This is a genomic window from Peribacillus sp. NPDC097224, from assembly GCF_044761985.1.
Classification (GTDB): domain Bacteria; phylum Bacillota; class Bacilli; order Bacillales; family DSM-1321; genus Peribacillus.
Genome location: NZ_JBIWDK010000001.1, coordinates 287,004 through 402,346, shown reverse-complemented (window position 1 = coordinate 402,346; position 115,343 = coordinate 287,004). Strand labels below are relative to the sequence as shown.

Below are 115,343 nucleotides of genomic sequence, written 5' to 3'. Positions count from 1 at the left end.
GAATTGTTGTTTTGGATATGGGTTATAAACTTGTTGTTGCATTTGCGGAGGTCGTTTCGTCGGCTGTAGCGGGTTATCAAAAGGGTTGAAGCCTTGAGTTTGTTTTGGCATGTATTGATTGACAGGCATTTGTTGGTTGGGGTACATAGGTTGAATAGGTGGCATTGGTGACATGGGTGGCATTGTCTGATTCGGTGGCATCGGCTGCATTACACTACTGCCCGGGGCCGCCCCTGTATTCATGGCCTGTTGTGGCACCGGTTGGTAGGATGGAAAGGCAGGTTGCTGGTATGGGTCTTGATAGGGTGGCACCAAGCCTCCATTATACTGGGGAGAGTAATGGTGCATATTCGGGTCCTGAATGGGTGACTGCTGAGGGTACGGCATTGGTTGCTGATATCCCCCCCAGTATTCAGGCATGGATTGCGGGTACTGCTCTTGATTAGGGAAGACAGGATTATAATCCGATCTCATCATGTTCTATGCGTCTCCTCTTTTTTCCTGACATGGTTCCATTATTATATGAAAAAAGAGGATTTTAGTGTTTGGAAGATCATGATAGTAATCTGTCCACTTCTGATTTCACATTGTGAAGGATATACTCAATGGATTGAACATGGCTTTTAAACCGTTTATAGCTGGTCTTCGGAAAGAATGCCTGAACCGCGACATCCGAAAGATTATTGGCCGTTTGTTCGATTTGCTCAGGAAATAGATGTTTGAATGGCGTTTCTTTCATCCACTCTTTTATACCATGCTCCCATTCCGCACAATTTGCTTGGACTTGATCGGCAAACGGCTTGACCTCCGTAAAGAAGTCTTTTTCTATTCCTTCCTTTCGAACACTTTCATAAATTTCATTCGCTTGACTTACGTAATGTATTAATTGTTCGGTTAATTTTTGAAGTTTCTCTTTTTGCACGATGAATTCCTCCGTAGCATGTTTCCAACAGTATAATCGAATTGATGAAAAAATGAAATTCTAGCGACTCATACTTATACACTTAAACTTCTGCTAAAATTTTGGGTACCATCATTGATTTTATTGATTTAACGGGATAAGGTCGGCTTATTTCTTCTGTCTCAACCAAGAAATCCCCGGCTTTCTCCATCGCTTCCTGTGCGTCATCCACTAAATTGTGCTGCTCCGCCCATAGCTTACAACGAGCCGTATTCATGGTCTCACCATAAGCATTTTCCAATTGATCCAGACTGGTACTGATTTCAGCTATCATACTTAAAATTTCTTCTGTTGCTACACTTTTATTGATCATGCTGACCCCTCCCATTCTATACCTGTTACTATTCTTTTTTTAAATAAAAAGCCCTTCTAGGTTGACAAAACTAGAAGGGAATCGGCAAAGAAAGTGTAATTTTCTTAATTTATAGGGGCCTTCGACAATATGGAGCGAATGAAGCTGGCCATTTAAAACAAGAATACAAGCAGGAGGTGATTTATTTGCAGTCGAATGAAAGCAGACAGCAAAAAAACGAAAAACGACAAAAGCCGCCGGCAGAAAAGGCAGGAAAAGGTAATCCAAAACTTAGTGGTGAAAACAAACCCTCTACCTAAACGAATAGGGGTATGACCACACATCAGGGAAGGCGGAAACATCGCCTTCCCTACTTCTTTTTCAAGACCAGCTTTTTGAGCAAGATGACCGTATGCAATTGTTTTTGTTTACGATCGAACCAATCGGTCAAAAGAGGATTTTCTTTCCACTGCGGTTCGAAAAACCATTCTTTTTTTAATCTTTTCTTTATACACCATTTCTCCGGGAGAATGGGATGATGATCGATGATTGGATAAACCATACGCAGCATCGGCGTTTCATGTAGCCTGGGTATCTTTCTGTACTGTTCATAATCAAACCTCGATCCGGTCGGCTCCGTTCGACTGGCGAATTCCAAAAATAATGGAAAAAGCTCTTTCCTAAAAAGAAGATCAGCCAATCTTTTCCCCAATTCGATTCTTTCATCTAGATTCCGAAAATGAGAAACGGATGCGCCATATAACACCCCTTTACATGTGGGAAATAATACGGTGCTAAAATGCATACAATCCTGTAGAAAAAATAAGATGGAATGAAATACGAGAGATCGCTTTTTTATGATGGGTTCAATGATATTCTGTTCATTTATAATAAGGGCGGTGATTAATCTTTCCTGATTTCCATCCTCCCAAAAAGAGTACCACTCATTTATGATGAAATCAGTAATAAAAAAATATGGACATAAGTGAAACAAAGGGCGCTTAAATTTCGTCGAATAATGATAGATGAGTAACTGCGGATAGGCATCCTCAAAAATCCGCCAATTCGCTTCTTCGTAAGCAAGGAATAACTGACGTTTATATTTAGAACCTAATAATTGCGAATACCAGACCCCTTTAAGATCACACATATTCCAACCTGCATTACGGGAAACCATCCCTGCTAGAAAGGACCATTTTATTTCAGGATGAAGTAGGAAGAATTTTTCATAAGCTTGGGTTCTGGATATATTATCTTTGTTCCATTTAGCAGTTTGACCTTTTATAATAGATAACAATTGCTTTTCCATGCTTGTAATCTGATACATAAGAACCACCATTTCCAGGAATTATGACATTTTTCAATTGTTAAATCCTATCGTTCTAAGAAACAATTCTTTTTATTCACATTTTGGATTCTTTTTTTGCTAATATAGATAGGTGAAAAAAAAGGAGGGGTAAAAGTGGCATTCAATTATCCCAACGGACGGAAGTTCGTACCGCAGCCCATGAAAGAAAGGAAAAGTCCACTAAAGAAGTTCAGTTACAGTAATCGTGGAAAAACATTAGAGGATGATTTGAATGAAACCAATCAGTATTATTTAGCGCACGGGATTGCTGTCATACATAAAAAGCCGACACCCGTACAAATTGTGGATGTCCACTATCCCAAAAGAAGTGCTGCCGTTATTAAAGAAGCTTACTTCAAGCAAGCATCGACCACGGATTACAATGGGGTCTATAAAGGTAGATATATTGATTTTGAGGCCAAGGAAACAAAAAATAGGAACTCTTTCCCTCTCAAGAATTTTCACGAACACCAAGTTGAACATATGAAGCAAATCGTTCAGCATGATGGAATTGCATTTGTTATTATCCGCTTTTCTGCGACGGATAGTATATACTTAATGAGCTCCGAACAACTGGTGTTGTATTGGAATCGGATGAAAGACGGTGGACGCAAATCCATTACCCTTGAAGAGGTCAAGACCAGTTCAAAGAAGATTGCGCTTGGCTTTCAACCGAGAATTGACTATATTAAAGTAGTAGATTTACTTATCGCAGAAAATTTTTAGTTTTTTTCTAGAAAGGCAGGTTAGCTGTAATGGCTGAAAAATATAATACAAGAGAAGAACGTAGAAAGCAGGGTCAGGCACAGAAGAAGGCACCAAAAAAAGGGCCGAAAAAACCCACGAACATGCTTAAGCGAGTTTTTCTCATTCTCGTTACAATTGGAATTATTTGTTTAGTTGCTGGAGGAGCTACATTAGCTTACTTTATCAGTGATGCTCCCAAGCTCGACGAAAGCCTTTTAAAAGACCCCGTTACCTCGAAGATCCTTGATGAAGAAGGTAAATTACTTGGAGAGGTCGGCACTGAGAATCGTGACTTTGTCAATTATGAAGATATACCTGAACTAGTCGAAGACGCATTCCTGGCAACAGAAGATTCCCGTTTTTATTCCCACCATGGGGTTGACTTCCTTCGTTTAGGCAGCGCAGTCCTCGCCAATGTCAAAAATGGCTTTGGTTCAGAAGGTGCTAGTACTTTAACCCAACAGGTTATCAAACGCTCTTATTTAACACCTGATAAAACGATTAAAAGGAAAGTCCAAGAAATGTGGCTGGCCATACAGCTAGAAAGAAAATATACAAAACAAGAAATACTGGAAATGTATGTGAACAAAATTTTCTTTGCCAATCGTGCAAACGGAATTCTGACGGCTTCGCAAACATATTACGGGAAAGACTTGGATAAATTGGACCTTAACGAAGTGGCCATGCTTGTCGGGTTACCGCAAAGCCCAAGTCGCTATGATCCATATAAATATCCAGAACGGGCAAAAGAACGTCGCGATATTGTACTTCATCTCATGAATAAACATGGATATATTAGCGAACAGGAAATGAAAAAGGCACAAAACGTTAAAATAACAGCCGGACTTCAAGAAGTCGATAAAAACCAAATCGATACGACTGCTTATGATGCCTTCATAGATTTGGTAATAGAAGAAGTCGGAAATATGGGTGACTATAATGTGTTTACAGATGGTCTGGAAATCCAAACGACCATTGATAAAGACGCCCAAGAATACGTTTATAAAATGTTGAATAGTAATGATATCGTTAGTTATCCAAGTGAAGATCTACAAGCCGGTGTTACTTTGCTTGATACGCAAACAGGCGAAATTAAAGCCGTTGGCGGTGGCAGGAACACGAACGTCAAACGCGGGTGGAACTATGCAACAGATGCTAAGCGTTCACCAGGGTCGACAATCAAACCTATCTTAGATTATGGTCCAGCTGTCGAATATTTAAACTGGTCAACCTATCAACCTATTAAAGATGAGGAGTATACCTACTTTGATGGAACTCCCCTCAAAAATGCATCAGGTACTCATTATGGAACGGTTCCTATTCGAGAAGCTCTCGCGAGATCATTGAATATACCGGCCTTGAAAGCTTTCCAAGAAGTCGGGAAAGAACGAGCACGTGATTTTGCAATTGACCTTGGCGTTCCTTTTGATAAAGATAAGGAAATCAACGAATCCGCTTCAATTGGCGGTGGCACAGATGTTTCCACGCTAGAACTTGCCGGAGCATATGGGGCATTCGGTAATGGTGGGATTTATAACGAACCACATACCGTCAAGAAAATTGTATTACGTGATAAAACAACCATCAAGAACAAAACAGAAACAAAACCTGTCATGAAAGATTCCACGGCTTTCATCGTCACGGATATGCTGAAAAGCGTCATGACAGAAAGTTACGGAACAGGTAGATTGGCCAACATACCTGGGCTTCCAGTCGCTGGTAAGACTGGATCCACTAACTTCACGCCCGCACAACGTGCAGCAAACAACATACCTGCTTCAGGGGTAAAGGACAGCTGGATGGCTGGTTACACGACTAACTATACCGTTGCCATATGGGCGGGTTATGATAATAATGCAGGTAAAAAGATGGAATACCTAGGCGATTCTTCTCAAAGAATACCAAAATACATCTTTAAGAATTTGATGGAACACATGGCCCAATCAAAAACAACGAAAGACTTTGAACAGCCGAGCAGTGTTGCAAAAGTTGGTGTCATTAAAGGATCGAATCCTGTAGTGAAAGCCAACCAATACACTCCAAGTGATAAAATCAGTTATGAATACTATGTTAAAGGCCACGAGCCAACACAAGTTACCACAGAATATGAGAAAATAGATACACCTAGTGTCAGTGCGTCTTATAATCAGGAAAGCAATGAAATTCAGCTTTCATGGTCTCACAGTGATGGAGATCCACAATTTGAAGTCCAAATGTCTGTTGACGGCGGCTCAAAAAGTGTTCTGAAAAAATCGAAGGATACTAGTTTAACCATTCCAAACCCTACACCGGGAAGTAAATATACTTTTTCTGTCGTAGCCATCGTTGATAATCAACGAAGCGACCCTGCTGGTGCTACAGTACAGATTCCTAGTGCTATTGAAGAAAAGCCTGAGGAAGAGGAAGATATTGAAGAGCCAGCCGAGGATGAGGATCTGGAACAAGATACTCCTACTGAAGACGAGGGTAATGAAGACGAAGATAAAGATAAAAACCCAGACCAGGGCAACACGGATAACAACGGGAACAATGGAAACGGGAATGGTAATGGCAATGATGATGCCACCAAAGACGATGAGGATGTCGAAGATGAGGATCCAGGAAAAGTTGATGAGGATAAACCCGCGGATACTCCTGAGCCCGCTCCCGCTCCTGACCCAGAAAAAGACAAAAATAAAAACAAAGATAAAGATAAAGAAAATGGCAATTAAAAAAAGGTCTAAGCTTAACCGCTTAGACCTTTTTTCGCTTTTCTTAGCTTGTTTCTTACAAAGAGCTTTTCCAATTCGATGAATAATTCGCTAAGCTGTCTGAATGAATGGTAAAACGCCGGTCTTTCCATGATGAAAGATAATCTTTCAACCAAGTTTATCGGTTTAACCGGACAGGCTTCCATCTGTTTCTTCCATGCATTTAGCTTCACGGGTATTTCATTCATCCAATAGACTGCCGAAAAGAATAATCCAATTCCTTCTTTCATAGGCTCCAAAGCCAGTCCCGCTTTTCTATTCGAAAAAAACAATTCGCAATCCTTTTTAATGAGCCTCCATTTTTCAAACAGTTCAGGTATATGCATATCCCCACTCTTCCAAGGTGAATAAACTTCTTCCCCCATGTAAAAAAGCAGCTCATATGAAAACACTTCAACTTCACTGGGATTTCTCCACTCTTGGTAGTCTTCCTTTTTTAAAGGTTCTATTTCATTAGGGAAGAAAAATGGATCGTCCAATTCGGCCGGTACGTTTAATGAATTTAAATCAGTCATTTGGCTTCTATCCTTTTTAGCCGCTTTTTCCCTTCACGACACAAATCAAGAAGCGGACAGGTTTCACATCTTGGAGACTGGGCTTTACAATGATAACGACCAAAGAAAATGAGTCTATGATGTGTAACGGACCATTCATCCATTGGCACTTTAGTCATTAAGGTTTTTTCCACCTCAAGGACATTGTCTTTCCAGCGGCATATACCCAGCCGTTTGGACACACGCTCTACATGGGTATCCACTGCTATAGCCGGCACGCCAAAAGCCACTGAGACGACCACATTGGCCGTTTTCCGACCGACACCCGGTAACTTGGTAAGCTCATCACGGTCCCTAGGAACTCTTCTATCATATTCGTCTATCAGCATTCTAGACAACTTTTGAATGTTCTTTGCTTTATTACGGTACAGACCGATTGAACGAATATCATTTTCCAATTCTTCAATCGGTACACTAAGATAATCTTCAGGCGTTTTATATTTTTGAAATAAATTTTGAGTCACTTTATTAACCAATACATCTGTACATTGAGCCGAAAGAGCAACAGCAATCACCAATTCAAATGGATTGGAGTGATTCAGCTCACAATGGGCATCAGGAAACATCTCGCCCATCGTATCCAGACAGTAACGAATTTGAGCCTTATTCAGCATGTTTGTTCTCCTTTAATTCACATTACTGTTCGAGCCAATTATAAAAGGGTACATCTTTCAGTGGTTGTGTCGGTTCTATTTTACGGTCCCTTTTTTGATGGACTCTGAATTTTTGTCCTTGTTCCCTTGCTTGTTCCAAGGTTTTAATCCCATTCTTTTTCCACTCGAATAAAATTCGGTCTATATAACGGAAATTCAATTTCCCTGAAATGACAGCCTCCCTTAAAGCCGCTTTGATGATATCTGGTTGATGGTCATCCTCCATCCACATTGCCAGGGTTTCACATTCAAAAGGAGATAATGGACGCCCGAACTCCTGTTCAAATATTGTATACAGGCTCTCCCCTGCCTTCTGTACCTCGGCAGATTCAGCCTGTTTCAAAGACTTCAAGAAACAGTCCATCATTTTCTCATATAGTGGATCGAGCGAATACTTTTCCTGACCAATTTCCTGATTATTTTCAACGACCATCTGGACGAATCCTCTTTGAACTAAACGTTGTATTAAATATAGGCATTCGGATTCCTGTAATGTCATTCGGTCGGATAGTTGAGACGGTGCTGGGAATGGATTATCTCCATCGATAAAATTCTGCAATTGGAGTAGTAGAACCATCTCTTGCTCATTCAGCCCCATTGTCTTATAGTGAGTCAACAAAAAGGATGGAATCGTTATCGTTCCTTCCTTAAACCAAGCATATAAATGTTCTTTATTCATGTTTTGGACACCTCTAAATTAGTATAACATGAAAAATGTGATACGAATAAGCTTATAATTTTAACAGAATTAATAGAAAAAAACGGTTATTCGCCCAGTATGGCTAAATAACCGTTTTTTTACAAATCAAGGATATAAGCGATTTAAAAGACGTGGGAAAGGAATAGTTTCACGGACATGTTCAACGCCGCTAATCCATGCCACTGTCCGTTCTAAGCCAAGGCCAAATCCAGAATGTGGGACAGATCCATATTTCCTTAATTCCATATACCATTTATAAGCATCTTCACTCAAACCATGTTCAGCAATGCGCTGTTCAAGAAGCTCCTGATCATGGATTCTTTCCGATCCACCGATAATCTCACCATAACCCTCTGGTGCGATCAAGTCGGCACATAAGACGACTTCTTCCCGGTTTGGATCTGGTTGCATATAGAACGGTTTAATTTTAGTAGGATAGTGTGTAATGAAGACCGGCTTATCATAGCTTTCAGCAATGGCCGTTTCATGTGGTGAGCCGAAATCGTCTCCCCATTGAATATCTTCAAACCCTTGTTCATGAAGGAACTTGATAGCTTCATCGTAAGTGATCCGCGGGAACGGAGCCTTGATTTGTTCAAGCTTTGTCGTGTCACGGCCAAGTGTATTCAATTCTAGCTGACAATTCTTCAGAACAGACTGAATGACGGCTGTGACAAATTGTTCCTGGACTTCTAGGTTTTCTTTGAATTCCACGAAAGCCATTTCCGGTTCAATCATCCAGAATTCGATTAAATGCCTTCTTGTCTTAGATTTCTCTGCCCGGAAAGTCGGACCGAAAGAAAATACTTTTCCTAATGCCATGGCTGCAGCTTCCATATAAAGCTGACCGCTTTGTGATAGATAGGCATCCTCATCAAAATATTTTGTCGCAAACAACTCACTCGTTCCCTCTGGTGCGCTACCAGTTAAAATCGGCGGGTCCACTTTGACAAAACCTTCATCATTGAAGAATTCATATGTAGCACGAATGATTTCATTACGGATTTTCATAACCGCATGTTGACGCTTCGAACGAAGCCATAGATGACGATTATCCATTAAGAATTCTGGTCCATGAGCTTTCGGAGTGATTGGGTAATCAACTGAATCATGAATGATTTCAATATTGTTCACCTGTAGCTCATAACCAAAAGGTGAACGCTCATCCTTCTGAATGACTCCCGTAACATACATGGAAGATTCTTGTGATACCGACTTTGCAGTAGAGAAAAGGTCTTCTCCTACATCAGCCTTCACGACTACCCCTTGGATGAAACCAGAGCCATCGCGGATTTGAAGGAAAGCAATTTTACCACTAGAACGCTTATTAGCAAGCCAGCCTCCAATTGTCACTTCTTGATCGACAAATTTGCTAGCATCTTTTATTGTAATTTTCACCGAATTTCCCTCCAAATATAACTTAACTACTAAGAAATTTACTCTATTTATTATACCTATAGGGCTCATTACAAGCAAATTATTCAGCTAATCTACTATAAATGTCTACTTTACTGCTCATAATCTTTTAACCATATAAAAAATAGGGAAGATATAAAAAAGCCTACAAACCCCCTAAACGAAATAGGGGACCTGTAGGCTTTTCAAATACTACGCCATTTTCGCTTTAACGAATGTATGAATTCTTTCAACGGCTGCTTCAAGTAGGTCCAAAGATGTTGCGTAGGATAATCTGATGTTATCCGGAGCCCCAAATCCTGAACCTGGGATGACGGCCACTTGAGCTTCTTCTAATAAAGCGGTAGTAAACTCTTCGACATTACTGAACCCTGTTAATTCAATTGCACGTTTCACATTCGGGAACAAATAAAATGCCCCCTGCGGTTTAATGCAGCTTACTCCCGGTATATCTACTAATTTTCCATAAATCGTATCCAATCTACTTTCAAATGCTTGACGCATTTCCTCTACCGGTTCCTGTGGGCCATCATATGCTGCAATTGCACCATATTGAGCCGTGGTAGTAGGATTGGATGTACTATGGCTAGCTAGGTTTGTCATGGCCTTGATGATGGCCTCATCACCTGCTGCATAACCAATTCTCCATCCTGTCATGGAATGTGATTTAGAAACCCCGTTGATGATGATCGTTTGCTTTTTCAATTCAGGAGAAATTTCTGCAATCGATATATGTTTTGCAGTTCCATATACCAATTTTTCATAGATTTCGTCCGAGATGATTAAAATATCATGATCTAGGCAAACTTTACCAATGGCTTCTAACTCATCTTTAGAATAGAGCATGCCAGTCGGGTTGCTTGGAGAGTTAATGATGACCGCTTTCGTTTTATCAGTGATGAATTCTTCGAGTTGTTCCTTTGTGATCTTATACTGGTTTTCTTCAGAGCCAACAACATACACGGGTTTTCCGCCAGCAAGCTTAATCTGCTCTGGGTAACTCACCCAATATGGTATAGGAACAATTACTTCATCTTCTTCATCCAAAATCGCTTGGAACAATGTATAAAGCGCATGTTTTGCACCAGAACCGACAATAATTTCAGAAGGCTTATACTCTAGACCTTGATCACGTTTTAACTTTGCTGCAATCGCGGCTTTCAGTTTTGGAAGCCCAGCAGAAGGCGTGTATTTGGTTTGTCCTTCATTCATGGATTGCATGGCTGCATCGATAATATGTTGAGGAGTATTGTAGTCAGGTTCGCCGGCCCCTAAGCCAATAATATCAAGACCTTGTGCTTTGAGTTCTTTTGCTTTTGCTGTGATTGCCAGTGTTGTTGAGGGTGTTAATGACTGAACCCGATTAGCTAATTTCATAGTAGTAAAATCCTCCATTCTATATACTTCGATAATACTTAAGCCATTCCCCTGTTTTGAAATCGTAATAATCATAATTATACCGTTCAGAATCGTCGAGATATGTTACCTCCCAAAGAGGAACATCCTTTTCCATACCAAGCTTAACAGATATGATTTCTTCAGGTTTTAGCTTATCATTCACTATGTTTAAAATTTCTTTTTTTGTCTTACCGTCTTTAAAATTCCTCACAACTATTTTTTTCTTCTCGTCCTCAGGAATCCAGACGATTTTTTTACTTCCATTTTTCGTCTTGCCAATGATAACAGAATATGAGGTTTGACCATTATAAAGGTAAAACTCATCCTTGGTATCAATTCCGCCTGCTTTCTTTGCCTTTTCAAAAGCCTCATTACCAGCTTCTTTTTTATGCTGTAATGCTTTAATGTATGCTCCGCTGACAAAACCGATAAAACAAAGGACTAGGATAGAAGCAATAACCAACCATTTTTTCAAAGCCGCTTTCCCTCTTTCTATGTACGATAAATAGTAAATATCGCTTTTTCTTGATCTTGTGAATCCAATGCCAGCCCGAACATCAAATCGTCCTTTTTCAACGTTCGATTCAAAGAATCCACAATCTTATACAAATCAGGTGAATTTTGCAGCCTGACTGTCGAGATCACTTCAATTTTGCTCTCCATGAAAATGCTCCTCCATTTTAACTAAAAATTGTCAACAACCACTGGTATGTATGGAATTTGAAGGCATAACTACCTTTCACATTATACCAGTTCATAGGTTATTTTTCTTCATTATTTCGCAAAATTCCACCTATAATAGGAAAAGAATAGAAGAGTCATTAAATCCACTCTTCTATCAAATCCGCCATTTCTCTAATGGAGACATTTTTCCAATCGATAGGGGGAATCGATTTTTTAAACTCATGCCCATATTTAGCCGTGATAACACGTCGATCCAATACGATCAGCAAACCCCGATCTTCTGGCGTACGGATTAACCTACCGAATCCCTGACGGAACCTTAACAGTGCTTCAGGTAAGGAATATGCCGAAAAGGCGTTCTTCCCCTGTTTTTCGAATAGCTGACATTTTGCAGCCGTAACCGGCTCATCGGGAGGTGAAAAAGGAAGCCTGACAATGACCAGACATGATAGATCTTCTCCTGGTATATCGACACCTTCCCATAGACTCGTCGTCCCGAAGAGCACTGCTTTCTCGAAATTTTGGAAATTCCTTAACAACCTCATCCTGCTTCCACCAGAAATCCCCTGTGCAAACAAAGTGAAATCATCCAAGACCTCGGAATCTTTTATGGCATAATATGTGGCACGCAACATCTCATGTGAAGTAAATAAAACCATCATCCTGCCCTTGGCAGCCTGGGCAGCTACAATTATATGGTTAGCTGCGTTCTCGGAAAACTCTTCCACTGTTAAACAGTTTATATCGGGGATATCATTCGGCACCAACACCTTTACCAAGTCCTTATAAGGGAATGGTGAAGGGTAGATGGCTGTCTGTACCCATTCTTTTTCCAAACCAAGCTGTGCCTTGAAATACTGGAAGGAATGTTTCACGGCTAACGTAGCAGATGTCATGATTACACTCTTCTGACGTCCAAAATAAGATTCCCACAACCATTTGCTTCCTGATATCGGTTGAACCGTCAACGTAACACCGTGCTGTGGCGCCGCTTTTGTATAATCAAGCCAATAAATATTTTCTTCATGAGGCTTAATGAAACATTCATGTAAGGAATCTCTTGTATCCTGAAGATGTCCAAGCAACACTTCGATATCATTCAGGTAAAACAAGGCATTTTTCCCTAAAGATGATTCATTATCCATTAAACGATGCAATCGCCTCTCAAGTTCCATGATCATTGAACCTGATAGATCCACTAACCGTTCCGCTATAAGTATCGCCTGTTTCCAGGAAGGATCTTCTATTTTAAAGGCAATTCGCTTCGGACCTATAGACCGTGAGAGTTTTTCCGCTTGATTGGACAAGAAATAAAAAAGTTGATCGAATTCATATGAAAAGTCACTTAGCTTTTGATCAAATGTATAGGTTGGACTGCCATCCGACCATCCATTGTTCGAAAGCAATTTTTCAAGTCTATAAAATAACTGCTTTTGATCGAAGGTCCCTAACCTGTTTAGCATGGTCTTTACTGAAATATAATGGAGCCTCCTACCAAGTTGTGTGGAAGCCGCCTGTTCCAAGTGATGGGCCTCATCCAAGACTAAATACCCTTCTTTGGGAATAAGGGCGTCTTCTGTAAGGAGGTCACTCATTAAAAAGGAATGGTTTGTAATGATAATATCTGCTTTTGCGGCTGTTTTCTTGGCCCTTTCAAAGAAGTCCAGTTCAATCCAGGGTTTTTTCAAACCTACATATGTAAGACCATCACTTTGAAGCCTGTTCCAAAACAATTGTCCACCACTAGTAAGATTCAATTCATCTTTATCCCCTGTTGCCGTTTCCGTCAACCAGACCAATATCTGCATTTTCGTTAAAGCAGTTTCATAATTATCTTCTTTTTCTCGCAATGCCCGCTCAAACTTTGCCAGGCTCAGGTAATTGCTTCTTCCTTTTAGCAAAACGGCTTGAAAGGAAAAAGGAAGGATCTTCTTCAGTTTAGGTACTTCATTTTGAAGGAGCTGATCCTGCAACTGAAGAGTATATGTCGAAATGACGACAGGTTCATGATGTTTCTTGGCAAAATAAACGGCCGGCAGTAAATAACCCAATGATTTTCCAATACCCGTGCCAGCTTCAATTATCGCATGCTGTCGGGATTCGAAGGAATCATGAATTAAGTTCATCATGCTAAGCTGTCCATCTCTTGCTTCAAAAGCGGGGTATGCATTTTGAAGCATGGCTATTTTCCCCTCGTCATCGAGTGGGAATTCTGTTTCTTGTTCAATATGCTCACTATCATCGGTTACTTTTTTAAATGCCAGTCCTCTAAATGTCGTAATACCTGGTAAACGGACCTCAGCTTTTGTAAGTTTGCTCGCAATGCAAGCATCTATTAATTCGGAAACCTCGCTCTGTAAGGAAAAAGATAGCCGGTATAATTGCTTAAGTGTCATCAATGGTAGGTCCAACAGCTTTTTTTTCAATTCTAACAATAATAAAGCGGTAGCATATGCATCGCTATCCGCTTGATGTGGCCTCGAATGGTCTAAATTTTCCTCTTTGGCCAGCTGATGCAATTTATATCCATCGGAAGTCGGTTTCATGATTTTCGCCAATTCTACCGTATCAAGCGTAGAACCATAAAAGGGCTCAAATCCGCACCTTACCAATTCTTCCTGTAGAAAAGATAAATCAAATAATACATTATGGGCGACAAAGCAAGCCCCTTCTATAAGATGGGCAATTTTTTCCGCGACATCTTCAAAATCTGGCGCATCCTTTACGGTCTCATTACTTATCCCGGTCAATTCTTCAATGAAAAGGGATATTTCCTGCCCAGGATGGATGAATGTTGAATAGGTATCAACAATCTGATCATTTTCAATGACCACACCAGCAAACTGAATGATCCTATCCCCTTTTTTGGGTGAATTCCCTGTTGTTTCTAAGTCAACCACTACATATCGTTGTGTCATGAATTGTACACCTCAAACTTCACTTTCTCCACTAGCTGATGGAATTCTTTATACCTTTTTTATACCATACTACACAGAATAAAGGAAACACTCCGATTGCCAGATGGACATAGGTTCAGGAGTCTGGTTGCATAAAAAAGGGGCCTGCTCAACATATAGATGTTGAGCCGCCCTCTTTGCTTACAAGATTGTCGCTGCAGGTTCGTGTGAAATCAATTCAATGATTTGGTTCCTTTCATTCATGATTGCCACTTTAGGTTGGTGATCACTCACCCTTTCTTCAGCCACCATCACATAAGAAATGATAATGACAATATCATCAGGCTGGACTAATCTTGCTGCTGCTCCATTTAAGCAGACAACCCCACTTCCACGTTCTCCCGCTATCACATATGTTTCCAGTCGAGCACCATTATTATTGTTGACAATCGCCACTTTCTCATTGGGCACGATGCCCACTGCATCAATAATATCTTCATCTATCGTGATGCTTCCCACATAATTCAAATTGGCTTCAGTCACCCTTGCCCGATGGATTTTCCCATTCATCATTGTACGAAACATGATCGTTCCCCCTACTATCGTTTTATAGCGTTACTATAATATTATCAATGAGTCTTGCATGTCTGAACTTAACGGCCACAGCAATGATAATATTTCCATTCAGGACATCAAGTAGCTTCAGTTCCGGATATTGATAAATTTCAACATAGTCAATTTTGCCTTTTGTCCGGGCTTTGATATGCTCCTCGACGAGAGCTATCACCTTTTGAGGGTTTCTTTCCCCAGAAATAATAGCATCTTTCGCCTTCAATAAACTTTGGTACAGTTCTTTTGCTTCATGACGCTCATCCTCAAGCAGGAAGACATTCCGTGAGCTCCTTGCCAAACCATCTTCCTCACGTACTATATCAACGGCCACTAGCTCAATGGGGAAATTGAGGTCCTGTATCAACCCGTCGATTATTGCGACCTGCTGGGCATCCTTCATCCCGAAATACGCCCTATCAGGGAGGATGATATTAAAAAACTTCGTCACGACAGTTGCTACGCCATCAAAATGGCCGGGTCGCTTTCTACCACATAAACAATCGGTGCGGTTTTGAACAACGACTTTGACTGATGGATTTTCACCATACATTTCATCCACGGTCGGATAGAAAAGATAATCGACGCCCGCATTGACTGCCAGATTTTCATCCCGGTCCAAATCACGGGGATAAGACGCAAAATCCTCATTGGGTCCAAACTGCAACGGGTTGACGAAAATACTTAAAACTACGATATCATTCTCTCTACGGGCATTTTCTATAAGGGAGGCATGCCCTTCATGTAAGTACCCCATCGTTGCAACATAGCCTACACTTTTTTTATTGGTTCTGTCATGACGGAGTACTTTCTGCAATTCTATTGCTGATGTAAAAGTTTTCATTTTTCTCCTCCGTAAAGCGCATGAAGTTGTTCTTCCTTCATCGTAAATGAATAATCTCTCGTCGGAAAATCGCTTGATTTTACTTCTTTCACATAACTTTCAATTGAATTTCCAATTAATTCATTGGCATTTCCATATACCTTGACAAATTTTGCAACCCGTTCAACCCCATACGTAATGAGATCATGGAAAACCAATACTTGTCCATCCGTTTCGGCTCCAGCTCCAATTCCAATCGTCGGGATTGTAAGGTCTTTAGTAATACACTCTCCCACTTGATAAGGTACACACTCAAAAACAATGGCCAGAGCCCCAGCCGCTTCGCATTTCCTTGCATCTTCCATTAGCTTTTGGGCAGCTTCGGCATCTTTTCCTTGAACCTTATATCCTCCGAGCACGCCTACAGATTGGGGTGTCAATCCTAGGTGTGCGACTACCGGAATTCCCGCCTTCGTCAAAGCCGAAATCTTTTCGACCACATCGTCCGCCCCTTCAACCTTCACAGCATCGGCATGGCCTTCCTGCATAATGCGAGCTGCATTCTTGAGCGTTTCATCCAAAGATAGATGATAGCTCATGAAAGGCATATCCGTTACGACAAATGTATCAGGAGCCCCTCGTTTCACCGCTTTTGTATGGTGAATCATGTCTTCAACAGTCACAGGAATGGTGGAGTCGTAACCTAGAACCACCATTCCTAACGAATCCCCAACCAAAATCATATCAACCCCTGATTGCTCGGCTAACTTTGCCGATGGATAATCATAGGCGGTCAGCATGACAATTTTTTCACCTTTTTGTTTCATTTTCAAAAAATCACCGGACATCAACTTCATTACGTTTCCTCCTTTATTAGAGGAGATGAAAACATCAGTGTTTTAAAAAACTGGTGTCTAAACATTCGCTGCACAAAAAAGACCGACTAAATAGAGTCCCTAGTTCGTGAAGATAAAAATGGCCAAACAAATGGCCTTTATCATCAACGTTCAAAGTACTTTCCTTTTAGTCGATCTCTTTGGTATCTTTAGAAGTTTCATCCCTCCGTCCCCGTCCAATCATTTGGATCAAGGCAGATTTTCAAATATTTTTGTGTTATTGGGGTGCAGTTCTTTCACGATACTGCCCACTTGAATTATATCAAGCCACATTCGATTATTCTATTTATTTTTCTTGAATTCTACAAAAATCTACTGAATTTCTATATCTGCAGAATAAATCGAATGGATGGTCCCTTGATTATCTTCGAGAAGTAGAACGCCAGCGTCCGTGATTCCAAGTGCCTTGCCGACAATTGTATCATTAACGGTACTTGCTTTAAGAATTTGTCCTAAACTGATTGCATAACTCTCCCAAAGGAGCTTAATTGGCATGAAACCTTCTTGTAAATAGAGTGTATACAGATCTTCTAGACGAAGCAGGACTCGTTGAATGACCTTGGCCCTTGAAATCTTCACTCCACTTTCAATGGAAAGAGAAGAAGCTTTCTCCTGAAGGTCCTCTGGAAAGTCTTCTTTTTGTTGGTTGATATTCATTCCGATCCCGATGATGACGGAATGTATTCTATCCGACTCAGCCTGCATTTCCGTTAAGATCCCCGTAACTTTTCTACGATTAATAAGTAGGTCATTTGGCCATTTGATTTGAGGTTGAAGTTCTGTAACATCCTCGATTGCCTGTGCTACAGCAACTGCAGCCAACAAGGTTAACTGCGGCGCCTGATGGAGCGGGATTTTCGGACGTAAGATCAGACTCATCCAAATCCCGCTGAATTTTGGAGAATGCCAAGATCTCATGAGCCTCCCTTTTCCTGAAACTTGTTCCTCGGCAATCACAAGGGTGCCTTCCTCCGCCCCTTCGTTAGCCAGCTGGTGGGCAATTTTTTGTGTGGATTCAACGGATTCCTGATAATGGATCATCTTTCCAAGGGCTTTCGTCTCCAGCCCGAATTGAATTTCACTTTCCGATACTTTTTCTGGAGCCGATACAATGCGGTACCCTTTCTTCCGGACTGCTTCAACCATATATCCTTCACCGCGCAAATCCTCTATATGCTTCCAAACGGCCGTACGGGAACAGCCAATATACTCAGCGATTTCCTGTCCTGAAATAAATGTTCCATTCGCTTTAGAGAGGGCTTGCATCAGTTTAGTCCTTAAATCAGATTGCATGTTATAAGCCACTCCTTAATTTCAGCTTTTTCATTTGTTATTTCCGAATTCAATACAGCTGCCAAAATCAGTTCCAAGTATTTTCTAACCCAAGGACCCGGTTTTTTTATATGCCATGACAATAAGTCCTCTCCAGTTACATCAAGATCTGACATACTCTTTAGAAGAAGGTTTTCGTACTTGATAGACATGGACTTTTCCGCTTCTAATACGTTTCTGCCTTCGAGAATTGCCTTAACTTTGGCTGCCTGAACCGCTTCGATATGACCTGCCTGGAATACATCAAAAGTGGAATCTTCAAATCCAGGTTCCTTTTCGACCAATTGTATAATACGTTGGACATTCCTGATTGATTTTAAAGGAAGCTTCCATGCTCTCAATACTTCCTCAATATCCTCCATATCTGCCTGGATGAGGACGACCGCCCATAACTCAGGCACTGTCAATTGATGAAGGGGGAGAAGCAATACCTTTTCCAACTTTTCCTTTTGACCAGCAAATTGGGGAAGAAACTGATATAATCCACTATCCAGTAAAAGACTTAGTGCCTTTATCCGATTGTCGCCGGCTAATAGCTTTTCAAATTCTACAAGAATTCTTTCAACGGCAATCTCCCGTAAAATAGGCCCGTTCTCCTTTAAGGATTGGAATGTTTCTTCATCAAGTTGAAAATTCAGCTGACTGACGAACCTTAATGCTCGCATCATCCTAAGACCATCTTCAGCAAAACGATCATGTGGGTTACCAACAGTCGTTATCTTTTTTTGAAAAAGGTCAAGTTGGCCCTTGTATGGGTCGAAGATGACCCCGGATTTGTCCATAGCGATTGCATTTATCGTAAAATCTCTTCTTTGTAGATCCTCAGTCAAAGAACGGACGAATTTTACTGAATCAGGCCTACGATAATCCGTGTATCCACTCTCTGTTCGAAAAGTAGTAATTTCATATGTCCCTGACTCCAGTATCACTAATACAGTTCCATGTTCGATTCCCACATCCGCCGTTTTTGGGAATATCCCTTTAACTTCCAAAGGTGTAGCGGAGGTTGCGATATCCACGTCATTAATGGGCCTGCCGAGAATATAGTCCCTGACCGATCCACCAACAAAATAAGCTTCGAACCCCGCTTCTTCAATTCTTTCAAGAATGGGTACCGCTTCTATAAATAACCGATCCAACTATGTCTCCTCCTCACTACTCCAATGAATTGGTCCCAAGCACCTGCATATAGATTTCTTCATATTCTTTCATGATCGTATCTGAGTGGAACTCAGTATTGGCACGATCCAAAGCAGCTTTTGAGAACTGTTCATGTAAGGTGGGATCACTTAATAGTTTGATCGCTTTTTGAGAGATCATTTCGACGTCTCCTAATTCACATATGTAACCCGTTTCTCCGTCAACAATGACTTCAGGTATCCCGCCGACATTCGTTCCGATGCAAGGAACTCCACAGGCCATCGCTTCTAACAGTACAAGCCCAAAACTTTCTTTTTGGGACAACAATAAAATTAAATCACTGATTGAATATAATTCTGCCAGGTTATCCTGCTTGCCCAAGAATAGAACCTTATCGCTGATGCCCAGATCTTCCGCCAACTTCAATACAGTAGTCACTTCAGGTCCATCCCCGACAAGTAAAAGCTTGGCTGGCACCTTTTTTTGCGTTAAATAGAAGGCACGGACCACATCTTGTACTCGTTTAACTGTCCGGAAATTAGAAACGTGGATGATGACTTTTTCATTCTTCTCAAATCCGTATTCGTCCCGTAAATATCCTGAGTCGGTTTTATGATAATCGCGTTCATCAATAAAGTTATAAATGGTTTGAATTTCCTTATCCGGAGCAATCAACTCATGTGTTTGCTTGACGAGTGAATGAGAGACGCCTGTGACGACATCCGAATTTTCTATACCGAATTTGATTAAATTAGATAATGATGGGTCATGACCCAATACCGTGATGTCCGTTCCATGAAGCGTTGTGACAATTTTCACTTTATTACCTGACATCTGCTTAGCCAGAATTGCACAAACCGCGTGAGGTATCGCATAATGAACATGTAAAATATCAAGTTCTTCCCGTTTAACAACCTCGGCTATCTTGCTTGCAAGTGCCAAATCATAAGGAGGATATTGAAAAACGGAATACGAATTCACTTCCACTTGATGATAATAAATATTATGGTACATCTTATTTAACCGAAACGGGAGACTTGAAGAAATAAAATGAATCTCATGCCCCTTTTCCGCAAACATTTTGCCCAACTCGGTAGCCACGACACCTGACCCACCTACAGTCGGGTAGCAGGTAATTCCGATTTTTAATTTCATATGATTAATTTTCCCCTAACAAATCGTTTTCGACCAAAAATGGTTTTTTTGACATGAACCCTTCCGCATAATCGACACCGACTTCTTTACCGAACATCCGCTCACGTGCTTCGACTGTTTCGATATAACCGTTAACAAGCGGAGTATCCACTGTGGTATCCTTCTGTTCAAACTGACTTTCGTAAGCTCTAAGACTGTCAAGTTTCTTTGATATCGTAGAGGAAATGTCAATGACAAAATCAGGCTTATGAAAACCATTTATCATGTAATAATACATATTTTTGACACGGTGGGCTTCCAATCCAGCATTCTCCATATATTTTCTCACACCAGCAGAAAAAACTGCTTCTTCAACTAACTTTGCACAGTTTCCATGGTCAGGATGGCGATCTTCTAGAAAAGGTGCAAAGACAAGTTTGGGCTTATACTGACGGATGACCGCTATTACTTTCTGTATGTATTCTTCTTTCATATAAAGCCCACGGTCAGGAAGGTCTAGGGAGATTCTATCGACCCCGAGGATTTCCGCCGCCTTTGATGCTTCCTTAATCCTTAATGGGACAGTCCCATTGGATGACATTTCAGCCTTGGTCAAATCACAAATAACAATTTTTTTACCTTGCTGTGCATATTTAGCTATCGTGCCCCCCATCCCGATTTCTACATCGTCTGCGTGGGCCCCGAATGCCAGGATATCTATATTATTTTTGTTTGTCATTTATCTCACCTTGTTTTTCTCTAAGTTTGAGCCAGTCCATATATCCATGTTTAAGTCCTTGAATAAGGACCTCCGCTGTTCCCATATTCGTTGCCAGCGGGATTTCATAGACATCAGATAGGCGGATAAGTGCTGATACATCCGGTTCATGGGGTTGGGAAGTTAAAGGATCACGAAAGAATAGCACCATATCCATTTCCCCTCTAGCTATCATCGCCCCGATTTCTTGGTCTCCTCCAAGTGGTCCAGAATGGAAACGATGGATTGGCAAAGATACTTCATCTATAATCCTTTGCCCCGTTGTACCAGTCGCAAATAGTTCATGTTGTTGAAACACATCTTTATAGGCCATTACGAATTGAATGATATCTTCCTTTTTCTTATCATGAGCAATTAAAGCAATCTTCATAATACGCCTCCTTAATCCCTACTCGATAATATTTTCCAAGCCATAAACAAGTACATCGAGTTTCATGACTGTTTCCACAGCAAGCTTTACTCCTGTCATGAATGATGCACGGTTAAATGAATCATGGCGTACCGTCAAGAGTTCCCCATCGCTCCCGAATAGTACCTGTTGATGGGCAACAAGTCCTGGAAGGCGTACACTGTGGATATGCATGCCATCGATCTTGGCTCCTCGAGCCCCTTGAATCGTCTCTTTCTCGTTTGGATGCCCTTGTTCTTTTGTTTCGCGGACTGCCGCTATCATATCTGCCGTTTTTGAGGCAGTTCCGGAAGGTGCATCCAATTTTTGATCATGATGCATTTCAATAATTTCAACATCCGGAAAGTATTTGGCTGCCATTTGTGAAAACTTCATCATCAAGATTGCGCCAATCGCAAAATTGGGTGCGATGATACAACCAATGCCTTTTTCCTTAGTCAAAGAATCCAGTTTCTCTAAATCCGATTTAGAAAAACCTGTCGTACCTACAACAGGGCGAATACCATGGTTCAAGGCTGTTTCTGTATGGTACATCCCAACTTCCGGTGTTGTTAAATCAATCAATACATCTGCTTCCACCTTGGAAAAGCATTCATTAATATCTGAATACACTGGTGCCTCAATGCCATTGAACCCCTCGATAGTAGATAAGTTCTCTCCATTAAACTTACGATCTATAACAGCGGCTAATTGAAATCCATCTGTGCGATGTACCAATTTCACCGCTTCATTTCCCATTCTGCCACGCGGCCCCGCAACAATCACTCTCACTTCACTCATCCTTCATTCCCCCTACGTTCTCATCTTTTTTTGTCCATCTGTCTTTATCCCGGGTTGTAAATTTATGCATGACCATATCATGCGATTTTTGTAGATCAATGCCAAGGGAATTAGCAAAACAGATCATCACGAACAACATATCCCCCAATTCCTCTTCAACTGTATTTTCTTTTTCAGTCAATTTTTTAGGTTTTTCGCCATAGTAATGATTGACTTCTCTTGCAAGTTCCCCGAGCTCCTCTGACATGCGTGCAAGCATGGCCAATGGGCTAAAATATCCTTCTTTAAATTGTCCTATGTATTGATCGACCTCAGCTTGCATTTGTTGAATCGTTTTCTGTTCCATTTTGTCACCCATTCTTGATATTCGATTACAAATATTTATTTCTACTCCATGTTAGCTAAAAGTGCAAGAGATGACAACCGATACGCCCACCGTAATTAATTGCTCACAAATGGTTAATTGGTTATAATAAGTAAATTACTTGAATACATACGTTTTGGGGGTCTCTAGACATGCTAAACGGTTTAAAAGTGAAAAACATCCTGTTCATCCTAATTGGAGCTGGAATTTTTGCATTCGGCCTTGTCCATTTCAATATGCAAAATAACTTGGCAGAAGGCGGGTTCACTGGTCTTACCTTGATTATATATCAACTCATTGGTTTAAATCCGTCATATTCCAATTTGATATTAAATATTCCCCTTTTCTTCGTTGGTTGGAAATACTTGGGCCGAACTTCTTTTTTTTATACAATCGTTGGCACTGTCGGTTTATCGGCTTGGCTTTGGATTTTTGAAAGGTATCAGTTTGAAATAAATCTTGGCCAAGATTTAATGCTGGTTGCCTTGTTTGCAGGGGTCTTTGTCGGTGTTGGCCTGGGCATCATATTCCGGTATGGCGGAACGACGGGCGGAGTTGATATTATTGCCCAATTTGCTCATCGTTATTTAGGGATGGGGATGGGGCGTACCATGTTTATATTCGATGCGGTCGTCATTGGTCTTTCCATTTTAACTTATTTGGATTATCGAGAAGCGATGTATACCCTCGTAGCCGTATTCATAGGGGCGCGCGTCATCGACTTTATGCAAGAAGGTGCCTACGCTGCAAGAGGAGCCATGATTATCAGTGAGAAAAATGAAGAAATTGCTGAAAGGATCATGCATGACATGGATCGGGGGGTAACAGTCTTGAAAGGCTATGGTTCATTCACAAAAAACAATCGTGAAATTCTATATTGTGTCGTTGCCAAAAATGAACTTGTCCGATTAAAAAGTGCTATAACGTCAGTCGACCCCCATGCTTTTGTGTCTGTCAGTGAAGTACATGACGTTCTAGGAGAAGGTTTTACGTTAGATGAAAACAAAAATCCAATAATACGATAACGCTTTCGGATGATCCTTGAAATATCCCTGTAGTTCGTACGTGAATGTAGAGATTGAAAAAGGCATGATTTCAAAATGAAATCATGCCTTTTCTTAATCTTCTTCCCTCATACCTGTGTACATAAGCAGAAGGCGAACTAATTCGAGTACAGCTACAAGAGCAGCAGCTACATAGGTCATCGCGGCAGCACTTAACACTTTTTTCGTTTCTCTCTCTTCATCATTTCGGATGACTCCAACGGAAACAAGTTGATCCATTGCCCGTGAGGAAGCATTAAACTCAACTGGCAGAGTGACTACCTGAAATAATACAGCTGCAGCCATGAATACGATACCCGCTAATAATAAAGCTGGTATGTTCGCAAACATACCGACTAAAATTAAAATCCAGGAAATATTCGAACCAAAGTTTGCGACTGGGACTAACGCATGACGAATCCGCAAGAATGCATAAGCTTCCTTATCTTGTATCGCATGTCCAACTTCATGGGCTGCAACAGCTACACCAGCAACTGAATGTCCATGATAGTTATCTGTGGATAAGCGTACTGTCTTATCTCTTGGATCGTAATGATCGGATAGCATGCCTGGTGTTTCTTCGACTCTTACATTGTAGAGACCATTTTGGTCGAGAATGGCCCTAGCAGTCTCTGCACCATTCATACCTGATGAAGCAGGCACTTGAGAGTACTTTTTATACGTACTCTTCACTTTCATTTGTGCGTAAATCGGGATTAAGATGATAATCGCCAAATAAATGAAATACATGGTTTCCTCCTAAGAACTATAATTACTTTTATTCTATGGATACGGGACGGTCATGTCAAATATAGTGTTCTTCAGGGTAGCGCCTTTCAATCATTACGTTCCTTGGTTGGCTTTTCACGATCTCCCTTATATTTTCTCCAACCTACATAGGATAGCGTCATAATTATTATACTGCCCGTTGAAATGATCACCCACCATAAGGAGGGGTCTGAATCGTCTTCTCCCATTTCCTCAAAGACAGCCGTCAATTCATCCTGCAGGTCTTCCATTTCTTTTTGATTTCCACCTTTCCTAATCACTTCAGGACGATATTGATCCATATACTGAATTCGGGTATCCAACTGTTGAATTGTTTCCCTGGAAAGGTCCACTTTTAAACTGGGATAAATCATTTCATATTGCGAGAGGAATAAGTTCAATTGATCATTAAAAGTGATGGCATCTTGATTGGTTGCCGCGTCTTTCGTTTGTCTAAAAGAATTCATCATTTGATCTTCCATTTCAGTCCAGAGGGGTTGATGCGTAGACTTAACTGCATCCATTACAAGTCTAAACTTAGTGACGGAATTAATCTTTTCGGAATCTCCCTTACTACTATCCTTTATCGTCATCAATGCTTCATTATGAGCAACGGTAATGATTCGAAGTTCGTCCATATCAAGAATTTGCTCTATTGCAGTCTTTTTTATAAACTGATCAGAAAAAAATGTCAGCATCTTTTCTGAATCATCATATCGCTTCAACTTGGCCATTTCGAGAGCTTTATCCGAAATGTTGTCCAACTTCTCCAAATTTGAAGAGGATTGTGCATAAACAGGGAAATTCAAGACGGAAAATAAAAGGGCAGTGGTTAAGATGAATTTTTTCAACATGATACTCGTCCCTCCTCATATCTCTACTAAAACGATATGAGCAAAAAAACATGAGTAGACCATGTTCATGATAAAAAAATAACCTTGCCCATTTAATTATGAACAAGGTCATTTTTACTTTATGAAAGAAAGCGTAAATCTCCCTTTTCTGTATCCGAAATACCAAGCAACGAAAATGGACAATATACTGAGCCAAAACGTGAAATAACCGATCATATCCATATACTCAAATAAATCACGATAGCTGGGCATCATCTTAAAAACGTAATCGATTATATCATTATGTATGGTCCAGATTCCGGCCAAAATTAAATGCCAAGGTTTTATTCTGTAAAATGGTGCGTATAATATCCCCTGAATTGCCATCCCTAAATGGGATGCCATTAACATATAGCCTTCTATTGGCAATGTGCCGGTCGTCAATAAAGTAAGTACGTTCATCACAACGGCCCAAATACCATATTTGAATAAAGTCATGATTGCCAAGGCTTCCACGAAACCAAAGTTTTTCTTGAGTAGAAATCCTACTAATACAAGTGAAAAAAACAAAGAAGCCGTTGGGCTATCAGGTACAAATGGTAAAAAGATAGCAGGTGTTTCAGCTAATTGATAACCATACCAATAATATCCATATGCCGTTCCGAATACATTCACTATTAACAATAAAACAAGTACTTGCCGATGCGCAAACCAACTATAAATCACATTCATCCACTTTTCCCTCGCATTCTCTATATATTCATATTACAGATTCTATCCTCCAAATCCAAGTTTTTCTTTTAAATTGTCATTCCATTCAATAAAAATGGCTGACAACAGAGTTGTCAGCCATTTTTATTCAGCAGTAGCGAAAAACAAATGCTACCTGCATTTATTTTGCTGATAAACCAGAAACGAATTCAGCCAATGTCTTCAATTCTTCATCAGAACCTTTGAACATACCAGCTGGCATTGCCCCTTGACCTTTGACAGCAATTTTAGAAACTTCTTCTGGAGTTAAACCGGTGTCAATCAAGCTAGGTGCTCCTGCCCCACCTGTCAATTCTGCTCCATGACAGCTTATACATCCGCTTGAATCCATAAGCTTATAACCATCACTATCTTTATCGATGTCAGCACCTTCTACGATGGCCCCCTGCTTTTTAGAAGCTTCCCAATCGTGATGGGCCGCCGATTCCCATGTTAAATAAAACACTCCAGCAATGGCTAATAACATAAACCCTACAGCAAATGGGCGTTTAGCTGGACTACGCTCAGGACCGCGATCTAAAAACGGTGCCAGAAGCAATGCTCCAAAAGCTAAACCTGGTATAACCATGGCTCCAATTGCATTGTACGGACCTGAAGCATAGGTATACTTAAGTAATTGGTAAAGGAATAGAAAATACCAGTCAGGCAGCGGAATGTACGCTGTATCTGTCGGATCGGCTATCCTTTCCAATGGGGACGGATGTGCAACTGTCAAGCATAAATAGCCAACTAAAAATACTGCTCCGACCATCCATTCCTTTAAAAGGAAATTCGGCCAAAATGCTTCAGTTTTCCCAGGATATTCAGAATAATCTTTCGGAATATTCGGTTTACGGTTCGCAGAAATACGCGAGTCGCCTACGAATTTCATACCTTTCCCACGATGCATTGAATGATCCCCTCCTTTATGAAAAGGTTTTTATGATTCTTGTTCCATATTCTTTTATAGTGGACCTGAAATACCTTGCTTACGAATCATTAAGAAATGAGCCGCCAATAATGCAAATAATGCCGCAGGAAGGAAGAATACATGAATCGCGAAGAATCGAGTCAATGTCTGTGCACCAACGATTGTTGGGTCTCCTGCTATCAATGTCTTAAGTGCCGGTCCCATTAAAGGTACCGATTCGACAATGGTCAGTGTAACTTTTGTTGCAAATAGCGCTTTCATATCCCATGGTAATAAGTATCCTGTTAAACCCAATGCCAGCATAATAAAGAAGATTAATACGCCAACCATCCAGTTCAATTCGCGCGGTTTTTTGTAAGCTCCCTGGAAGAAGACACGAAGAGTATGTAAGAACATCATAACGATAACTAGACTTGCTCCCCAGTGATGCATGCCACGGACAATTTGACCGAAGGCCACTTCGTTTTGTAAATAATAAACCGATTCCCAAGCATTCTTGATATCGGGTACATAATACATCGTCAAGAACATACCTGACAAAATTTGAATGACCGTGATAAAGAAAGTTAACCCACCAAAACAATATACGAATGCAGAAAAATGATGCGCAGGGTTAACATGTTCCGGAACCTCATGGTCAGCAATATCCCGCCATAACGGCGTAATGTCTAAACGCTCGTCCACCCAGTCATATAACTTTGTTAGCAATGTTTACGCCTCCCCGTGCGGTTTTAGTTGACCTAAATAAAGAATTCCGTCTTTTTCTTTCGTGTCAAAGACATCCAAAGGTGAAATCGGTGGTGTCCCTTTCACGTTCATGCCATCTTTCGTGTACCTGCCATAATGACAAGGACAGAAGAACTGGTTTGGATTAGATTTATCCGTATTCCACGCTACCGTACAACCTAAATGCTTACAAATTGGAGATAGTGCAACTAACTTCCCATCATCCGTTTTATAAACCCAAGCTGTGTTTGTTTCTTCAGACTCATACCACCCGTCGACCTGCTTAAAGCTAAAATCAACTCGGACTGGTTCTGTAGTCAGTTCGCTTACCTTCTGCTTAGTTGCAATGTAATCCCCGCCTTTATCAGCTGATAGTACTGGATCAATTGCAAACCTAACCATAGGCATCAACATACCGGCCGCCATAAATCCACCAACGCCAGTAAGTGTGTAATTAAGGAATTGACGTCGTGAAACATTATGTTTGCTCATGCGTTTTCCCCCCCTCTATTACTATATTGAGAGCCCATTGGACCACTAAATAGCAACACTATAAAACTAGGACATTTCCATGATATATCAATAATTTCCCAAGGTCAATATTTGTAAAACCCAAAAGGTGGCAACTATGTGTCAAAAAATGAAAAAAACCCTTATTTTATTAGCTTTTCCAGTAATGAGTAAATATGTCTAGAATTTGATTGACTTGTTGGCTAATCATAGCCCTAGCTTGGGCATTTTCTAAATTTTCAAGCGGGATGGCAGGAATCCAAACCAAATGATGCTCCAATTCCAATTCATTCTTTTTCCACTCGATATCCGATGTAAGGAAAAATACATGCTTAAAGTTGTTTGCTTCCAGTTTTTCAGACCAACGCTTTAGAATGGAAAGCTTGTCCTCCTCATCACTTAGGTAGTGAAATGTTGGCATTAAAAGCATTCTGCCCTTCATTTGCTTTTCGATTTCCATACTCAAAATAGTAATGAATTCGTTATTCGAACCTGACTGTTTCATTTGTTCTCCAAAAGAGAGGGGAACCAATGGTATTAATGCCGTATCCACAAACTCTTTTGCATGGATATACATATCCAATTCTTTTGCTGACCACTTCATATTCTTTACTCCACTCCCACTTTATCGAATCAACTCCTTTTCATTGTACCATTTATCGTAATATCTTTACCATATACCCCTAGTATTCATAAAAATGTAGTTTTTAACCATATTTTTTAAAAAAATAAAAATAAAAAACCTTTCCTGCTTCAGGAAAGGTCTTTGCAATTTATCCCAGTACTTTTAGTTGATTGAGTTGTTCCGTTAAATCCTTAAAAGCTTGTTCATCATGTTTATCCAACGCTTCATCGATTGCCTTGAGTATTCGGTCTCTCTCGAAATGAAGCATACTCTTCTCTAAAAACTGCTCAGCAAGTAGCTGATCTTTTTCATTAGCGGCTGTTGATTTTGGCATGAACGGGTTATTTTCCAATACTGCGGCGTATTGATAAGACGAATAAGCTGATTTGAAATTTAGCTGGATATAGATATCCTCATCCCGATTCAATCGAATATCATGAAAAGATTTCTCTGCATCGGTTGTCATGATATTGGATTTATAAAATCTGAAAGGCACTTCCTCCACACAATGGGTAGACATGATAAGACCACGGGGACAATATTGTGCATTCTCTACAAAATGGACCTTTTTCATTAATTGGTCGTGACTCATTAGATAATTTAAAATCCAAACACATTCTCTTCTTTTAAGTTGATAATGATTTAAAAACCACCGAATAAAATCCTTTTTCTCATTTACAGAAACAGGGGTAGCCACCATGAATTCCCTCCTCTGTCTTACTATTTTTTTATAGCCCTGAACTTTCACCTAAACGTTCCAAAATCATCGCATATTCATCATTTGCCGGATTTATTACGAGCAGCTTGTTAAATACTTCTCTAGCAGTAGCGCTGTCTCCTTCTTCAATTAAAAAGAAACCGTAATCCTCCAGAAAATCCGGATTGTCTCTGAAAGAATTATATGCTTTACCATAGCTGGTTAATGACTCTTTATATTGCTCTGTTTTTTGATAACAGACAGCAGCTATCCATTCAAACTGTGGATCATCCTCGCCATATCTCCTTACCTCACCAATGCATTCTAAAATATCTTCATACCTTTCATTATGCATATAGAGCTTCAGTAGGGTAAGGGCAGCTTCTAAGTAGCCGGGATCGATTGCCAAAGCCTCTTTGAATAGGTTTTCCGCTTCATCCTCCAAACCGCTTTTCAAGGCGATTTTACCACCGAAGAAATATAGTTCCTTATTGAACTCATCTGCCTTGATGCCTTCCTTAACCGTATTCAAAGCCTTATCAAGATCCTCTAGATGTTCATAGCTTTTTGCTAAGTATAAGTAGAGGGAATGGTACTCATGGTCTATTTCCTTCAGTTCGATAAACTTGCGCACGGCAGTTTCATATAGACCAGCTTGGAAGGCAGTAAAGGCGTATTCAAATAGCGTATTGATTTCGACGCTACCATCTAAGGCCTTCTCGAAGTAAGGAAGGGCCTCCTCGAATTTCCCCGAACTACTCAACGCTTCCGCAAGACGCTGATTGACGTTCACCCCTGCAATTTCATGTTCCCGTTCTAATACCTTTATGTAATTTGCAATGGCATCCTGGTCTCTTCCTTGATGATAAAATAGTTCAGCTAGTGCAAAATCAATGATGATCTCATCCGGCAATAATTCCTTAGCCTGCAACAATTTCCTTTCACTGACCTCGCTCATCCCCTGTAATTGATAAAGGTCTGCTTCTAGTAATAGGGCACTTGGATAGACCTCATCTTCCGGGCTGACTTTTTCAAGCATCAGCATGGCTTCATCTTCTTGATCCATATCGATAAGGATTTCTGCTAAAGAAACAATCAACTCGCCCTCGTCTGGATACAGTGCCAGTAGATGCTCAAAAAGATCCTTAGCTTCCTCGACAAACCCAAGTTGGAACATTTCCTCAGCCAACAATAAGATGTCCTCTGCCGACTCTGATGATTTAATTCGATTTATATGTTTAAGAGCTTCTGTTAATTCCCCTTTTTTTAAATACTGAATAACTTGTTCTACTATATTCATAGCTGCTTCCTTCCTTTTGCATAAACTTAGTCTCTAGACAAACAACATCACGCAAAACGTCAACTTTCCTATCATAAAAAGGATGAAACGGATCGTGAAGATGTTTAGTAAAAACAGTAATATTTAGTTTACCATACTGCAGCCCGGTAATTCCATTGATGTAGTTCCCCCCATTCTTCATAAAAAAAGGTTACTATCTAATTCTCCATGGAAAGGAGAATCTCCTTTTTGATTAATCGGACCTTTATCATCAGTCCCCACCGTTATATTTCATAAAACGTTATTTTGACAACGCTTACAAAGGGATAGGAGCAAAAAACAAAAAAATAAAAAAAGTTTGCAGCACCAAAATATCTGCAAACTTTTTTCAATTCACTTAATCAAGTATGTTAAATGGTCAAAAAATTCCGGATACGAAACATCAATGGCTCCTGGGTCTTCCAGTTGAACATCCCCATTAGTAATTAATGCCGCTATTGCAAGCATCATTCCAATGCGGTGATCTCCATGACTCGTGACCGTCCCTCCCTGAAGGGATTTACGCCCACTAATAATCAATCCATCTGCAGTCGGCGTTATATCCGCTCCCAGGATTTTAAGCTCATTGGCCACCGTGTCTATCCGGTTCGTCTCTTTTACCTTTAACTCACTAGCATCCTTGATTGTGGTAATACCTTCCGCTTGAGTGGCTAGGAGAGCAATGACCGGAATCTCGTCAATTAAACGAGGAATCAAATCACCACTGATCGTCGTCCCTTTTAATTGGGAACTCCGTACAGTAACGTCTCCTGCGGGTTCACCTTCTCCAGAATGTAAATCGACCGTTATATCCGCTCCCATTGCCTTCATCACTTCAATAATGCCTGTTCTTGTGGGATTAAGGCCTACGTTTTTCAAAACAACTTCACTATTTTTTGTAATCGCTGCAGCTACCATAAAGAATGCAGCCGAAGAAATATCGCCAGGCACATGTATAGTAGTTCCTTTGAACAACTGATTGCCACTTACTTTAATCGTTTGACCGTCTTTTTCAATTTTTCCACCAAATTGTTGGATCATCCGTTCAGTATGGTCTCGTGTCGCTTCCGGCTCCACGATGATCGTTTCTCCTTCAGCTTGTAGCCCCGCAAGGATAATGGCAGATTTGACCTGGGCACTAGCTACAGGCAATTGATAGCGAACCCCTTGTAATTGCCCTCCCCTTATGGAAAGGGGCGTGTATTCGCCGTCTTTACGTCCGTCTATGAGCGCTCCCATCTCACGGAGGGGATTCACCACTCTTGTCATCGGCCGTTTAGCAATGGAGGAATCACCAGCGAGGACTGCAGAAAAGTCTTGTCCAGCCAAGATACCTAGCATCAATCGAATCGTAGTTCCAGAATTTCCGACATCCAGGACTTCACGAGGCTCAGTCAACCCATTGAATCCTTTCCCCTCTATACGGACTAGCTGACCCTCTTGTTCTATGCTCACGCCAAGCTGCTTGAAACAGGAGATTGTACTTAAGCAATCCGCACCAGGTAAAAAATTAGTAACCTCCGTAACCCCTTCAGCTAGCGCTCCAAACATAATAGATCGATGGGAGATAGACTTATCCCCCGGTACAGCGATCGTTCCACGCAAAGATTGAATGTTCGTTGGCAACCTTTTTGTCTTCATACAACCATCCTTCACCATGTATTATTTTATGCCAGAATCGTTTCATAATCAGTATGCCTCGCCACACAATCAGCAGCTTTAATACGGTCTTCCTCTGTCTGGAAGCTGATTACTAGTACGCCATATATTTCTTCCCTTGTTTCGATGATTCGTATATTCGTTATACTGATTCCTTCCTGTGCCAAATAACCAGTAATCTCTGAAATGACCCCTGAGTAATCTGGTATATCAACATATAAATCATAAAACGCCGGAATGGCACCTTTCATATTGCTCGGTAAGTCATCCCTATATACCTTGGCATCAGTAAAGAAACGAAAAATTTCTTCGCTATCTTCATTGGCTACAAGTTCTTTGATATATTCCATTTCCCTTAACCAATCATTCATCAACACTAATAGCACTTCACGGTTATGTAATAAAATATCACGCCACATTTCGGGATTACTGGAAGCTATTCTAGTAATATCACGAAAGCCTCCTGCAGCAAGCCTTGAAATCAGCTCATTCTCCTGACTGTATGCTTCCGCCTGTTTGACAAGGCCTGAGGCGATGATATGTGGAAAATGACTGATCACTCCTGTAATTCTGTCGTGGGTATCAGGTGAGACTACCAAAAAATTAGCTCTTGTGCCACTTAACCATTGTTTTAACTGCTCTATTCTTTCTTCCTCGACATGTTCCTCTGGAGTAAGTAAATAGAACGCGTGCTCAAATAAGTGCAATTTGGCTGCCCCCGCTCCACTCTTGTGGGAACCAGCCATTGGATGGCCCCCTATGAAGGTGTAACCTCTATTGATCAAGCTGCTGGCCGCATTCACAACGGTTGTTTTCGTACTTGCAGCATCCGATATGATGACATCCCTTTTTAAGTCCAGATGAGCTAATTCCGCTAAAGTCCGGACCGTTTCATTGACGGGGACCGCCATTAAGATTAAATCGGCATCACAGGCGCCAGCTTCAAGAGAAGATACGGAATCATCAATGATTCCTAATAAGGTGGCTAGTTGTAAATTCTTTTCGTTTAAATCATAACCAACAATTACAGCGTCAGGATGAGCATGGCGGATAGCCATGGCCAACGATCCACCAATTAGTCCGAGGCCAATTACGAAAACCTTTCCTTTCACTCTTCTCTCCCCCGCTCCTTTAGTCCTCTAACCTAGATGAAATTAATGTATTGAATTAGAAGGCAAACTTACTTCAGTCAAGAATGATTTAATAGCACGAATCATTCCTTCATTTTCCTCCGTCGACCCAATCGTCACACGGACGCTATTTGGGAAACCGAATGACTTACCTGATCTTGCGATATATCCCCGCTCCAATAAAAACTGAAATACTGCATCAGCGTCATGATTGAAATGAATGAAAATAAAATTACCCTGAGATGGATAATATGAGAGATTTTCCGATTCACAAAACTCATAATACTGTTGTAGACCTTTTTGGTTTTCCGTCCTACATTTTTCTATGAAGGCCTGGTCCTCTAATGCCACGACGGCAATCTTTTGTCCGAATGTATTCACATTGAATGGTTCACGCGATGGATCAAGCTTCTGGATAATGTCTTCATCAGCCAATCCGTATCCAACTCTAAAGCTGGCAAGACCGTATATTTTTGAAAATGTTCGAAGTATGATCAGATTCTTATATTTATTGATCCATTGATTGGTTCTCGGATAATCCTCAGCCACTGCATATTCACTATAGGCTTCATCTAAAACAACAAGTACATCTTCCGGAACTTTTTCAAGGAATGCAATTAAATCAGGTTCGGGAATGTATTTTCCTGTCGGATTATTAGGTGTACAGATCCAAATAACAGATGTGTTTTCATCAATAGCATTAAGCATACCTTCTAGGTCATGAGCTCCGTCAATGTGCGGCACTTCTCTAATTTCCGCCCCTTCAAGGGTGGCATTATGTCGATACTGTGAAAAAGTCCCCGTAGCCATAACAGTGTTTTTTCCCGCTCCAAGCAAACTCCTTGATATTATTTGAATATTCTCATCTGATCCATTCCCAAAAATAAGTTGTGTCTCTTTAACACCTGTATGTATACCAACGGCCTCTCTAAGCGAGGTTGCATATCCGTCAGGGTAAATAGCGAAAGAATGGCTTGCATTTTTTATGCTATCTTTAACTTTTTCGGAACACCCAAACGGATTTTCATTTGAAGCAAGTTTCACTATTTTTTCAAGACCATACATTTTCTTCACTTCATCGGTTGATTTTCCCGGTTGATAAGATTTCAAGGAAAGGACCGCTTCATTCCATTTCATATCATTCACCCCTATTTTTACTACTTTAAAGCAACAAAGTGCACAAATATTATACCATATCTTTTTTCTTGAATTCTAATTTTTTAGTTAAATCCGGCCTCAAAACAGTGGCACCCGCTTGATATACATGCTCAATATCTCTCTGCGATTTCGTCGTCTCTACATGAAGCATCACTCTTATACAGGAAGGCAAAGAATTTATCACAGGAATTTCTTGCATACAAGTGACCGGTACATATGTCCACCCTTCAAATTTCCTGAGGGCTTTGGCAGGGAAGACGGAGCGTATATCATCCGTTGCAGAAAAAAATACGGAGGCAACCATTTCAGGTTCAATATCGTTTTTTCGAATAATTTCTTCCAACAGTAGTTCAACAGCAGAAATCACTTCTGATTCTGTGTCATTTTCTACGGTTGTTGCGCCCCTTATTCCTCTAATCACACACGATTCCCCCATTCTTCAATCACATTAAATCAGTCATTTCTTCTAACAGTAGCGAATCTTCCATATCCATTAACACAGGAGAACCCAATTGTTTTAGCAAGACAAATGTAGCACCGCCATGGACGGACTTTTTATCAGTTTTCATCAAATGGAGCAATACTTCTTTTTCAAGCTGCTGAGGTATAGTTGTTTGATAACCTAAAGAGGAAACCCATTGTATGAACTCGTTAAGGTTAAAATCAAGATCCTGTTTCTTCTGACTTAATTTCAGGGCGTAGACCATTCCTATTAAAATGGATTCGCCATGAGTAAAGTTACCATATCCCATAGAGCCTTCAATAGCATGACCAAGTGTATGACCAAAATTTAAATAGGCACGGATACCCGTTTCTTTTTCGTCCTTTTCTACGATGGATGCTTTTATGCTTATCCCTTTTGTAATCATGATTAGAAATTGTTCATCCGTTACATTGGTGAGATCCACAATATTCAACCTTAACCATCGGTAAAAGTCTTCATCAGCAATCAAGGAATGCTTAATTACTTCGGCAAAACCCGAACGTAACTCTTGTAATGGAAGCGTATGTAAAAATTCAAGGTCATAAAAGACCGCTTCAGGCTGGTGAAAGGCACCAACCATATTTTTTCCTAGTGGATGGTTGATGGCAACCTTGCCACCAACAGCACTATCATGCGCAAGTAAAGTCGTCGGGATCTGGATAAACGGGATTCCCCTCATAAAAGTGGCCGCAACAAATCCAGCTAGGTCGCCGACTGCACCACCGCCAAGAGCAATAATCATTGACTTCCGATTAAGTCGTTGGGATAAGGCGTAGCTCTGGCACTCGTAAAATACGTCAAATGTCTTAGCATGCTCCCCTTCCGGAACAACATGGTGCAACACCGGTTTTCCCGTCTTAATTAAAGCGCTTTTGACTGTCTGTAAATGCAATTCTGCTACTTTTTCATCCGTAATGATTAAAATCTTGCTTACATGACTATATTCATTGGAAATGAAATCGGATAATTCATGAATCGCATTCTTGCCTATTACAACCGGGTATTGCTTGGAAGCCGTTTTAATTTGTATGGATTCCATCGTTAAAACTCCTTTACTTCTTCCCGATAAGAATTTATGTATTCTTCCAATCGATCAAAGCGGTCTGAAGGAAATTGTTCCACGATTGCCGTCGCAAGTTCCCAGGCCACTACTGCCTCGGCAACCACGGCTGCAGCTGGCACAGCACAGCTATCAGAGCGCTCCACACTTGCTTCAAATACTTCCTTAGTATCGATATCAACGCTTTTCAACGGTTTATATAATGTCGGAATTGGCTTCATGACACCACGTACAACAATCGGCATACCAGTCGTCATCCCGCCTTCAAAACCACCCAGGCGATTCGTTTTCCGATAGTAGCCCTTATCCTTGTCCCAAGCTATCTCATCATGAACATCACTACCGAATCGATGAGCCGCTTCGAATCCTATACCTATCTCGACACCTTTAAAAGCGTTAATGCTCATAATTGCCGCTGCAAGCTTAGCATCGAGTTTACGGTCATAATGAACATAGCTTCCAACGCCCACTGGCATTCCTTCAACAATGACTTCCACAACGCCGCCGATTGAATCTCCCTTTTGTTTAGCATCATCAATGGCATCCTTCATTTGTTGCTCGACATTCTTATCAAAACATCTGACTGAAGATTCTTCCGTCACCTGCTGTAACTGCTGAATCGACTCATATTGAGGAGGATCAGCCTTTATACCACCGATTTCAAGTACATGTGATGCCACTTCAATTCCTAACAAAGCCAGTAATTTTTTAGCTACTGCACCTGCTGCCACACGCACGGTCGTTTCGCGGGCCGATGAGCGCTCCAAAACGTTCCGTAAATCACGATGACCGTATTTAATGCCACCATTCAAGTCTGCATGACCTGGACGTGGACGCGTAATTTTGCGTTTGATCTCTTCAGCTTCTTCCTCTGATAGAGCTTCACTTCCCATGATTCTGGTCCAATGCTTCCAATCGTCATTCTCGACTACCAATGCGATCGGTGATCCCAACGTGTAACCATGTCTGATTCCAGAAGATATGAAGGCTTGATCCTTTTCAATCTGCATTCTTCTTCCTCGGCCATGCCCTTTTTGCCGGCGACCCAAATCTTTGTTAATATCCTCATTTGTAATTGGCATACCCGCTGGTAAACCTTCAATAATAGTAGTTAGCTGCGGACCATGTGATTCTCCCGCTGTTAAATATCTCATTTTCCTGCCCCCTTTTAGCACTTTAAAGGATTTATGTATCAATATAACACAATTTTATGAAAAGTGGGAATACAGTTAAAGCAAAATCAATATTTCTTTATATTTCAACACTTTTCTTTTATTATTTTACATGTTCTCAAACAATTTCGATATAGTTTAATCTTTCCCAAGCTAACATTTCACCCCCATCTTCTCTCTCAGCTTACCAAAAATGGCCCTTTAGTCCAATAACGTATATAGAAAAGAGAACTGAATGTTCCATTCAGCCCTCTATACCGTAAATCTATTTACTTTTTCTTATAAAAGAATGTGTCTATGGTTTCAAATTCATATTTTCCCGGATTAAAAATCTGTTCTGTACTCCCCACAAAAAAGACACCACCACTTTTCAAAGATGCACTGAATTTATCATATAAAAGACATTTTGCGTCTTCAGTAAAATAAATCAAGACATTTCGACAGACGACTAAGTCAAAACCCTGTTCAAATCGATCTGCAAGTAGATTATGTTTCTTAAAGGTGACTGTTCGCTTAATTTCATCTTCAACACGATAAAAATCATCTTCTTTTTTAAAGTGCTTGTTCTTTATATCATCTGGCACTTCATTCAAAGAACGCTCAGGATACACCCCCATTTTGGCCCGGGCAATTACGTTTTCATCTAAATCCGTTGCCAATATTTCAATTTGGCTTAATGGAACAAGATTCGATAAAATCATCGCAATTGTATATGGCTCTTCACCGGTTGAACAGGCAGCACTCCATATTTTTAATTTTTTTTTGCTGGCTAAGAGGGAAGGCAGGACTTTTTTCTCTAAAACTTCCCATCTCTTCGCATTCCGATAAAATTCCGAAACATTAATCGTCATTCTGTCTAAAAACTCATTTAATACTTTAGAATTGGACTGAATGTCTTTAAAATATTCCCGGAATGATCGATACCCTCTTTTCTCATACAGAGAGGTGAGACGACGTTTCATTTGCCCTTCCTTGTACAATGACAAATCAATGCCTGTCAACACTTTAATATTGCGAATAAACTCTTCATATTCTTGAGGCATTGCTGTGACTCCCCCGAACTTATTGATTTATGTCGTTCTTCTCTTTATATCGGAGTGGGCTTGGGATTCTTTAAATAATAATGCCGCTTTACGCCTTTAATTTCAATAACTGCAAAGATACAAAAAAAGCGGGTTCTGTCGAATCATTCGACAAAACCCGCTTTTATATTCTTACCTACCTAATTAGTAAACCCATTCGTTAGCGATTTTTGAATACTCAACTAGTTCTTCTTCTTTGAAGAATAAACCAATTTCACGTGCAGCGCTTTCAGCTGAGTCTGATCCGTGAATGATGTTTTTGCCTACAGTAACTGCGAAGTCGCCACGAATTGTAGCTGCTGCAGCATCTTTAGGATTAGTAGCACCCATCATTTGACGAGCAGTTGCAATTACGTTTTCACCTTCCCAAACCATTGCGAAAACAGGGCCTGAAGTGATGAAGTCCACTAATTCGCCGAAGAAAGGACGTTCTTTGTGCTCTCCGTAATGTTGCTCAGCTAATTCCTGAGAGATAACCATTAATTTTGCTCCAGCTAATAGGAAGCCTTTCTTTTCGAAACGAGAAACGATTTCACCGATTAAATTACGTTGAACGCCGTCAGGCTTTACCATTAAAAATGTTTTTTCCATAATTGTCACTCCTAATATGTATCATAGTTATTTGCCTTTATAAGGCAATCCTTTTAGAATACTACCATGGTTTGTCCAGTTTCGCAACTGCAAGCTTTAAAACTTCCTTTTTCCGATGTTTTTTGCTATGTCAGATAATGTCTTCCTCGCCTTTATGGCGGGAAGTCCTTTCAATTCCGAGAAAGCCTTTTCTAAATAAAGGTCACTTATCTTAGCCGCTTGTTCAATGGCACCTGAAGACTTGATAGCTGTAATGATTTTCGATAAATCTTCTTTGGACATATCTTCCCTAACCGTTTCGATTAGCTTTTTAAGCATTGGGTCTTCCATTGCAATCAAAACGGGTAAGGTGATGTTTCCCTGTATCAAATCACTGCCTGCCGGCTTACCCAATTCTTCTTCAGATGCAGTGAAGTCCAGGATATCATCTGTTATTTGATAAGACATGCCAACATAATAACCAAATCTAAATAACTTTTGATGGATTTTTTCATCAACACCGGCAGCAATCGCCCCGAGCTGGCAGCTTGAAGCTATGAGTAACGCTGTTTTTCTCTTTATCCTTCGAAGATAAATTCGCCAGTTTTGATTGAAATTGTATTTATCCTTAATTTGCTCTATTTCCCCAAGGCACAATTCGACCATGGTATCCGCGAGAATCTTATGTGCAAGCGGGGTCTCAATCACTGCCATCATTTCCAGTGCTCTTGCAAAAATGAAGTCGCCGGTATACATGGCAACACGATTGTCCCATTTCGATTTAATAGTGGCAGACCCTCTGCGTAAATCCGCATCATCTACAACATCATCATGTACGAGTGAAGCCGTGTGTATCAGTTCCAATGTCGCTGCAACATGCTTGACTACATGGATATCATAATCGCCAAACTTCGCCCCTAAAAGGACGAATACCGGGCGAATACGTTTTCCACCTGATTGCAGTAAATGTAGTGAAGCTTCCCGCAAAACCGTGGAATCCGCTATAATTGCCGCTTCTAATTCTTTTTCAATTAATTGCAAATCTGTATTCAAGAAGGAATACATCATTCTATATTTCATAAATTCCACCCAGCTTTGTCCATTGCTTTTATGCTTTATTTAAAGGCTTATATCCGAAATGTGTTGCAGCAACGCCACCAAAATGCGCTTTATAACTCACTTTTTCCATGCCTGCCTGCTTAAACATACTTTCAAGTTTTTTCATACCCGGGAAATCGCGTGCAGATTCCTGAAGCCAAGAATATTCATTATAGCTTTTAGCGAACAACTTGCCGAAAACCGGCATGATAAAACGAAAATAAAAATAATAGCCCTGTTTAAAACCTAGCATCGTTGGCTGCGAAGTATCGAGACAAACGACCATTCCCCCAGGCTTTACCACTCGGTTTAATTCTTTAAGGACTTGCATGTAATCTGGCACATTCCGAAGGCCAAAGCCAATCGTTACGTAATCAAAGCTATTATCATCAAAAGGGAGTTCCATTGCATTACCATGCATAAGAGAAACATGATCCAATTTAAGATCTTTGACTTTTTGTTCGCCAATTTTCAGCATGTTCTTACTGAAATCCAACCCTATTACTTTTCCTTCCGGTCCGACTTCATTAGCGAGCGCAATGGTCCAATCCGCCGTTCCACAGCATACATCGAGTGCATGGGCGCCTTTTGGGACTTTCATGATATCCATGGTCGCCTTTCGCCATTTTAGATGCTGCTTAAAGCTGATGAGGGAATTCATCTTGTCATAATTTCCGTATATCTTTTCAAAAACATGATGAACTTTTTGCTCTTTAGACTGTTCCATGGCTCAACCTTCTTTCACACATGAATTCGCTTGATTCTTTGTTTGCTTAAGTATCTCGCTCACTCTTTGTAAGATTTCTTCATTTTTTTTTGTTACATTCCGAGAGGAAAGTTCTACAGCTTTACTTACATCTCTTAGACATCTATCTATTTCAATCTTTACTCGTTCTTCTTTTTCTGATGAATGGACGTTATTACGCTTTCCTTCATCGATGATATTTCTCATGTTATCAAAGACAATCGATTGGCCAGTAAGCAAATAGTTTGTCTTTTCAGTCTGCAGTCGATTTAAAAGAAGCAGGTCTTCCGAAATCTCCATCCAATCAGGTCGTTTATAATATTCGGCCATTTTATAAACAAGCGAGGATTCGATTGCCTTTAGAGTATTTAGAAGTGTAGGAAGATCGCTTATGCATTTTTGATAAAGAATAATTTTATTATCGTTGATTTTCTTTATCGCACTTGAAAGTACGCGGATCATCTCAATGTTTCCGATACTCGCTAGCCCCTGATAATACAGGCCGCTGTAGTAATCACCTGCAAGGACTTGTAATTGCCGATTTTTCAAAACCTGAGGCGTTTCCGGCCCATCGAATGAATTAGAGACGATTTCATGGGTATCAAGAGCAATTTGAACGAGCATGGTCGATTCAATGTATTGATTCCGCTCTTCGTTTAAAACGTCCAGATCATTAAACAAGCCCCAAAGTAATATTAATTTATTTTCATCAACTAATGGCTTTTGGATATATTTAAGTAAATAAGGATGTTGAGCCTTTGTTTCTATCGTTTGTTTTAATTGTCTTAAGTCATTCGTTATGTTTAACAATTGAGATCACCTTTGCATCCCCGAAAGATAATTTTTTCATACATATTCGTTTCTTATCTGTGTAAAATACACATTATTATACCATAAAAACAATCAGTTGAAATGAACAACGTTTATAAAATGATACATCCCTGAATGGGAAGGAATATCTTTTATTCTTTCTAACCAACTGGATGCAGAAGTTTTCTTAAATAAATGTGTGAAATAGGTGAGGAATAACCTTTTAGGTGAGAATCATTTACTTCACGGTTGGATTCTTTTTTGACTCACTTTCCATTTCACCGTAGGGAGTGTAAATCTTTGCATGTCCTCTTATTTTTATGGCCGATGTATGCTCCGTGAATTGAGCTATCATCACTTCCCCTGAGTCAAGCTTCTCAGAATGATGAAACTTGGTATCGGTCCCTCTTGTCAACCCAATCACGTTTACGCTATCTTCAATGGCTTTAATGACTACAAAATCACTTGAGAATTTTTCGTCCATTTCTATTCTCCCCCTATATCCTTAGTCTTTAATGAATGCCAATACTTCGGCCCGAGTACGATGGTCCTTTGCAAAAGACCCTCTCACCGCTGAGGTCACTGTTTTAGACCCTGGTTTTTTCACGCCCCGCATGGTCATACACATATGTTCAGCCTCTACTACAACCATCACACCATGTGGCTCCAGCTTCTCCATAATCGCATTTGCGACGGTCGATGTTATGCGTTCTTGCAATTGTGGTCGTTTTGAAACCGCCTCGACAGCTCTGGCTAACTTACTCAAGCCTGTCACTTTTCCGTTTTTAGGGATGTAAGCGACATGGGCTTTCCCGTAAAAAGGCACTAAATGATGCTCACAAACCGAGTAAAAAGGAATATCCTTCACAAGAACAAGCTCTTCATGATCTTCACCAAAAACCGTATCGAAATATTCTTTTGGATCCTGATTCAGCCCTGAAAATATTTCTTCATACATTCTAGCCACGCGCGCTGGAGTATCTAGTAACCCTTCTCTCCCAGGATCTTCCCCAACTGCCTCAAGAAGCATCTTCACCGCTTCTTCTATTTTTGCATGGTCGACATTTGCCATTCCCTTACCCCCTATTTAAATTGAACTAATATGTATTAGAAAAAAACACAAGACAAAACGCCTGGCATTTAATGTTCTTTCATCAAAAGGACTTTTAACCAGTATAAAGATCAATAAATAATTCATGTACCATTCATTGCATTCATTGATACTTATTATTATATTATCTTTTCTTCAGTATTCACTGCCTTTTATAATAGCATAGATAGAAATTAAGAAGCAAAAAAAGACCGCGTATGCACGCGGCCCTTTTTGTCGGTTAAGCACCCGTATGTAATGGTAAAATTACTTCACTGCATCTTTCAGTGCTTTACCAGGTTTGAAAGCTGGCACTTTGCTAGCTGCAATTTCGATTTCGTCACCAGTTTGTGGGTTACGACCTTTACGAGCCGCACGTTCACGAACTTCAAAGTTACCAAAACCGATCAATTGTACTTTATCTCCAGATTTTAGAGCTTCTAAGATTGTATCAAAAACAGCATCAACAGCTTTTGTAGCGTCTTTCTTAGAAATTTCAGTTGCTGTAACAACTTCATTAATTAATTCTGTTTTGTTCATGCCATTCACCTCCTCCCAAAAGGATCTTTATAAAAAATCATTATTACAACACGATAATAGTGATTTGATATTTAATTCAATGGGAACTTTTCCTACTGCTAACCATGTGTAACCTATCTTGAATAATTTTCCAAAAGGACACATCAGCTAAGTTAAAAATAGGTTGAAACCGCTGTTATAACGCGTTTTCTGTATGTAGATTATCACAAATCCTATTCGCTTAGCAAGGGAATTCAAAAAATAATGGGAATCTTTTCATAAAAAATTGTATAATTTATAAATTTTGTCTCCCGCTAATCATCATTTCCCTTTTTTATAGAAAGTAAACTCCTAATCCCACTGAAAATCCCATAACACTAGGGTTTTTAGAGATTCCATTAAAAACTTACTAAAAAATCGTATCGGTCAGATTCTTTTTACCCTTATAAGGACTGATGTAATCCTAACAATAAAAAGACCAATCCCACGAACGGAATTGGTCCCATTTAATATGGTTCCTTATAAAATGATCGCTATTAAACCACCACTACCTTCATTGATGATTCTTTCAAGCGTCTCCTTCAACTTATACCGAGCATTATCTGGCATCATGGCTAGTTTCACCTGAATTCCTTCTCTAACATATGAGCTTAGGCTTCGGCCAAAGATATCGGAATTCCAAATGGAGAGTGGATTATCTTCGAAATCCTGCATTAAATACCTGACTAATTCTTCACTCTGCTTCTCCGTACCAATGATCGGTGAAAACTCTGATTCGACATCTACCTTTATCATATGAATAGATGGGGCAACCGCCTTTAACCTGACCCCGAACCTGGCTCCCTGACGAATGATTTCCGGCTCATCCAAGCTCATATCGTTCAAAGATGGAGCCGCTACACCATATCCGGTTTGCTTAACCATCCTTAAAGCATCTGCTACTTGATCATATTCGGCCTTGGCATATGCAAAGTCCTGCATAAGGGATAGGAGGTGATCCTTGCCACGTATCTCGACACCGACAATTTCCTTCAGGATATCGTCGTAGAGTTCATCTGGGGCATATAAGTCGATTTCAGCCACACCCTGCCCCATTTCTATCCCCGCGAGTGCAGCATGGTCAATAAATTCAAACTCATTAAAATGCCCGACTACCCGGTCAACATCCCTTAGACGTTTGATGTCTTTTACAGTCTCTTTGACCGCTTCCTGATAGCTTTCCCTTAACCAATGGTCTTCTCGGAGGACCATTACCCAACTCGGAAGGTTGACGTTGACTTCAAGAACCGGAAACTCATAGAGAGCTTCACGAAGCACACTGTATACATCCGATTCGCGCATCCCTTCCACACTCATCGCCAATACAGGGATATCGTACTTTTCCTGTAAAGAATCCCTCAGTGCCACCGTATTTGGATGATGGGGTTGCACGGAATTAATGACTATAATAAACGGCTTTCCAACCTCTTTCAATTCTTCGATGACCCTTTCCTCGGCCTCTAAATAATCACTGCGGGGAATTTCACCAATTGTCCCGTCTGTTGTAACCACAATCCCTAAAGTTGAGTGATCCTGGATTACCTTCCGTGTACCAATTTCTGCTGCTTCATTGAAAGGGATCGGTTCTTCGTACCATGGAGTATGAATCATACGGGGCCCATTTTCATCTTCATACCCTTTGGCCCCAGGTATTGTATACCCTACACAATCGACTAATCGAATATTCACTTCTAGACCTTCCGCTACCTGAATGGAGGCTGCCTGGTTAGGCACGAACTTAGGTTCAGTCGTCATGATTGTTCTTCCCGCTGCACTTTGCGGCAGTTCATCTTGAGCTCTTGCTCGGTCTGCTTCTGACGGTATATTCGGAATGACAACAAGCTCCATGAATTTTTTTATAAATGTGGATTTCCCTGTCCTGACAGCTCCAACTACACCTAAATATATGTCTCCACCGGTTCTTTCAGCAATATCTTTAAAAATATCTACCTTTTCCAAGGTATCCCCTCCCGAATTAGCGTTTTGGGATCACGATTATCCATTTACTCATGTTTAGGACACTATATGTCTATGATGTTGTCCGAAAAATTTATTCCGATTATTCCCGTACCCATACTCCTCCACCAACAGATTTTATATAAGGGTTTTTATTTTAAAAGTAAGATAAAATGAAGATAAAGAAATAACCCTTCCCCTACAATATATTTTGTAGAAGAAGGGTTATGACTATTTTGTGAGAAATATTGGGCTTTTACTTTTTTCATCGATGGTATATGGCAGTGAATAAGCTGGAACGAATTCCGAACTATCCACAAGAAGTTCCCGAATATCTTCTCCCGTCTTGATTTTTCCATCATGCTGCTGCAGTACATCATATAAATCCGGTGTGTAATCAACATAAAGATTTCCATCCCCATCCACCACTAAATAAAGGTCCTTTTGTGAGTAGGGGCTCGTAACAGTTGGTGCTTCCTTTAGACCCATCTTTTTATAATCAAGCGTAAAGACATTTTCCGATATCCTCTCTTTATAAGGGGGATACCCGTTACTTTGCTGATATGCCTGCAACCGTAAAGAAATATCTTGAATTTTCTGGGCCATCCGGACATCCAAAAGTTTCACCGTCGGATCGTTCTCTACGTTCACTAAGACATATTGAAAAACCCCTCCCGATTCATAAGCATTATCAGGCGGTTCCGCCATATACCTTGGTGAGATTTTCGTGAACTTGATTACATACTTTTGATAAATCGGAGTGTCCGCTTCTTTCGTCACAATGGGAAGAATCCCGCCTTCGTCTTCCTTAAATTGATCAACAGCGCTTTGAACAGATTGAATTTGTTCTTTATATGGTAATTGATTTTGAACTTTTTGCTTCTGAGGATACAAACAGCCTGTCAATAATCCAGAGATGCATAATAAACATAATATTTTGAAAGAATTTCTCATCATATCTCCTCACCTATTAAGTGGTTGGGCCGCTCAGAACAACGATAAGGATGATCAAGCCGGCTAGAAGCATAAGTATGTATGCAATAATTGCTGTTAAGCCTTTCCAGATTCCTTTTAGTTTATAACGACTTCCATAAATAAGTAGGATAGAGATAACCATAAAGCCCATCGCTATAAAGGATATCCACATTTTTTGCAGAGCTGGTGTCATATCATCTTCACTCCTTTTTCCAGAAATTATTATAACATACCAAATTACGTTAAAGGTATTAAATCGTTGTCCAAACTGTTTAAATTATTGCTCAATTAGCTTTTTCGTTTAAAAATAATGTTTAAAAAGTTAAGAAAAGAATAACCAGTTTGACAAAATAACAGCCCAGCAACAACTTTTTTCATGAAGGATGCTATAGTCATTCACTTAGCCGAAAAGAGGCCAACACATGGTTTTGAATTGTTTCATAGCCCACACTTCCACACGTCCAAAACCCTCTTGTGGAGTCACGATTCGAGTGATGATGAGTTCCCTTGGTTAACATTTACTGCTGACAGGGGAAAAACTTGAACATATGAAGGATATTTCTCCATAAAAAAAAGCAGAAGATAATAAGATATCTTCTGCCATTTGACTAAATCCCCCGTGCCGAGGTCAAATTACTAGTTTACTTTCGTTGCATTGTATGCTGATACCTTGTAACTCGCATCCTCAAATGCCCATTTTAATGAAATTCTTTTAACAGATTTACAGTCCATGGAATTATTTTTCCTGTCTATTATCCAATATGTTAAAAAGTTCTTCCATTTCATTGGTTTTTGAACGGTTCATCAAGAGATCAACAGCCTTCTTCACTTCTTCCCCATTAAATAACACACGATATAGGGCTTCAGTGATTGGCATGTTCACATCATACTTATGAGCTAGCTGATAGGCTGCTTTAGTCGTTCTGACACCTTCAACGACCATACCCATATTTTCTAATACTTCTTCTAGGTTTTGCCCTTTACCAAGCAAATTTCCGGCTCTCCAGTTCCGAGAGTGCACGCTTGTACATGTCACAATCAAATCGCCGATGCCAGCTAAACCTGAAAATGTAAGGGGATTGGCACCCATTGCAACTCCTAGTCGAGAAATTTCCGCCAGTCCACGCGTAATCAAGGCAGCCTTTGCATTATCCCCATAACCCAAACCATCCGTTATTCCGGCAGCCAAAGCTATGATGTTCTTCAAGGCTCCTCCGATTTCAACACCAACCAAATCCGGGTTCGTATAGACACGGAAAGAATGATTGATAAAAAGGTCTTGAACCTTTTCTGCGGCTTTCATATTTTTAGATGATACGGCAACCGTTGTTGGATGGCGCTTACTTACCTCTTCAGCATGGCTTGGCCCAGAAAGGACCACTATATCTTTAAGCCATTCCGGCGAAGAGACTTCTTCAATCATCTCGGAAATACGAAGTAGAGAATCTGGCTCGATACCTTTACTCACATGTACAATCGTTAACGGAATATCGTGAACCGCTTCAATTTGCCCAAGCACTTCACGATAGGCTTTAGTCGGAACAGCCAAAATAACGATTTCAATGCCACTTAAAGCCTTCTCCATGGAGGAATAGCCCTTAATCCCCAATGGCAGCTCAATGCCTGGCAAATATTTATTATTGGTATGTTCTACATTTATTTCATCAATCTGCTTCGGGTTATGTCCCCATAATCTCACTTCATGCTGGTTATCGGCTAACACCATGGCTAGAGCGGTTCCCCAGCTACCGGCACCAATAACAGCGATGCTTTCTTTTTCATTCACCATTGTACATACCGCCTTTCTATTTTCTTTGGCGTCCAAAAATCCGTATCGGCGTTCCTTCGAATCCAAAGGCATCCCGAATACGATTTTCTAAAAATCTCTCATATGAGAAATGCATTAACTCTGGATCATTAACGAATACAACGAAAGTAGGCGGCTTGATTGCCACTTGTGTCGCATAGTAAATTTTCAAACGGTTACCATTATGTGTAGGTGTTGGATTCATGGCCACTGCATCCATAACCACTTCATTCAGGATATTTGTTTGAACGCGTATAGCATGGTTTTCGCTAGCTCGATCAATGACCGGCAACAATGTATGCGTGCGTTTCTTAGTTAGGGCAGATAGATAAATAATCGGAGCGTAATCAAGGAATTGGAAATTATCCCGGATTTTTTCTTCAAATTCCTTCATCGTCTTTTCGTCTTTCTCGATGGCATCCCATTTATTGACCACGATGATAACCGCTCTACCCGCTTCATCAGCATATCCAGCAATTTTCTTGTCCTGTTCGCGGATGCCTTCCTCCGCATTCAGAACGACAAGAACAACATCAGAGCGTTCAATTGCTCTTAAAGCACGAAGAACACTATATTTCTCTGTGCTTTCATACACTTTCCCTTTTTTCCTCATACCTGCCGTATCAATGATGACATACTCTTTGCCATTGAATTTGTACGGTGAATCAATTGCATCACGTGTCGTACCTTCGATATCACTTACGATAACACGTTCTTCCCCCAATAAAGCATTCACTAGGGATGATTTACCGACATTTGGGCGTCCGATCAGACTGAATTTGATTACGTCGTCAGCATAATCCTGGCCACCGTATTTAGGGAAATGTTTAGCGGCTTCATCCAACAGATCACCAAGCCCCAGTCCATGTGAACCTGAAATTGGGAATGGATCGCCAAAACCTAGAGCATAGAAATCATAAATTTGATCTCTCATTTCTGGGTTGTCCACTTTATTGACAGCAAGAACGACTGGCTTTTTCGATCTATAGAGGATTTTAGCAACCTCTTCATCTGCTGGAGTTACACCTTCACGTCCATTCGTCATGAAGATGATAACATCTGCTTCATCAATGGCGATTTCAGCCTGCGAACGAATTTGTTCCAGGAATGGCTCATCACCGATGTCGATTCCACCTGTATCAATGATATTAAAGTCATGAGTTAACCATTCACCTGAACTATAAATCCTGTCTCTTGTTACTCCTGGAACGTCCTCAACGATTGAAACACGTTCTCCCACTATTCTATTAAAGATTGTTGATTTACCAACGTTTGGCCGACCAACTATCGCAATTACCGGTTTTGGCATTGCTATTCACCCTTTCTGCTACTATATCTCTGTCAAAGTCACGAAATTCATGAATGCATTCTTTTAATATTTCATCTGCACTGTGATTTTCATTAATTCCTTTTTAAGGAAAAGGCTGTATGGATCATCATATAAAGGAAACTTCCATCAGTACAAGAAAATACCTATACTGTTGGCAAGTTAAACGTATCAAGTATATACAGGCATGAGTCCGCCTATCCCCTTGTTCCTAAGAGAACATATGGCAAATCCGCTGCTTGCTAAACATGATTAAAAACAGCCAAGAAAAAATGAAGACAGCCAAAAAACACCTTCGGCAACAGCTTCCATTTAATATAATTAGAGCACTTTACGATTTATCTACAGACCTCTAACTATCCTATAGTACCAAATTTCTCACTAATCAACAATGATTGTATGCATAAAAGCCCATTCTCCTACAATATTCCCCGCAAAAACTCCTTATGAAAAGTATTATATTAAACAAATTTTCATCCTATCTATTGGGTAAAGTTCTCCTTCCTTTCCTCCGACAATACCCTTGCTTGTGATGATGCAAAAATATATCCACATAAGACCTCGAGCAATCGCCAAAGAGCATTGGTCGTCAATACCATGACTACATTATCATGCCATGCATAAGATAGCGCCACGTAAGTCATCGAATGGAAATGAAGGAGGCCTGAATACACAAGATCGCCCAGCGTCATTCCTAACAACAGTACCGACATGCGCGATTTCCAGTCTTTAAACAGTATGAGAATCAAATAATTCAGGAAAATGCAAAGAAGATAGGGCGCCTTGATAAATAGCCAAATGGGATCTAGTAAAGAGAACAACTGAAAACTTGCATAGGCCAGAGTGACAATCAAACTTCCTATAACAAGCTCTATTGTTTTCAAGGGAGATCGCTTTCTTATGTATACACACAGAATAAGAAAAAGATATAGCCCACTAATATGCATAGTAAAGGAGGATACCTCAAGGGTATATCCCACAAGGACCATGATAGCTAACAGATGGAAAAGGAAATCGAATCGATAGGCAACGGTTTTGGGAATAAAAAACATGACACATACCCACACTATCCATGAAACCCAATAAAAAAATATTCCATCCATAATAGCTTCTCCCCTTTTTAAGAAACATTATGGGTTATTTATGGTAAGAATAAACATGGCGATTTTTTTGATAAGTTACTAAATGCATGCCTGACAATAAAGGAGGTGTAATCTCGTGGGCAAAGACCGCCAAGAAAAGAAATTAAGGGAAAGCAAACGTTTGGAATCGGATCGGGACCAGTCCCTCGATAAAAAAGGGGCAACCAAGCTGGAAAGTCCTGAAGATGCAAGAAATAGAAACCATTGACCACTAAAAAAAGAGCACCTCTATTGTCATGATAACAATAGATGGTGCTTCTTTTATTGTCATTTTGCATAGGAAGTGCAGTCTATCCCTCTTTGAGTCAACCAGTGATAGGTATCACCGGAGATCACGACCTTTGCCTTTCTAAGCTCGGAAATATTAATAGCACCAAGTGCCGTCATAATAATCTTAAAATCGTCATGTATGTAATTTATTTCCCTAATCAGCTGCTCTAAACCGCTTTCTTTGTGCACCTTCAAGAAATGGCCAGCTATCCCTATTCCTCTTGCTCCTAAAGCTAAGCTTTTGGCAATCTCTAAAGGATTCTGAATACCGCCTGAACCCACGACTGACAATGCGGGTGAAACATTTACCGCTTCTACTATGGAAGCAGCAGTGGGAATACCCCATTCATTAAAATATCCGAGTATTTTGGAGCGTCTTTCATTTTCAATCCTAGCAAAATTCGTTCCACCGAAACCGCCCACATCTATTATGGAAACTCCAACAGAATGCAATTGCTCTACGGTTTCCTTACTCATGCCAAACCCTACTTCTTTTATTATGAGTGGAACTCCTAAATTTTTATTGATTTCTTCTATCCTAGACAGTATACCTGCAAAATCCCTATCTCCTTCAGGCATGGTCAACTCTTGAATGGCATTGATATGAATCTGGAATGCATCAGCCTCAATCATATCGCTCGCTCGCTTTGCTTGTTCAACAGTGGCTTCACCACCAAGATTTCCAATGAGGATTCCATTAGGATTCTCTTGTCTTACCACTTTATATGAAGCTTCCTGACTTGGATCTTTAATGGCTCCCATTTGTGAACCGACTGCCATTGCCATTCCAGTTTCCCTGGCAGCAATGGCCAGTTCCCTATTGATTTTTTCAGTTTCCAGTCCACCGCCGCCGGTCATGGCATTTATGAAAATTGGCGAACTTAATGTAAGTCCGCCAATTTCCACCGTAATATCCACATTATCCAATGAAATCCCAGGTAAGCTTTGGTGAACAAACGAAACATCTTCAAACCCGGATTTACGTTGCTGGCCTGTTTTCAATGCAATGTTTATATGGTCTAATTTTCGTTGTGCTCTCTCCAAGGCTCTCTCCAATTATTATCTTATTTTAGTTTTTTTAATTGATCGCCAATCATTTCACCAAGCTGGAACCCTTTTGTTTCAGCTGGAATTTCATAATCCGACGAGTAATTAGATTGTGGATCTTCCAGTTCTTTGATGCTTAATGATAACCGTTGATCCGCTTCATTGACGTCCAAAATCTTCACTTTGACCGACTGACCCTCTTGCAGGACTTCCTGCGGTGTTGCTATATGTTTGTGAGATATCTGTGAAATATGGACCAATCCTTCCACTCCGGGAAAGATTTCAACAAAGGCACCGAAGGAAACAAGACGTTTAACTACACCTTCTTGTATCGATCCTTTTGCTGCTTTATCAGCGATATCCACCCATGGACCAGGAAGGGTGTCCTTTATGGATAAAGAAATTCTCTCGTTATCACGGTCAATCGAAAGAACCTTCACCTGTACTTTATCGCCTTCAGTCACGACATCTGACGCTTTATCGACATGTTGGTGAGACAGTTGAGAAATATGAACAAGTCCGTCTACGCCACCAATATCAACAAAAGCTCCGAAATCGGTTATTCTTTGTACAGTTCCCTCAATCACTTGGCCACTTTCAATTCCATCAAGAACACTAGCTTTCTGCTTTTCCTTTTGCTCCTGTACAACTGCCCGATGGGAAAGAATCAAACGGTTCTTATCCTTCTCTAGTTCGACAATCTTGAATGTTAAAGTTCGGTTTTTGTAATCAGAAAAGTCCTCAACAAAGTAGTCTTCTACTAAAGAAGCTGGAACAAAACCACGTACGCCTAGATCTACAACAAGTCCGCCTTTGACAACATCTTTGATTTCTGCTTCAAATACGACTCCATTTTCAAATTTTTCTTCTAGGTCATCCCACGCTTTAAGAGCATCAATTTTACGTTTTGATAGAATAAGAGCTTCTTCTTCCACTTTGATAACTTCAAGCTCTAAGATGTCTCCTTCTGAAACGGCATCAGATGCTTTTTCGACATGCAGGCTTGACAACTCACTGATAGGAATGATCCCACCGGACTTGCTGTTTTCCACATCGACAATGACCTGTTTTTCTTCTACCTTTGAAACGGTTGCTTTAACTTGATCCCCAACATTGTAATTGTTCACTTCTACTTGATTCATATCTTCTGTCATTACTAACTCCTCCTTAACCCATGACTGATCAGCAAATTCATCGGCCATATATTTTATTTAAAGTGATTGGATAAATACACTTTTTATAAAGATAAACCAGCCTCTTTTTAGGGCAAAAAGGTCAAATTACCTTTTTTATTCCTATAAAGGAATATTACCCCTAATTTATAAATTCTAACAAAATCAGTGAATTGTCAAGCGGAAAGGATTATTTATGTTCAGAAATCAATTTTCCGATATGCGCCATAACGATCTTGGTCGCTTCATCAGCTGAAATCCTTTTCTCCCGATATTCTGTAAAGTCAATTGGTGGGCCGTAAACGACCTTTAGAGGGCGCAATAATTTATATGGTCCAATTATCGCACAAGGAATTATCACAGCTTCGGATCGCAATGCGAAAAAACCGGCTCCTGCCAATCCTTCTTGCAATTCACCCGTTTTGCTTCTGGTACCTTCGGGAAATAGCCCAAGTACTTTGCCTTCTTTTAAAAGCTTCAGCCCTTTTCTAAGTGATTCCCGATCGCTATTTCCCCGCTTAACGGGAAAAGCGTTTACCCTAGGTAATATACCCTTTAATATAGGTGCATGAAACAACTCTTCCTTCGCCATGAAGTGAATATCCCTTGGAGACGTCATTCCGACGACGGGCGGGTCCAAATTATCAATGTGATTGGCACAAATCAGCACCCCTCCCTCTTTAGGTATATTTTCCTTCCCTAACGTTTTAACCCTATAAGCAGGCATTAAAACGCCTTTTACGACGTTTTTACCAAAAGTATAAAAATCCAAGGTCATCTTTTCCTTTCTTCTATCAATGACATGATACTTTCTGCCACTTCTTGGATGGAAAGCGAAGTCGTGTCAATCTCGACAGCATCCTCTGCCTTTTTCAAAGGGGAAACTTCTCTCTCGGAGTCGAGCTTGTCCCTAGTTGCAATTTCTTCTTTTAAGATCTCAATATCAGAAGGGAATCCTTTTAGTAGATTTTCCTGATGTCTTCGCTGAGCCCTTTCATCCACAGAGGCAATTAGGAATACCTTAACCTCGGCATTCGGCAGTACATGGGTACCTATATCTCTGCCGTCCATGACCACTCCGCCATTTTCACCAAACATTTGCTGCCTTCTAACCATTTCTTCCCGAATGCTTCTGTGCTTTGCCACTTCTGAGACAGACCCAGTCACTTCATTGTTTCTAATTTGAGCGGTAACATCCTCATTATCCACAAACACCAATTGTCCCGCTTCACTCGGTCTTAAAGATATATCGGTATCAATCAACATATTGAATAAAGCGTTCTCATCATTCAGGGCAACCCCGTGATTCAACGCTTTATAAGTTAATGACCGGTACATCGCACCTGTATCTACATATATGTAATTGAACTTTTCTGCAACAATTTTTGCAACCGTACTTTTTCCAGCAGCAGCTGGTCCATCGATTGCAACTGATAATTTTTTTGTCATAAATCCTCCCAAGAATCCTACGATCATGATGATAGTTTACTACCCCTTCATTTTATCACAATTAGCGAGAAAAAGATTAATAAAAGGGCGTGTCAATTGAAAATCACGTCTGTTTAAAACACCTTATCGGTATTTATCCGAGATTCCTTGCTAAAGGCGTGTTCATCTAGAAAAAGGCGGGAATCCCGCGCTTTTATTTTGATGTCCCATTAAAGGTTTCAATAATTTTAGTATAGTTATTTGTATTGACCCCTTCATACTTTGAAAGCTTTGTCAGCTCAAAGATGCGATCTTCCTTACTTAGAAGAAGTTGAAAAAAAAGCAAACAGATTAGTTGGATGATTATCACTTTAATTAAAAGCCTTTCAATTGTTTTCATGAACTGTCCCTTCCAAACTAGGTAATACAATCAGTATGGAAAGAAATCCGACTTCTCATTCACCTCAATTACATATACAGACCTTTTTTCTTCAAGTCCACTTGCTTTTCAAAAATGAACCTCATCAATGTTTGAACCTCATTTCTTGGAGGGTCTATAAATTGAATATGAAGTAACCTATTGCCATGGTCCTTCTCCGTCACCCTTATCACTTTACTTTTCAACCGCAAGTATTGAATTTCCCCTGACTTTAATGTAAGGGCCATCCATAGATATAGTTCTGAGACAGATCCGATATCCACCCCTTTTAAAAGCCTGATTGAAGCCCCACCCGCACTGATGTCCTCGGTCAGGGCTCGGAATGGGGAAAACTCATACTGTATGGGATGCAATGCGATATCCACCGTTACATCAAGACGGACATACTGTCTCCTCTGAATTTTCACAAACGTCTCTACTTCGGGTACCATTAGTTGAATCATCGGGATTTGCCCTTTCACTTTGCCCAATACCTCGGAATCAAAAATATAAACGGCTTGTTCCTCATCCGTAAAGGAAATGTTCAGTTGAGTTCCATCCACTAGAAATACAACTTTTCCCGTCTCGATATTTATGGGGTAGTCTACGTAAACGCAACCAGATTCCATTTCTACGACCATACATTTAAACTTTTCCTTTTGGGAAGAGTATTTTTGCTCTAGCGTCAGCATATCGCCTATTTTAAACATTGTGTCTACACGTCCTTCGTTATTCTTAAAAAGGATCACCACTGAAGGAATTAATGAAATTAAACCCTTAATTTATTCCACATAATCCATAAAAAGTTTATTTGTATTATGTCATGGAAATGGAAAAAGGAAAAGTACCTAGGCACTTTTCCCTATATTTATTTTAGATATTAGTGTGGATGTTAGATTAACTTTTCATAAACAGGTTCTGCATTTTTCAATTTTTCTACCTTTTCTTCCCTGCCGTTGTCAGCATTAATGAAAATTCGGTAGGTATCTTCCTTAATCGTTCCAAGAAACTCGTAACAAAGTACCTCTTCACCTATGTCATTTATAATTAAAGCCTTTCCCTGCTCCATGATTTTGACGTTCGGATTAATTTTTTCTTTCGCTTCTTTTTCTGTAATTGTGGCATCACCAATATCCCTAATCTTATTTGCTTTTAAATATTCTTCTGCAGAAAATCCGATGATGGATCCATCGTCCAAAGCCACTTTTACCTTGACCGAGTCTGGGTAAACCCTTATTCCATTGACAGTAGAGACAAAATTAAACAGACCTATGTGACCATATTGCACACTTTCAAACAACTCAAGCGATCTAAAGTCATGTTTCTTAAGAAAAGCGGATGCTTTACCGTAAGCTTGATTTAAATCAATATTCGTTTTTTGCACCTCCCGATTATTGATATACCAGATGGGATAACCACCCTTTTTGGTCATATCCATATTCACCTCGGTATCCTTTTCCTTATCCAGGATACTTATGCTATAAAATCCATAATCAGAGCCTTTTCCGTTTTCTTCAACATTTACTTTTACATTTTCACTTTGATTATTTGAATACGCTCGCGCGGCCGTGACAGCCTCTTTTTTCGTCAATGCTTTCCCGTTTAAATTTTGATAATTTTTGTCCTTCTGCTCTGCAGAGATATATGTTGGATTCATTTCATTCGTTTCACCATATCCTGCGACTTTTTTCTCTACCGTTTTAAACCCATCAATGATTGTATTATCATTATTCTCTTTTCCCGTCGCTAGTGCTAACTCGACATCCATCCATCTTAAATTATTTTTAAGTACAAGATATTGCACTTTTCTTAACTCACCTTGAATATCTCCAGCTTGAGTATACAAAGAATTTAAATTCGCGTATTCTTTATCGCTCAGCGGCTGCTTTTCCAAATCACGAACCGCAGTTCGGTAACTGAAGTCTGCGATTTTCGATAAAAATTCTTCTGTCTTATTAAAAGGAAGTAAGGTCAGTGGCAGCTGCCCAACATCACTCTGTGCCTCAGAAGTGATTCGCCAAACGTCGGTAAGGGCTGGACTTAAAGAATGTTGTGAATTCATGGCGAGCGTACTCCCAATTTTGTCATGTAATAGGTCCACCTGATAGCTTAAATCATGAAAGGCCCGCTGATACGTGTTTTCGGCATTAATTAATACAGCATTTTTTTCTTTATGTTCTTGGTATCCCCAAAAGGCAGTTCCTCCAACGACTAAAACAAGCAGGACAATTACTATATTCCTAACCATAATTCATCACCTCTTTACTTACAGAAAATATGCTTTCCGATTTTTTTAATTTGTGGTCTGGACCAAATCCACTTGCTTGTTGCTGTTTCAGGATTGAAATAATATTCCGCATTACCGCTTGGGTCCCAACCGTTAATCGCATCCAAGACCGCTTCTTTCGCCCTTTCGTTCGGAGTCAACCAAATTTGCCCATCCGCAACTGCCGTGAACGCACGAGGCTCAAAAATCACGCCTGAAACGGTATTTGGGAACGAAGCGCTCTCCACCCTATTGAGGATCACTGCTGCCACTGCAACCTGCCCTGTATATGGTTCGCCTCTGGATTCCCCATATACGGCATTTGCCATCAGTTGGATATCATTCTGTGAATATCCTCCTGGAAGGTTCGCAGATGTAGCGGTACCTGTAGACTTATTATCCGATGTAGAGTCATTCGCCTTACTTGTTGAGGCATTCTCTTTATCTTTAACTTTTACTTGCTTATCAATGTCGACTCCCCCGTAATAGGTAAACTCATTTCCTTTATTGATCTGGTCATGGACAAATTCCTTATTGAAATTAGATGCATCTGAAAGTTTCTTTTTTGTCGTTGACCCTGCAAGACCGTCGATTGGCAGGCCGAAGTCTTCTTGGAAATTACGTAGTGCCCAATAAGTTCCCCAGCCATATGCCCCATCGATTTTCCCTTGATAATAACCAATGTTTTGTAAGCGTGCCTGTAATTCAATTACATCATCGCCAACAGCGCCCCTTTGAATAACTTGACTCGAAAAGGCATTTGTTCTTGTTTCCGGGAAAATTCCGAAACAAATCGTTATGCATGAAAGTAGCAAGAGCCATTTCCACGTTGACGAAATTCCTTTCATCAAAAACACTCCTCTTTACTTGAATTAACGTTATTCTATTTTCTTCTTAACCCGCGCTTTTATTCCAAGGCAATAAAAAACGGAGTGGGCAAATTATGCCAACACTCCGAAATAAGAAATAATATTATTTACTTAGATAATGATTTTGAGAAATCTTTTCTGCATGAAACTTTGACAATAAGCGGGCTTTTTTCACTTTTTTCATTCCCAGCCACCATAGGTAAACCATAAAGGGCATGATTAAATGTATCCAGAACTTCTGGGAAATTAAAATATAATCATAGATGCCATGTAACAAAATCGGGATAATCAATGCCAGGAATACGTACAACCTATTATTATCAGCGGAAAATTTTGCTTTACCCAAATAATACCCCATGATTACGCCGAACAAGGCATGGCTCGATACCGGCAGGATCGCTCTACTGAAAGCATGTTCCACACCATTCGCTAGCAGGTACAAAATGTTTTCCATTGTTGCGAAGCCAAGGGAAACCCCTGCCCCATAAACGATCCCATCATATGGTTCATCGAAGGCAATATGCTGATAAATGACGTAGATAAGTATGAACCACTTAAAAAATTCTTCAAGCAAGGCTGCCCATAAAAATGCATTGGCGAGATTAGTATCTAAAATGTGTTCCGTTTCGAGCACATATTGTATAAACATAATTGGTAGAACAAGGAATACACCGAATAGAAAAGTTTTGATGACCACCGAAATGGGTTCGGTATCATATTGATCTTTCAAATAAAAGTAGCTGAGTAACGCCAACCCTGGCGCAATAGCCGCTGACAAAATGACCAGCATGGCCGACCTCTTTTCTTTTCCTTAATCGTACCATGGAATGGAGAAAAATAAAATCCTGTAATTAGTCTTCCTGTTTTTTTACTTGGTCAATATTTAAAGTGCTTTCCGTCTATAGCTGCTTCACTCGCCAGAAGGATTGCTAATTTAATACGCGCTTTTTTACTGTCATAATCCGCGCCTAGAATCACTCCTCTATGCTTTAAGTCTGCAGCACTACCTACATAGTCATATGCGGGGTATACCTTCCCCTCCTCGGCAGCTGTAGTCATGACGATGGTAACCCCTTTATCGATTGCATCTTGGATGGCAGGCACCATGTGCGGGGTTACTTGACCTCTACCAACCCCCTCGAGTACGATTCCTTTGGCATCATGTTCGACAGAAGCCTTAATATAAATACCATCGACGCCGGTGTGGCATTTGATGATATCAACTCTCGGTAAATTACGTTGAATCTCAAAGCTCTCCCTGTATAATGGTTTTTGATAGATGCTAACGACTTCGTTATCAATAATCCCCAAGTACCCATACCCATAGGATTCGAATCCTTGTAAATTGGAAGCATGTACTTTCTTAACATACTTTGCCGAATATATCCTTTCGTTAAAAACTACGACTACCCCTACATTTTCAAGAAGAGGGCTCGCAGCAGTTAAGATAGAGTTTCTTAAATTGGAATACACATCTGTTCCAACTTCTTGCGGAGACCGTTGCGAACCCGTCACCACAATCGGGCGATTGTCATTAATTGTGAGATCCAAGAAGAAAGCCGTTTCCTCTAATGTATCCGTACCATGGGTCACAACTATTCCAGCCACATCCGGATCTTTCAATTCTTCTTGAATTGCTTGTTTAAGTTCATCCATTCTATCTAAATCCATGGACATGCTCGGTATTTGAAAAAGATCAACCAGTTTAACTTCAATTTCCTTTGGTAGCTCGCAAAGGGATGCCAACTCTTTTCCACTCAAAGCGCCTGATGATAACATGCCGCCCGTGGTTTCTTTACTTGCAATCGTTCCACCTGTCGTGATTAATGATATTTTCTGCATTGTTACCCAGCTCCTTATTTACATATCCTTTGAAGCTAAATGTTGAGCAATTAATCCGCCGTGGAACCTGCCATTTTCAATGAAAATTTCATTGGCATTATTTCCTGCTGCCAGGACACCCGCGATATAAAGGCCTTCAACATTTGTCTCCATCGTCTTCTCATCATAAGTAGGTCTTCCTGTTTCTTGATCGATCGAAATGCCCATTGCTGCTAAAAATGAATGATCGGGGTGGTAACCCGTCATGGCAAATACAAAATCGTTTTTAATTACCTTTTGCACGTCACCAACATGATAAGCCACACTATCTTCAGTAATCTTATCTACAGTGGCGTTAAATTCCATCACGACTTTACCATTACGGACCAATGACTCGAACTCAGGAAGAATCCATGGTTTAATACTTGTAGAAAATTCGGATCCTCTATAAAGGACTGTAACCCTTGCCCCGGCCTTGACCAATTCCAGTGCTGCATCCACACTTGAGTTTTTACCACCAATGACAGTAACGTCACAGTTAAAGTAAGGATGTCCCTCCTTGAAATAATGGAACACTTTAGGAAGCTCTTCGCCCGGAATGCACATATAATTAGGATGATCATAATAACCTGTAGCTACGATGACACGTGACGCCGTATAATTACCTTTAGATGTTTTAACGAAAAAGCGTCCGTCATCCTGTTTTCTCACTTCTTCAACCTTCTCGAACTTATGTACCCGTAATTCTTTTCTCCTGACAACTTCCCTATAGTAGGCCAGTGCCTGATTTCGCACGGGTTTCCGATTTTCGGTAATGAATGCCGTATCCCCTATTTCTAACTTTTCACTGGAACTGAAAAAGGTCTGATGGGTAGGATATCGATAAATGGAATCGACTACGTTTCCTTTTTCTATAACAAGGGCCTGAATTCCCTCTTCTTTTAGAGCAATAGCAGCTGACAGTCCACATGGGCCCCCACCGATTATAATTACTTCTTCTTCATTCATTTTACACGCACTGCCTTTCCAACAATAATATTAAGTTATATTCTTCTCCTATTAAAAAATCCTATCATTAAATGATAGGATTTTTTACATATCTTTTCAATGATAATGCTCGTACGCTCTAGCAATACAAGTTAATCATACATCATTAAATTATTAAATCCATCCACGGAAGCGAGATGCTTCTGCCATTTTCCTAACACCGACCATATATGCTGCCAATCGCATGTCAACACGTCTGGATTGGGAAAGATCATAAATGTTATTGAATGATTTCACTAGTATTTTTTCGAGCTTTTCGTCAACTTCTTCTTCAGACCAATAATATCCCTGATTGTTTTGGACCCATTCGAAGTAAGATACGGTAACGCCCCCAGCCGAAGCCAAGACATCAGGAACCAATAAGATTCCACGATCCGTTAGAATTTGCGTAGCTTCTATAGTAGTCGGGCCATTGGCTGCTTCAACCACGATGGAAGCTTTAATGTTTGAAGCATTCTCTTCCGTGATTTGGTTTTCAATGGCGGCTGGAACCAAAATATCGCAATCCAATTCTAGAAGTTCTTGATTAGTGATTGTCGTTTTGAACAGTTTTGTAACCGTACCGAAACTGTCTCGACGGTCAAGTAAATAATCAATATCCAAACCATCTGGGTCATGAAGTGCACCATAGGCATCGGATATACCGATCACTTTAGCACCGGCATCATGCATGAATTTCGCTAAGAAACTACCTGCATTCCCAAATCCTTGTATGACGACTCGTGCCCCTTTAATATCAATGCCGCGTTTCTTAGCCGCTTCATTAATGCAGATGGTCACACCTTTAGCTGTTGCAGATTCACGTCCATGAGATCCACCTAGTACAAGAGGTTTACCAGTAATGAAACCAGGCGAGTTGTATTCATCTATACGGCTATATTCGTCCATCATCCACGCCATGATTTGTGAATTAGTAAATACATCTGGTGCAGGAATATCCTTTGTGGGTCCTACGATTTGGCTGATTGCACGGACATAACCCCGGCTAAGTCTCTCCAATTCCCGGAAGGACATATTACGTGGATCACATACAATTCCACCCTTCCCACCACCATAAGGAAGATCAACAATGCCACATTTCAAGCTCATCCAAATGGACAGTGCTTTTACTTCACGTTCCGTCACATTCGGATGAAAACGAATGCCACCTTTTGTAGGACCAACAGAATCATTATGCTGTGCCCTATATCCTGTGAAAATTTTGACGGAACCATCATCCATACGAATTGGCATTTTCACCGTCAATAATCGTAAAGGCTCTTTTAAAAGCTCAAATACTTCTTCAGGATACCCCAGTTTGTCCAGTGCTTTATGTATTACTGTCTGGGTAGACTTTAGCACGTCATGTTTTTCTTCCTCATTCACATGGCTATTCCCTTTTGCCGATTCCATTATAGTACCCCCTATATAATCTAGATCCATTATTATTAGTGATAAGTGCTCTTCAGTGCTAGTATACACCTTCGCAATATTAAAGCAAAGAGTAAAAATGGGAATTTAAAAGTTAGAAATATTCAAAAAATGAAAACGGTAACATTTACGTTTATATACTTGATACTTCCCCTAATCTTAGAGGTTAAACCGAAAAGGAACGAGGTTATCCAGGCAAACCGTTTTCGGCTATATTTGAAGTGTCTGCCCTGTCTCCTCTTTTCTACTAAATGAAATGCGTGATTAAAACATGTATGGCTTCCTTTTCAATTAGGCGGGTTCCGTATTCATTTATGCGGGATAATGTCAGCGTCGAAGCATGGCCATATTCGGCTGCAAGGGAGATGACCGTTTCATAAGTTGCATCCCTAACACCCTCAATCAATAAATAGTATTTTCCTTCATAAAAATAAAGGGCACTATTGAGCATCCCTTGGAGGGTCAGACGATGACACAACTGAATTACATCTTCAAAATCGTGGAAAACATAAAGAATATGGGGAGATTCATCAACTTTAACCTGCAAATCCAGAAATTCTTCTTCCTCAGTAAATAATTCTTCTTCATCCTTCGTTACTATAATGATCAACCCTTGAGCAGGTAGGGAAAATATTTCAATGGCAATCGAACCACTCATTTTAAAACTGAGCTCTTCACAAGCTTCTTCCACCATATCTTGAAACAATTTGTGCACTTTCAAGGAATTCCCTAAGATGTCTTCTTTTGTGATGCCTCTATCAATTAAATCATCGAGGGTCAAAAAAATCTTAATCTTATTGTTCGTTAATCGTTCCAGTTTCATAAAAAAATGCCCCCTGGTTTCCATCTTCATACATCATATGAAGACTTGGTCTCAAGGTGCATATCCATTATTTATGAGGAAAACATTAAAATTTCAACCACTTATTCCAATCCGATTGGAGACCGCCAATGAATACATGCTTGAATTTATTACGGTCATCGTCAGAAAGATGATTCAGCGCTTCTCCCCCAAGACCTATTTTCAGGTCAGGGAACTCCTGCCATAGCTCATCTATCAACTTTAAAGTTCCCGGGAGATTCTCAGAAAGCGAACATGACATAAAGAGGTAAGATGGTTTGATTATATTCAATACAGTAAAGAGGTCTTCATCAGCTATCGATTCACCTAAATAAACCGTTTCATACCCTTTTCTTTTTAAGAAGATTGTGAAAATCAGCAAACCGAATTCATGCTTTTCCCCTGGCGCACAAACAGTTAGTGCTTTTGGCAATAAACCACTTGTCGGGATAGTATGCATAATCGAACTGATTCTAGCTTTGATAATGGATGAAGCAAAATGTTCATGGGCTGAAGTAATTTCACCATTTTCCCATTTATTGCCTATTTGAACCAAGATACCTCCAAGTACTTCAACTACCGTTTGCTCGATACTGTACATACTGAATGCCTGACTAATAATCAGCTGGGCCTTATTTTCATTGAAGCTTAACAGTGCATCAAGGAGTTCATTCGCTAATTTGAGCGTTTGTTCATTATTTTGCTTGGTTTCGTGGACATCTTCCGCTATCCTTTCAGATCCTTCAAGCAACGAAACGGCTTGACTAATCGTGAACCCTTGGTCTGTTTTATTGATTAACCACTTTAGGATTTGCAGATGCTTTTCCGTATACAATCTGTGACCTGAATCATTCCTGATAGGTTCAATAAAGTGATAACGTCTTTCCCACGCCCGTAAAGTACCTGGCTGGATACCTAGCAGTTTAGAAACTGCCTTAATATTATATTTACCTTCTTGCATAAGTTTACAAGGCCTCCAATAACAGAACATCATTGATGAAATTATAGTGGATTAATTCCACTCTGTAAAATTCAAATATGCTCATTGAGTTAACGGCCTAATAGATTTTCTCCAAAACCTCTCCATATTCTGTAGATTTCCCTTTTTTCAATGTGAACAGATGGGTTTCCGGCTTTGCCTCAAGCCTTAATGGCACAGTACTTGTCCCATATCCATTACTAGTTATGTACATGCATTCCGTTTCGTTCCTTATGCCTCCCAAACGATATGGGCCAAATCCAAATATGCGTATCTGCCCACCATGGGTATGCCCCGAAAGAACGAGACTGATACGATTTTCTGACTTTAGTTGTTCTTTAACAAGTGGATTGTGACTGATCAAAATCCGAAAATGCTCATCCCCGCAGTCCGAAAGAGCAAGGTCGAGTCTGTCTCTTTCAACTGAAATATCATCTATGCCTAAGAGAGCAACCTTTTCTCCTGACTCCGACTCAAAAGAAACGGAAGTGTTATCCAATATCTTGACCCCGAGATTCAGAAGTGAGGCATCCAATTCATGAAAGTCCCCTTCGTAATCATTATTCCCCCATACAAAATATATAGGACCAATCTCTTTCAGTTTCAAGATATTTTTTTCTACCCGCTCTAAAGGGACTCCACTTTCCCTAATATCCCCTCCAATAATGACTAAATCCGCTTTACCAACGACATCTTCGATTAAACGATCCGATATGATTCTCCGATGTAGATCGGAAATAAAAAAAATCCGAACTTCCCCAAATCCTTCCGGAAAGTTGCTGAAATATAAATCCTGGATAAGTAGCCTATCTTGTTTAGCTGTACGCCACATGTAAAAAACCATCACACATATAAGCAGTAGCAAACCCAAAAACACATAAACCAAAAACATCTTTCATTAAACCTTCTTTCTTTTCATTACCGAAATCCTTCCGAAACTTACTCATAAAACCATAATACCCGCTATTCAATATTCCTAACTAGGAGTTTATTTATTTTCATGAAATAAGTTAATATCATAGTTCTTCTTCATCATGTCAAATACCTTGTGCCGATTTTTCCATTCATCCTCTTTTTCCCACAACTGTTTGCTTTTGTTGATAATTTCACATCGAAGCAATTGAAATTCCTTTTCTGCTTTATCCATTTTCTTTTTGATCATCATCATATAACCATAGATTCCGGTCGTCGCAGCCAAAAATAAAAAATGGCTAAAATGGTCAACAAAGACACTGAACATCTTAAAGAACGAATAGGAATAAGGAACAACTATATATAAATAAAGATATATCAAGAAAAGAGCAGCGATAATCATTGTTGCCCATAAACTATGAAGATGCTTCTTTTTGAGCGTCTCGAATTTTTTTTTGCGGACCACAACATTCTGTAACATTTGTTTTGCCGCCTGATCGGTTTTATCATCCAATAAAATGATTGCCGGTTCCATTTATCTTCCCCCTCTTTCCTAATCCTTCAAATCATGATATGAGGTTGTCTTGGAAAAAATGATAATGGGGGCGGACCTTTACTATAAATAACCCAACCTTAGGAAAAAAAGCACCCTGTCGATCTTAAGAGACAGAGTGCTTTTGCTTTTACTTTTTCAGTGGTATCTTCAAGACTTGTCCCTTCGAAATCTCATTGCCATTCAGCCCGTTCCATTTCTGAATTAGCGCAATGCCTTCCTGCGATTTGTAGTAGTTCATCGCAATCCTGAACAATGTCTCTTCTGCCTGAACCGTATGGTAAACAACTTTATATCCGTCAGCCTCCGATTTGGTAGCTGCGGCATCCCCAGAAGCTACTTTATTATCTGCTTCTTGTTTGGCTTTCGCTTCCGCTTCTGCTTTAGCCTTTGCTTCTGCCTCTTGTTTGGCTTTCGCTTCCGCTTCTGCTTTAGCCTTTGCTTCCGCTTCTTGTTTGGCTTTTACTTCCGCCTCTGCTTTAGCCTTTGCTTCCGCTTCTTGTTTGGCTTTTTTCTTTGCTCTTTCTTCTGCAGCCTTATCTTCCTCTTGCTTTTTTTCTTTAAGCTTAGCAGTATCTTTTTCTTCTTTTTCCTTAATATCCCCGGCCGTTGCCGTTGTCGGCACAGCCTCTTCTATAGTTTCTTCGTCATCACTAAAATTCACCACTTCACTACTTTTGGTATCCTTTTCAGGCCTATCCTGAAGGTATGTATAAAGACTATAAAATCCTATAGGAAGCAAAATGAAAAATAGCGATAATAATTTAATCATTGGGAACTTTATCTTCACTTTGCTTTTTTTCTTTTTACTCTGATGAACCTCACTTCTTTTTGGTAAAGATGACTTCACCTTATGACGATCGGATCGCGTACGAAGTTCTCCAGCTTGATCGTTTTCATTCTCTTTTACACGACTCATCTAAGTCACCACCCTCTTCACATACTGCCAGCTTTACATACTTATGTCTTATTAATATACCGAGGATAAAATCTATTAAAAAATGGGCTGTGATCGTCACTAAAATATTTTGGGTCCATTCAAACAAAAATCCGATGAGAAAGCTTAAAAGCGTCACATTCAAAAATAAAAACCAATTAAATAAGTAACGATAATGAACCGCCGCAAAGATAATGCTCGTCCACAATAAGCCTATATGTGTCTGCATAACACCACGAAATAATAATTCCTCGCTAACCGCTACTAACAAAGAGACGATAAAGATCATGGGATATGGTAGGCTACTGAAAATGCGTTCATTGACTCCACCATCATCCTGATAGGAAACAGGGGTCACTTTCATCATGACCACATCAAAAATGACCACTAAGATTCCAGCAGGGACACCTATCAACAAAATATCCATATCTTTAATGTCAAATAAAGAACGAAAGGTAGAAAAATCTTCAAATAAGATAATACCTAAAAAAAAGCCAATCGTTAAGAGAATAATTTGGGTCAGGAACAAATTATATAGTAACTGTTTGTCTGTCAGCTGTTTAATTAATTGCGCCTGCTTATTTTTCATGCCCATTATCCTTATCCAATAAGATAAAAGCTAATTCCTGTTTCCATGTAGAATATGAATTACCCTGCTGTTCCTTTACTGCCGGCCATACATCCAAGATATTTTTTGCATCTATTCCACAACGATCGCAACATACGTCATTCCCTTTTCGCTGCTCTTCTTCAAAATAATGCAAAATGCCCAAACGCCTACATATTTTAGTATGAATCCAATTCAAAAAAACGTTCAGCTTTGCCTGATTTTGCATCTTTCTTGTATGACAATAGTCTTTCATCCTTGTTCTATGCAATGGTGAGTCATCATCCGTCAGAAATTGTGTAAAAAAACGGAATTGAATATCATTCAAGGAAAAGCTCTGAAGAAGATGCTCTTTTTCAGAAAGACTTAAATCAGCCATACTTCTATTCGCTTCATTTAAATACGAACAAACGGCCTCAATTTGATGGTCAGTTGGTAGCTGTTGTTCCATCAAATGCAACGGAAGTCCTTCATCCCCTTCGCTATATAGTAAAATGGCTACACTTTGTTTTTGGTCACGGCCTGCCCTCCCTATTTCTTGAAGGTATGATTCCATTGTGGATGGCATATGAAAATGGATGACAAATCTAACATCAGCTTTATTGACTCCCATTCCAAACGCACTCGTTGCACAAATGATTTTTAACTGGCCCAAGATGAATTGCTGCTGAATGAGCATTCTTTGCTCCTGTTCCATACCTCCATGATAATAATTGACACTACCGACTCCATTTTCCTGTAAAAAACCCGAGACCGCTTCAGCCACTTTTTTCGAAGAAAAATAAATAATTCCACTACCTGGGAATTCCCTGACAAGCGAGAGGACACGGGCAAGCTTTTCTTCGTAGCTATATATATTTTCCACAAGTATCGCGATATTTTCCCGATCAACGGATGAAACGATTTCCTTATGTTGGGATATATTCAATTTGCTGATAATATCTTCCCGTACTTCTTTTGTTGCTGTTGCCGTCAAGGCAAGCGTTAATGGGTTATTTAACTTACGCCTCACTTCTCCCAAGTTCAAGTAATCCGGCCTGAAATCATATCCCCATTGAGAAATGCAATGCGCCTCGTCAATGACAAATAAGCCTATGTCAATTTTCCTTAAAGACTGGATTACACTTTCTAGCCCAAGCATTTCGGGAGACAGAAAAATAAACCGATACGTTTGCAATCGTTCAAATGCCTGTTTTTTTTGATACGCGGTCAAAAAAGAATTGAGGGTCAGAACACTTTTTTCTCCTCTCATCTTAAGCTGATCCGCCTGATCCTGCATCAGGGATAATAACGGCGAAACAATTATAGCCGTCTTATTGATAAGGTAAGCAGGGAGTTGATAACATAATGATTTACCAGACCCTGTGGGAAGCATTGCCAATGTGTGGGTCCCTTCTAGCAAGGATTCGATTACCTCATACTGTCCAGGACGAAAATTGTCAAATCCAAATTTATCTTTCAGGACTGTATTCAAGTTCATCCTCTATCACCTATTTTCGCAAGTACAAGCCTTATTTGAAAAAAACTAATTTGCTCATTATCGACAGCTTCCTTGATTACCTTGAGTTTTCTCGTATTCAACCGTTTAATGACCGTAATGATTTTGTCTTCATCCTCTATTGGAACATAGTCATTTATCGAAAAACTTTTGTCCGATAGCACGATTTCTACGAGATGATCCTCAATCGTATTTCCTTTTAAACGACGAATCTCTGCAATTTCCTGTAGCGTTTTCCCTGCCTGAATATATTGCAGAGTCGTATGTGTCGATTGTGTTAGATGAGGATGCCCACCATTTTTCCAATCATGGATTAGAGAAGCCAACAGAGGGTAATCGCGTACTGTTGATATCTCTGCGAGCATTTGATGCAATGAATCGAGAAAAACGTAGTGCACAAACCACTCATCAATTTCTTTCCTTTTTCCAATCTGCTCAAACGTAAGTCCGATTCGATTGACTCCCGTAATTTTCAAAACAAAAATGTCACGGTTCAACTCACTTTGCATCTCTAAGAGGGTGACCAATTCATCAAAAAGATGCTGAGCAAGTAACTCTCGATTTTGTTGGTTGGCATATAAAAAACCCTTTACGAATTCCTGTACTCGTTGATTCTGTTGTATCGGATAAAAAGGCCTTTCATTGTGGACAATATGGGATATAGTTTGGATAAGAAGATTGAGTCTTCTCCAAAAATCCGGGGTGATGTTTTGGTATTTCCACCCATTTAGTGATAAAGGAAGAGGCCACTTTTTGAAATAAGAGGCCAACGCCCCTCCTCCTTGTTCACTAATCAAATACACATCATTTTTTTCCGTTGGTTCGATTAGTTTCAGTTCAAGAAACAATTTTATGTTTTGAGATAACTCCTCCCGGGTAAAACGAGGCATAGTCCCAAATATATTCGTCAGACCAAATAAATGCGCATCCTGAATAGTCTGGGACGATTTTTTACCCTGAAGCATATGATAAATTGCGTAGATGGAACGCTCACCTTGGAACTTTTGTATCGCATATAAAATGATTGCTTGAAGATAATTGTTCATGAAACTCACATCCTTGTTCCATTTATCCAATTATATTGTAACAAAAATCTGCAAATACCGCCTTTTTTTATGTCATATATGCAACGATATTTGTGAATAAACAACTAAATACGTACTCGTTATAAAGAAATTTTCCCAATAATTTGTGTTGACTTTTCATATACTGCCGTATTATCGTTACATTTTCTATTGATAAGTTCGGCATTCGGTCTTACAATAAGAAAGAGATGTTAATCTATAATAAAAAGGTTTTGAGTTGTAAATCAACTTAGGAGGGGTTTTATTCATGGCTAAATTTACTATTGTTGATAAAGAAACATGTATCGCTTGTGGAGCTTGTGGAGCTGCAGCACCAGATATCTATGATTATGATGATGAAGGAATTGCTTTTGTTACGCTAGATGATAACGAAGGAATCGTTGAAATCCCCGATGTTCTTATAGATGACATGATGGATGCATTTGAAGGATGCCCCACAGACTCTATCAAAGTCGCAGACGAATCATTCGAGGGCGACGCTTTAAAATTCGAATAAGTATAAAAGCCATTTTCATTTTGAGAATGGCTTTTTTTATGTATTTTTTAAAACTTCTCCCCATACATTAAAGAGGCAGAAACAACCCAGTTATCATCTGGTTGTTTCTGCCTCTTTTTATATATTAAGCATGTTTATATAACACTTGTTTTATTGATCCATGTTTGGAGTTTAACAAATAATAGCATGAAAACGGAAGTGATGAGCACCCCTTTAATGATGTTAAAAGGGAGTATTGCCGCAGTTACGAATTGTCTTGACTCTGGTGCAGTCATGGCATCCCATCCCATAAAGAAAGTATATGCCGGTAAAAAGACATAATAGTTCAAGACACTCATAATTAGCGCCATGGAAACTGTCCCGGCTAGCAAGGCAAATGTCATTCCTTTTTTCGAACTTATTTTTTTATATACATAATATGTTGGCAGTATGAATAATACCCCCGCTATAAAGTTAGAGATATGTCCAACCGGTACACCCGTATCGCTTCCAGTCATGACCATATCCAATAAGTTTTTCAGGAATTCAACTAAAACTCCTGCAAGCGGTCCGAAAATCAATGCCGCCATCAGTGCTGGGATGTCACTAAAATCAATGTTCAGAAAAGGCGGAAATCCCGGAAATGGAAAATTCAAAAGCATTAGTAGGTAGGAAAGACTTCCTAGCATTGCAAGTGTGACCATCTTTTTAACTTTGTTCGATTTCATAGTTCTCTCTCCTTCTTTTTCTTGATCTACCTTGAAAAAGAGGTTAGGGATCCTTCATGAATGTTGATGTTCAATAAAAAACCCCTTAATTCCGACAGAATTAAAGGGATAAATTAAAGGTTTCATCAAACAAACGTTCAGCACTTGACTGTTTGAACGCATTCAGGAACCTCCATCTTCTCCCATCCAGACTATACTGTCGGCTTTGGAATCTCACCAAATCCTGCCCTAAGGCTCGCGGGCTTAGAAGAATTTTTCTTCATCACCGCCGGTGGGGAGTTACACCCCGCCCCGAAGATAGACCTATAAAATTAATTTACAATTTTCATTATAAATGATTTTTCTTTTTTTGAATAGTATTTTCATCGCAACTATGAATTTACGACAATCAAATATTACACTTTTATTCATTTTAAACAAAATATGTATTTATAATCACGACGTTTTACTCGGTCTAAAATAATTTTTATTTTTAGAAAATTACGGCTCAAACCCTTTACCCTTGCGGTTTTGGACGAGTGAATTTCAAAGTAAATTTAATTAAAGCGCTTACATACAGGTATGCCAAATTGACAGTTTTCCTATTTCAATTGTAAAATTAACTGAAATTTAAGAGAATTTTACCTAGGAAGGTGTTTACACGTGTATCAGATTTTAGTAGCAGATGCCATCAAACCAGAAGGACTCGGACCGCTTACAGAGGCATCCAATATTCTTCTTATTCAGAAGACTGTAGAAGAAGCAGCAAACGAACTTGATCAGATCGATGCAATACTGGTTAGAAGTGCAACAAAAGTTACAGAAGATTTAATGAACCGCATGCCAAAACTAAAGATCATTGCTCGCGCAGGTGTCGGCGTTGATAACATTGACATTCCTGCTGCAACAAAACGAGGAATCGTTGTTGTGAATGCTCCTGACGGAAATACAATTTCAACAGCTGAACATACATTTGCCATGATGGCTTCTTTGATGCGCCATATTCCGCAAGCTTATGCTTCCCTGAAAAATGGAGAATGGAAACGATCTTCTTATACAGGAACGGAACTTCGCGGAAAAACTTTAGGTATTGTTGGTTTCGGACGAATTGGTGGAGAGATTGCCAAACGCGCAAAAGTTTTCGGCATGGAAGTCATAGTTTATGACCCATTCTTAACAGCTGATCGTGCAAAAAAAATGTCCGTAACTTCCCTGACTTTAGATGAATTGCTCCCTAAAGCAGATATAATCACTGTACATACACCTCTAACGGACGAAACTAGAGGGTTAATCAATAAAGAAAAGTTACTAACCTGTAAAAAAGGCGTGTACGTATTAAACTGTGCACGTGGCGGAATCCTTGATGAAGATGATTTATATGAAATGATTGTCGAGGGACATGTAGCTGGAGCCGCATTGGATGTTTTTGTTGAAGAACCACCGCTTGGCCATAAATTACTTGAACTTGATAACGTCATCGCTACTCCTCATTTAGGAGCTTCCACTAAAGAAGCCCAATTGAATGTTGCCGTTCAAGTCGCCCAAGAAGTATTAACCTATTTTGAAGGTAATCCTGTATCAAGTTCAATTAACCTTCCAGCCATTTCTAAAGAGGTGTTTGAAAAGGTTCAGCCATTCTATCAACTAGTCCAACAAATGGGCTCCATTGCCTCACAATGCATGAAAGAAGGCATTCAGGAGATTTCCGTAACTTATGCAGGTGAGTCATTGGACTTCGACACCGCTATTCTAACAAAAAGCCTAATAGCAGGCTTCTTCAAATCAAGAGTAGATGCTTCAGTTAATGAAGTGAATGCGCTATTGGTTGCTAAAGAGCGTGGCATTACCATTGGCGAAAAGGTTTCTACTGACTCTCTAGGTTATTCTAACCTGATCAGTCTAAAAGTAAAAGGCGACACTCGCGAATTAACCATTAGTGGTACTCATATCGAGAACTATGGTTCCCGGATTGTCAATCTGAATGGTTTCAAAATTGATTTCCATCCAGAAGCTAATTTACTTTATATCCAACACACTGATAAACCTGGAGTAATCGGTAACGTCGGTAAAATTCTTGGTGATCATGCCGTAAATATCGCGACTATGCAAGTTGGTCGTAAAGAAGCTGGCGGGGAAGCTATCATGGTATTGAGTTTCGATAAACCATTAGAAGATAATATGAAGCAATTCTTAGAGGAAACACAAGAAATTACTTTCATGGCCCGAATAGCTTTATAATTTCCACTTAAGGATGCCCCACTAGCGGGCATCCTTTTTTTGTTGAACGACCCTCATCTGCCTCTCACATCGCAAGCATGCACTTGACCTTTAATTAACTAAGTTAGGAGCAACGGGTACTGTAATCTCTTCCGATAAATTCAGAGAACCTACCATTTCTACAGGGGAGTTTACAAACTTCACCTTTGCATAGCCAAAGTCTTTAGCTGTAAATAGAATGACTTCCAAACCTTGAAGCGACTCTGAATCATTCTTCAAGCGGCCTTCTTGTGCCAGTTCTACAGTTACTAAACCCCCATCATATGTTAGGTTCTCCCACTTCAAACTCTCCGGTAGAGCAGAAGAAATCCCTTCTATGCCAGGTTCCTCCTTTGCCGCTTGTAGGGCCTCTTCCATGTTCTGATAATCGATATTGCTAGGCACAAGGAAACTTGAAGATGATTTATCCGTGTGATAAAGAAAGAATGTGCGATTCTTGTGCTGGGGAATTTCTTCTTCTATTACTGTTCCGGCATGAGCAAAACTGGCACCAGATTTTCCGTCCGTTGTAAATGTCACTTTATCAATATTTAGATAGGATAAGGTTTCTTCCATGGTTCTAAGAAACACGATATCCTCATCCAGCAGATTACTGCCTGCCCGTAATTCGATATTTGCTGTGTTGTTGGTGGGAACATGGGATACCTTAATATCTAGAGGGAAATAATCGGACAGGCCATATTTTTTCTCATTAATGGTCGACATCTTTTTTACCACCTGATCCAAGGCTTCCGTTTCTTCGATAGTATCGACTACAAAAGATAGAGGTACGATAAAATTCTGTTGGTGATCAGGCACGCCTAGAGTTATTGTCGACTTCCCCTGCAAATCTTCTGAGTAAATCGCACGAATGGGTGTTTTTTCTTTTTCCACTTGTTGAGATTTACTTTTCAATTCATTTTTTTCTATTGGTTCGCCCTCAATATCTTCCTTTACATCCTGCTTTTCATTTGATTCAATATCATGCTTTTCTTGCTTATCCAAAATGATCTTACTTTCAGAAATGGCCAATTTTCCATTGCCGTGGCTATTAACCTCCTGCTCTTGAGATTCATCTTTTCCAATCATCAGTGAAGATCCAATGATCATCATTAAGAATAAGGAGGCAATGCCCACAATACGAGGAATCCAAAGTTTTTTACGGTTTCTTCTTTGCTTACCTTCTATCCTCGAAAACACTTCTTTCTTCGAGCGTTTATCTTTTACCTCCGGAAGTTGGCGAAGCAAGTCCTCAATTTCTCTTTCTTTCCAACGGGATTTCTTCAAAGGAATTCCTCCCCTCTTCTGATGAATCATCCATCATTTTTTTAATCGCTTTTAAAGCGCGGTGTTGCGTTGTTTTTACCTTACTTTCACTCCAATTCAGTACATCCGCGGTTTCTGAAATGGACATGCCTTGTATGTACCGTAAAATAATGACTGCTTTTTGATTAACAGTACATCGATTCAAGCAACGATATATCTCTCTGACATTATCATTCATAATGGCCACTTCTTCGGGAATCGGCTGATTATCTTTAATCATCTGACCATCCCAATCAATAGTGGGAATGATTTTATTCTTCCATCCTTTTTGTTTCCGAAAATAATCAATGGTCACATTTCTCGCAATGGAATACATCCAGGTTTTTTCACTACTATTGCCTTCAAAACGATTATAGGCCTTCATTATCCTGATATAAACTTCTTGAACCAGGTCCTCTGCCGTTTCACGGTCTTTGGTCATATAATAAATGAATTGATAAATTTCCTGGTGATATTTTTCATAAAGATCGTGGAAAATGGAATCCATTATTTCTCCACATCCGTTCATAATTATAGTCGATATTTTCATATGAAAGTTACATACTTATTTTATACTAATTACCCAATTCACTCCATATACTGCCCGCAAATAAAATATGGGCAAAGGCAATTAGGAGAATCCAATTGCCTTTGCCCACTCTGTTTCTCATGTATCAAGATTATTTGCCAAGCAATCTGACATTTATTCAGTATTTTCCAATATTCGAGGTAGAATAAAGCTGAATGTTGTTCCCTTTTCTGGTAAACTGTTCACCGAAATATATCCATCATGTGCATCAATGATATTTTTAACAATGGCCAGACCTAGGCCCGTACCAGACCGTCCACGGGTACGTGCTTTATCCGCTTTATAAAATCTCTCGAATACGAATGGTAAGTCTTCTTCCGGAATACCTGAACCAGAGTCCTTCACATCTATAATCAAGCCTCTGCGATCACTCATTTTTTGAATGACATCGATTTTTCCGCCTGCAGGAGTATGACGGATTGCATTATCAATTAAATTCGTCAATACCTGCTCAATTCTATCAGGGTCAAAATTCCAGTTGATCCCATCGTCTTGAAGATGCGTCGTAATCGTGATCCCTTTATCTCTAGCCAGTCCATAGAACTTACTTGTAATCCTCTTTAAATAGGGGGAGACGGAAACCAGGTCATAAGTAAGGTTCATTTTCCCTGATTCCAATCTGGCTAGATCCAATAAATCATTAACTAAACGTCCCATCCTCAACGATTCATCATAAATGATCTGAGCCATTTCCATTTTTTCAGCTTCACTGCCTGCTATATCATCTACAATGGCTTCACTATACCCTTGTAGCATCGATATCGGGGTCCTTAACTCATGGGACACATTGGCAATGAAGTCCGTCCTTAGTTTATCCATGCGACGTTCATCACTCATATCACGGATGATGGCGACAGCACCGCGGATATTATCTGCAGTTGAATATAAAGGACTGACAATCAGTCCCCAATTTCTACCCTGTAAAGTAATTTCTCCAACTTGTTCCTTATCATAGGACTCTGATTCGTCAAATAGATTCATGAGTACTGATGGTACATTCATATTGTCTTCCCGATTGTATCCTTTTTCAAAGTACCATGCTTGCAAGAACCGGTCAGCTGGAGGATTCGTCTCAAGGATAGTACCATCTTTATTAAAGGTAATAACCCCGTCTGCCATACTGCTGAGAATGCTTGCAAGGTGTTCCTTTTCTTGACTGAGGGCATTCATGTTGAATTTCAGCTGTTTTCTCATCTGATTAAATGCAATGGCCAACTCACCTATTTCATCCTGGGTGAGGATGGGAACCTTGGTATCAAATTTACCACGAGCTATGGCCAAGGCAGCTTCCCTCATTTTTACTAGTGGAGCATTGATTCTCGTAGATAAAAAGAAAGCGAAAATCGTTGTCAATATTATAGCGATCCCTGCAGCTAAGAGGATGAACTGCGTTGTAGATTTCGTTGTTTCTTCCATCGATTCCAATGACTGAATCAAGAAAACCTCATCCTGCTGACCATTTAATTCAAGAGGAACCCCCACTACAATTGCTGACAATGTATCTTCATCTGTCCCCTCAGTCGAAAGCATCATCTCTTTTTTTACAGTTTTTCTCTCTGTAAATACCTTTAATAATTCGGGATCATCTTTAATGAATTCAGGCGTTATCTTAAACCCATTCTCATCAACAGATGAAAAGACCATTTTATTGTCATTCAAGATGATTACTTTCGTTTCATCACCTATCAATTCAGAAGCTATTTGGAGAACTTCGTCTCCAGTGCCCCCATGTTCATTCGTGACCGTAATGATTTGCTGTGCCATTTTGGTTAAATCATTTTCGACATTCTCTATCTGAAAATTATCAAAGAATTCAACCAGAAGTACAGTCAAAACGATCAGAACAAAGGATACCAGCAAAAGAATCGTTGCCCAAAGCTTACCAACAACACTGCCCCATAGCATCAGTCGTTAATAACTTCGAACTTGTAACCCACGCCCCAAACAGTGACAATCATTTTGGCAGCATTTTCGGATATACGGTTTAACTTTTCACGCAAGCGTTTGACATGCGTGTCCACAGTTCGAAGGTCTCCAAAGAATTCATAATGCCACACTTCTTTTAGCAACTGCTCACGATCAAAAACTTTATCGGGGGATTTCGCCAAGAAATATAATAATTCATATTCTTTTGGCGTGAGAGATACTTCCTTGCCATCCGCGAGCACACGATGGGCATCATTATCAATCGTTAGGTGGGAAAATACGATTACATCTTTTGCTGATGCTTCGGTTTGCATGTAATTTGCATTGGAAGAACGGCGCAATAACGCCTTGACCCTTAATACAACCTCACGTGGACTGAAGGGTTTGACAATATAATCATCTGTCCCCACTTCGAATCCTTGGACTCTATTCACTTCTTCACCTTTAGCGGTAAGCATGATGATAGGTGTCGTTTTTTTCTCTCTCAACTCCCGACAGACTTCAATACCATCTTTACCAGGCATCATAATATCCAATAAGATTAAATCATAATCATTTTCTAGAGCTTTCACTAAAGCCTCATCACCATTTTCAGCTTCATCAATTATGTATTCTTCTCTTTCTAAATACATTTTTAGCAAGCGGCGGATTCTTTCTTCATCATCCACCACAAGAATTTTAATAGCATTATACATTTCGTAACCAGCCTCCTATCATTTATTTTACAAAATGAAAGCTTTAATGCCTAATATTATTTCTTAACAAATCCCGATAAACAGCCAATTCTATAGGCTCTTCCTTAACTTTTCACTATATTGTCACAATAATTACCACAAGTTATCTAAAAGCCCTCTAGGATTTATTTCCCTAGCAATAACGCTTTAATCATAAAAAAGGGATCGTTTGGTAGGAATATCGATAAAATTAACGACATTACTATCAAAAGACCCCCTTCATCTAATGATAAGGTTCCCTTAATTAGGCATATGAATGCAAACCAGCGATAACCAAATTCACAAATATCAAATTGAATATCATGATGGCAAAACCAATGACCGCAAGCCAGGCTGATTTTTCTCCCTGCCATCCCTTAGACATACGCAGATGTAAAAAGGCTGCATAAAACAACCAGGTGATAAGGGCCCATACTTCCTTCGGGTCCCATCCCCAGAATCGTGTCCAAGCAATCTGGGCCCAAATCATGGCAAAAATAAGTGCCCCGAGTGTGAAGACTGGAAATCCAATTAAAACGGAACGGTAACTGATTTCATCCAGCAAGTTCAAATTAACATTTTTAACAAGCGGTTTTATTAGAGCAGCGACTCTTTTCCGAGAAATCAACCTTATCAAGCCATACAGGACCAGTCCTGCACCAATCGACCATATGACTGTGTTCAATTTTTTCGCATTGATTATTGCAGGCATCTCCACCAATGGTTGGAATTGTCCCTTTTCAAGCATAACCCCTTCATGAGGACCAACCAATGCAGGAAGTGTATATTCCTGTTTGGCTGCCATATCTTTTTTATCAACCCAATCAAAACTAGCTTTATAATCCATCATGGAGAAAGTGGAGGATACTATTACAAGTGCAAGTGTACTGACTAACGTATACATGATGATTTCAAGAAAAAATGTCCGTTTACTTGCTTTTGTCTGTTCCACCGATTTAACCAGATAAATGATAGCGGCGATAAAGCTAATGGCAAGAATGGACTGCCCTGCCGCTGCAGTTGTTACATGGATATGTAGCCAATCACTCTGCAAGGCTGGTATGAGCGGCGATATTTCCGTCGGAAACAGACTTGCATACGCAATGATCAATAATGCAATGGGGAGGGCAAACAACCCAAGGACGGGCGTTTTATAAAGAAAGTAAATCAAGATGAATGCCCCTACCATCATCATGCCGAAAAATGTTGTAAATTCAAACAGGTTACTAACAGGTGCATGGCCCGCAGCAATCCATCTTGTAATAAAATAACCCACCTGCGCTGCAAATCCTAAAATGGTCAAGGTGATTCCTAATTTTGCCCAGTTATTTTGTTTTTTCTCCTCTGCTCCTTTTTTATCCTTTATCGAGCCTCCAAAAATAAAGGTCGCAATTAGATATAAAAAGAAGGCCGCATATAATAAATTACCGCTCAAATCAGCCATTTAAAACTTCCCCCTTATTAGAAGATTTCTCCTCTTCTAGTAAATCTGTTGGTTCACAAAGTGGTGTTGATTCAATCGCATTTTTTATATCTTTCTTAATGCCATGCCAGTTTTTATTGGTATGGCCGGCTATCAAAATCTCACTCTCATTTCTTTTAATCCATATACGGCGATGATTCCAATACGAACCTTGGATAACACCTATCATGAAGATAATTCCCCCGGTGAAAAGAATCCACAATGTAAGATCTTTCCTGACAGTCAAAGCTGTAACGTCTTTCGTTTCAACTCCAGCAAAAGCCAGTTTATATGTATTTTCTCCTAATGGTTCCACTGTCTCTTTTATAGCTACGAAACTCACTTCTCCATCTGGTTTATCTGGGGTCTTCATATTAAAGATAAATGCCGGATTATTCGGAACCTTTGATATCGTCGTCGGTTCTCCTTTTTCATCAAATTCGAAATCGGGGAAATAACTCATTAACTCGACAGAATACCCTTTATTCAATTCATACATCTTCTGCGGATTATTCAAATCCACCGTGATATTTCCAAATTTCTCATCTGTCTCTTTATTGATAAGATTAAAAGACATGGTACTAAGCTCGTCCAATTTATAATCCACCTGATAATAAGCAAAGTGATCGTGTTTCAAGGGTTCATTCACTTTTATTTTAAAATCCTTAACTTTATCAAGTTCTGCTTTTTCACCTGGCAACGCTTCATTTTGACGCTCGAACAATGTCACATCTGCTTCATAAGTCTTAGCTATCGTACCAGTTTTATCAATGGCGGCACTGAATTGCTCGTCTTCTTCATTCTCTTTATCATAGACTTCCAGTGTGAATTCATTATTCTTAAGATAATACTCACCATTTGTACCAGGAATCTCTTTTGTCTCGCCTTCCCTTAGCCAAAGCACTTTATCAATATACATTCCAGGTACTGAGCGTAGTAAAGCCCCAATTAAAAAAATGATAAGTCCGATATGGTTGACGTAAGGGCCCCAACGTGAAAAACGGCTTTTTTCTGCAAGAATGTTCCCATTTTCCTCACGTATATGATAGCGCTGCTTTTTCAACCGCTCTTTTACTTCTTCCAAATCTACTCCCTGGCCATCAAGCTTCGTCACTCCCGATACCCTTTGTCGCTTCATGAAACCATCATGGCGAGTAATTCCTTGTTTCTTTAAAGACCGATATAATGGGAAAAAGCGGTCGATACTTGCAATCAGAAGGGATATGCCCAACATCGCTATAATGATTAGATACCACCATGAACTGTATAAATTATGAAATCCGAATTCATAATACAACTTCCCTAACGTTCCATACTCCGATTGGTAATGTTCGGCGGGTGTTACAGAAGAAGGGATATACATTTCCTGTGGAAATATTGTTCCGATTGCAGAAGCAACCAAGGCCAGGACTATAAGGGTAACCCCAACCTTAACGGAAGAGAAGAAATTCCAGACTTTATCAATGATCGTTTTGTTATAAGTCTGTGAACGTCTGGCACTTCCCTCATAGCGCATATCAATTAATTTTTTATCTTCTTTATCCAGGATACTCCCGCAAACTTCACAAATTTTTGTACCATATGGATTTACATGGCCACAATCGCATTTTACTTCTTTCATGTCAAAAACTCCCCAGTATTATGGTTTAATTCTCTCCATATGCTTTTGGATGCTCTCTTCTGTCAAGGCTCCGGTAATGATATCTATCACCTTTCCTTCTTTATCTATCAAGAAGGTTACCGGTAAAATATCAACGCGATACGCATTCTCCACTTCCCTGCCTTTATCAATCATGATTGGGAAGGTAAGATTATGTTTTGCAGCATAATTATTGACCGAATATTCAGATTCCCCGACATTGACTGCTAATATCTCAACACCCTGGTCCTTGTATGTTTGATATTGACTTTCCATATAAGGCATTTCGTATTCACAAGGCTTACAATATGTACCCCAAAAGTTCAGGAAAACACCCTGTCCTTTATAATCCGACAACTTATGTTCTTTGCCTGCCATGTCAGTCAAAACAAAATTAGGAGCTTCCTTTCCTTTTTGAAGACTGTCATTCTTATCTTTAGTGAAGTTCGTATAAAGGGCAAACACTAAAGCTGCACCTAATAACAGTAGAATGATGGTCCTGCTCACTAGGCGTCGCTTTTTTCTATCCATAGAAATCCTCCTAAGGCAGCTCTATATTTCACCATACCAATATAACATGTAACACGATGACCATATTTTGAAGATTCGTCGACACCTTTTTCGTATCATGAAAGAAAAGGAATTTACAGGCTGTTTTCCACCACCCCATTCAACCGCTTGGATGAATGGGGTAACGGTTTCAACCTGTTAATAAAGAGAAAAAACGTATTACATTCTCCGCTGTTTAGGGTCAGTCGATGCCATCGTCCGCATTAATTTAACTTCATGGGGAGTTAACTCTCTTGAATCTCCCGCAGTCAGCCCATCTAATGTTAAGAAACCATATTGCTCCCGTTTTAATTTAATTACAGGATGGCCTATCGCTTCAAACATCCGACGGACCTGGCGGTTTCTCCCTTCATGGATAGTGATTTCTATAATGGCCGTTTCCTTTTTCTTATCAGTCGTCAGTACTCTGGTCTTAGCTGGAGCTGTTTTTCCATCTTCAAGCATGATTCCTTTTTCTAATTTCCTTAGGCTCTCACGTAAAGGAATGCCCTTCACTTTAGCTACATACACTTTGTCGACTTCATGTTTTGGATGCATGAGTGTATTCGCAAAATCCCCGTCATTCGTTAAAACCAATAAACCGGAAGTATCATAATCGAGACGACCTACAGGATAAATCCGTTCTTGGACGAATGGGAAGTAATCCGTTACGACTTTTCTATTTTTATCATCCGAAACAGCTGAAATGACTCCGCGTGGTTTGTAGAATACGAAATATACAGGTGGTTCTTTCTCGAGTGGGATTTCATTGACCTGTACTTTGTCATTAGGACCTACCTTCACACCTAATTCTTTCACTACTTTACCGTTCACTTTTACCTTGCCTTCTAATATTAGCTCTTCGGCCTTACGACGCGATGCTAATCCTGCATGTGCTATTACCTTTTGTAATCTTTCCATCTATCTTCACCTCATAGTATAATCATTCGTTTGTTATTGTCTGTACATACACAATCATACAATTATTACATATAGCGAGGCAAAAACAAAAGGTTTTTCGTGAATATGGCCGTTTCTTTTATTATTTCATCCATTTAGGATCTGTTATATAGGCTGGTTTCCATAATGAGTGTAACATAGCTTAATTTTCCATGGCAAAAAAATGTATCCTTTTCTTAAAATCGTAAAATATAGGATATCAATAAAAAAAGGAAATGGATACATCCATTTCCTCGGCTTACTTTGTACCAAAAACAAGCGTGACCACAACCACTGCTGCTATAACCCCGACTAAATCCGCCAATAAGCCAACCTTGAGTGCATCACCCATTTTTTTAATTCCCACTGCTCCGAAATATACAGTCAACACATACAGGGTCGTATCTGTACTTCCCTGGATCGTAGCCGCCAAGCGACCAACAAAGGAATCCGGACCATATACGGAAATCAAGTCACTCGTCATCCCTAATGCAGCCGTTCCCGATATAGGACGGATGATCGCCAGGGGGAAAACCTCAGCCGGGAAGTGAAGAAAGGACAGAATCGGTTTTAATGCCTGTACGAAGGAATCAAGAGCCCCTGAGGCTCTAAACACCGATATGGCGACGAGCATTCCCACCAAGAAAGGGATAAGGGAGAAAGACATACTGATTCCTTCCTTCCCCCCCTCTACGAAGGTCTCATAGGTGGGAACCTTCTTATACGTACCGTATAATAAAATCGAGAGAATCAAAAGTGGTATCAACCAAATCGAAATGGCGGTCATCCATTGTAGCATTCCTATTCCCTCCCATTCCGCTTTCTCCTGTAATAAAAGTATCGATCTATCGCTATTCCCCCTACCGCCGAAATGGCTGTAGCCACGATAGTTGGAAACACTATGTCAGTCGGGGAGACGGCATCGTAATTCATCCTTATAGCAATGACGGTCGTTGGGATCAATGTCACACTTGAAGTATTCACCGCTAAAAAGGTAACCATCGAACGGCTTACGGTCGCTTTATTACCATTTAATTTCTTTAACTGCTCCATGGCTTTAATCCCTAATGGTGTCGCTGCATTTCCCAATCCAAACGTATTCGCCATCATATTGGATAAAATATAGCCCATTGCAGGATGATTGGGAGGGACTTCAGGGAATAACCATTTCATTAAAGGCTTGAACAAAACGGATAGTTTTTCGAGCAGCCCCGATTCTTCCGCGATTTTCATTAACCCCAGCCAAAAAACCAGAATGCTCATCAAGCCTATCGAAAGGGTGACAGCTTCCTTGGCACTAACAAAAAGTGCTTCATTCACCTGATTCATGGTCCCATTAATCATGGCGAATACTATACCGATTACTGTCATTCCAACCCAGATATAATTAACCATTTCTATCTATTCCCAATACTGCTTCGAATAGAGCAGCCCACGAGGATTGAAAAGATTGCTGGTTGAAACTTTCTACAGTTTCACCATAAAAGATGGAACGCGAACCGACCTGTTTTCCATCCAGATAGATATAAGCCTTGCCCACTACTTCCGGAATATTTCGTTTATCTTCCCAACTCTTCTTCGGCTTCAGGAATTTCATTTTAACCTTTATTGAATTCCTTTCGTCCTTAGTAAGAGGATAGGAAAAATCATTTTTGAAATAAACATGCCCTCTATACGTTTTATTCTTTATGTCCTTTATGGCGCCTTCAGGAAGAATTTCAGTCAAACTGTAATTCTTGAAAGCAGATTCATACATATTGATGTGGTCATTCCAATCATCCGGCCCATTCAACGTGACAGCGATAAGATTATGATTATTTTTAGTCGCTGTAGTGACCAATGTCCGCTTTGCAAGTTTAGTATAGCCCGTTTTCCCGCCGGTACAATACTCATATAATTGCGTGAGTAGCCGATTCTTATTTTTCCATACATAATCCCAATTCTCGGTCGAGTTAGGGGCCCGATGTACTTTAGTGCCAGCTATCTTGGCATATGTCTTGTTTTGCATAGCATAACGGGTGAGTAAAGCCATATCATATGCCGTTGAATAATGATTCTTGGTATTATCCAATCCATGAGGGTTCGTAAAGTGGGAGTTTTTCATACCGATTTCTTCCGCTTTTTGATTCATCATCCAAATGAAACCATCAAGGCTCCCTCCCACCTTTTCGCTGATCGCAACAGCCGCGTCATTCCCCGAACGTAACATCAAGCCATAAACCAAATCTTCAAGCTTGATCTTTTCACCTTCTTTCAAATAAAGGGAAGACCCTTCAGTACCAAAAGCATTACTACTGATTGTTACGGTCTCATCCATTTCTCCCGATTCGATAGCTAAGATAGCAGTCATGATTTTCGTGATACTTGCAATTCGGTTCTTTTCGTGAGCATTCACTTCATAAATGACCCTTCCACTTTCTTCGTCCATTAAAATGGCACTATGGGCACTGACGGCTACGTTGGCTTGAACGCTCTGTAATGGTGCTAGAAAAGAAAACATGAGAATGACCATACACAATTTGGGTATTTCTTTATATAGAAAACGCATGAGTGCCCTCCCGTTTCTTTACTTGTTTTTGTACAAGTTTATGCAAATGGACAAGGGTTATGATTAAATAATCGAAGGTCTTTAAAGATAATAGGAAGGTTACAAGCATAATTCAATTAGGTTAAGGTACAAAAAAACGAAAAAAAACCGATGAACAGACATGTTATGTCCATCCATCGGTTTTTCATCTATTAAACTAATAAAGCAGCAATTTCATCGATCTTCTTCGCTCCGAACACTACTTCCTCATCATTGATGATCATAGCCGGAACACTCATAACTTTATACTTTTTCTTAATGTCTTGGAAATTACTGATGTCGACCATCTCAGCTTCAACATTAGGATTTTCAATGGCGATTCTTTGTGCTCCAACTACAACGTCAGGACAGAAGTGGCACGCTAAAGATACCATGACTTTAATATTTGTCTTCTTGCTAATTGATTTGATTGAATCCCGAACAGCAGCATCCATCGCTTGACCCGGACCAGCAAGATTGTAGATAGCTAAAATGAAGGAGTTTAGTTCATGTCCGCCTGGTACACCGTGATATTTGACCCCACTGTATTCCCCATTCGAATTTAACAGGGAGACTACAGGGAATTTATCGGCATTCACTTTTTCTTCCATACCTTTGTTTTCACCTTTATTATATAGCTCAAGATGAAGCTTGTCCCCTAATTCTGCAACATCTAATAAGAAGTCACGTAATTCTACCGATTTGGGTAGGCTTTCATCCACGATTGATACTAAGGTCACGTCATTCTCCATCTTATCGAAGATTCCTTTTAGTTGGCCTCTTAACGTATCGCTCAGTAAGGAGCTCTTACCTGCTGGTGCAGCAGCTTTTTTCTTTTCCTCTTTCTTTTCTTCCACTACCGGCTCATCTTTAATGCCTAAGCGGTCTTTTTCTTCTGCAACATATTTACCCGCATCCGTAGCGGCTATCGCTCCATCAGATACTGCTGTAATGATCTGACGCAAGGACTTCGGTCTCAAGTCACCTGCTGCGTAAACACCCTTTATATTTGTGTTCATATCATCGTCAGTTAGGATATAGCCAGCACGGTCCATTTCAATATGGCCTTGGAAAATGGCCGTTTGAGGTTGATAACCAATGAACACGAAAATGCCAAATGTACTGTCTTCTTCCTTCGCTTCATATTCCCACTCTTCTTTTGTTACGTTATTGATGAAGCGGGCACGTTGAATCATGCCGTCGCCATAAGCACCAAGAATCTCTGTATTGAATTTGACCTCGATTTTCTCATTGGCCATTACTTTATCGACAATGGAAGGGGCACATGAGAAGGCTGATTCGCGGGCGATAATGGTTACTTTTGTTGCAAAGCGAGTAAGGAAAATGGCTTCTTCAGCCGCTGCATATCCTGCTCCAATGACGAAAACTTCCAAGCCTTCAAAGAACTCTCCATCACAGGTTGAACAATACGCTACGCCTCGGCCAGTGAATTCTTCTTCTCCTGGAAACCCAAGTTTTCTTGGGGTGGCGCCCGTTGCAATGATTACAGCGCGTGCATGATAGTCCCCACTAAGCGTTTTTACGATTTTTACTTCCCCAGAGAAATCTACGCCGGTTACATCTGATTTAGCGAACTCCACACCAAAATCTTCGTTTTGAAGTTTCATTTCCTCCACTAGCTTTGGACCTGAGATGTTGCGAATACCAGGATAGTTAGCTATTTCTGAAGTGGTGGCTGCTTGCCCACCGCCAGTTCCTTTTTCAAGGATGATCGTTTTTAATTTTGCTCGACCTGCATAAACTCCCGCAGAAAGACCTGCTGGCCCTCCCCCGATAATCAATAAATCATATATTTTTTCCATAGTTGATCTCCTTGCTGTTTAAAAAATTTTATTTTTAAAGGACAAAAGGCACTTATTGAAGTAAGTGCCTTTTGTCAATCATAGCTGTTTTATATATCAACTAGTTGATATATGTATAGGGAAATATCCTAAAATTAAAGTTTTCCTACTAGGTCAAAGCTTGGCTCTAATGTATCTTCACCTGGAGTCCATTTAGCAGGGCAAACTTTATCTCCATGTTCTGCTACGAATTGTGCAGCTTGAACTTTTCTAATAAGTTCTTCAGCATTACGGCCGATTCCCATGTCATTCACTTCATATGATTTGATTTGGCCTTCTGGATTTACGATGAAAGTACCACGTAAAGCTACGCCATCTTCTTCGACTAATACTCCAAATTGACGAGATAGAGCTAGTGCTGGATCTGCTAGCATTGGGTATTCGATTTTACCGATTGTATCAGTAGCATCTGCCCATCCTTTATGGCTGAAATGAGAATCAGTTGAAACCGAGTAAACTTCACAACCGATTTCTTTGAATGTTTCATAGTTATCTTGAAGATCAGCTAATTCTGTTGGACATACGAATGAAAAGTCAGCTGGATAGAAGAAGAATACAGCCCATTTTCCTTTTACATCTTCTAGTGTCACTTCTTTGAACTCTCCTGATTGGTATGCTTGAACTTTAAAATCTTCAACTTGTTTATTAATTAATGACATATTATTATTCCTCCAGAAAAAATATTTTTTGCTTCCTGTTTATAATAATTATTATTTAGTAACTAGTCAATAAATATAACTTAATAATTGTCATGTTCACATTTTCGACACAACTTTATACTAATATACATAAAAACAAGTTATAATCCCTATGAATGGTCTATTTAACATACCCACATTACTATATCAAGAACTAATATGAAAAATATAAAATTATTTTAGAAGAAATATCACGCCCTAATTCTAATAACAATAATTTACAATTGAGAATATTCACCTGAAGTATTCACTCCCTTTCGGTCCCTGATTTCCTCTTCCTGTCATTTTTCCATACTTTTCATACCCCCGAAAATAATCTAAACGAAAAAGATGGAACCACTATGGCCCCATCCATCCCTTCCTATCTTTTCGCGAGAACTCATTTACTATTCATTGTTGTTTCCAAATCAGTCTTTTTGCTTTATTGAACCGTAATGTGGTTTGCGGCCAATTTATGACATTCCACCATTTTTTTACATAGGCTGCCCTATTGTTCTTATATTGAAGATAATAAGCATGTTCCCAGACATCCAGAACAAGGACAGGGATGGTATCCCATTGTGTCAAAATCATATGTCGCTCAGATTGAAGGATCTCTAACCTACGTGATCGGGGAACCCAGACTAAAATGGCCCAGCCAACGCCTTCCACCTGTTTGGCCGCTTCGCTGAAGTGACTTTTAAAAGCCTCGAAACTTCCAAAGTCTCTCTCAATCTGTTTAAGGAGATCTCCCTTCGGCTGACCTCCACCTCCGGGCATCATGCCTTCCCAAAATAATGTATGCAGATAATGTCCGGAACCATGGAATGCCGCCTCTCTTTCCCAATGTTTCAAAAGTGAAAAATCATTGGATTCTCTTGCCTTTTTCATCATTAACTCCGCTTTATTCAAACCATCCACATATGTTTGGTGATGCTTATCATGATGCAAGCGCATAATTTCTGCCGAAATGATTGGTTCAAGTGCATCGTATGAATATGGCAAGGGGGGAAGCGTATGTTTCCCGATACCTACAGATCCCTCTGTTTCGTTCTGAGATTGGAACCCATTTGCCCTTTCTTTGATTTCTCTATAAATCCTGTTTATTTCTTCTTCAATCTTTTGTAGTTCTTCATTATCTATATCTCCGGTTTCCAATGTCTTTGTCCATCGTGAAAGCTGTTCCATATTTGCTATCATTCGTCGGTCCTTAATATCAATACTCTCCATGTACCCCATCATTTGTTCGATCCATTCACTGACATCCGTCACATACTGTCTTATATCCAATAAGCACACCCTCCAAAAATCTCAAATAAGACATCAACCCATTTTATGCTCCAAATAAAAGAAAAGACCATTAACAAAAAAACAGCAAGGCTATTAGGCCCTGCTGTTTCCTTATCGAGATTGCAACATCTTAGTTCGATAATCGGTTTCGTAAAACTCCAATTCTTCACGCATGTTCTGGAATCCACTCTCTACGGTCTTAAGAATGGTGATGATACTATCCGGTACCGTTTGATGGAACTTGATGGAGTTTTTCCCTGTATAAGCTGAACGACTGTCTTCAAACCATCGGTCCGATTTTGGTGAAAAGTACTCTTCGATACATTGATGATACACTCTATAAAGCGTCTTTTCCGCAGCAGCTTTATTAAAAACCTCATTTTTAAGAACGATTTGACATGCTTCCAAACCCTCTTCACAACTTACAAGCATTCTTCTTAAACTAGAGAGAATTCCTTTATAATAGCTTTCTTCACCATTTTTTTCCTGTTGCAACTTAGAATAAGTCGTTTCATTCAGAAACTCCTCTAGCTGAGCCACTGTCGTTTCTAAAAAGCTTTTTACATCCTCAAGCTGTGATTTTACCAATGTATTCCCCAACCGTGAACCCTCCTCATAATGATTATGATTGATAAAAGTCTAAATATGTTTTAATATCATATGGTTTAGCTTGTTCAATAGATCTAAACACTTCCTCTAGTTTTGGAAAGTTTATATTTAGAAAGTAACTTGCTAACTCTTTTTCTGAATTTATATATATTCGCTTTCGGCTGGATAAACTTGGTTCTTTGATGAGACAAATCAAAGCGATAATATCAGCCATATAGATATCTCTAGTCAGGCTTTTGAAAACGGGATTTTGAGAATATGGAGTCCAACGGGCGATCATCTCATCGAAGTAACGAAGATACAATACATTCAATACCTTTTCTTCACCGGCCTGTATGTATTTGACAGTGGAACGGTTAAAGAAGTCCTCGGGAGAATTTGATTTTTCTTTTTCAAGCGCATACCCATTGCACGCTACAATGCGCACCTGCAACCCCTCCAAACATCCATTTTTTTCTATATTATCACAAAATCATGAGGATTTGTTATTCGATTGTTTTTTGGAAGTTCTCGAAAAACAGATCAGCTTCTCCGTTTTCGAAGCTTTCTTCCGTATTATCGGCAAGTGGCGGCAACTCGTTTATGGATTTTAGTCCGAAGTAATCTAAAAACTCTTTCGTTGTGCCGTATAAATAAGCGCGACCAGACCCTTCAGCTCTACCGACCTCTTTAATTAAAACTTTCGTAACAAGCGTATGAATCGGACGGTCTGTTTTCACTCCGCGTATCTCATCTATTTCCGCTCTCGTAATCGGCTGTTTATAGGCGATTATGGCCAACGTTTCCAAAGCTGCCTGTGTCAACCCTTGTGAACTGGATGTTTCCACAAGTTTCTTTAAATAATCGGAGTGTTCTTTCTTAGTTGCCAGCTGGAACACACCGGCTATTTCAATAATTTGAATCCCCCGTGTATCCGTGAGATAGTCTTCCTTTAAACTTTCAATGATGTCCGTTGCTTGATATTCTGTGATTTCAAGGACTGAGGCAATTTGCTTGATGGAAAGACCTTCATCTCCGGATGCAAACAAAAGGGCCTCGAGTATCCCTTTCCAATTAATAACTTCCAACTGGTTCTACACCTTCCTTAGCTACAATCATGATTTCCGAAAAATTATCTTCTTGTTCAACTTTAATTTCATTTAATTTCATCAGTTCCAATACCGCTAAAAATGTAATCACTATATGCTCCTTGACTGGCTCTGGAAACAAATCAAAAAAGCTCTTCTTGCCTTTAAACGTTTGGAGGTCTGCCATGATTTCTTCCATGCGTTTTTCAATGGAAATCTCTTGTTTCGTCACTTTTGTATAAAGGGGCTTTTGAATCTTTTGCCGGCGAAGCAACTTTTGCAAGGCACCCAACATATCGTAAAGGCTAACATTTAACTCCTGCAATTCACTTTCCGTTTCTTTTACATATTCAGACAGATCACTTGGCGGTTTAGTGAATATCAAGTTCCGTTCTTCTTCCAGTTCTTTGAATTCTTCTGCTGCAGATTTATACTTTTTATATTCCAATAGTTTCTCTACAAGTTCGTCACGAGGATCTTCTTCGAATAATTCCCCATCTTCATCCATCAATAGCTCATCTTCATGCTTAGGCAGCAACATTTTACTTTTGATGGCGAGTAAAGTAGCGGCCATGACTAAATATTCGCTCGCAATATCTAATTCAAGATGCTGCATCGTATGGATATAGCCTAAATATTGCTCTGTGATATCAGCCATAGGGATATCATAAATATCTATTTCTAGACGGTTTATCAAATGAAGGAGTAAATCCATCGGTCCTTCGAATGCATCAATTTTAATATTATAACCCATCAAAATACCCCATTTAAATCTAATTGGCCTTTAATTGGCCTATTTCTTCATTAATCAAGTATAGAGGATTACCGGCCCTTTATCCATTACAAATAAAGCTCTGCTTGATTTAAAGTTTTTTCATGCGGATTTTTTAAATTGGGTCGTTGCCCAATCATATTTATAAAATGAACATAGTCTAAGAATGTAAGATAAGCAGAATAAAGGAGGTACTTATATGGGTGGCAATGCAGGAGGTTTTGGTGGCGGATTTGCGTTTATCGTAGTATTATTCATTTTATTAGTTATCGTCGGTGCTTCTTGGTTATAATTGAAAACTGACGACACAAGCTGATTGCATAGCAATCAGCTTTCCTTATTTTTCTGGACATTTTTTTATGGTACTATGGTATTTATACTTAAAAAGCGGTAATCGTCTAAAAAAGCTTTCTTAACCTAAGGGAAAATAAGGCACAAGGAGGGGTTATTATTGCATTTACCTGAAGACTATCTCTCTTTCCTCATCCATTTTCACGGAACTCGAGATTACTTTGAGTGTCACGAAATACTTGAAGAGTATTGGAAAGAAACAGCTCCTAAAGAACGTGATTCACATTGGGTCGGCCTGATTCAAATCGCCGTTGCCCTATACCATGATCGCAGGGGCAATAATGCAGGGGCTACAAGAACTCTTGCAAAGGCCATATCCAACCTTCATTTAAAAAAAGCCGAGCTGCGACAATTGGGTCTTGATCCCGAAGCCCTGCTCGATTTGCTTCAACAGACACATGAACGAATGTTGCTTAAAAAACCCTATAGAAGCATTAATCTTCCCATTAATGACCCGGAACTACTTGCACATTGCCAAACCTTATGCAAACAGAAAGGATACACGTGGTGCATGGACAGTGATTGTACGAATGTAGGGTTGGTCGATAAACATTTAACACGCGATCGTTCTGACGTTATCTTGAAAAGGGCCAAACAACTTTCCTTAAGGAAATCAAAAATAGAGGACCGCTCATGAGAGCATCCTCTATTTTTGATTAGATAAGTTTTTCAACACTTTTCAATAAAACTTTCCGTATGCTCGTTTGCCTTTAATTCTTTGTCAGGGTATTGTTCCTTCACTGACCTAACCATTTCTTTGCCTATCCCTTGCTTACGGAAAGAAGGATTTACAGATATATGTTGAATCTCGATGAAATTGGAACTTGTCTCTATTCCAATCAAGCCGACGATTTCTTCATCTTTCCATAAGAACAACTGCAAATTTTCATCTGTTTCATAATTCTTCATGGTATTCCGAAGCACTTTTATCTCTTTTTCATTTGGCATGAAAGATAATAACCCCATGGCAAACTTTTCATAACTTTTCTTATACTTAATCAACATAATATCCCTCGTTACTAAATAACGTTTTTTATTATTTACCTGTTTATCTAGTTTATACACTTTGATGATTACTCTCACTTATGACATTTACATCATACATAAAAACTTTATTCGTTTCAACATCACTTTCAGCACTTGAATTATAGATTCCCTAGTGCTACGCGATAAATGTCCAGTAGATAATTCCCCATATCAAAGCCACAACAAGCATCATAAGTAAAAGTGTTTTATTACTCCTTCTCATCCCATACTCCCTTTATTTTTATGAATAACTATTTAAATATCGAATTCATTCTACTATAACTTAGCACATTTTGACAAATCCCCTTGCAATCTCGCTCTGTTTTTACTACATTGATAAAGGATATAATGGTTTCATGGCCTGTATCTTCATTACGAATGATGGAAGATCGTTCAGCTACTTTAATAGGGACTAATTTTTGGTGAAAAAAATTAATAAAAACTGTATCTTTTTTTCGCTTCGATTCGTCCAATCTAATGTAACCCTATCAGTAGGTTATAATCTATTAAGAACAGAGGAAAAGTTAAGGAGGAAAATCATGAAAAGTCCAAAAAAATGGGTCATTGTGACCATTTTATTATGTCTGTTATTGCCTTATAAGGCCTTTGCGGATGCCGCAGTTGGCGATATGATCGTTACACTAGGAGAAAATTTGTCTAAAGAACAAAAAAGCATGCTCCTTTCAGAAATGAAAGCACCTGACGATGTGGAGGTCCTGACAGTCACCAATGCGGAAGAACATGAATATTTGGGAGATTATATAGCTAGCAGATTAATAGGTACAAAAGCTATATCCTCTTCTGCCATTACGCTTGAGGAAAAAGGCACAGGCCTAAAATTGGAATCCAAGAACATTAATTGGGTAACTGATGAAATGTATATCAATGCCCTTGCGACTGCTGGGGTTAAAGATGCTACCGTTTATGTCACAGCACCTATTCCAGTTTCCGGTACAGCTGCCTTAACAGGTGTCATTAAAGCCTATGAATTATCTTCTGATAAAGCAATCTCCGAAGATGTAAAACAGGCTGCCAATGAAGAAATGGTCACCACTGCTGAATTGGGAGATGAAATCGGTACGGAAGAGGCTTCTGCACTCGTAACGAAAATCAAAGAGAAAATGGCAGACAACCCTCCTGCCACTACAGAGGATGTTCGTAAGATCGTAGAATCCGCTGCAAATGATCTTGGCCTAGTCTTAAATGAAGGGCAAATTCAAAGCTTGATCGATCTATTCAATAAATTAAAAGAATTGAATATTGATTGGAACGCCGTTGGTGACCAATTGACAGAAGCTAAAGATAAATTGTCCAACTTCCTTGAATCTGAAGAAGGACAATCATTTCTAGATAAATTAAAGGATGTCTTCAATAGTCTAATAGATGCTATCAAATCTTTTTTTAGCTGATTCACAATAAAATGGCGGTACCTAGAAGTACCACCGGTAAATAAATAGTAAAAGGCAGAAACGTTCATCACGTTTCTGCCTTTTACTATTTTAAAAAAGGAGTTACATCCTCTTTTTGATTATTCTTTATTCAAACCAACCGCTTCGTGAAAAGCTAAATCATGACGGATAAGATCATCGAAGGTTTCACGCCTGATGACTAAACGCCCTTCCCCGTTTTCAACGAAAACCACCGCCGGTCTCGGAATCCGGTTATAATTGTTAGACATGGAATACCCATAAGCCCCTGTACAGAAAACAGCTAAAATATCTCCTCGTCCAGCTTTTGGCAAGGGTAAATCCCAAATCAGCATATCGCCGCTTTCACAACATTTCCCGGCAATAGCAACCGTCTCCTCCACTGGATCAAGTGGGCGATTGGCTAGTACCGCATCATACTTCGCTTCGTATAAGGCTGGACGAATATTATCGCTCATGCCCCCATCGACAGCTAGGTATTTGCGGACGTCCGGTACTTCCTTTTCTGAACCCACTTTATATAAGGTGATACCTGCATCTCCGACCAAGGAGCGACCAGGTTCAATCCAAATCTCCGGCATTTCTAAATCAGACTGGGCAATCTGTATTTGCACTTCCCTCACGATTTCTTCTACATATTGAGATGCTGGAAGCGGATCGTCTTCTTCTGTATAACGGATTCCGAAGCCTCCGCCTAAATTTAGCACCTTTGGCTGAAAACCAATTGCTTTATGCCACTCTCTTAGCTTGCCAATGATTTTTTGGGCGGCCAAAAGAAAGCCAGTGGTTTGAAAGATTTGGGAACCTATATGGCAGTGCAACCCGAGCACTTCAAGCCACTTGCTTTTTAACGCCTGTTTAAGGGCGCCTTCCGCCTGACCATTAATTAGATCGAAACCAAATTTCGAATCTTCCTGCCCTGTTAAAATATAATCATGTGTATGCGCTTCAATGCCAGGTGTCACACGTAAAAGAATTCTGACCTTTTCTTCTCGGTTTGAACAGATTTCTTCAAGTAGTGTCAATTCAGAAAAGTTGTCCACCACAATACACCCTATTTGGTAATCTAGTGCCATATGTAACTCTTCGACACTTTTATTATTCCCATGGAAATGGATACGTTCGGTTGGGAAATTAGCCTTGATGGCTGTATATAATTCCCCCGCTGAGACCACGTCGAGTGACAAGCCCTCCTGTTCGGCCAATTGAATCATGGCAATGGATGAAAATGCTTTACTTGCGTACGCCACCTGAGCCGGTATTCCCAATTCTTCAAATGTCCGCTTAAATCCTCTTGCCCGTTCGCGTATTAACTCTACATCATAGACATATAACGGCGTACCATATTTTTCTGTTAACTTAACAGTATCCACTCCGCCAATTTGTAGATGTCCACGGTCATTTACATGACTAGTCCCAAACAAATGCATAATAGTCTCACCTTCCTGATCCAAACTTACGGTTAAATGAAGTGAGGGATCGTAAGAGGTTCCTCGAAAAGGATGATATCCCTTTAAATCTCCTCATCCAAATTCCTCGTTTACTATTCTTATTTACCTGTTTCTACACGTTCCCATTAAATATAATTGCGTAGTTCGAAATCAGATTGGTTTAACTCCAAAGAGCCCAAACTCTTTGTGAAGCCACTTTACTGCTTTATTCGAATAAAATTAAATTAACACAACTTTTCGACAACATCAACCTTAAGATTTCCTAGGCTGCCTGTATTTGTCCTGTGGATGGACGATACTCGGCCGTTCTCTGGAACCTGGAAAAGGTCTTCTTAATATAATATGTGACAAGGCTCTTGGTTGAAACGGGATTAACGGCCATAAATAGGGTGTATTCAATGCTTTTATGCTCGTTAATAAAATGATATATAGCGTTATTCCTATGATTAACCCAGGCAGCTTGAACAAGGCAACCAAAACGATCAAAGCTAATCGAGACAGTTTATTGGCAACCCCTAATTCCAAACTTGGGGTGACAAATGTCCCAATGGTCGCAACCGATGCATAAAGAACGACTTCCGGCACAAATAACCCTACATCAATAGCAATCTGTCCGATCAAGACCGCAGCAATTAATCCCATTGCAGTTGAAAGTGGGGTCGGGGTATGGATGGCGGCCATCCGTAAAAATTCGATCCCGATATCCGAAATGAAAATTTGGACAACAATCGGAATATGCGTTTTTTCATTTGGCCCGATAAATTCCAGTTTATCCGGAAGGAAGTCAGGCTCTAAACAAAACAACAACCACAATGGAAGCAAAAATAACGAAGCGGCTATCCCGAGAAATCTGGTCCACCGTACCATTGTTCCAACAGCGGGGGATTGTCTGTACTCTTCTGCATGCTGCATATGATGGAAGAGGGGAGCAGGGGTGATGATGACACTAGGTGAGGTATCCACATAGACTAGTACATGGCCTTCCAGTAAGTGTGTTGCGGCTACATCAGCACGCTCTGTATATCGGACAAGAGGATATGGATTATATCCTTGCTTAACGATAAATTCTTCTACCGTTTTATCCGCCATCGTTAGCCCATCTATTTTTATATCTTCCAATTTCGTACGAACGGTTTCAATTAAACCCGGGTCCGCTATATCTTTAATATACCCTATCGCAATATCCGTTTTAGAGCGTTCGCCGACCTTCATGATTTCGAAACGTAATCTCTCATCCCTGATTCTCCGTCTAGTGATGGCTGTATTTACAATGATATTTTCTACAAATCCATCCCTAGAACCACGGACAACTTTTTCTGTATCGGGTTCTTCAGGCTGTCGTCCAGGGTAACTCCTGACATCGACAACCAACCCTATATCGTATCCATCCATCACAATGACGATTAAACCGGAAAGGACTTGGTCAACCAACTCATCCATCGTACGTATTTCTTCCACAGATTGGTGAACGAGTAAATTTTTCATGAAATCAAATACTTTTGTCGTTTTTATTTCAGTATTTTGAGAATGGACCATCGAGTTAAGAAGTTCAATGATGAATTCCGTATCCGTAAGTCCATTCACATAATAAAGGTGAACTTCTTTTCTTAAAACTTTTATTTTCCTTACGCCTAAATCAAAACTGACACCCAGACCGACCCTCTTTTCCATGAAAGTATCGACTTCCACCACGTTAGTCGGAATGGGCTTCATATTTTGTTTATCCTCTGATGCCATCAAGACCGCTCCTTTCCAATATAATTTGCACAGCAAGTTTTGTGATTGGTGCTCCTTTTTTAAAGTCGTCCTGGTGTGACATTTTTCCAATGTCTCCAATGCCTACAACGATCGGAGCTTTTAACTCATCAATGCAATACACCGTATCCCCGGTTATCTTCCCTATCTCAAATTCCTGGGCTCCGAATTTGTCCACCCCATTTTCCGTCAACTGCCCATCCCTATCGATACAGACATCCACCTTAGTCCACTCTTCCCTTCTACTTTTCGAAGCAACGGCTATGATGCCCAGGACATGGATGTCAGGATGGCTTGCAACCACCTTCATCGCCGTTTCACCGAATCCCTCACCCATGAAGCCACTATCATCGAACATGACCAACACGGGGTCATTCTTCGCTTTCTTTATAAGGTCTACCAGCTCCAAACCTGTATAACGGGACGGATTCCCTTGTGACATTGAAATGCAGCGCCCTCCGATTTCTCTTGCAACTAGCTCAACAGCACGATTTGCATATACATCTCCATCTGTTATCAATATCACTTTTCGTTTGGTCACCATCAGGAGCCTTCCTTTCATCAGGTATGCGTATGGTCGTTCTTATAAATCGACAAAATAAATCCATTGAAATAAGGATCCAACTATTTTACCTAACACTAGTGCCATTAACAGATAAATGATTTTATCTTGTATGCCTACTCGTTTGGACAAGATCGGGAAAACATTCAACACCTCAGTCAGTGCAGCTGCAAGCATTCCATTAAAAATACCGTCCGCAAGTCCGATTGGAATTAATAAGAAAGAAGGAAGAGCAAAGGTCGTCCCCTGTAGGCCAAACCATGTTCCTCCGACCACTCCTGAAATTATGGCCACTTCATAATACCGAACCATTTTTAACGTTTTTGTCAGCTGTGTCAGCCTTGGTATGACACCAAGTACAGTCAGAAAAGCTACAAAACCAGCACCTGTAGCGACACCGCCGGCTAGCCCAACAAAAATCCCGAAAATGATATTACCTGTCATCGAGATGACGCACGCTCTCATTATTCTCATTCATAATGACGTACCGATCTAAATCCTGCTGGTAATTGAACATTTCAACCTCGAGTGGGCTAGGTTCTTCATTAAAGCGTTTTTTAAAGAAGTGATTAAAAAACAAAATCATTCCAATCCCAATACCGAAACTATAGGGTATTTGGATCAACAAAGGCTTTTCATCAACCCTTCCTGTTATTAGCGTAAAGAGTTTTTGATGAACTTCTCCCATACTTACATCCACATGGAAATTCATGATGGTAATACCCCCTCCAATGAACATAAGCAACCAGATAACGGCGAAAGTAACGAAAGACATTTTCTTTTTGGGATAAATGACTTCGATGATTGTCTGGGAGGGCCCAAATGTCTCCACTTCGATATGTGGATCGATTGCCTGTATGGCCATGATGAGTTGGGCCAAATCGATGATAATGATATTCTTATCTTCACTATTCACCGTTAATAAAAGGGCCCTTTCAATACTAGAAACCAATTCTTCAGGACCAATAATTTTTGCAATATCTTTTATTCTTACCTTTTGGTTTACATTTACATGCACCCGGTTCCTCATTCTGGTGTAAATGACTGCCATCACTTTTCACATCCCGACCTTTTATTTCCTTATAATAGTAGTATGGATTGGAAACAGAGTGAAAATGCAGAAAGAAAATGATGTCCAAATATTACTAATTCAAAGAAATGAAATAAAAAAAAGACATGCCGGATATCAGCATGTCTTTTTGTAAAATATTTATAAATTAATGAGTTGGGAAGAAGATCATTTGAATCAAGAAAACCACGCCAAAAATATAAATGAGCGGGTGAACGGATTTACCTTTTCCACTGAAGAATTTCATCAAAGGATAGGTAATGAACCCCATTGCAATCCCTGTCGATATGCTTGAAGTAAGCGGCATCGTTAATATGATTGCAAATGCCGGAAAAGCTTCATCAAATGTTTTCCAATCCACTTTCGCAAGACCTTCCATCATCAAGCAACCTACAATTATCAATACAGGTGCCGTGATGGCAGAAACGGAGGAAATGGCCGCTATTAATGGAGAAAAGAAAATGGAAAGAGCGAATAAGATGGCAACGACCGTGGCAGTTAAGCCCGTACGTCCCCCAGCTGCTACTCCAGTACTCGATTCAACATAAGCGGTTGATGGGCTTGTTCCAAACAACGAGCCAACCGTCGTGGCAATAGCGTCTCCCAAGAAGGCCTTTTTAGCACGAGGGATCTTTCCATCCTTCGTTAATCCCGCTTGTTCCGTCACTCCAATTAATGTACCTGTCGTGTCAAATATCGTTACAAGTAAAAAGGCAAATACGACTGTATATAAAGAATTGCTAAATACTCCAGCAATATCAATATCGAAAAAGACCGGTGAAGGTGGTGTTGATAGAATTCCATCAAATTTCAGCATCCCCATAAAGTAACCAATGATTGCTGTAACAATCATGCCAATGAAGATAGCTCCTTTAACATTCCGAGACATCAAGATTAGAGTGAATAATAAACCTATAAGGGCCAAAACGGTGCCTGGTTGGTGTAAATCCCCGAGTGAAACCATGGTTCCTTCATTCGGTACGACAATCCCCGCATTTTTCAAACCCATAAATGCGATGAATAGACCAATACCAGATGTGATTCCAAATTTCAACGAATTTGGGATGGCATCAATAATCATTTTGCGCAAGCTCGTAACACTTACCAGAATAAATAATAGACCTGCTATGAAAACTGTACCAAAAACTGTTTGATAAGAAAGACCGTGTGCACCTACCACACTGGCAAAATAAGCATTCAGCCCCATACCTGGTGCAACGGCAATCGGATACTTCGCTAATAATCCCATAATTAAGGTACCTAGGACTGCAGAAATGACGGTCGCCATAAAGACCTGTTCAAATGGTATTCCTATTGAAGATAATAAAGCAGGATTGACAATAATAATATAAACCATGGTGAAGAATGTCGTAACACCTGCCATAATTTCAGTGCGAACATTCGTCCCATTTGCTTTTAAGGAAAAAAACTTTTCTAAAAACATATTTTTCTGACCTCCATATATTAAGGAAACACCATTCAATCGCTTGCACAAAGGTGACCTTGCATTAATACTTCATCTTTCAAATTTCAACGAGATAAAAACCTTATGAAAATAGTTTTAAATCCGAATGAAACCAGCGACCTTTACTATAATATTCGTTTTTAACTTCAAATTCAACTAAAAAATTCGTTTTTTCTTCTTTTTTCACAAATATATATTTCCTTTTCAACATTCCTACCAAATGTTGTGTGGCACACTTCCCCTTCACTTCCTTACTATTTCCAAAATCCCACTTTTTCTCCCAGCAAATGAAAGACCACATGAATCAACGATTCATGTGGTCTTTCATTTGCTGAAGGATTTTTTTCTCCAACCGTGATACTTGAACTTGTGATATTCCTAGCCTAACGGCGACCTCCGACTGAGTCTGGTCTTTATAATATCTCAAAAAAACAATTAACCTTTCCCGTTCATTCAATTCTTGGATGGCTTCTTTTAAAGCGATTTGGTCGAACCACGATGAATCATTATGGTCGGCAATCTGGTCGAGAAGAGTAATTGGGTCTCCATCATTTTCATAAACCGTTTCATGAATGGAAGAAGGGCTACGGCTAGCTTCTTGGGCCATGATAATTTCTTCAGGTGATAATTCAAGATGTTCTGCCAATTCATTGACAGTCGGAACACGACCGTGCGTTTTTGAAAGTTCTTCTCTGGCCCGACGGATTTTATTCGCCATTTCCTTTAAAGAACGGCTTACTTTCACAGTACCATCATCACGGATAAACCGTTGAATTTCACCAATGATCATGGGGACAGCATACGTCGAGAATTTCACTTCAAACGTTAAGTCAAATTTATCAACTGATTTTAATAACCCGATGCAGCCAATCTGATACAAATCATCCGGTTCATAGCCACGATTGAGGAACCTTTGGACAACGGACCATACAAGCCTTAGATTGCTGTTGACAATTAAGTTCCTTGCATCCTGGTCCCCACTCTGACTGAGTTTAATCAACCTACGCAATTCCTCATCTTTTAAATGGGTCTGGCCTTTCTTGCTCTTCTCGTATTTAACCTCCACATCCATATGCAAGTCTCCCTTAATTGCACAAAGCTCTGCTTGTAGTTAAGTGCTTTTTTAATCGAATGATCGTTCCTTCTCCCTTATGCGAAATGATATGGATCTCATCCATGAAGTTCTCCATGATCGTAAATCCCATGCCGGATCGTTCAAGTTCGGGTTTCGTCGTGAATAGTGGCTGCTTAGCCTCTTCAACATCCTCAATGCCCAATCCTTCATCACGAATTGTCACTTCGACCGTATCTCCTTCGATGACTACAGAAATGTAGACCCACCCTTCCGGATCGTTTTCATATCCATGAATGATTGAATTCGTGACCGCTTCAGAAACGACCGTCTTAATCTCTGTCAATTCATCCATCGTGGGATCTAATTGAGCAATGAATGCCGCAACCGTCACCCTTGCGAATGATTCATTTTGGCTAAGTGCTGAAAATTTCGTTTCCATTTTATTTTTCATGTTAGGCAACCCCCAGTCTTTGCAAAGCGTTTTGTTCGGATAGTTCTAGTTTAACAATTTTAAACAAACCTGACATCTCAAATAACCGCTTTACTGCTGGAGAAATTGCACAGACAACCATCTCACCATTTTTCTGATGTACCTGTTTATACCGACCGATAATTACGCCCAATCCAGAACTGTCCATGAAATGCAGTTCATCCAAGTTAAGGATGATATGTTGGATATCATGCTTTTGAATGGCCGCCTCTGCCTGTTTTCTTAACTTTTCTGCTGTATGATGATCTAAATCACCTTTGAGACGAATGCATAATATTCTACTCTTCGCCTCCATATCAATCGTAAGACTCACTATATACAGCCTCCTTCACTGTCTTATAATGAGTCAAATTCTCTGTTTAATCTTCAGATTCCTTCTTCCTGGCAAAACTAGTGGCCATTCGCCTAAACTAGTATATTTACACGCCTTTCCGACAAGTTAATCATTTCGTTTGTGTAAACATGCCGAATGCCCGTTTATACAGTTGCCACCAACTGGCTTTTTCAACAGTTTCCTTTGAAACAATCGGTGATTCGACATATACTTTTCCGTCTTTAATCAATTGGAGCGTTCCTATTTGATCTCCTTTTTGAATGGGAGCCTTTAGGTTTTTATCGAGAATAACCTTTTTCGTAAAGTCTTTTGCCGCACCGCTCTTGGCCGTCAAAACAGATATTGGTTCACTTGTTACCCCTACTGCCATCTTTTTGCTGCCCTTGCTTACTTTCGATTCGCCCAAGACCTCTCCTCGTTTGTAAATCGGATAGGTAATAAATTGTGAAAAGGCATAATCAAGCATTTTCGTTACCTGGGCATTTCTTTCCTTCGGAGAAGCCGCACCGAACACCACAGCAATAACACGCATATTCCCTTTTTTCGCCGTAGCTGTCAGACAATACTTGGCTTCATTCGTAAACCCTGTTTTTAATCCATCGACTCCCGGGTAAAATTTCACTAGTCGATTCGTGTTCACAAGCCAGAATTTTTTATCTGTATTTTCACGGAGGTAGTCCTCGTATGTACCCGTGAATCTTGTAATCATGTCGTATTTCAACAATTCCTTTGCCATGATGGACATATCATGTGCCGAGCTGTAATGGTCCTTAACTGGTAAGCCTGTTGCATTTTGAAATTTCGTGTTCTTTAATCCCAGGTCTTTTGCTTTCTTATTCATCCGTTTGACGAATTCTTCTTCGGATCCAGCAAGATGCTCTGCCATAGCGACCGATGCATCATTTGCAGAACCGATCGAGATCCCTTTAAGCATTTGTTCGGTAGTCATTTCTTCTCCTAATTCAAGAAAGATTTGAGAACCTCCCATCGATGCAGCGTACTCACTCGTCCTGATTTTATCCTTCATGTTGAGTTCACCTTTATCGATGGCTTCCATGATTAAGAGCATCGTCATGATCTTCGTCATACTAGCAGGCGAAAGACGTTCATCTGCATTTTTATCATACAAAACTGTACCTGTATCCCGTTCAATTAAAATAGCCGATTTTGCATTTTCCGCTAAGTTGACACCTTTTTTTTCTGATGCTTGAGTATGCGGGATGCTAAAGCCAGTTGCTAGTAACACGATTAAAAATAGAGAAAGAATCCGCTTCATCTCCATAGCCTCCAATCTTTATATATTCCATTTTTTCCATATAAGCCATTTTTATACAAATAAGTTGGTGGAATTATTATTTAAAAAGGGAGAGGACAGTTTTAATGAGGAATATACAAAAACAGAGGACATTGTTGCCTGAATAAAATTATGCTGAACGTAAAAAAAGGTCACTCTTTTAAAAAGAGTGACCTGCTTGGCGAATCATTATTCCATGATTTCTTTATAGATCAACGTTGGTTTTTCAACTTTTTCCTTGGAAATTGTAATGTTTTCGTATAATTTCTCTTTTACTTTTGAAACATCTTCAAAGTTACTGTATATGGTTACAAGTGATTCACCTTTAGCCACGGTTTCACCGATTTTCTTACGAAGCATAAGACCTACAGCCAAATCAATTTCCGATTCTTTAGTAGCACGTCCAGCACCTAATAACATGGCAGCCGTACCGATTTCATCAGCAACGATTTCCGATACATATCCGTCTTCTTTAGCTTCAAGCTCAAAAGTGTATGCAGCCTGTGGAAGTTTTTCTGGCTGTTCTACAACTGAGCCGTCTCCTCCCTGTGCCTCCAAGAAGATTTTGAATGAACGAAGCGCTGAACCATCCTTGATTGCATTTTCAAGCAGGGTTCTGGCTTCTTCAAGGGAGCCCGCTTTTTTAGCAAGGTACACCATATGACTTCCTAACGTTAAAGATAGTTCCGTTAAATCTTCCGGACCTTCACCTTTAAGCGTATCAATCGCTTCTTTAACTTCAAGAGCGTTCCCGATTGCGTAACCAAGAGGCTGGCTCATGTCTGAAATGACTGCCATCGTATTACGGCCGACATTATTTCCTATGCTCACCATTGCATGTGCCAGTTTCTCGGAATCTTCAAGTGTCTTCATGAATGCACCTGCACCCGTTTTCACATCAAGAACAATCGCATCTGCACCAGCAGCTATTTTCTTACTCATGATGGAACCAGCAATCAACCCGATGCTATTGACGGTAGCCGTTACATCACGTAATGCATAAAGCTTTTTATCTGCAGGAGTTAAATTACCACTTTGACCAATAACGGCTATCTTGTTTTTATTGACAAGTTCAATGAACTCATCATTTTCAATTTCCACATGAAACCCTTTAACGGATTCCAATTTATCGATGGTTCCACCTGTATGGCCAAGGCCTCGCCCTGACATTTTTGCCACTGGAACGCCTACAGCTGCCACTAATGGTCCAAGAACAAGTGTGGTCGTATCACCAACGCCACCTGTAGAGTGCTTATCGACCTTAATTCCCTCTATCATCGATAAATCTATTTGATCACCGGATTCTACCATGGCCATCGTTAAATCAGCACGCTCCTGCTCGTTCAGCTCCTGAAAATAGATTGCCATTGCCCATGCGCTCATTTGATAATCAGGAATCGTTCCATTTGTAAAGCCTTCCACAATAAACTGAATCTCTTCAGTGGAAAGTGTCTTTCCATCACGTTTTTTTGCGATTAAGTCAACCATTCTCATAAGTCATTCCCCATTCTTTAAAGACAGCCTTAGTTTCGACTGTGCTTGTATTATTTTAAATCCGATTTATAAATCTTTAACAATCGACTTAACAAACTCCAGAAAACTGCTTTTTACTTTTTCTGTCGTTTCAATAACTTCCACGTGTGACAGGGGCTGGTCCAAAATACCAGAAGCCATGTTTGTAAGGCAAGATATCCCCAGTACTTTCATCCCACAATGTCTAGCAATGATAACTTCCGGAACAGTGGACATGCCCACTGCATCCCCACCAAGAACTCTTGCCATCCTTACTTCTGCCGGAGTTTCATAGGTCGGCCCAGAATTCCCAATATAGACGCCTTCCTTTACATCCAAGCCCAGCGTAGAAGCGATCGTCTTAGCTTTTGCCCGCAATTCTTTATTATAAGCTTCTGACATATCAGGGAAACGAGGACCAAAGCGGTCTTCATTCGCACCAATCAATGGGTTAGTTCCCATTAAATTGATATGGTCCGTAATGATCATCAGATCTCCCGGTGCATAGCTTTCATTCACACTTCCAGCAGCATTGGTTACGATTAATGTTTCAACACCAAGCAGTTTCATCACACGTACCGGGAAAGTGACTTTCTCCATTGAGTATCCTTCATAAAAATGGAAACGACCTTGCATGGCTACAACCTGTTTGCCACTCAGGTTTCCGATGACAAGCTGACCTGCATGTCCTTCTACAGTCGAGACGGGAAATTCCGGGATTTCATGATAAGGGATAATTATCGGGTTTTCAATTTCATCTGCCAATACCCCAAGACCAGATCCAAGAATCAAGCCTATATCTGGAGTCCCATCCACTTTATTCTTTATAAATTCAGCAGCTGTTTCAATGCTATTAAACATATTTACCCTCCCTTATTTCACGTCGCCTAAAATATTTTTCCCATATGTAGGCATCTTTATATCAAAGTTAGCGGCAACTGTTGCACCAATATCAGCAAAAGTATCTCTTACTGGTAACTCCGTGCCTTTTGTGAAACGTTTTGAGTAAACTAATAATGGAACATACTCACGAGTGTGGTCTGTACCTTCATGAATCGGATCATTCCCGTGGTCGGCCGTGATGATCAACAAGTCATCTTCTGTCAGCTTCTCTATCACTTCAGGCATTCTAGCATCGAACTCTTCCAAAGCCTTTCCGTAGCCTTCCGGATCACGACGGTGACCATATAAGGCATCAAAGTCCACTAGATTCAAGAAGCTTAATCCCTTAAAGTCTTGATCGATGGTTTGGATTAATTTATCCATTCCGTCCATATTGGAGACTGTACGTAATGATTCGGTGACTCCTTCACCATCAAAGATATCCGAGATTTTTCCAATTGCCAAAACATCCAACCCAGCATCTTTCATTTCATCCATTACCGTTCTGTTAAATGGCTTCAATGCATAATCATGACGGTTAGGTGTTCTTTTGAAACTTCCTGGCTCTCCAATGAAAGGTCTTGCAATAACGCGTCCAACCTTATATTCATCAGCCATCGTCAACTCTCGTGCAATTTCACAAATTTTATATAACTCGTCTAATGGGACTACGTCCTCATGAGCGGCAATCTGTAAAACAGAATCAGCGGATGTATACACAATTAAAGCTCCCGTTTTCATGTGATCTTCGCCAAGTCTTTCAATGATTTCCGTTCCGCTTGCAGGTATATTCCCTATGATTGAACGTCCCGTCTTCGCTTGAAGTTCATTGATTAATAACTCAGGGAAACCGTTCGGAAATACTTGAAATGGTGTAGTGATATTAAGACCCATTATTTCCCAATGGCCGGTCATCGTATCTTTTCCTGTTGACGCTTCTTTCATTTTTGTATAGTAAGCAATCGGTTGCTCTGTTTTTGCGATACCTTTAATGTCCCGGATGTTGCCTAAACCCATTTTAGAAAGAGTCGGCATGTTCAATCCATTCATTCTTTCAGCTATATGGCCAAGTGTATCGGCTCCTTTATCACCGAATAAATCTGCATCCGGTGCTTCGCCAATCCCAACTGAGTCCATTACAACTACAAAAATGCGTTTAAATGCTGAATTTTTTTCCATGCTAATTCCCTCCAGTAAATAGTATTATACCCTTTTATATTCCCCGTAGATTGTCCATTTAACCTACAATAACCGAAACGTCAGAAGTCTGACCTCTTTATTGTAAACGATACCAATCGTTTTAGACAATTGTTATGTACCTTAATCTTTATATAGGAAAACAGACTCATAATTTCAAAAAAGATTTTTATAGTTCCAGCTTATCATGGTCCAATAAATTGGGCCACCTATTCCTGATGGCTGTTTCACCATTACTTGTGCAGGAGGCCTTTCCTCCTACACTTTCAATCTACTAATTTCCTAAGCTCTTGGATGAAATTTAGAATATACATCTTTTATCCGAACATTCGTAATATGTGTGTAGATTTGAGTCGTCGAAATATCCGCATGCCCCAACATCTCCTGAACGGCCCGTAAATCTGCTCCATTCATCAAAAGATGGGTGGCAAAAGAATGCCTTAGTGTATGCGGTGTAATTTCCTTCTCGATTCTCGCCTCTTTCACGAGTTTTTTCAAGATCTTCCAAAATCCCTGTCTCGTCAACCTGTTTCCATGGTGATTCAAAAAAAGTGAATCCGTCCGATGCTTTGGACTGGCAAATTTACCACGGGCACTATCTAAGTAATTCCCGATGGCCCCCAGTGCTGTTTGTCCGATAGGGATGATTCTTTCTTTATCCCCTTTTCCGATACAACGGACAAAACCCATCGTCGCGTGTACATCGCTCACATCCATTGATATCAATTCACTGACACGCATTCCTGTCGCATACATCAGTTCAAGCATCGCTTTGTCACGTAATCCATATTCGTTCATTACCTTTGGGGCTTCCAATAAGGCTTCCACCTCTTCCATGCTTAACACCTTTGGAAGGCTTCTTTCAGGTTTGGGTGTTTCTATATGTAGTGCTGGATCCTGGTCAGTCACCTTTTCACGAAGGAGAAATTGATGGAAAGATCGGATTGAAGCAATATGGCGGGCAATGGTTTTCGACGATTTCCCTTGGTCTTTCAAATGAGCAAGAAAGTGTAAGATGTTTGCCCGACGTGAGTCATTCCAATCGGTAATCATTTCTACATTCATTAAATAGGCCCAATATGATTTCAAGTCACGTTCATACGAGACGAGTGTGTTTTTGGCAAGACCCTTTTCAATGGTCAAAAAATGAATGAAATCCTTAATTTGATTCTCCATATTCATTACTCCCCGTTTAAATAAAACAACATTAAGCGTTCAAACCATGCATCATCACCTGTATCAACAGCTTTTGATACTTTGACAGCTGTGCCTTTTGGTTCATCGTACCGATGATAACTATGATATTCCTGATTTAACCATACCATTCCTATGTAAAAAAGAACAGTGAAGCTAACGAAGAGTATCATCACTTTAGCTGTATGTAAAACTAGCTTCAATGACGTTTTCATGCTTTCCCCTCCCTATCCGAGCACTTTGTATCAATCTATGCCCATCGGGACAAGTTTTATACATCTTTCGGTAAAGAAGAGGAAAAAAAGTTCTATCTATTTCTAACCCAGGTTAAACAGGCAAACTATTTTCTTTTAAAACCAGAAAACCTTCTCCAGGTAGGGGAGAAGGTCCGACTTTATTCATCTTTATCTTCGACTTTGTCATGACATCGATGACAAATGCCATGAAAGGTTAATCTATGGTCTTTTATCTTGAAGTTCCAGTCACGCTCGACAATGGCTTCCACGTCTTCAAGTAAGTCTTGTTGAATCTCATCTACCGCTCCACATTCCACACAAACCAGATGATGATGGAAATGCGCTGCGCCTTCTTGTCTTAAATCATAACGGGAAACTCCGTCTCCAAAGTTAATTTTATCTACTATTTTCAATTCAGTCAGCAACTCTAGCGTACGGTATACCGTTGCTAATCCAATTTCCGGCGACTTTTCTTTGACAAGGAGGTAAACGTCTTCTGCGCTTAAATGATCCTCTTCGTGCTCAAGTAAAACGCGGACGGTCGCTTCTCGCTGAGGCGTTAATTTGTAGCTGGACGAGTGCAACTGCTTTTTTATTCTATCAATTCTATTTTCTATTTCCATACCAATATTCCCTCCCGCGCCGCTATCTTATACATTATATCAAATGAGGGAAAACTGTCAAAATAGATTTCCTTATTAATAGCAAAAAAATCATGATGAATGCGTAGCTACCCTTCATTACCCCAAGAAGCTTACGACATTTTTCATTAAGGAAGGGGATAAATATGCTTCAAATGCAGCTGCTGCAATTAAAAATACCCCAGCCAAGATCAAGGAAAAAACATAGCGGGAAATAATCGGCTTTAAAGGCTCCCGAACCTGTTTAAGAAAAATGCGGCTGATCATCTTCATGGATAGCGATACGGCCAGAACCGTGATCACGATAAAGATCGGGACAATGAATATATTTTGCGGTAGGATTGCCACAAATGATAATAGGAATCCACTCCACCCCATTTGATTGACTAAAAATCCGACCGTAAATCCCACAACCATGCCTTTTACAAATAACAGTACTAATATCACTGGCAAACCGATAACCGAAACCCCAAGAATCCAGATGACCCCAATATATTTAAGGTTATGCATAAGACTTTGACTGAACATATCGTGTGAAGAAGCAAATTCCCCTTTGGAAACTTGTCCGAAGAATTGTGATAAATAGTAGAACAAATCTTCCTTTTGAGTAAAGCTCAAACTATTTACGAGAACAGCACCAAAAATGACACCCATTAAAAAGAGTACAGTGATAAAAACGTATAATGAGGAATGTTCGTTAACATGTTTCCTTACAGCATTTTGTATGGCAGATCTATTTTTCATCTTTTATCTATCCTCCCAACTCCACTTACTAGAATCTATGTTTTTTCTGTTTTATTTATGACAAGGATTCAAGCGTAATTTACAGAGTCGTAGAACATTTTTCACAAAAGACGTGTTTTAATTTTCCATAAAGTTGTTTGGAGGGGTAATATGAAAGCTATACTAATGGATTTTCCAGAAAAAATTGAAACTTCTCGCTTATATTTAAGACCTTGCCTACCGGGCGATGGACTTGACGTTTATGAAGCCATAGTTCGTTCACGAAACGAGTTGAAGAGATGGCTTCCATTTGCCCAGCAGGAACCATCAATAGAAGCTTCAGAAAAGAATGTCCTGAAAGCATATGCTGATTTTATCTTAAAAGAAGATATTAGACTCCATATTTATAGGAAAGAAGACGGTCAATTCATAGGCTCCACTGGCCTCCATCGAATTAACTGGGACATCCCCAAGTTTGAAATCGGTTATTGGATCGATACGGAATACAGGAACAAAGGATATATAACTGAAGTGGTAGAAAGGTTAACAAGATTCGCCTTTAATCATTATGGGGCCAAGAGAATTGAAATCCGTTGTGATCCCAACAATCTTACCAGCAAACGGATTCCTGAAAAGCTTGGATTTACCCTGGAAGGGATTTTACATAATGATGCTTTAAGCGCCGACGGCAAGACATTACGAGACACTTGCATTTATGCAAAAACAATAAACTAAAAAGAGCCCTGGCAGCATCAATTTTCCCTGTCAGGACTCTCTCCATTAGCTTTAAAAAGCAAAACTCCTCTTTGGCTTTCCATACTTTACGTTCCAATTAACTCTCTTTCTATGAAGCTTTATTAAAAGGATTTAAAGAATCCCTAAAATAGTTTCCGGGATTCTTTGTATTTCAATCTTCAATCATTATTGCTTGGAAAGGCAAATGTCGACCCCGTATTGGCGGACGATGTCAACCATCGTTCTGAGACAGTTTTTGTTTTTGTAAAGAAACGGGCTTGGTCTGGTCCGAACATATGACCTTCACCGAATCTAGACCCTTTAAATCCAGCAAAATTATGGTAGCCGACAGGGATTGGAATCGGGACATTAACTCCTACCATCCCAACGTCAATTTCCGTTGTGAATTTCCGAGCTGCCGCTCCATCATTGGTGAAAATGGTGACACCATTCCCTAACTCATGTTCGTTGATCAGCTTAATCGCTTCTTCTAGTGAAGCGACCCGAACAACATTACGGGCGGGTCCGAACACTTCCTGTTCATATATATCCATTCCTGGCTTTACATGGTCAATTAATGTCGGGCCGACAAAGAAACCTCTGGATTCTTTCACGATGTCTAATTCCCGTCCATCACACACTACCGTTGCACCTTCTTCAATGCTCTTGTCAATCGCCGCAATTACCGACTCTTTTGATTGTTGGGATATAACAGGTCCGAAGTCAACTTCCCGGTCTGTGTAAGAGCCCACTTTCAATGCGCCGATTTTTTCTTTTAAAATCTTTATTAAACGATCCCCTGTTTCTTCTCCAACAGGCATGAGCGTTGAAATGGCCATGCAACGCTGGGATGCAGCTCCATATGCAGCTCCAATAAAAGAGTTTGCCACTTGTTCTAAATCCGCATCAGGCATGACAACCATATTGTTCTTCCCGCCACCAAGAGCCGTCACACGCTTACCATGTTTCGCTCCCGTCTCATAAATATATTGAGCCACCGGCGTAGAGCCCACGAAGGAGATTGCCTCCACTTCTGGATTTCTCAATAATTCATTGACAGCGTCCTTATCACCATTGATAACGGTCCAAATACCGTCCGGCAATCCTGCTTTCTTCCATAATTCACTCACGAATAAAGCTGTCATTGGAACTCGCTCCGAAGCTTTCAGAATGACTGCATTGCCTACAGCAATTGCCATGCTCGTCTGGGCCAGTGGCACCATGATCGGGAAGTTGAATGGAGAAATGGCTGCTACGACGCCAAGTGGGTACTTCGCCGAATAGACATTGATCTGTCCACCGACGTTGACGGAATATTCCCCTTTCACTAAATGGGGCGCTCCAATGGCAAGGTCCACAGATTCTATTCCACGGGTAATCTCGCCCTTTGCATCTTCTGCCGTTTTACCGCTCTCTGTACAAATCAGATCAATTAGGGCATCTGTATGTTCCGTAAGCAAGTTACGAAACTTGATCACTATATCCGCACGCCTTGCTACGGACATGTCACGCCAAGCGGGAAATGCAGCTTTGGCTTTATCAATGGCTCCCTTTACTTCTTCAATCGAAGCTAACGGTACTTTCGCAATGACTTCTCCACTTGAGGGATTGAATACATCCGAAAATCTCCCGTTTTGCCCTGCAACCATTTGACCGCCTATAAAATGAGATAATTCTTTTACTTTTATTGTTTCAGTCATTATAACTCCTCCTAATTGTTCGAGATTTTACTATATAATGTAGGGGTGAAGCATTTCCTTTATGTAATCCGTCACCCACAAACTCACAAAATACTCAGATAATTAAACTCGGAATTTCAGTCGCGAGTTTACGCCTTCATGTTGCGCCTATATTCGTGTCACTTCCTTATTATGATTTATTTCCTATTCCTATTGTGTAACTTCCTGGCTTTTTAGTCATTATACAAAGTGTTAAATGAATCCCTTTTCTATTTCACAAAAAGACTAATGGCTACCAAGTGATATCTATAACAAGCACAAAAGGCACTTCCATCTAGAAATGCCTTTTGAAAAGTTTATATCGGGAAATCCTGTGTTATCACATCTTAACTTTCCCATATTTGCCGCCTCCTCCTGCATCAAAACCCAATATCCCTTTTCTTGCGGAATCTATAAAGTGGGCTAATTTCAATGGAACGACCTCTGAAAGCTGTTCGAGACTCACCTCATGAAGGATATTCATCTCTGTTCCGAAGGCCCCCAACAGTCTGTCCATGGACTTCGGGCCAAGGCCCGGAATGAAATCAAGCGGAACCTGATGAATATACTGCGGACGGGACCTCTTTTCCTCCCCTTTTCCAGAAACGGATAATTCGGCAATACGTGTGGAAACTCCCTTAATGATCTTCTTGCCTCCGCATTCACTGCATGCCTCAGCATTTATGGCCATTTTATGAAGGCAACTTCCACAAACGGTTTGATGATATTTACCCAATAAGGGATTCAATCCATAATTGGCTGTCACTTTACGACCTTCTTCTTCCTTAAGCGCTTTTTCCAACTCTGTAAAACTCGGTTCTTGAAGCAATAGCATTTGATATTCACGGGCTATCTTTCCAAGGGAGTGGGCATCCGAATTCGTCAGGAAGGTATACGATTTCAATTCTTTTATGTCCTCCACCAAATAGGTATCCGAGCTTAAACCAAGTTCGATGGCATCAATGAGCTTCGGATCGAACACTTCCGCCAGGCTTTCCTTTACGCCTTTACCGTACAAGCTTTTAAAGGGGGTGAAAACATGCGCAGGGATGAACAGCCCTCCAAGGGATTTGACTATTTCTTGCAACTTTCGCCCGTCACAATAAATCCTCTGGGAACTCAACGTAATATTTTTCACATAATTACTCATCCATGATGAAAACCTCTTCATCACTTCCATATTTGGAAAATAGGCAAGAACATGAATCGGTCCATGGCAATTGTGGTCATATATTTCAATTTCCGACCCTGGGATGATGGTGAGGTTCCGATAATGAAGTCCGCCACCCTCCATTTCCGTAATTTCCCCATTGTGAATTCCAGCTTCTATCTCTTCAATAACCTCAGGAGAATGGCAGTCTATAACCCCTATCATATCGAGCCCTTTTCGTTCGCTTGCCACTTCGATTATGTTGCTGAAGGTCAACGTTTTAGCTCCGGTGATCTTAACCGCCTTCCCACTTCTCGTCCTGCCGATATGAATATGGAAATCAGCATAGTATTCTTTCATTTATTCATTCAACGCCTTTTTCAACTGCAAATATTGTACGGCGTAGGCCGTTTTGGCATCTTGGATCTTCCCTTCATCCAGATAGTTTTGAGCTTCCTTCAATGTCAGCTCGATCACCTCGACAAACTCATCTTCATCCAATGGTGCCGCATCTTTTTTCTTTTTCAAATTGTGGGCCAAATAGAGATGGACTAGCTCATCCGCAAAGCCTGGAGACGTATAAAAAGAGATGATATGCTCCATTCTTTCACATTCATAGCCCGTCTCTTCCTCAAGTTCACGTTCTGCCGACCGAACGGGTTCCTCCCCTTTTTCAAGCTTACCTGCTGGAATTTCAACCAGGCTTCTCTCCAACGCTTTACGGTACTGTTCGACCATGATGATCTTATCTTCAGCTGTAAGAGCGATGATTGCGACTGCCCCGGGATGCTTGATGATTTCTCGTTTACTCGTTTTCCCATCAGGAAGCTCGACATCATCCACTTGTAAATTGATTACTTTACCCGTGAATATCTTTTTGCTTGATAATGTTTTCTCTTCGAATTTTTTCAACTTGTCCACTCCTCTGTTCTAATTACAGCATGATTCTTCATACATTTTACCATACTAGAGATGGAGGGCGATTTGATGAAAATTCATGTGTTCGAAAATGGCATTGTTTTCTCCGGAAAGAGTTGGGAGATTGTTCAAAAACTCAAAAGTCTACAAAGTGACTATGTTTATGTCAATGACTGGATTGCAGATATCCATCGACAAGAACCTCACCCCTTAAAAAGGATCAAGTGAAATCTTTGAGTGAAAATGATTCCTCCTTTACAATGAAGATATAAAGGAGAGGATAACATGAAAAAACGCAGATTAGGAAATTCGGATTTGCTTGTATCCGAAATTGGACTTGGATGCATGTCTTTGGGAACCGATCAAAAAAAGGCAGCCGAAATTGTGAAGGCTGCTTTACATGAAGGCATCAATTACTTCGACACCGCTGACTTATATGATTTTGGAGTGAACGAGGAAATTGTGGGAGAAAGCCTAAAGCCAGTTCGCGATCAAGTGTACATAGCAACGAAAGTCGGAAACCGCTGGACGGAAAATAAAGAAGGCTGGAGCTGGGATCCATCTGGTGACTATATCAAGACGGCCGTAAAAGATAGTCTAAAGAGACTAGGCACCGACTATATTGACCTCTATCAGCTGCATGGCGGTACGATTGAAGATAATTTGGAGGAAACGATTGAAGCCTTCGAGGACTTAAAAAAAGAAGGTTTGATTCGGTACTATGGAATATCATCGATTCGGCCCAATGTAATTAAGGCATTTGTCGAGAATTCAAATATTGATTCCGTGATGATGCAGTACAGCCTGCTGGACCGCCGTCCGGAGGAGTGGATGCCACTTTTGGACGATAAGCAGGTCAGCATCATTGCTCGGGGCCCTCTTGCCA

123 protein-coding genes and 1 riboswitch (2 of these 124 cut by a window edge) are annotated in these 115,343 nt (G+C 40.0%); of the genes, 12 read left to right on the top strand and 111 right to left on the bottom strand.

Annotated elements, in window-relative coordinates:
- The 4 genes from ACIQXR_RS02085 to ACIQXR_RS02070 all read right to left on the bottom strand — a co-directional run.
- Window positions 1-477, bottom strand: partial view of a YppG family protein gene (locus tag ACIQXR_RS02085; protein ID WP_402869102.1) — the 5' portion only. It extends 168 nt beyond the left edge of the window; only the first 477 of its 645 coding nucleotides appear in the window; it begins with the start codon at window positions 475-477; its stop codon lies beyond the left edge, outside the window.
- A gap of 76 nt (window positions 478-553) precedes the next feature.
- On the bottom strand, window positions 554-922 hold the full coding sequence (locus ACIQXR_RS02080) for a YppE family protein (protein WP_402956741.1): 369 nt from the start codon (window positions 920-922) through the stop codon (window positions 554-556).
- A gap of 82 nt (window positions 923-1,004) precedes the next feature.
- Window positions 1,005-1,274, bottom strand: a complete 270-nt coding sequence (locus ACIQXR_RS02075; RefSeq protein WP_402869107.1) for a hypothetical protein — start codon at window positions 1,272-1,274, stop codon at window positions 1,005-1,007.
- Window positions 1,275-1,623: 349 nt separating this feature from the next.
- Window positions 1,624-2,580, bottom strand: coding sequence for a DUF2515 family protein (locus ACIQXR_RS02070; RefSeq protein WP_402869108.1), 957 nt, complete (start codon window positions 2,578-2,580; stop codon window positions 1,624-1,626).
- 135 nt (window positions 2,581-2,715) lie between these two features.
- Here ACIQXR_RS02070 and recU point away from each other — a divergent pair, with 135 nt between their 5' ends.
- A complete protein-coding gene (gene recU / locus ACIQXR_RS02065; RefSeq protein ID WP_402869109.1) occupies window positions 2,716-3,327 on the top strand; it encodes a Holliday junction resolvase RecU in 612 nt (203 codons plus the stop codon).
- 29 nt (window positions 3,328-3,356) lie between these two features.
- Window positions 3,357-6,059, top strand: a complete 2,703-nt coding sequence (locus tag ACIQXR_RS02060) for a PBP1A family penicillin-binding protein (RefSeq protein WP_403079391.1) — start codon at window positions 3,357-3,359, stop codon at window positions 6,057-6,059.
- 14 nt (window positions 6,060-6,073) lie between these two features.
- On the opposite strand, the gene ACIQXR_RS02055 is transcribed toward ACIQXR_RS02060, so the two are convergent.
- The 18 genes from ACIQXR_RS02055 to ACIQXR_RS01970 form a co-directional block, all read right to left on the bottom strand.
- Window positions 6,074-6,613 carry a YpoC family protein gene (locus tag ACIQXR_RS02055; protein WP_402956734.1) on the bottom strand — a complete coding sequence of 180 codons (540 nt, stop codon included), beginning with the start codon at window positions 6,611-6,613 and terminating at the stop codon, window positions 6,074-6,076.
- Window positions 6,610-7,266, bottom strand: coding sequence for an endonuclease III (nth, locus tag ACIQXR_RS02050; RefSeq protein ID WP_402956730.1), 657 nt, complete (start codon window positions 7,264-7,266; stop codon window positions 6,610-6,612). The genes ACIQXR_RS02055 and nth overlap by 4 nt, the downstream gene beginning before the upstream one ends.
- A 22-nt stretch (window positions 7,267-7,288) precedes the next feature.
- On the bottom strand, window positions 7,289-7,984 hold the full coding sequence (locus ACIQXR_RS02045) for a DnaD domain-containing protein (protein ID WP_402956728.1): 696 nt from the start codon (window positions 7,982-7,984) through the stop codon (window positions 7,289-7,291).
- A 126-nt stretch (window positions 7,985-8,110) separates the two neighbouring features.
- Window positions 8,111-9,403, bottom strand: a complete 1,293-nt coding sequence (gene asnS, locus ACIQXR_RS02040) for an asparagine--tRNA ligase (protein ID WP_402956726.1) — start codon at window positions 9,401-9,403, stop codon at window positions 8,111-8,113.
- A gap of 210 nt (window positions 9,404-9,613) precedes the next feature.
- A complete protein-coding gene (locus ACIQXR_RS02035; RefSeq protein ID WP_402956724.1) occupies window positions 9,614-10,798 on the bottom strand; it encodes a pyridoxal phosphate-dependent aminotransferase in 1,185 nt (394 codons plus the stop codon).
- A 19-nt stretch (window positions 10,799-10,817) separates the two neighbouring features.
- Entirely contained in the window at window positions 10,818-11,294 is a 477-nt protein-coding gene (locus ACIQXR_RS02030; protein ID WP_402869121.1) for a cell wall elongation regulator TseB-like domain-containing protein, read from the bottom strand.
- Window positions 11,295-11,311: 17 nt separating this feature from the next.
- Window positions 11,312-11,482, bottom strand: a complete 171-nt coding sequence (locus ACIQXR_RS02025) for a YpmA family protein (RefSeq protein ID WP_214772022.1) — start codon at window positions 11,480-11,482, stop codon at window positions 11,312-11,314.
- Between the two features lie 158 nt (window positions 11,483-11,640).
- Window positions 11,641-14,421, bottom strand: a complete 2,781-nt coding sequence (gene dinG, locus ACIQXR_RS02020) for an ATP-dependent DNA helicase DinG (protein ID WP_402956722.1) — start codon at window positions 14,419-14,421, stop codon at window positions 11,641-11,643.
- A 180-nt stretch (window positions 14,422-14,601) separates the two neighbouring features.
- Window positions 14,602-14,985, bottom strand: coding sequence for an aspartate 1-decarboxylase (gene panD, locus ACIQXR_RS02015; protein ID WP_402869126.1), 384 nt, complete (start codon window positions 14,983-14,985; stop codon window positions 14,602-14,604).
- A 22-nt stretch (window positions 14,986-15,007) separates the two neighbouring features.
- Window positions 15,008-15,853 carry a pantoate--beta-alanine ligase gene (gene panC, locus ACIQXR_RS02010; protein WP_402869128.1) on the bottom strand — a complete coding sequence of 282 codons (846 nt, stop codon included), beginning with the start codon at window positions 15,851-15,853 and terminating at the stop codon, window positions 15,008-15,010.
- Window positions 15,850-16,689, bottom strand: a complete 840-nt coding sequence (gene panB, locus ACIQXR_RS02005; protein WP_403079389.1) for a 3-methyl-2-oxobutanoate hydroxymethyltransferase — start codon at window positions 16,687-16,689, stop codon at window positions 15,850-15,852. The genes panC and panB overlap by 4 nt, the downstream gene beginning before the upstream one ends.
- 351 nt (window positions 16,690-17,040) lie before the next feature.
- Window positions 17,041-18,021, bottom strand: a complete 981-nt coding sequence (locus tag ACIQXR_RS02000) for a biotin--[acetyl-CoA-carboxylase] ligase (RefSeq protein WP_402986058.1) — start codon at window positions 18,019-18,021, stop codon at window positions 17,041-17,043.
- The gene (locus ACIQXR_RS01995; protein ID WP_403079387.1) at window positions 18,006-19,199 is read right to left on the bottom strand and encodes a CCA tRNA nucleotidyltransferase; all 1,194 of its coding nucleotides are present in this window, start codon (window positions 19,197-19,199) and stop codon (window positions 18,006-18,008) included. The genes ACIQXR_RS02000 and ACIQXR_RS01995 overlap by 16 nt, the downstream gene beginning before the upstream one ends.
- A 16-nt stretch (window positions 19,200-19,215) precedes the next feature.
- Window positions 19,216-20,355, bottom strand: a complete 1,140-nt coding sequence (gene bshA / locus ACIQXR_RS01990; RefSeq protein WP_402956712.1) for an N-acetyl-alpha-D-glucosaminyl L-malate synthase BshA — start codon at window positions 20,353-20,355, stop codon at window positions 19,216-19,218.
- Between the two features lie 4 nt (window positions 20,356-20,359).
- Window positions 20,360-21,073: a bacillithiol biosynthesis deacetylase BshB1 gene (gene bshB1, locus ACIQXR_RS01985; protein WP_402869135.1), complete on the bottom strand. Its 714-nt coding sequence runs from the start codon at window positions 21,071-21,073 to the stop codon at window positions 20,360-20,362.
- The gene (locus ACIQXR_RS01980) at window positions 21,057-21,482 is read right to left on the bottom strand and encodes a methylglyoxal synthase (protein ID WP_402869137.1); all 426 of its coding nucleotides are present in this window, start codon (window positions 21,480-21,482) and stop codon (window positions 21,057-21,059) included. The genes bshB1 and ACIQXR_RS01980 overlap by 17 nt, the downstream gene beginning before the upstream one ends.
- Window positions 21,483-21,500: 18 nt before the next feature.
- Window positions 21,501-22,301 (bottom strand): 4-hydroxy-tetrahydrodipicolinate reductase, encoded by an 801-nt coding sequence (gene dapB, locus ACIQXR_RS01975; RefSeq protein WP_402869139.1) that lies wholly within the window; start codon window positions 22,299-22,301, stop codon window positions 21,501-21,503.
- Entirely contained in the window at window positions 22,294-22,647 is a 354-nt protein-coding gene (locus ACIQXR_RS01970; protein ID WP_402956708.1) for a nucleotide pyrophosphohydrolase, read from the bottom strand. Before ACIQXR_RS01970 ends, dapB begins: the two co-directional genes overlap by 8 nt.
- 170 nt (window positions 22,648-22,817) lie before the next feature.
- On the opposite strand from ACIQXR_RS01970, the gene ACIQXR_RS01965 reads away from it, so the two are divergent.
- Window positions 22,818-23,690 (top strand): YitT family protein, encoded by an 873-nt coding sequence (locus tag ACIQXR_RS01965; protein WP_402869141.1) that lies wholly within the window; start codon window positions 22,818-22,820, stop codon window positions 23,688-23,690.
- A gap of 93 nt (window positions 23,691-23,783) precedes the next feature.
- On the opposite strand, the gene ACIQXR_RS01960 is transcribed toward ACIQXR_RS01965, so the two are convergent.
- The 29 genes from ACIQXR_RS01960 to ACIQXR_RS20535 all read right to left on the bottom strand — a co-directional run bounded on the left by ACIQXR_RS01960 (window position 23,784) and on the right by ACIQXR_RS20535 (window position 50,650).
- Window positions 23,784-24,458, bottom strand: coding sequence for a zinc metallopeptidase (locus tag ACIQXR_RS01960; RefSeq protein WP_402956706.1), 675 nt, complete (start codon window positions 24,456-24,458; stop codon window positions 23,784-23,786).
- Between the two features lie 86 nt (window positions 24,459-24,544).
- Complete coding sequence (gene ypjB, locus ACIQXR_RS01955) at window positions 24,545-25,330, bottom strand: sporulation protein YpjB (RefSeq protein ID WP_402869144.1); 786 nt, start codon at window positions 25,328-25,330, stop codon at window positions 24,545-24,547.
- Between the two features lie 114 nt (window positions 25,331-25,444).
- Window positions 25,445-26,041, bottom strand: a complete 597-nt coding sequence (gene lhaT, locus ACIQXR_RS01950; RefSeq protein WP_403079385.1) for a lipoprotein heptaprenylglyceryl N-acetyltransferase LhaT — start codon at window positions 26,039-26,041, stop codon at window positions 25,445-25,447.
- Window positions 26,042-26,201: 160 nt separating this feature from the next.
- Window positions 26,202-26,969: a menaquinol-cytochrome c reductase cytochrome b/c subunit gene (locus tag ACIQXR_RS01945; RefSeq protein WP_402869148.1), complete on the bottom strand. Its 768-nt coding sequence runs from the start codon at window positions 26,967-26,969 to the stop codon at window positions 26,202-26,204.
- Between the two features lie 54 nt (window positions 26,970-27,023).
- On the bottom strand, window positions 27,024-27,698 hold the full coding sequence (gene qcrB, locus ACIQXR_RS01940) for a menaquinol-cytochrome c reductase cytochrome b subunit (RefSeq protein ID WP_034307974.1): 675 nt from the start codon (window positions 27,696-27,698) through the stop codon (window positions 27,024-27,026).
- Window positions 27,699-27,701: 3 nt separating this feature from the next.
- Window positions 27,702-28,208: a QcrA and Rieske domain-containing protein gene (locus tag ACIQXR_RS01935; protein ID WP_402869149.1), complete on the bottom strand. Its 507-nt coding sequence runs from the start codon at window positions 28,206-28,208 to the stop codon at window positions 27,702-27,704.
- A 169-nt stretch (window positions 28,209-28,377) separates the two neighbouring features.
- A complete protein-coding gene (locus ACIQXR_RS01930) occupies window positions 28,378-28,830 on the bottom strand; it encodes a YpiF family protein (RefSeq protein ID WP_402869151.1) in 453 nt (150 codons plus the stop codon).
- Between the two features lie 169 nt (window positions 28,831-28,999).
- Window positions 29,000-29,551 (bottom strand): ReoY family proteolytic degradation factor, encoded by a 552-nt coding sequence (locus ACIQXR_RS01925; protein ID WP_402869153.1) that lies wholly within the window; start codon window positions 29,549-29,551, stop codon window positions 29,000-29,002.
- 28 nt (window positions 29,552-29,579) lie between these two features.
- Complete coding sequence (locus ACIQXR_RS01920; RefSeq protein ID WP_402956702.1) at window positions 29,580-30,848, bottom strand: tetratricopeptide repeat protein; 1,269 nt, start codon at window positions 30,846-30,848, stop codon at window positions 29,580-29,582.
- Between the two features lie 372 nt (window positions 30,849-31,220).
- On the bottom strand, window positions 31,221-32,507 hold the full coding sequence (gene aroA / locus ACIQXR_RS01915) for a 3-phosphoshikimate 1-carboxyvinyltransferase (RefSeq protein WP_402869157.1): 1,287 nt from the start codon (window positions 32,505-32,507) through the stop codon (window positions 31,221-31,223).
- A gap of 26 nt (window positions 32,508-32,533) precedes the next feature.
- Complete coding sequence (locus tag ACIQXR_RS01910) at window positions 32,534-33,637, bottom strand: prephenate dehydrogenase (RefSeq protein WP_402869158.1); 1,104 nt, start codon at window positions 33,635-33,637, stop codon at window positions 32,534-32,536.
- Between the two features lie 42 nt (window positions 33,638-33,679).
- Complete coding sequence (gene hisC / locus ACIQXR_RS01905; protein WP_403079384.1) at window positions 33,680-34,792, bottom strand: histidinol-phosphate transaminase; 1,113 nt, start codon at window positions 34,790-34,792, stop codon at window positions 33,680-33,682.
- Window positions 34,793-34,841: 49 nt separating this feature from the next.
- Complete coding sequence (gene aroH / locus ACIQXR_RS01900; protein WP_402869162.1) at window positions 34,842-35,234, bottom strand: chorismate mutase; 393 nt, start codon at window positions 35,232-35,234, stop codon at window positions 34,842-34,844.
- A 22-nt stretch (window positions 35,235-35,256) separates the two neighbouring features.
- Complete coding sequence (aroB, locus tag ACIQXR_RS01895; protein WP_402956694.1) at window positions 35,257-36,336, bottom strand: 3-dehydroquinate synthase; 1,080 nt, start codon at window positions 36,334-36,336, stop codon at window positions 35,257-35,259.
- Window positions 36,337-36,338: 2 nt separating this feature from the next.
- Entirely contained in the window at window positions 36,339-37,511 is a 1,173-nt protein-coding gene (gene aroC, locus ACIQXR_RS01890; protein WP_403079382.1) for a chorismate synthase, read from the bottom strand.
- A 287-nt stretch (window positions 37,512-37,798) separates the two neighbouring features.
- Window positions 37,799-38,572, bottom strand: a complete 774-nt coding sequence (locus ACIQXR_RS01885) for a CheR family methyltransferase (protein WP_403079380.1) — start codon at window positions 38,570-38,572, stop codon at window positions 37,799-37,801.
- Between the two features lie 183 nt (window positions 38,573-38,755).
- On the bottom strand, window positions 38,756-39,202 hold the full coding sequence (ndk, locus tag ACIQXR_RS01880) for a nucleoside-diphosphate kinase (protein WP_402869169.1): 447 nt from the start codon (window positions 39,200-39,202) through the stop codon (window positions 38,756-38,758).
- A gap of 96 nt (window positions 39,203-39,298) precedes the next feature.
- A complete protein-coding gene (hepT, locus tag ACIQXR_RS01875; RefSeq protein ID WP_402956690.1) occupies window positions 39,299-40,261 on the bottom strand; it encodes a heptaprenyl diphosphate synthase component II in 963 nt (320 codons plus the stop codon).
- A gap of 28 nt (window positions 40,262-40,289) precedes the next feature.
- Window positions 40,290-41,006, bottom strand: a complete 717-nt coding sequence (locus tag ACIQXR_RS01870) for a demethylmenaquinone methyltransferase (protein WP_402869172.1) — start codon at window positions 41,004-41,006, stop codon at window positions 40,290-40,292.
- Window positions 41,007-41,009: 3 nt separating this feature from the next.
- Window positions 41,010-41,834 carry a heptaprenyl diphosphate synthase component 1 gene (locus ACIQXR_RS01865; protein ID WP_402869173.1) on the bottom strand — a complete coding sequence of 275 codons (825 nt, stop codon included), beginning with the start codon at window positions 41,832-41,834 and terminating at the stop codon, window positions 41,010-41,012.
- Window positions 41,835-42,072: 238 nt separating this feature from the next.
- Complete coding sequence (gene mtrB / locus ACIQXR_RS01860; RefSeq protein WP_402869175.1) at window positions 42,073-42,318, bottom strand: trp RNA-binding attenuation protein MtrB; 246 nt, start codon at window positions 42,316-42,318, stop codon at window positions 42,073-42,075.
- A 21-nt stretch (window positions 42,319-42,339) separates the two neighbouring features.
- Entirely contained in the window at window positions 42,340-42,906 is a 567-nt protein-coding gene (gene folE / locus ACIQXR_RS01855) for a GTP cyclohydrolase I FolE (protein ID WP_402869176.1), read from the bottom strand.
- Between the two features lie 285 nt (window positions 42,907-43,191).
- Window positions 43,192-43,464 (bottom strand): HU family DNA-binding protein, encoded by a 273-nt coding sequence (locus ACIQXR_RS01850; protein ID WP_318683240.1) that lies wholly within the window; start codon window positions 43,462-43,464, stop codon window positions 43,192-43,194.
- Window positions 43,465-43,962: 498 nt separating this feature from the next.
- Complete coding sequence (gene spoIVA / locus ACIQXR_RS01845) at window positions 43,963-45,441, bottom strand: stage IV sporulation protein A (protein WP_402869179.1); 1,479 nt, start codon at window positions 45,439-45,441, stop codon at window positions 43,963-43,965.
- Window positions 45,442-45,669: 228 nt separating this feature from the next.
- Window positions 45,670-46,392, bottom strand: coding sequence for a hypothetical protein (locus ACIQXR_RS01840; protein WP_402869181.1), 723 nt, complete (start codon window positions 46,390-46,392; stop codon window positions 45,670-45,672).
- A 16-nt stretch (window positions 46,393-46,408) separates the two neighbouring features.
- Window positions 46,409-46,606 (bottom strand): DUF2768 domain-containing protein, encoded by a 198-nt coding sequence (locus tag ACIQXR_RS01835; RefSeq protein ID WP_402869182.1) that lies wholly within the window; start codon window positions 46,604-46,606, stop codon window positions 46,409-46,411.
- 543 nt (window positions 46,607-47,149) lie between these two features.
- Entirely contained in the window at window positions 47,150-48,202 is a 1,053-nt protein-coding gene (locus tag ACIQXR_RS01830; protein ID WP_402869184.1) for an NAD(P)H-dependent glycerol-3-phosphate dehydrogenase, read from the bottom strand.
- 16 nt (window positions 48,203-48,218) lie between these two features.
- Window positions 48,219-49,529 carry a ribosome biogenesis GTPase Der gene (der, locus tag ACIQXR_RS01825; RefSeq protein ID WP_402869186.1) on the bottom strand — a complete coding sequence of 437 codons (1,311 nt, stop codon included), beginning with the start codon at window positions 49,527-49,529 and terminating at the stop codon, window positions 48,219-48,221.
- Window positions 49,530-50,029: 500 nt separating this feature from the next.
- Entirely contained in the window at window positions 50,030-50,650 is a 621-nt protein-coding gene (locus ACIQXR_RS20535; protein ID WP_483878321.1) for a YphA family membrane protein, read from the bottom strand.
- A 115-nt stretch (window positions 50,651-50,765) separates the two neighbouring features.
- Here ACIQXR_RS20535 and ACIQXR_RS01815 point away from each other — a divergent pair, with 115 nt between their 5' ends.
- Window positions 50,766-50,897: a YpzI family protein gene (locus tag ACIQXR_RS01815; protein WP_402869190.1), complete on the top strand. Its 132-nt coding sequence runs from the start codon at window positions 50,766-50,768 to the stop codon at window positions 50,895-50,897.
- 59 nt (window positions 50,898-50,956) lie between these two features.
- Here ACIQXR_RS01815 and fni read toward each other — a convergent pair whose 3' ends face one another.
- The 20 genes from fni to ACIQXR_RS01715 all read right to left on the bottom strand — a co-directional run bounded on the left by fni (window position 50,957) and on the right by ACIQXR_RS01715 (window position 69,810).
- On the bottom strand, window positions 50,957-52,003 hold the full coding sequence (gene fni / locus ACIQXR_RS01810; protein WP_402869192.1) for a type 2 isopentenyl-diphosphate Delta-isomerase: 1,047 nt from the start codon (window positions 52,001-52,003) through the stop codon (window positions 50,957-50,959).
- A gap of 20 nt (window positions 52,004-52,023) precedes the next feature.
- Complete coding sequence (rpsA, locus tag ACIQXR_RS01805; protein ID WP_402869194.1) at window positions 52,024-53,160, bottom strand: 30S ribosomal protein S1; 1,137 nt, start codon at window positions 53,158-53,160, stop codon at window positions 52,024-52,026.
- Between the two features lie 208 nt (window positions 53,161-53,368).
- Window positions 53,369-53,950, bottom strand: coding sequence for a lysophospholipid acyltransferase family protein (locus ACIQXR_RS01800; RefSeq protein WP_402869196.1), 582 nt, complete (start codon window positions 53,948-53,950; stop codon window positions 53,369-53,371).
- A gap of 2 nt (window positions 53,951-53,952) precedes the next feature.
- Window positions 53,953-54,627 carry a (d)CMP kinase gene (cmk, locus tag ACIQXR_RS01795; protein WP_402869198.1) on the bottom strand — a complete coding sequence of 225 codons (675 nt, stop codon included), beginning with the start codon at window positions 54,625-54,627 and terminating at the stop codon, window positions 53,953-53,955.
- A 193-nt stretch (window positions 54,628-54,820) separates the two neighbouring features.
- Window positions 54,821-55,006: a YpfB family protein gene (locus ACIQXR_RS01790; RefSeq protein ID WP_402869200.1), complete on the bottom strand. Its 186-nt coding sequence runs from the start codon at window positions 55,004-55,006 to the stop codon at window positions 54,821-54,823.
- A 68-nt stretch (window positions 55,007-55,074) separates the two neighbouring features.
- Window positions 55,075-55,734 carry a flagellar brake protein gene (locus ACIQXR_RS01785; RefSeq protein WP_402869203.1) on the bottom strand — a complete coding sequence of 220 codons (660 nt, stop codon included), beginning with the start codon at window positions 55,732-55,734 and terminating at the stop codon, window positions 55,075-55,077.
- Between the two features lie 182 nt (window positions 55,735-55,916).
- A complete protein-coding gene (ypeB, locus tag ACIQXR_RS01780) occupies window positions 55,917-57,272 on the bottom strand; it encodes a germination protein YpeB (RefSeq protein ID WP_402986101.1) in 1,356 nt (451 codons plus the stop codon).
- 14 nt (window positions 57,273-57,286) lie between these two features.
- On the bottom strand, window positions 57,287-58,141 hold the full coding sequence (gene sleB, locus ACIQXR_RS01775) for a spore cortex-lytic enzyme (protein ID WP_402869207.1): 855 nt from the start codon (window positions 58,139-58,141) through the stop codon (window positions 57,287-57,289).
- 121 nt (window positions 58,142-58,262) lie between these two features.
- Entirely contained in the window at window positions 58,263-58,949 is a 687-nt protein-coding gene (gene prsW / locus ACIQXR_RS01770; RefSeq protein WP_402986105.1) for a glutamic-type intramembrane protease PrsW, read from the bottom strand.
- Window positions 58,950-59,035: 86 nt separating this feature from the next.
- Window positions 59,036-60,001 carry an asparaginase gene (locus ACIQXR_RS01765; RefSeq protein WP_403079376.1) on the bottom strand — a complete coding sequence of 322 codons (966 nt, stop codon included), beginning with the start codon at window positions 59,999-60,001 and terminating at the stop codon, window positions 59,036-59,038.
- A gap of 18 nt (window positions 60,002-60,019) precedes the next feature.
- Complete coding sequence (locus ACIQXR_RS01760) at window positions 60,020-60,988, bottom strand: YpdA family putative bacillithiol disulfide reductase (RefSeq protein WP_402869214.1); 969 nt, start codon at window positions 60,986-60,988, stop codon at window positions 60,020-60,022.
- A gap of 153 nt (window positions 60,989-61,141) precedes the next feature.
- Entirely contained in the window at window positions 61,142-62,419 is a 1,278-nt protein-coding gene (locus ACIQXR_RS01755; RefSeq protein ID WP_402869216.1) for a Glu/Leu/Phe/Val family dehydrogenase, read from the bottom strand.
- Window positions 62,420-62,684: 265 nt separating this feature from the next.
- A complete protein-coding gene (locus ACIQXR_RS01750; protein ID WP_402869218.1) occupies window positions 62,685-63,260 on the bottom strand; it encodes a genetic competence negative regulator in 576 nt (191 codons plus the stop codon).
- An 85-nt stretch (window positions 63,261-63,345) separates the two neighbouring features.
- The gene (locus ACIQXR_RS01745) at window positions 63,346-64,239 is read right to left on the bottom strand and encodes a MerR family transcriptional regulator (RefSeq protein WP_402869220.1); all 894 of its coding nucleotides are present in this window, start codon (window positions 64,237-64,239) and stop codon (window positions 63,346-63,348) included.
- A gap of 97 nt (window positions 64,240-64,336) precedes the next feature.
- Window positions 64,337-65,089 (bottom strand): metallophosphoesterase, encoded by a 753-nt coding sequence (locus tag ACIQXR_RS01740; protein ID WP_403079374.1) that lies wholly within the window; start codon window positions 65,087-65,089, stop codon window positions 64,337-64,339.
- 156 nt (window positions 65,090-65,245) lie between these two features.
- Window positions 65,246-65,704 carry a DUF2663 family protein gene (locus ACIQXR_RS01735; protein ID WP_402869222.1) on the bottom strand — a complete coding sequence of 153 codons (459 nt, stop codon included), beginning with the start codon at window positions 65,702-65,704 and terminating at the stop codon, window positions 65,246-65,248.
- Between the two features lie 148 nt (window positions 65,705-65,852).
- Window positions 65,853-66,641, bottom strand: a complete 789-nt coding sequence (locus tag ACIQXR_RS01730) for a LysM peptidoglycan-binding domain-containing protein (RefSeq protein ID WP_402986111.1) — start codon at window positions 66,639-66,641, stop codon at window positions 65,853-65,855.
- Window positions 66,619-67,248, bottom strand: a complete 630-nt coding sequence (locus ACIQXR_RS01725) for a CPBP family intramembrane glutamic endopeptidase (protein ID WP_402869226.1) — start codon at window positions 67,246-67,248, stop codon at window positions 66,619-66,621. Before ACIQXR_RS01725 ends, ACIQXR_RS01730 begins: the two co-directional genes overlap by 23 nt.
- Complete coding sequence (locus tag ACIQXR_RS01720; RefSeq protein ID WP_403079372.1) at window positions 67,238-68,746, bottom strand: RecQ family ATP-dependent DNA helicase; 1,509 nt, start codon at window positions 68,744-68,746, stop codon at window positions 67,238-67,240. The genes ACIQXR_RS01725 and ACIQXR_RS01720 overlap by 11 nt, the downstream gene beginning before the upstream one ends.
- On the bottom strand, window positions 68,743-69,810 hold the full coding sequence (locus ACIQXR_RS01715; protein WP_402956663.1) for a YpbB family protein: 1,068 nt from the start codon (window positions 69,808-69,810) through the stop codon (window positions 68,743-68,745). The genes ACIQXR_RS01720 and ACIQXR_RS01715 overlap by 4 nt, the downstream gene beginning before the upstream one ends.
- Window positions 69,811-70,096: 286 nt before the next feature.
- Between ACIQXR_RS01715 and ACIQXR_RS01710 the strand changes: the two genes are divergently transcribed.
- Window positions 70,097-70,345: a ferredoxin gene (locus ACIQXR_RS01710; protein WP_402869232.1), complete on the top strand. Its 249-nt coding sequence runs from the start codon at window positions 70,097-70,099 to the stop codon at window positions 70,343-70,345.
- 134 nt (window positions 70,346-70,479) lie between these two features.
- On the opposite strand, the gene ACIQXR_RS01705 is transcribed toward ACIQXR_RS01710, so the two are convergent.
- Window positions 70,480-71,052: an ECF transporter S component gene (locus tag ACIQXR_RS01705; protein ID WP_402956660.1), complete on the bottom strand. Its 573-nt coding sequence runs from the start codon at window positions 71,050-71,052 to the stop codon at window positions 70,480-70,482.
- 170 nt (window positions 71,053-71,222) lie between these two features.
- Window positions 71,223-71,355: riboswitch (FMN riboswitch) on the bottom strand.
- Between the two features lie 339 nt (window positions 71,356-71,694).
- On the opposite strand from ACIQXR_RS01705, the gene serA reads away from it, so the two are divergent.
- Window positions 71,695-73,269: a phosphoglycerate dehydrogenase gene (serA, locus tag ACIQXR_RS01700; RefSeq protein WP_403079369.1), complete on the top strand. Its 1,575-nt coding sequence runs from the start codon at window positions 71,695-71,697 to the stop codon at window positions 73,267-73,269.
- A 90-nt stretch (window positions 73,270-73,359) separates the two neighbouring features.
- On the opposite strand, the gene ACIQXR_RS01695 is transcribed toward serA, so the two are convergent.
- From ACIQXR_RS01695 to ACIQXR_RS01610, 18 genes are all read right to left on the bottom strand, one after another.
- The gene (locus ACIQXR_RS01695) at window positions 73,360-74,574 is read right to left on the bottom strand and encodes a hypothetical protein (RefSeq protein WP_402956656.1); all 1,215 of its coding nucleotides are present in this window, start codon (window positions 74,572-74,574) and stop codon (window positions 73,360-73,362) included.
- Window positions 74,540-75,121 carry an RNA polymerase sigma factor SigX gene (sigX, locus tag ACIQXR_RS01690; protein WP_402956973.1) on the bottom strand — a complete coding sequence of 194 codons (582 nt, stop codon included), beginning with the start codon at window positions 75,119-75,121 and terminating at the stop codon, window positions 74,540-74,542. Before sigX ends, ACIQXR_RS01695 begins: the two co-directional genes overlap by 35 nt.
- A 174-nt stretch (window positions 75,122-75,295) precedes the next feature.
- Window positions 75,296-77,089, bottom strand: coding sequence for an ATP-binding protein (locus ACIQXR_RS01685; protein WP_402956971.1), 1,794 nt, complete (start codon window positions 77,087-77,089; stop codon window positions 75,296-75,298).
- Entirely contained in the window at window positions 77,086-77,802 is a 717-nt protein-coding gene (locus ACIQXR_RS01680; RefSeq protein WP_402956654.1) for a response regulator, read from the bottom strand. Before ACIQXR_RS01680 ends, ACIQXR_RS01685 begins: the two co-directional genes overlap by 4 nt.
- 283 nt (window positions 77,803-78,085) lie before the next feature.
- Window positions 78,086-79,264, bottom strand: a complete 1,179-nt coding sequence (ccsB, locus tag ACIQXR_RS01675) for a c-type cytochrome biogenesis protein CcsB (RefSeq protein WP_402869241.1) — start codon at window positions 79,262-79,264, stop codon at window positions 78,086-78,088.
- A complete protein-coding gene (gene resB, locus ACIQXR_RS01670) occupies window positions 79,257-80,903 on the bottom strand; it encodes a cytochrome c biogenesis protein ResB (protein ID WP_402869242.1) in 1,647 nt (548 codons plus the stop codon). The genes ccsB and resB overlap by 8 nt, the downstream gene beginning before the upstream one ends.
- Window positions 80,904-80,921: 18 nt before the next feature.
- The gene (gene resA, locus ACIQXR_RS01665) at window positions 80,922-81,452 is read right to left on the bottom strand and encodes a thiol-disulfide oxidoreductase ResA (RefSeq protein WP_402956650.1); all 531 of its coding nucleotides are present in this window, start codon (window positions 81,450-81,452) and stop codon (window positions 80,922-80,924) included.
- A gap of 198 nt (window positions 81,453-81,650) precedes the next feature.
- The gene (locus tag ACIQXR_RS01660) at window positions 81,651-82,391 is read right to left on the bottom strand and encodes a pseudouridine synthase (RefSeq protein ID WP_402869246.1); all 741 of its coding nucleotides are present in this window, start codon (window positions 82,389-82,391) and stop codon (window positions 81,651-81,653) included.
- Between the two features lie 277 nt (window positions 82,392-82,668).
- Window positions 82,669-83,208 (bottom strand): spore maturation protein, encoded by a 540-nt coding sequence (locus ACIQXR_RS01655; RefSeq protein ID WP_402869247.1) that lies wholly within the window; start codon window positions 83,206-83,208, stop codon window positions 82,669-82,671.
- Between the two features lie 2 nt (window positions 83,209-83,210).
- The gene (locus ACIQXR_RS01650) at window positions 83,211-83,804 is read right to left on the bottom strand and encodes a nucleoside recognition domain-containing protein (protein ID WP_402869248.1); all 594 of its coding nucleotides are present in this window, start codon (window positions 83,802-83,804) and stop codon (window positions 83,211-83,213) included.
- Window positions 83,797-84,957, bottom strand: coding sequence for a D-alanyl-D-alanine carboxypeptidase family protein (locus tag ACIQXR_RS01645; protein ID WP_402869250.1), 1,161 nt, complete (start codon window positions 84,955-84,957; stop codon window positions 83,797-83,799). The genes ACIQXR_RS01650 and ACIQXR_RS01645 overlap by 8 nt, the downstream gene beginning before the upstream one ends.
- Before the next feature lie 191 nt (window positions 84,958-85,148).
- The gene (locus tag ACIQXR_RS01640; protein WP_402956646.1) at window positions 85,149-86,798 is read right to left on the bottom strand and encodes an FAD-dependent oxidoreductase; all 1,650 of its coding nucleotides are present in this window, start codon (window positions 86,796-86,798) and stop codon (window positions 85,149-85,151) included.
- A gap of 134 nt (window positions 86,799-86,932) precedes the next feature.
- A complete protein-coding gene (gene ahpC / locus ACIQXR_RS01635) occupies window positions 86,933-87,496 on the bottom strand; it encodes an alkyl hydroperoxide reductase subunit C (protein ID WP_402869253.1) in 564 nt (187 codons plus the stop codon).
- A gap of 429 nt (window positions 87,497-87,925) precedes the next feature.
- A complete protein-coding gene (locus ACIQXR_RS01630) occupies window positions 87,926-88,804 on the bottom strand; it encodes a superoxide dismutase (protein WP_402956644.1) in 879 nt (292 codons plus the stop codon).
- Window positions 88,805-88,915: 111 nt separating this feature from the next.
- Window positions 88,916-89,404 (bottom strand): YpuI family protein, encoded by a 489-nt coding sequence (locus tag ACIQXR_RS01625; protein ID WP_402869256.1) that lies wholly within the window; start codon window positions 89,402-89,404, stop codon window positions 88,916-88,918.
- Window positions 89,405-89,426: 22 nt separating this feature from the next.
- Entirely contained in the window at window positions 89,427-89,840 is a 414-nt protein-coding gene (locus ACIQXR_RS01620; RefSeq protein ID WP_402869258.1) for a hypothetical protein, read from the bottom strand.
- Between the two features lie 58 nt (window positions 89,841-89,898).
- Window positions 89,899-90,480, bottom strand: a complete 582-nt coding sequence (scpB, locus tag ACIQXR_RS01615) for an SMC-Scp complex subunit ScpB (RefSeq protein ID WP_402869259.1) — start codon at window positions 90,478-90,480, stop codon at window positions 89,899-89,901.
- Complete coding sequence (locus tag ACIQXR_RS01610) at window positions 90,467-91,234, bottom strand: segregation/condensation protein A (RefSeq protein WP_402869261.1); 768 nt, start codon at window positions 91,232-91,234, stop codon at window positions 90,467-90,469. Before ACIQXR_RS01610 ends, scpB begins: the two co-directional genes overlap by 14 nt.
- 217 nt (window positions 91,235-91,451) lie before the next feature.
- Here ACIQXR_RS01610 and ACIQXR_RS01605 point away from each other — a divergent pair, with 217 nt between their 5' ends.
- Together ACIQXR_RS01605 and ACIQXR_RS01600 are read left to right on the top strand one after the other, a co-directional pair.
- On the top strand, window positions 91,452-91,544 hold the full coding sequence (locus ACIQXR_RS01605; protein ID WP_402869262.1) for a YjcZ family sporulation protein: 93 nt from the start codon (window positions 91,452-91,454) through the stop codon (window positions 91,542-91,544).
- A gap of 159 nt (window positions 91,545-91,703) precedes the next feature.
- Entirely contained in the window at window positions 91,704-92,240 is a 537-nt protein-coding gene (locus ACIQXR_RS01600; RefSeq protein ID WP_402956640.1) for a DUF309 domain-containing protein, read from the top strand.
- 32 nt (window positions 92,241-92,272) lie between these two features.
- On the opposite strand, the gene ACIQXR_RS01595 is transcribed toward ACIQXR_RS01600, so the two are convergent.
- Complete coding sequence (locus ACIQXR_RS01595) at window positions 92,273-92,608, bottom strand: GNAT family N-acetyltransferase (protein ID WP_402869266.1); 336 nt, start codon at window positions 92,606-92,608, stop codon at window positions 92,273-92,275.
- 560 nt (window positions 92,609-93,168) lie between these two features.
- On the opposite strand from ACIQXR_RS01595, the gene ACIQXR_RS01590 reads away from it, so the two are divergent.
- Window positions 93,169-94,038: a DUF1002 domain-containing protein gene (locus tag ACIQXR_RS01590; protein ID WP_402869268.1), complete on the top strand. Its 870-nt coding sequence runs from the start codon at window positions 93,169-93,171 to the stop codon at window positions 94,036-94,038.
- 119 nt (window positions 94,039-94,157) lie between these two features.
- On the opposite strand, the gene lysA is transcribed toward ACIQXR_RS01590, so the two are convergent.
- From lysA to spoIIM, 17 genes are all read right to left on the bottom strand, one after another.
- Window positions 94,158-95,486 carry a diaminopimelate decarboxylase gene (gene lysA, locus ACIQXR_RS01585; protein WP_403079365.1) on the bottom strand — a complete coding sequence of 443 codons (1,329 nt, stop codon included), beginning with the start codon at window positions 95,484-95,486 and terminating at the stop codon, window positions 94,158-94,160.
- A 273-nt stretch (window positions 95,487-95,759) separates the two neighbouring features.
- Window positions 95,760-97,244: a spore germination protein gene (locus ACIQXR_RS01580; protein ID WP_402869271.1), complete on the bottom strand. Its 1,485-nt coding sequence runs from the start codon at window positions 97,242-97,244 to the stop codon at window positions 95,760-95,762.
- Entirely contained in the window at window positions 97,228-97,806 is a 579-nt protein-coding gene (gene spoVAEA / locus ACIQXR_RS01575) for a stage V sporulation protein SpoVABEA (RefSeq protein WP_402869273.1), read from the bottom strand. Before spoVAEA ends, ACIQXR_RS01580 begins: the two co-directional genes overlap by 17 nt.
- Window positions 97,807-97,845: 39 nt before the next feature.
- Window positions 97,846-98,268, bottom strand: coding sequence for a stage V sporulation protein AB (locus tag ACIQXR_RS01570; RefSeq protein WP_402869275.1), 423 nt, complete (start codon window positions 98,266-98,268; stop codon window positions 97,846-97,848).
- Entirely contained in the window at window positions 98,258-98,875 is a 618-nt protein-coding gene (locus ACIQXR_RS01565; protein ID WP_402956636.1) for a stage V sporulation protein AA, read from the bottom strand. Before ACIQXR_RS01565 ends, ACIQXR_RS01570 begins: the two co-directional genes overlap by 11 nt.
- Before the next feature lie 166 nt (window positions 98,876-99,041).
- Window positions 99,042-100,337, bottom strand: coding sequence for an NCS2 family permease (locus ACIQXR_RS01560; RefSeq protein ID WP_402869279.1), 1,296 nt, complete (start codon window positions 100,335-100,337; stop codon window positions 99,042-99,044).
- A 325-nt stretch (window positions 100,338-100,662) separates the two neighbouring features.
- Window positions 100,663-101,430 carry an RNA polymerase sporulation sigma factor SigF gene (sigF, locus tag ACIQXR_RS01555; RefSeq protein WP_402869281.1) on the bottom strand — a complete coding sequence of 256 codons (768 nt, stop codon included), beginning with the start codon at window positions 101,428-101,430 and terminating at the stop codon, window positions 100,663-100,665.
- A gap of 13 nt (window positions 101,431-101,443) precedes the next feature.
- Entirely contained in the window at window positions 101,444-101,884 is a 441-nt protein-coding gene (gene spoIIAB / locus ACIQXR_RS01550) for an anti-sigma F factor (RefSeq protein WP_402869282.1), read from the bottom strand.
- A gap of 1 nt (window position 101,885) precedes the next feature.
- Window positions 101,886-102,236, bottom strand: coding sequence for an anti-sigma F factor antagonist (spoIIAA, locus tag ACIQXR_RS01545; protein ID WP_402869284.1), 351 nt, complete (start codon window positions 102,234-102,236; stop codon window positions 101,886-101,888).
- A gap of 130 nt (window positions 102,237-102,366) precedes the next feature.
- Window positions 102,367-103,533, bottom strand: coding sequence for a D-alanyl-D-alanine carboxypeptidase family protein (locus ACIQXR_RS01540; RefSeq protein ID WP_402956634.1), 1,167 nt, complete (start codon window positions 103,531-103,533; stop codon window positions 102,367-102,369).
- 207 nt (window positions 103,534-103,740) lie between these two features.
- Complete coding sequence (locus ACIQXR_RS01535) at window positions 103,741-105,045, bottom strand: pyrimidine-nucleoside phosphorylase (protein WP_402869288.1); 1,305 nt, start codon at window positions 105,043-105,045, stop codon at window positions 103,741-103,743.
- A 66-nt stretch (window positions 105,046-105,111) separates the two neighbouring features.
- Window positions 105,112-105,924: a purine-nucleoside phosphorylase gene (locus ACIQXR_RS01530; RefSeq protein WP_403079362.1), complete on the bottom strand. Its 813-nt coding sequence runs from the start codon at window positions 105,922-105,924 to the stop codon at window positions 105,112-105,114.
- Window positions 105,925-105,936: 12 nt separating this feature from the next.
- Window positions 105,937-107,124 (bottom strand): phosphopentomutase, encoded by a 1,188-nt coding sequence (gene deoB, locus ACIQXR_RS01525; RefSeq protein ID WP_402956630.1) that lies wholly within the window; start codon window positions 107,122-107,124, stop codon window positions 105,937-105,939.
- A gap of 300 nt (window positions 107,125-107,424) precedes the next feature.
- On the bottom strand, window positions 107,425-108,318 hold the full coding sequence (gene xerD / locus ACIQXR_RS01520; protein WP_402869293.1) for a site-specific tyrosine recombinase XerD: 894 nt from the start codon (window positions 108,316-108,318) through the stop codon (window positions 107,425-107,427).
- A 5-nt stretch (window positions 108,319-108,323) separates the two neighbouring features.
- Window positions 108,324-108,551 (bottom strand): YqzK family protein, encoded by a 228-nt coding sequence (locus ACIQXR_RS01515; RefSeq protein ID WP_402869295.1) that lies wholly within the window; start codon window positions 108,549-108,551, stop codon window positions 108,324-108,326.
- Window positions 108,552-108,730: 179 nt separating this feature from the next.
- On the bottom strand, window positions 108,731-109,189 hold the full coding sequence (fur, locus tag ACIQXR_RS01510) for a ferric iron uptake transcriptional regulator (protein WP_402869878.1): 459 nt from the start codon (window positions 109,187-109,189) through the stop codon (window positions 108,731-108,733).
- Between the two features lie 123 nt (window positions 109,190-109,312).
- Window positions 109,313-109,957, bottom strand: coding sequence for a stage II sporulation protein M (spoIIM, locus tag ACIQXR_RS01505; RefSeq protein ID WP_402869297.1), 645 nt, complete (start codon window positions 109,955-109,957; stop codon window positions 109,313-109,315).
- A gap of 150 nt (window positions 109,958-110,107) precedes the next feature.
- On the opposite strand from spoIIM, the gene ACIQXR_RS01500 reads away from it, so the two are divergent.
- Window positions 110,108-110,671, top strand: coding sequence for a GNAT family N-acetyltransferase (locus tag ACIQXR_RS01500; RefSeq protein ID WP_402869299.1), 564 nt, complete (start codon window positions 110,108-110,110; stop codon window positions 110,669-110,671).
- Between the two features lie 179 nt (window positions 110,672-110,850).
- On the opposite strand, the gene ACIQXR_RS01495 is transcribed toward ACIQXR_RS01500, so the two are convergent.
- The 3 genes from ACIQXR_RS01495 to ACIQXR_RS01485 all read right to left on the bottom strand — a co-directional run bounded on the left by ACIQXR_RS01495 (window position 110,851) and on the right by ACIQXR_RS01485 (window position 114,451).
- Window positions 110,851-112,371, bottom strand: a complete 1,521-nt coding sequence (locus ACIQXR_RS01495; RefSeq protein ID WP_402956623.1) for a CoA-acylating methylmalonate-semialdehyde dehydrogenase — start codon at window positions 112,369-112,371, stop codon at window positions 110,851-110,853.
- A 358-nt stretch (window positions 112,372-112,729) separates the two neighbouring features.
- Entirely contained in the window at window positions 112,730-113,899 is a 1,170-nt protein-coding gene (locus ACIQXR_RS01490; RefSeq protein ID WP_403079359.1) for an endonuclease Q family protein, read from the bottom strand.
- The gene (locus ACIQXR_RS01485; protein WP_402869305.1) at window positions 113,900-114,451 is read right to left on the bottom strand and encodes an NUDIX hydrolase; all 552 of its coding nucleotides are present in this window, start codon (window positions 114,449-114,451) and stop codon (window positions 113,900-113,902) included.
- Window positions 114,452-114,526: 75 nt separating this feature from the next.
- Between ACIQXR_RS01485 and mciZ the strand changes: the two genes are divergently transcribed.
- Together mciZ and ACIQXR_RS01475 are read left to right on the top strand one after the other, a co-directional pair.
- On the top strand, window positions 114,527-114,685 hold the full coding sequence (gene mciZ / locus ACIQXR_RS01480; RefSeq protein ID WP_402869307.1) for a Z-ring formation inhibitor MciZ: 159 nt from the start codon (window positions 114,527-114,529) through the stop codon (window positions 114,683-114,685).
- 57 nt (window positions 114,686-114,742) lie between these two features.
- Window positions 114,743-115,343, top strand: the 5' portion of a protein-coding gene (locus ACIQXR_RS01475; RefSeq protein WP_403079357.1) for an aldo/keto reductase. The gene runs 308 nt beyond the window's last position; 601 of the gene's 909 nt are visible here — the first part of the coding sequence; its start codon is at window positions 114,743-114,745; the stop codon falls past the right edge of the window.

Bases quoted from the DNA above. Each gene is read 5' to 3' on its own strand.
- ACIQXR_RS01765 (WP_403079376.1), bottom strand. From the start codon at position 60,001: ATGCAGAAAATATCATTAATCACGACAGGTGGAACGATTGCAAGTAAA.
- ACIQXR_RS01870 (WP_402869172.1), bottom strand. From the start codon at position 41,006: ATGGAACAGTCTAAAGAGCAAAAAGTTCATCATGTTTTTGAAAAGATA.
- ACIQXR_RS01745 (WP_402869220.1), bottom strand. From the start codon at position 64,239: ATGCAAGAAGGTAAATATAATATTAAGGCAGTTTCTAAACTGCTAGGT.
- hepT (WP_402956690.1), bottom strand. From the start codon at position 40,261: ATGAAATATAGAATGATGTATTCCTTCTTGAATACAGATTTGCAATTA.
- hisC (WP_403079384.1), bottom strand. From the start codon at position 34,792: ATGAAATGGAATGAAGCGGTCCTTTCCTTGAAATCTTATCAACCGGGA.
- aroC (WP_403079382.1), bottom strand. From the start codon at position 37,511: ATGAGATATTTAACAGCGGGAGAATCACATGGTCCGCAGCTAACTACT.
- ACIQXR_RS01610 (WP_402869261.1), bottom strand. From the start codon at position 91,234: ATGGGTTATAATATTAAAATTGATGCATTCGAAGGACCGATGGATTTA.
- ACIQXR_RS01660 (WP_402869246.1), bottom strand. From the start codon at position 82,391: ATGGAAAGATTACAAAAGGTAATAGCACATGCAGGATTAGCATCGCGT.
- spoVAEA (WP_402869273.1), bottom strand. From the start codon at position 97,806: ATGGTGACCAAACGAAAAGTGATATTGATAACAGATGGAGATGTATAT.
- spoIIAB (WP_402869282.1), bottom strand. From the start codon at position 101,884: ATGAAAAATAAAATGGAAACGAAATTTTCAGCACTTAGCCAAAATGAA.
- bshA (WP_402956712.1), bottom strand. From the start codon at position 20,355: ATGAAATTAAAAATCGGAATTACCTGCTACCCGACTGTAGGTGGGTCA.
- ACIQXR_RS01645 (WP_402869250.1), bottom strand. From the start codon at position 84,957: ATGCGTTTTCTATATAAAGAAATACCCAAATTGTGTATGGTCATTCTC.
- ACIQXR_RS01500 (WP_402869299.1), top strand. From the start codon at position 110,108: ATGAAAGCTATACTAATGGATTTTCCAGAAAAAATTGAAACTTCTCGC.
- ACIQXR_RS01935 (WP_402869149.1), bottom strand. From the start codon at position 28,208: ATGAGCAAACATAATGTTTCACGACGTCAATTCCTTAATTACACACTT.
- ACIQXR_RS01925 (WP_402869153.1), bottom strand. From the start codon at position 29,551: ATGGTGGCTACCCCTGTTTCTGTAAATGAGAAAAAGGATTTTATTCGG.
- aroA (WP_402869157.1), bottom strand. From the start codon at position 32,507: ATGAAGACAAAAAGGTTGCCAACGAACATTCAATCTTTGCGTGGAACG.
- cmk (WP_402869198.1), bottom strand. From the start codon at position 54,627: ATGACAAAAAAATTATCAGTTGCAATCGATGGACCAGCTGCTGCTGGA.
- ACIQXR_RS01785 (WP_402869203.1), bottom strand. From the start codon at position 55,734: ATGTTTAAAATAGGCGATATGCTGACGCTAGAGCAAAAATACTCTTCC.
- dinG (WP_402956722.1), bottom strand. From the start codon at position 14,421: ATGACACAACGATATGTAGTGGTTGACTTAGAAACAACAGGGAATTCA.
- ACIQXR_RS01595 (WP_402869266.1), bottom strand. From the start codon at position 92,608: ATGTTGATTAAGTATAAGAAAAGTTATGAAAAGTTTGCCATGGGGTTA.
- ACIQXR_RS01650 (WP_402869248.1), bottom strand. From the start codon at position 83,804: ATGGTTAATTATATCTGGGTTGGAATGACAGTAATCGGTATAGTATTC.
- ACIQXR_RS01655 (WP_402869247.1), bottom strand. From the start codon at position 83,208: ATGCTACAATGGATGACCGCCATTTCGATTTGGTTGATACCACTTTTG.
- ahpC (WP_402869253.1), bottom strand. From the start codon at position 87,496: ATGTCATTAATTAATAAACAAGTTGAAGATTTTAAAGTTCAAGCATAC.
- ACIQXR_RS01605 (WP_402869262.1), top strand. From the start codon at position 91,452: ATGGGTGGCAATGCAGGAGGTTTTGGTGGCGGATTTGCGTTTATCGTA.
- ACIQXR_RS01830 (WP_402869184.1), bottom strand. From the start codon at position 48,202: ATGGTGAATGAAAAAGAAAGCATCGCTGTTATTGGTGCCGGTAGCTGG.
- ACIQXR_RS01530 (WP_403079362.1), bottom strand. From the start codon at position 105,924: ATGTTTAATAGCATTGAAACAGCTGCTGAATTTATAAAGAATAAAGTG.
- ACIQXR_RS01565 (WP_402956636.1), bottom strand. From the start codon at position 98,875: ATGGCAGTCATTTACACCAGAATGAGGAACCGGGTGCATGTAAATGTA.
- ACIQXR_RS01920 (WP_402956702.1), bottom strand. From the start codon at position 30,848: ATGAATATAGTAGAACAAGTTATTCAGTATTTAAAAAAAGGGGAATTA.
- ACIQXR_RS01720 (WP_403079372.1), bottom strand. From the start codon at position 68,746: ATGAACTTGAATACAGTCCTGAAAGATAAATTTGGATTTGACAATTTT.
- lhaT (WP_403079385.1), bottom strand. From the start codon at position 26,041: ATGAATGTGATTTATAGTTGGTTTGCGCATCGGCAAGTACTTGTTTTA.
- ACIQXR_RS02075 (WP_402869107.1), bottom strand. From the start codon at position 1,274: ATGATCAATAAAAGTGTAGCAACAGAAGAAATTTTAAGTATGATAGCT.
- der (WP_402869186.1), bottom strand. From the start codon at position 49,529: ATGCCAAAACCGGTAATTGCGATAGTTGGTCGGCCAAACGTTGGTAAA.
- resB (WP_402869242.1), bottom strand. From the start codon at position 80,903: ATGAAAGAAGTAAAATGCGATTGTGGCCATGTAAATCCATATGGTACA.
- ACIQXR_RS02000 (WP_402986058.1), bottom strand. From the start codon at position 18,021: ATGCAATCTGATTTAAGGACTAAACTGATGCAAGCCCTCTCTAAAGCG.
- ACIQXR_RS01945 (WP_402869148.1), bottom strand. From the start codon at position 26,969: ATGCATCGTGGGAAAGGTATGAAATTCGTAGGCGACTCGCGTATTTCT.
- ACIQXR_RS02060 (WP_403079391.1), top strand. From the start codon at position 3,357: ATGGCTGAAAAATATAATACAAGAGAAGAACGTAGAAAGCAGGGTCAG.
- resA (WP_402956650.1), bottom strand. From the start codon at position 81,452: ATGGATAGAAAAAAGCGACGCCTAGTGAGCAGGACCATCATTCTACTG.
- deoB (WP_402956630.1), bottom strand. From the start codon at position 107,124: ATGGAAAAAAATTCAGCATTTAAACGCATTTTTGTAGTTGTAATGGAC.
- rpsA (WP_402869194.1), bottom strand. From the start codon at position 53,160: ATGACAGAAGATATGAATCAAGTAGAAGTGAACAATTACAATGTTGGG.
- ACIQXR_RS01970 (WP_402956708.1), bottom strand. From the start codon at position 22,647: ATGGAACAGAAAACGATTCAACAAATGCAAGCTGAGGTCGATCAATAC.
- ACIQXR_RS01930 (WP_402869151.1), bottom strand. From the start codon at position 28,830: ATGAAGTGGTCAGCAAAAGAATTGGATATGTATATCCATGCAAAAGAG.
- ACIQXR_RS02025 (WP_214772022.1), bottom strand. From the start codon at position 11,482: ATGGAGAGCAAAATTGAAGTGATCTCGACAGTCAGGCTGCAAAATTCA.
- folE (WP_402869176.1), bottom strand. From the start codon at position 42,906: ATGGCAAATGTCGACCATGCAAAAATAGAAGAAGCGGTGAAGATGCTT.
- panD (WP_402869126.1), bottom strand. From the start codon at position 14,985: ATGTTTCGTACAATGATGAATGGGAAAATCCATCGGGCAAGGGTGACT.
- ACIQXR_RS02070 (WP_402869108.1), bottom strand. From the start codon at position 2,580: ATGTATCAGATTACAAGCATGGAAAAGCAATTGTTATCTATTATAAAA.
- aroB (WP_402956694.1), bottom strand. From the start codon at position 36,336: ATGGAATCCATACAAATTAAAACGGCTTCCAAGCAATACCCGGTTGTA.
- mciZ (WP_402869307.1), top strand. From the start codon at position 114,527: ATGAAAATTCATGTGTTCGAAAATGGCATTGTTTTCTCCGGAAAGAGT.
- ACIQXR_RS01495 (WP_402956623.1), bottom strand. From the start codon at position 112,371: ATGACTGAAACAATAAAAGTAAAAGAATTATCTCATTTTATAGGCGGT.
- ACIQXR_RS01835 (WP_402869182.1), bottom strand. From the start codon at position 46,606: ATGACACCAGCTCTGCAAAAAATGTGGATATCCTTTATAGCGATGGGC.
- dapB (WP_402869139.1), bottom strand. From the start codon at position 22,301: ATGAGTGAAGTGAGAGTGATTGTTGCGGGGCCGCGTGGCAGAATGGGA.
- ACIQXR_RS01965 (WP_402869141.1), top strand. From the start codon at position 22,818: ATGCTAAACGGTTTAAAAGTGAAAAACATCCTGTTCATCCTAATTGGA.
- ACIQXR_RS01840 (WP_402869181.1), bottom strand. From the start codon at position 46,392: ATGAGAAATTCTTTCAAAATATTATGTTTATTATGCATCTCTGGATTA.
- ACIQXR_RS01540 (WP_402956634.1), bottom strand. From the start codon at position 103,533: ATGAAGCGGATTCTTTCTCTATTTTTAATCGTGTTACTAGCAACTGGC.
- ACIQXR_RS01960 (WP_402956706.1), bottom strand. From the start codon at position 24,458: ATGTATTTCATTTATTTGGCGATTATCATCTTAATCCCGATTTACGCA.
- lysA (WP_403079365.1), bottom strand. From the start codon at position 95,486: ATGCATTTGTTTGGGACTAGTCATGTAAATGACCGTGGACATCTACAA.
- ypeB (WP_402986101.1), bottom strand. From the start codon at position 57,272: ATGGTTAGGAATATAGTAATTGTCCTGCTTGTTTTAGTCGTTGGAGGA.
- ypjB (WP_402869144.1), bottom strand. From the start codon at position 25,330: ATGTTGAAAAAATTCATCTTAACCACTGCCCTTTTATTTTCCGTCTTG.
- ndk (WP_402869169.1), bottom strand. From the start codon at position 39,202: ATGGAAAAAACATTTTTAATGGTAAAGCCTGACGGCGTTCAACGTAAT.
- ACIQXR_RS01735 (WP_402869222.1), bottom strand. From the start codon at position 65,704: ATGGAACCGGCAATCATTTTATTGGATGATAAAACCGATCAGGCGGCA.
- spoIIM (WP_402869297.1), bottom strand. From the start codon at position 109,957: ATGAAAAATAGATCTGCCATACAAAATGCTGTAAGGAAACATGTTAAC.
- ACIQXR_RS01850 (WP_318683240.1), bottom strand. From the start codon at position 43,464: ATGAACAAAACAGAATTAATTAATGAAGTTGTTACAGCAACTGAAATT.
- ACIQXR_RS01725 (WP_402869226.1), bottom strand. From the start codon at position 67,248: ATGAAAAATAAGCAGGCGCAATTAATTAAACAGCTGACAGACAAACAG.
- ACIQXR_RS01560 (WP_402869279.1), bottom strand. From the start codon at position 100,337: ATGTTTTTAGAAAAGTTTTTTTCCTTAAAAGCAAATGGGACGAATGTT.
- ccsB (WP_402869241.1), bottom strand. From the start codon at position 79,264: ATGGCTGATTTGAGCGGTAATTTATTATATGCGGCCTTCTTTTTATAT.
- ACIQXR_RS01730 (WP_402986111.1), bottom strand. From the start codon at position 66,641: ATGAGTCGTGTAAAAGAGAATGAAAACGATCAAGCTGGAGAACTTCGT.
- ACIQXR_RS01980 (WP_402869137.1), bottom strand. From the start codon at position 21,482: ATGAAGATTGCTTTAATTGCTCATGATAAGAAAAAGGAAGATATCATT.
- xerD (WP_402869293.1), bottom strand. From the start codon at position 108,318: ATGGAGAATCAAATTAAGGATTTCATTCATTTTTTGACCATTGAAAAG.
- bshB1 (WP_402869135.1), bottom strand. From the start codon at position 21,073: ATGACAAACAAAAATAATATAGATATCCTGGCATTCGGGGCCCACGCA.
- mtrB (WP_402869175.1), bottom strand. From the start codon at position 42,318: ATGGACGAAAAATTCTCAAGTGATTTTGTAGTCATTAAAGCCATTGAA.
- ACIQXR_RS01570 (WP_402869275.1), bottom strand. From the start codon at position 98,268: ATGACAGGTAATATCATTTTCGGGATTTTTGTTGGGCTAGCCGGCGGT.
- nth (WP_402956730.1), bottom strand. From the start codon at position 7,266: ATGCTGAATAAGGCTCAAATTCGTTACTGTCTGGATACGATGGGCGAG.
- ACIQXR_RS01590 (WP_402869268.1), top strand. From the start codon at position 93,169: ATGAAAAGTCCAAAAAAATGGGTCATTGTGACCATTTTATTATGTCTG.
- ACIQXR_RS01755 (WP_402869216.1), bottom strand. From the start codon at position 62,419: ATGGAATCGGCAAAAGGGAATAGCCATGTGAATGAGGAAGAAAAACAT.
- ACIQXR_RS01750 (WP_402869218.1), bottom strand. From the start codon at position 63,260: ATGAAACTGGAACGATTAACGAACAATAAGATTAAGATTTTTTTGACC.
- ACIQXR_RS01580 (WP_402869271.1), bottom strand. From the start codon at position 97,244: ATGGCATCAGAGGATAAACAAAATATGAAGCCCATTCCGACTAACGTG.
- ACIQXR_RS01705 (WP_402956660.1), bottom strand. From the start codon at position 71,052: ATGAAATCGAACAAAGTTAAAAAGATGGTCACACTTGCAATGCTAGGA.
- ACIQXR_RS20535 (WP_483878321.1), bottom strand. From the start codon at position 50,650: ATGGATGGAATATTTTTTTATTGGGTTTCATGGATAGTGTGGGTATGT.
- ACIQXR_RS01740 (WP_403079374.1), bottom strand. From the start codon at position 65,089: ATGTGGCGTACAGCTAAACAAGATAGGCTACTTATCCAGGATTTATAT.
- ACIQXR_RS01715 (WP_402956663.1), bottom strand. From the start codon at position 69,810: ATGAACAATTATCTTCAAGCAATCATTTTATATGCGATACAAAAGTTC.
- sigF (WP_402869281.1), bottom strand. From the start codon at position 101,430: ATGGATGTGGAGGTTAAATACGAGAAGAGCAAGAAAGGCCAGACCCAT.
- ACIQXR_RS01515 (WP_402869295.1), bottom strand. From the start codon at position 108,551: ATGAAAACGTCATTGAAGCTAGTTTTACATACAGCTAAAGTGATGATA.
- ACIQXR_RS01490 (WP_403079359.1), bottom strand. From the start codon at position 113,899: ATGAAAGAATACTATGCTGATTTCCATATTCATATCGGCAGGACGAGA.
- ACIQXR_RS02055 (WP_402956734.1), bottom strand. From the start codon at position 6,613: ATGACTGATTTAAATTCATTAAACGTACCGGCCGAATTGGACGATCCA.
- prsW (WP_402986105.1), bottom strand. From the start codon at position 58,949: ATGCTGGTCATTTTGTCAGCGGCTATTGCGCCAGGGTTGGCGTTACTC.
- ACIQXR_RS01535 (WP_402869288.1), bottom strand. From the start codon at position 105,045: ATGAGAATGGTTGACTTAATCGCAAAAAAACGTGATGGAAAGACACTT.
- ACIQXR_RS01640 (WP_402956646.1), bottom strand. From the start codon at position 86,798: ATGGAAAAAATATATGATTTATTGATTATCGGGGGAGGGCCAGCAGGT.
- panB (WP_403079389.1), bottom strand. From the start codon at position 16,689: ATGAAGTTGATGTCCGGTGATTTTTTGAAAATGAAACAAAAAGGTGAA.
- ACIQXR_RS01790 (WP_402869200.1), bottom strand. From the start codon at position 55,006: ATGAAAACAATTGAAAGGCTTTTAATTAAAGTGATAATCATCCAACTA.
- ACIQXR_RS01760 (WP_402869214.1), bottom strand. From the start codon at position 60,988: ATGAATGAAGAAGAAGTAATTATAATCGGTGGGGGCCCATGTGGACTG.
- ACIQXR_RS02045 (WP_402956728.1), bottom strand. From the start codon at position 7,984: ATGAATAAAGAACATTTATATGCTTGGTTTAAGGAAGGAACGATAACG.
- ACIQXR_RS01680 (WP_402956654.1), bottom strand. From the start codon at position 77,802: ATGTATAATGCTATTAAAATTCTTGTGGTGGATGATGAAGAAAGAATC.
- panC (WP_402869128.1), bottom strand. From the start codon at position 15,853: ATGAAAACTTTTACATCAGCAATAGAATTGCAGAAAGTACTCCGTCAT.
- sigX (WP_402956973.1), bottom strand. From the start codon at position 75,121: ATGAACGGATGTGGAGAAATAATGGATTCCATTTTCCACGATCTTTAT.
- ACIQXR_RS01885 (WP_403079380.1), bottom strand. From the start codon at position 38,572: ATGCCTCAAGAATATGAAGAGTTTATTCGCAATATTAAAGTGTTGACA.
- ACIQXR_RS01710 (WP_402869232.1), top strand. From the start codon at position 70,097: ATGGCTAAATTTACTATTGTTGATAAAGAAACATGTATCGCTTGTGGA.
- ACIQXR_RS02035 (WP_402956724.1), bottom strand. From the start codon at position 10,798: ATGAAATTAGCTAATCGGGTTCAGTCATTAACACCCTCAACAACACTG.